116 protein-coding genes (1 of these 116 cut by a window edge) are annotated in these 114585 nt (G+C 50.5%); 74 read left to right on the forward strand and 42 right to left on the reverse strand.

Translation table 11 applies throughout. The features are described 5' to 3' along the window. The first annotated feature begins 306 nt into the window (after positions 1-306). The 4 genes from DHN43_RS16580 (at position 307) to pheT (ending at position 5083) form a co-directional block, all read left to right on the forward strand. Positions 307-573, forward strand: a complete 267-nt coding sequence (locus DHN43_RS16580) for a hypothetical protein (RefSeq protein WP_159096896.1) — start codon at positions 307-309, stop codon at positions 571-573. Positions 574-582: 9 nt separating this feature from the next. Then, the gene (locus DHN43_RS16585; protein ID WP_108819352.1) at positions 583-1044 is read left to right on the forward strand and encodes a hypothetical protein; all 462 of its coding nucleotides are present in this window, start codon (positions 583-585) and stop codon (positions 1042-1044) included. A gap of 504 nt (positions 1045-1548) precedes the next feature. Then, complete coding sequence (gene pheS / locus DHN43_RS16590; RefSeq protein WP_108819353.1) at positions 1549-2631, forward strand: phenylalanine--tRNA ligase subunit alpha; 1083 nt, start codon at positions 1549-1551, stop codon at positions 2629-2631. 28 nt (positions 2632-2659) lie between these two features. Continuing rightward, positions 2660-5083, forward strand: a complete 2424-nt coding sequence (gene pheT, locus DHN43_RS16595; protein WP_108819354.1) for a phenylalanine--tRNA ligase subunit beta — start codon at positions 2660-2662, stop codon at positions 5081-5083. Positions 5084-5280: 197 nt separating this feature from the next. Here pheT and DHN43_RS16600 read toward each other — a convergent pair whose 3' ends face one another. Both DHN43_RS16600 and bamE read right to left on the reverse strand, forming a co-directional pair. Then, a complete protein-coding gene (locus DHN43_RS16600; protein ID WP_108819355.1) occupies positions 5281-5718 on the reverse strand; it encodes a DUF134 domain-containing protein in 438 nt (145 codons plus the stop codon). Positions 5719-6015: 297 nt separating this feature from the next. Further along, on the reverse strand, positions 6016-6405 hold the full coding sequence (gene bamE / locus DHN43_RS16605) for an outer membrane protein assembly factor BamE domain-containing protein (RefSeq protein ID WP_244271719.1): 390 nt from the start codon (positions 6403-6405) through the stop codon (positions 6016-6018). 1075 nt (positions 6406-7480) lie between these two features. On the opposite strand from bamE, the gene DHN43_RS16610 reads away from it, so the two are divergent. From DHN43_RS16610 to DHN43_RS16635, 6 genes are all read left to right on the forward strand, one after another. After that, the gene (locus DHN43_RS16610) at positions 7481-8356 is read left to right on the forward strand and encodes an ATP-binding protein (protein ID WP_108819356.1); all 876 of its coding nucleotides are present in this window, start codon (positions 7481-7483) and stop codon (positions 8354-8356) included. 3 nt (positions 8357-8359) lie between these two features. Beyond that, positions 8360-8728: an STAS-like domain-containing protein gene (locus DHN43_RS16615; protein WP_108819357.1), complete on the forward strand. Its 369-nt coding sequence runs from the start codon at positions 8360-8362 to the stop codon at positions 8726-8728. Between the two features lie 37 nt (positions 8729-8765). Beyond that, complete coding sequence (locus DHN43_RS16620) at positions 8766-9269, forward strand: PIN domain-containing protein (RefSeq protein WP_159096898.1); 504 nt, start codon at positions 8766-8768, stop codon at positions 9267-9269. 356 nt (positions 9270-9625) lie between these two features. Then, positions 9626-9898 carry a hypothetical protein gene (locus DHN43_RS16625; RefSeq protein ID WP_108819359.1) on the forward strand — a complete coding sequence of 91 codons (273 nt, stop codon included), beginning with the start codon at positions 9626-9628 and terminating at the stop codon, positions 9896-9898. A 1308-nt stretch (positions 9899-11206) separates the two neighbouring features. Next, complete coding sequence (locus DHN43_RS16630; protein ID WP_063309461.1) at positions 11207-12583, forward strand: tyrosine phenol-lyase; 1377 nt, start codon at positions 11207-11209, stop codon at positions 12581-12583. A gap of 212 nt (positions 12584-12795) precedes the next feature. Next, positions 12796-14079, forward strand: coding sequence for an amino acid permease (locus DHN43_RS16635; RefSeq protein WP_057464244.1), 1284 nt, complete (start codon positions 12796-12798; stop codon positions 14077-14079). Between the two features lie 428 nt (positions 14080-14507). Here the strand turns inward: DHN43_RS16635 and DHN43_RS16640 are convergent, their stop codons facing one another. Both DHN43_RS16640 and DHN43_RS16645 read right to left on the reverse strand, forming a co-directional pair. Then, entirely contained in the window at positions 14508-15800 is a 1293-nt protein-coding gene (locus DHN43_RS16640; RefSeq protein WP_108819360.1) for a hypothetical protein, read from the reverse strand. 177 nt (positions 15801-15977) lie between these two features. Next, a complete protein-coding gene (locus tag DHN43_RS16645) occupies positions 15978-16739 on the reverse strand; it encodes a hypothetical protein (RefSeq protein WP_159096900.1) in 762 nt (253 codons plus the stop codon). Between the two features lie 928 nt (positions 16740-17667). Between DHN43_RS16645 and DHN43_RS16650 the strand changes: the two genes are divergently transcribed. The 6 genes from DHN43_RS16650 (at position 17668) to DHN43_RS16670 (ending at position 21781) form a co-directional block, all read left to right on the forward strand. Further along, positions 17668-17877, forward strand: coding sequence for a cold-shock protein (locus DHN43_RS16650; protein WP_057464243.1), 210 nt, complete (start codon positions 17668-17670; stop codon positions 17875-17877). 57 nt (positions 17878-17934) lie between these two features. Next, on the forward strand, positions 17935-18117 hold the full coding sequence (locus DHN43_RS27075) for a hypothetical protein (RefSeq protein ID WP_152986764.1): 183 nt from the start codon (positions 17935-17937) through the stop codon (positions 18115-18117). A gap of 288 nt (positions 18118-18405) precedes the next feature. Then, positions 18406-18615: a cold-shock protein gene (locus tag DHN43_RS16655; RefSeq protein WP_063291013.1), complete on the forward strand. Its 210-nt coding sequence runs from the start codon at positions 18406-18408 to the stop codon at positions 18613-18615. A 264-nt stretch (positions 18616-18879) separates the two neighbouring features. Beyond that, complete coding sequence (locus DHN43_RS16660) at positions 18880-20022, forward strand: D-alanine--D-alanine ligase (protein WP_159096902.1); 1143 nt, start codon at positions 18880-18882, stop codon at positions 20020-20022. Positions 20023-20515: 493 nt separating this feature from the next. After that, positions 20516-20887 carry a sulfatase-like hydrolase/transferase gene (locus tag DHN43_RS16665; protein WP_108819363.1) on the forward strand — a complete coding sequence of 124 codons (372 nt, stop codon included), beginning with the start codon at positions 20516-20518 and terminating at the stop codon, positions 20885-20887. 105 nt (positions 20888-20992) lie between these two features. Further along, positions 20993-21781, forward strand: a complete 789-nt coding sequence (locus DHN43_RS16670) for a hypothetical protein (RefSeq protein WP_108819364.1) — start codon at positions 20993-20995, stop codon at positions 21779-21781. Positions 21782-21805: 24 nt separating this feature from the next. Here DHN43_RS16670 and DHN43_RS16675 read toward each other — a convergent pair whose 3' ends face one another. The 4 genes from DHN43_RS16675 to DHN43_RS16690 all read right to left on the reverse strand — a co-directional run bounded on the left by DHN43_RS16675 (position 21806) and on the right by DHN43_RS16690 (position 24795). Beyond that, a complete protein-coding gene (locus DHN43_RS16675) occupies positions 21806-22240 on the reverse strand; it encodes a hypothetical protein (protein WP_208995458.1) in 435 nt (144 codons plus the stop codon). Between the two features lie 169 nt (positions 22241-22409). Then, entirely contained in the window at positions 22410-22898 is a 489-nt protein-coding gene (locus DHN43_RS16680; RefSeq protein ID WP_208995459.1) for a DUF2267 domain-containing protein, read from the reverse strand. A gap of 652 nt (positions 22899-23550) precedes the next feature. Then, positions 23551-24294 (reverse strand): VOC family protein, encoded by a 744-nt coding sequence (locus tag DHN43_RS16685; RefSeq protein WP_108819365.1) that lies wholly within the window; start codon positions 24292-24294, stop codon positions 23551-23553. 42 nt (positions 24295-24336) lie between these two features. Then, positions 24337-24795, reverse strand: a complete 459-nt coding sequence (locus DHN43_RS16690; protein WP_199914826.1) for an SgcJ/EcaC family oxidoreductase — start codon at positions 24793-24795, stop codon at positions 24337-24339. Between the two features lie 108 nt (positions 24796-24903). Here DHN43_RS16690 and DHN43_RS16695 point away from each other — a divergent pair, with 108 nt between their 5' ends. The 4 genes from DHN43_RS16695 to DHN43_RS16710 all read left to right on the forward strand — a co-directional run bounded on the left by DHN43_RS16695 (position 24904) and on the right by DHN43_RS16710 (position 28271). Further along, positions 24904-25809 (forward strand): LysR family transcriptional regulator, encoded by a 906-nt coding sequence (locus DHN43_RS16695; RefSeq protein WP_108819366.1) that lies wholly within the window; start codon positions 24904-24906, stop codon positions 25807-25809. 182 nt (positions 25810-25991) lie between these two features. Then, positions 25992-26870 (forward strand): alpha/beta hydrolase family protein, encoded by an 879-nt coding sequence (locus DHN43_RS16700; RefSeq protein ID WP_057464235.1) that lies wholly within the window; start codon positions 25992-25994, stop codon positions 26868-26870. A 110-nt stretch (positions 26871-26980) separates the two neighbouring features. Beyond that, positions 26981-27475, forward strand: coding sequence for a DUF2165 domain-containing protein (locus tag DHN43_RS16705; RefSeq protein WP_108819367.1), 495 nt, complete (start codon positions 26981-26983; stop codon positions 27473-27475). A 136-nt stretch (positions 27476-27611) separates the two neighbouring features. Next, a complete protein-coding gene (locus tag DHN43_RS16710) occupies positions 27612-28271 on the forward strand; it encodes a hypothetical protein (protein WP_108819368.1) in 660 nt (219 codons plus the stop codon). 130 nt (positions 28272-28401) lie between these two features. Here the strand turns inward: DHN43_RS16710 and DHN43_RS16715 are convergent, their stop codons facing one another. From DHN43_RS16715 to DHN43_RS16730, 4 genes are all read right to left on the reverse strand, one after another. After that, positions 28402-28980: a PhnA domain-containing protein gene (locus tag DHN43_RS16715; RefSeq protein WP_108819369.1), complete on the reverse strand. Its 579-nt coding sequence runs from the start codon at positions 28978-28980 to the stop codon at positions 28402-28404. Positions 28981-29078: 98 nt separating this feature from the next. Next, a complete protein-coding gene (gene lepA, locus DHN43_RS16720) occupies positions 29079-30884 on the reverse strand; it encodes a translation elongation factor 4 (protein ID WP_108819370.1) in 1806 nt (601 codons plus the stop codon). A 129-nt stretch (positions 30885-31013) separates the two neighbouring features. Continuing rightward, positions 31014-31757, reverse strand: a complete 744-nt coding sequence (locus tag DHN43_RS16725) for an outer membrane protein (protein ID WP_108819371.1) — start codon at positions 31755-31757, stop codon at positions 31014-31016. A gap of 240 nt (positions 31758-31997) precedes the next feature. Beyond that, positions 31998-32714 carry an outer membrane protein gene (locus DHN43_RS16730; RefSeq protein ID WP_159096904.1) on the reverse strand — a complete coding sequence of 239 codons (717 nt, stop codon included), beginning with the start codon at positions 32712-32714 and terminating at the stop codon, positions 31998-32000. Positions 32715-33148: 434 nt separating this feature from the next. Between DHN43_RS16730 and DHN43_RS16735 the strand changes: the two genes are divergently transcribed. Continuing rightward, the gene (locus tag DHN43_RS16735) at positions 33149-33676 is read left to right on the forward strand and encodes a GNAT family N-acetyltransferase (protein WP_108819373.1); all 528 of its coding nucleotides are present in this window, start codon (positions 33149-33151) and stop codon (positions 33674-33676) included. A gap of 68 nt (positions 33677-33744) precedes the next feature. Here DHN43_RS16735 and DHN43_RS16740 read toward each other — a convergent pair whose 3' ends face one another. From DHN43_RS16740 to DHN43_RS16755, 4 genes are all read right to left on the reverse strand, one after another. Next, positions 33745-34449 carry a hypothetical protein gene (locus tag DHN43_RS16740; protein ID WP_108819374.1) on the reverse strand — a complete coding sequence of 235 codons (705 nt, stop codon included), beginning with the start codon at positions 34447-34449 and terminating at the stop codon, positions 33745-33747. A gap of 572 nt (positions 34450-35021) precedes the next feature. Then, the gene (gene mepA / locus DHN43_RS16745; RefSeq protein ID WP_108819375.1) at positions 35022-36014 is read right to left on the reverse strand and encodes a penicillin-insensitive murein endopeptidase; all 993 of its coding nucleotides are present in this window, start codon (positions 36012-36014) and stop codon (positions 35022-35024) included. 88 nt (positions 36015-36102) lie between these two features. Continuing rightward, on the reverse strand, positions 36103-37146 hold the full coding sequence (locus DHN43_RS16750; RefSeq protein WP_108819376.1) for a patatin-like phospholipase family protein: 1044 nt from the start codon (positions 37144-37146) through the stop codon (positions 36103-36105). A 132-nt stretch (positions 37147-37278) separates the two neighbouring features. Further along, positions 37279-37869: a flavodoxin family protein gene (locus tag DHN43_RS16755; protein WP_108819377.1), complete on the reverse strand. Its 591-nt coding sequence runs from the start codon at positions 37867-37869 to the stop codon at positions 37279-37281. Positions 37870-37960: 91 nt separating this feature from the next. Between DHN43_RS16755 and DHN43_RS16760 the strand changes: the two genes are divergently transcribed. Continuing rightward, positions 37961-38884: a LysR family transcriptional regulator gene (locus DHN43_RS16760; RefSeq protein ID WP_108819378.1), complete on the forward strand. Its 924-nt coding sequence runs from the start codon at positions 37961-37963 to the stop codon at positions 38882-38884. A 26-nt stretch (positions 38885-38910) separates the two neighbouring features. On the opposite strand, the gene DHN43_RS16765 is transcribed toward DHN43_RS16760, so the two are convergent. From DHN43_RS16765 to DHN43_RS16785, 5 genes are all read right to left on the reverse strand, one after another. After that, on the reverse strand, positions 38911-40935 hold the full coding sequence (locus DHN43_RS16765; RefSeq protein ID WP_108819379.1) for a hypothetical protein: 2025 nt from the start codon (positions 40933-40935) through the stop codon (positions 38911-38913). A gap of 310 nt (positions 40936-41245) precedes the next feature. Further along, positions 41246-42229 carry an AraC family transcriptional regulator gene (locus DHN43_RS16770; RefSeq protein ID WP_159096907.1) on the reverse strand — a complete coding sequence of 328 codons (984 nt, stop codon included), beginning with the start codon at positions 42227-42229 and terminating at the stop codon, positions 41246-41248. Positions 42230-42451: 222 nt separating this feature from the next. After that, positions 42452-42772, reverse strand: a complete 321-nt coding sequence (locus DHN43_RS16775) for a DMT family transporter (protein ID WP_108819381.1) — start codon at positions 42770-42772, stop codon at positions 42452-42454. Positions 42773-42920: 148 nt separating this feature from the next. Continuing rightward, positions 42921-43538, reverse strand: coding sequence for a flavodoxin family protein (locus tag DHN43_RS16780; protein WP_108819382.1), 618 nt, complete (start codon positions 43536-43538; stop codon positions 42921-42923). Between the two features lie 130 nt (positions 43539-43668). Continuing rightward, positions 43669-44178, reverse strand: a complete 510-nt coding sequence (locus tag DHN43_RS16785; protein WP_108819383.1) for a lactoylglutathione lyase family protein — start codon at positions 44176-44178, stop codon at positions 43669-43671. Positions 44179-44308: 130 nt separating this feature from the next. Between DHN43_RS16785 and DHN43_RS16790 the strand changes: the two genes are divergently transcribed. Then, the gene (locus tag DHN43_RS16790; RefSeq protein ID WP_208995460.1) at positions 44309-45205 is read left to right on the forward strand and encodes a LysR family transcriptional regulator; all 897 of its coding nucleotides are present in this window, start codon (positions 44309-44311) and stop codon (positions 45203-45205) included. Between the two features lie 34 nt (positions 45206-45239). On the opposite strand, the gene DHN43_RS16795 is transcribed toward DHN43_RS16790, so the two are convergent. Beyond that, entirely contained in the window at positions 45240-46028 is a 789-nt protein-coding gene (locus DHN43_RS16795) for an alpha/beta hydrolase (protein ID WP_108819385.1), read from the reverse strand. Between the two features lie 131 nt (positions 46029-46159). Here DHN43_RS16795 and DHN43_RS16800 point away from each other — a divergent pair, with 131 nt between their 5' ends. The 7 genes from DHN43_RS16800 (at position 46160) to DHN43_RS16830 (ending at position 51149) form a co-directional block, all read left to right on the forward strand. Further along, positions 46160-47335 carry a glycosyltransferase family 4 protein gene (locus DHN43_RS16800; protein WP_057464213.1) on the forward strand — a complete coding sequence of 392 codons (1176 nt, stop codon included), beginning with the start codon at positions 46160-46162 and terminating at the stop codon, positions 47333-47335. Positions 47336-47525: 190 nt separating this feature from the next. Next, positions 47526-48068, forward strand: coding sequence for a translation initiation factor IF-3 (infC, locus tag DHN43_RS16805; RefSeq protein ID WP_082596985.1), 543 nt, complete (start codon positions 47526-47528; stop codon positions 48066-48068). A gap of 128 nt (positions 48069-48196) precedes the next feature. Beyond that, complete coding sequence (locus DHN43_RS16810; protein ID WP_063317503.1) at positions 48197-48703, forward strand: nucleoside deaminase; 507 nt, start codon at positions 48197-48199, stop codon at positions 48701-48703. A gap of 116 nt (positions 48704-48819) precedes the next feature. Next, positions 48820-49470 carry a lysoplasmalogenase gene (locus DHN43_RS16815; protein WP_159096909.1) on the forward strand — a complete coding sequence of 217 codons (651 nt, stop codon included), beginning with the start codon at positions 48820-48822 and terminating at the stop codon, positions 49468-49470. Between the two features lie 183 nt (positions 49471-49653). After that, positions 49654-49851, forward strand: coding sequence for a 50S ribosomal protein L35 (gene rpmI, locus DHN43_RS16820; RefSeq protein ID WP_057464257.1), 198 nt, complete (start codon positions 49654-49656; stop codon positions 49849-49851). Between the two features lie 29 nt (positions 49852-49880). Next, positions 49881-50237, forward strand: coding sequence for a 50S ribosomal protein L20 (gene rplT, locus DHN43_RS16825; protein WP_008553032.1), 357 nt, complete (start codon positions 49881-49883; stop codon positions 50235-50237). A 345-nt stretch (positions 50238-50582) separates the two neighbouring features. Beyond that, the gene (locus tag DHN43_RS16830) at positions 50583-51149 is read left to right on the forward strand and encodes a hypothetical protein (RefSeq protein ID WP_108819387.1); all 567 of its coding nucleotides are present in this window, start codon (positions 50583-50585) and stop codon (positions 51147-51149) included. A gap of 173 nt (positions 51150-51322) precedes the next feature. On the opposite strand, the gene DHN43_RS16835 is transcribed toward DHN43_RS16830, so the two are convergent. After that, entirely contained in the window at positions 51323-53224 is a 1902-nt protein-coding gene (locus DHN43_RS16835) for a PhoX family protein (RefSeq protein ID WP_108819388.1), read from the reverse strand. Positions 53225-53610: 386 nt separating this feature from the next. Continuing rightward, positions 53611-54027 carry a GNAT family acetyltransferase gene (locus tag DHN43_RS16840; protein WP_082831232.1) on the reverse strand — a complete coding sequence of 139 codons (417 nt, stop codon included), beginning with the start codon at positions 54025-54027 and terminating at the stop codon, positions 53611-53613. A 163-nt stretch (positions 54028-54190) separates the two neighbouring features. On the opposite strand from DHN43_RS16840, the gene DHN43_RS16845 reads away from it, so the two are divergent. Next, positions 54191-55666 carry a methyl-accepting chemotaxis protein gene (locus DHN43_RS16845; protein ID WP_108819389.1) on the forward strand — a complete coding sequence of 492 codons (1476 nt, stop codon included), beginning with the start codon at positions 54191-54193 and terminating at the stop codon, positions 55664-55666. 71 nt (positions 55667-55737) lie between these two features. Here DHN43_RS16845 and DHN43_RS16850 read toward each other — a convergent pair whose 3' ends face one another. The 4 genes from DHN43_RS16850 to DHN43_RS16865 all read right to left on the reverse strand — a co-directional run bounded on the left by DHN43_RS16850 (position 55738) and on the right by DHN43_RS16865 (position 58898). Further along, the gene (locus DHN43_RS16850; protein WP_108819390.1) at positions 55738-56505 is read right to left on the reverse strand and encodes an FkbM family methyltransferase; all 768 of its coding nucleotides are present in this window, start codon (positions 56503-56505) and stop codon (positions 55738-55740) included. 210 nt (positions 56506-56715) lie between these two features. Further along, a complete protein-coding gene (locus tag DHN43_RS16855) occupies positions 56716-57654 on the reverse strand; it encodes a glycosyltransferase family 2 protein (protein WP_208995461.1) in 939 nt (312 codons plus the stop codon). Positions 57655-57771: 117 nt separating this feature from the next. Next, a complete protein-coding gene (locus DHN43_RS16860; protein ID WP_108819391.1) occupies positions 57772-58224 on the reverse strand; it encodes a YtoQ family protein in 453 nt (150 codons plus the stop codon). Between the two features lie 41 nt (positions 58225-58265). After that, a complete protein-coding gene (locus DHN43_RS16865; protein ID WP_063306311.1) occupies positions 58266-58898 on the reverse strand; it encodes a DUF2799 domain-containing protein in 633 nt (210 codons plus the stop codon). A gap of 204 nt (positions 58899-59102) precedes the next feature. Here DHN43_RS16865 and DHN43_RS16870 point away from each other — a divergent pair, with 204 nt between their 5' ends. Continuing rightward, entirely contained in the window at positions 59103-59519 is a 417-nt protein-coding gene (locus tag DHN43_RS16870; protein ID WP_063286742.1) for a GFA family protein, read from the forward strand. A 72-nt stretch (positions 59520-59591) separates the two neighbouring features. Then, positions 59592-60005 (forward strand): GFA family protein, encoded by a 414-nt coding sequence (locus DHN43_RS16875; protein ID WP_063291330.1) that lies wholly within the window; start codon positions 59592-59594, stop codon positions 60003-60005. Between the two features lie 67 nt (positions 60006-60072). Here the strand turns inward: DHN43_RS16875 and DHN43_RS16880 are convergent, their stop codons facing one another. The 3 genes from DHN43_RS16880 to DHN43_RS16890 are packed head-to-tail and all read right to left on the reverse strand — an operon-like array spanning position 60073 to position 63004. After that, positions 60073-60936 (reverse strand): SDR family oxidoreductase, encoded by an 864-nt coding sequence (locus DHN43_RS16880; protein ID WP_063286744.1) that lies wholly within the window; start codon positions 60934-60936, stop codon positions 60073-60075. A 21-nt stretch (positions 60937-60957) separates the two neighbouring features. Then, positions 60958-61794, reverse strand: coding sequence for a TrmH family RNA methyltransferase (locus tag DHN43_RS16885; RefSeq protein ID WP_108819392.1), 837 nt, complete (start codon positions 61792-61794; stop codon positions 60958-60960). Between the two features lie 4 nt (positions 61795-61798). Then, the gene (locus DHN43_RS16890; protein WP_373456197.1) at positions 61799-63004 is read right to left on the reverse strand and encodes a class I SAM-dependent methyltransferase; all 1206 of its coding nucleotides are present in this window, start codon (positions 63002-63004) and stop codon (positions 61799-61801) included. 356 nt (positions 63005-63360) lie between these two features. On the opposite strand from DHN43_RS16890, the gene DHN43_RS16895 reads away from it, so the two are divergent. The 5 genes from DHN43_RS16895 (at position 63361) to DHN43_RS16915 (ending at position 68559) form a co-directional block, all read left to right on the forward strand. Continuing rightward, a complete protein-coding gene (locus DHN43_RS16895; protein WP_108819394.1) occupies positions 63361-64062 on the forward strand; it encodes an SRPBCC family protein in 702 nt (233 codons plus the stop codon). Between the two features lie 193 nt (positions 64063-64255). Beyond that, the gene (locus tag DHN43_RS16900; protein ID WP_057464199.1) at positions 64256-64744 is read left to right on the forward strand and encodes a (2Fe-2S)-binding protein; all 489 of its coding nucleotides are present in this window, start codon (positions 64256-64258) and stop codon (positions 64742-64744) included. 108 nt (positions 64745-64852) lie between these two features. Next, on the forward strand, positions 64853-67216 hold the full coding sequence (locus tag DHN43_RS16905; RefSeq protein ID WP_108819395.1) for a xanthine dehydrogenase family protein molybdopterin-binding subunit: 2364 nt from the start codon (positions 64853-64855) through the stop codon (positions 67214-67216). A 3-nt stretch (positions 67217-67219) separates the two neighbouring features. Beyond that, positions 67220-67717, forward strand: coding sequence for a hypothetical protein (locus tag DHN43_RS16910; RefSeq protein WP_108819396.1), 498 nt, complete (start codon positions 67220-67222; stop codon positions 67715-67717). A 41-nt stretch (positions 67718-67758) separates the two neighbouring features. Then, positions 67759-68559: an FAD binding domain-containing protein gene (locus tag DHN43_RS16915; protein ID WP_108819397.1), complete on the forward strand. Its 801-nt coding sequence runs from the start codon at positions 67759-67761 to the stop codon at positions 68557-68559. 32 nt (positions 68560-68591) lie between these two features. On the opposite strand, the gene DHN43_RS16920 is transcribed toward DHN43_RS16915, so the two are convergent. Continuing rightward, a complete protein-coding gene (locus DHN43_RS16920) occupies positions 68592-69317 on the reverse strand; it encodes a hypothetical protein (RefSeq protein WP_208995462.1) in 726 nt (241 codons plus the stop codon). 164 nt (positions 69318-69481) lie between these two features. Further along, complete coding sequence (locus DHN43_RS16925; protein ID WP_063286749.1) at positions 69482-70243, reverse strand: SDR family NAD(P)-dependent oxidoreductase; 762 nt, start codon at positions 70241-70243, stop codon at positions 69482-69484. A gap of 117 nt (positions 70244-70360) precedes the next feature. Between DHN43_RS16925 and DHN43_RS16930 the strand changes: the two genes are divergently transcribed. Both DHN43_RS16930 and bfr read left to right on the forward strand, forming a co-directional pair. Continuing rightward, the gene (locus DHN43_RS16930; protein WP_063286750.1) at positions 70361-70570 is read left to right on the forward strand and encodes a (2Fe-2S)-binding protein; all 210 of its coding nucleotides are present in this window, start codon (positions 70361-70363) and stop codon (positions 70568-70570) included. 54 nt (positions 70571-70624) lie between these two features. Beyond that, on the forward strand, positions 70625-71110 hold the full coding sequence (gene bfr, locus DHN43_RS16935) for a bacterioferritin (protein WP_054784322.1): 486 nt from the start codon (positions 70625-70627) through the stop codon (positions 71108-71110). A gap of 53 nt (positions 71111-71163) precedes the next feature. Here the strand turns inward: bfr and hrpB are convergent, their stop codons facing one another. The 4 genes from hrpB to DHN43_RS16955 all read right to left on the reverse strand — a co-directional run bounded on the left by hrpB (position 71164) and on the right by DHN43_RS16955 (position 76290). Continuing rightward, complete coding sequence (gene hrpB / locus DHN43_RS16940) at positions 71164-73617, reverse strand: ATP-dependent helicase HrpB (protein ID WP_108819398.1); 2454 nt, start codon at positions 73615-73617, stop codon at positions 71164-71166. Positions 73618-73717: 100 nt separating this feature from the next. Then, positions 73718-74761, reverse strand: coding sequence for a glucokinase (glk, locus tag DHN43_RS16945; RefSeq protein WP_063286752.1), 1044 nt, complete (start codon positions 74759-74761; stop codon positions 73718-73720). Between the two features lie 14 nt (positions 74762-74775). After that, the gene (locus DHN43_RS16950; RefSeq protein ID WP_063286753.1) at positions 74776-75204 is read right to left on the reverse strand and encodes a methylglyoxal synthase; all 429 of its coding nucleotides are present in this window, start codon (positions 75202-75204) and stop codon (positions 74776-74778) included. 261 nt (positions 75205-75465) lie between these two features. After that, a complete protein-coding gene (locus tag DHN43_RS16955; RefSeq protein ID WP_208860247.1) occupies positions 75466-76290 on the reverse strand; it encodes a DUF1194 domain-containing protein in 825 nt (274 codons plus the stop codon). Positions 76291-77018: 728 nt separating this feature from the next. Here DHN43_RS16955 and DHN43_RS16960 point away from each other — a divergent pair. The 22 genes from DHN43_RS16960 (at position 77019) to DHN43_RS17065 (ending at position 99286) form a co-directional block, all read left to right on the forward strand. Next, a complete protein-coding gene (locus DHN43_RS16960; RefSeq protein ID WP_244271720.1) occupies positions 77019-77951 on the forward strand; it encodes a sugar-binding transcriptional regulator in 933 nt (310 codons plus the stop codon). Positions 77952-78020: 69 nt separating this feature from the next. Continuing rightward, positions 78021-79019 (forward strand): BMP family lipoprotein, encoded by a 999-nt coding sequence (locus DHN43_RS16965; protein ID WP_082830530.1) that lies wholly within the window; start codon positions 78021-78023, stop codon positions 79017-79019. Between the two features lie 306 nt (positions 79020-79325). Further along, entirely contained in the window at positions 79326-80864 is a 1539-nt protein-coding gene (locus DHN43_RS16970) for an ABC transporter ATP-binding protein (protein ID WP_063300784.1), read from the forward strand. A 61-nt stretch (positions 80865-80925) separates the two neighbouring features. Continuing rightward, positions 80926-82029 carry an ABC transporter permease gene (locus tag DHN43_RS16975; protein WP_108819399.1) on the forward strand — a complete coding sequence of 368 codons (1104 nt, stop codon included), beginning with the start codon at positions 80926-80928 and terminating at the stop codon, positions 82027-82029. 10 nt (positions 82030-82039) lie between these two features. After that, positions 82040-83008, forward strand: a complete 969-nt coding sequence (locus tag DHN43_RS16980) for an ABC transporter permease (protein WP_057464188.1) — start codon at positions 82040-82042, stop codon at positions 83006-83008. Positions 83009-83019: 11 nt separating this feature from the next. Further along, on the forward strand, positions 83020-83424 hold the full coding sequence (gene cdd, locus DHN43_RS16985; RefSeq protein ID WP_063291339.1) for a cytidine deaminase: 405 nt from the start codon (positions 83020-83022) through the stop codon (positions 83422-83424). Positions 83425-83426: 2 nt separating this feature from the next. Next, positions 83427-84233 (forward strand): purine-nucleoside phosphorylase, encoded by an 807-nt coding sequence (locus DHN43_RS16990; RefSeq protein ID WP_063286755.1) that lies wholly within the window; start codon positions 83427-83429, stop codon positions 84231-84233. Positions 84234-84247: 14 nt separating this feature from the next. Continuing rightward, positions 84248-85027: a deoxyribose-phosphate aldolase gene (deoC, locus tag DHN43_RS16995; RefSeq protein ID WP_057464250.1), complete on the forward strand. Its 780-nt coding sequence runs from the start codon at positions 84248-84250 to the stop codon at positions 85025-85027. A 1-nt stretch (position 85028) separates the two neighbouring features. Further along, on the forward strand, positions 85029-86345 hold the full coding sequence (gene deoA / locus DHN43_RS17000; protein WP_063305557.1) for a thymidine phosphorylase: 1317 nt from the start codon (positions 85029-85031) through the stop codon (positions 86343-86345). A 99-nt stretch (positions 86346-86444) separates the two neighbouring features. After that, on the forward strand, positions 86445-87665 hold the full coding sequence (locus DHN43_RS17005) for a phosphopentomutase (protein ID WP_063317513.1): 1221 nt from the start codon (positions 86445-86447) through the stop codon (positions 87663-87665). Between the two features lie 250 nt (positions 87666-87915). After that, the gene (locus DHN43_RS17010; RefSeq protein ID WP_063295148.1) at positions 87916-88791 is read left to right on the forward strand and encodes a phytanoyl-CoA dioxygenase family protein; all 876 of its coding nucleotides are present in this window, start codon (positions 87916-87918) and stop codon (positions 88789-88791) included. Positions 88792-88794: 3 nt separating this feature from the next. After that, positions 88795-89796, forward strand: a complete 1002-nt coding sequence (locus DHN43_RS17015) for an adenosine deaminase (protein ID WP_063286758.1) — start codon at positions 88795-88797, stop codon at positions 89794-89796. A 243-nt stretch (positions 89797-90039) separates the two neighbouring features. After that, entirely contained in the window at positions 90040-91275 is a 1236-nt protein-coding gene (locus tag DHN43_RS17020; protein WP_108819400.1) for a DUF1688 family protein, read from the forward strand. A gap of 127 nt (positions 91276-91402) precedes the next feature. After that, positions 91403-92032, forward strand: coding sequence for a uracil phosphoribosyltransferase (gene upp / locus DHN43_RS17025; protein WP_057464180.1), 630 nt, complete (start codon positions 91403-91405; stop codon positions 92030-92032). Between the two features lie 171 nt (positions 92033-92203). Beyond that, positions 92204-92866, forward strand: a complete 663-nt coding sequence (locus tag DHN43_RS17030; protein ID WP_063286760.1) for a phosphoribosylanthranilate isomerase — start codon at positions 92204-92206, stop codon at positions 92864-92866. A gap of 164 nt (positions 92867-93030) precedes the next feature. After that, entirely contained in the window at positions 93031-93540 is a 510-nt protein-coding gene (locus DHN43_RS17035; protein ID WP_208981677.1) for a retropepsin-like aspartic protease family protein, read from the forward strand. 143 nt (positions 93541-93683) lie between these two features. Continuing rightward, complete coding sequence (locus DHN43_RS17040; protein ID WP_108819401.1) at positions 93684-94676, forward strand: aldose epimerase family protein; 993 nt, start codon at positions 93684-93686, stop codon at positions 94674-94676. Between the two features lie 47 nt (positions 94677-94723). Further along, complete coding sequence (locus DHN43_RS17045; RefSeq protein ID WP_108819402.1) at positions 94724-95773, forward strand: histone deacetylase family protein; 1050 nt, start codon at positions 94724-94726, stop codon at positions 95771-95773. A gap of 250 nt (positions 95774-96023) precedes the next feature. Further along, on the forward strand, positions 96024-96467 hold the full coding sequence (locus tag DHN43_RS17050) for a DUF805 domain-containing protein (protein WP_057464176.1): 444 nt from the start codon (positions 96024-96026) through the stop codon (positions 96465-96467). Between the two features lie 102 nt (positions 96468-96569). Then, positions 96570-97739 carry a succinyl-diaminopimelate desuccinylase gene (dapE, locus tag DHN43_RS17055; RefSeq protein ID WP_108819403.1) on the forward strand — a complete coding sequence of 390 codons (1170 nt, stop codon included), beginning with the start codon at positions 96570-96572 and terminating at the stop codon, positions 97737-97739. Positions 97740-97763: 24 nt separating this feature from the next. Further along, positions 97764-98372, forward strand: coding sequence for a hypothetical protein (locus DHN43_RS17060; RefSeq protein ID WP_063286764.1), 609 nt, complete (start codon positions 97764-97766; stop codon positions 98370-98372). A gap of 95 nt (positions 98373-98467) precedes the next feature. Further along, positions 98468-99286, forward strand: a complete 819-nt coding sequence (locus tag DHN43_RS17065; protein WP_108819404.1) for a DUF2189 domain-containing protein — start codon at positions 98468-98470, stop codon at positions 99284-99286. A gap of 65 nt (positions 99287-99351) precedes the next feature. Here the strand turns inward: DHN43_RS17065 and truA are convergent, their stop codons facing one another. The 4 genes from truA to def form a co-directional block, all read right to left on the reverse strand. Next, positions 99352-100182 carry a tRNA pseudouridine(38-40) synthase TruA gene (gene truA, locus DHN43_RS17070; protein WP_108819405.1) on the reverse strand — a complete coding sequence of 277 codons (831 nt, stop codon included), beginning with the start codon at positions 100180-100182 and terminating at the stop codon, positions 99352-99354. A 152-nt stretch (positions 100183-100334) separates the two neighbouring features. Beyond that, positions 100335-100874: a GNAT family N-acetyltransferase gene (locus tag DHN43_RS17075; RefSeq protein ID WP_057464171.1), complete on the reverse strand. Its 540-nt coding sequence runs from the start codon at positions 100872-100874 to the stop codon at positions 100335-100337. 55 nt (positions 100875-100929) lie between these two features. Continuing rightward, complete coding sequence (gene fmt / locus DHN43_RS17080; protein WP_108819406.1) at positions 100930-101874, reverse strand: methionyl-tRNA formyltransferase; 945 nt, start codon at positions 101872-101874, stop codon at positions 100930-100932. A gap of 133 nt (positions 101875-102007) precedes the next feature. Continuing rightward, the gene (gene def, locus DHN43_RS17085) at positions 102008-102535 is read right to left on the reverse strand and encodes a peptide deformylase (RefSeq protein WP_108819407.1); all 528 of its coding nucleotides are present in this window, start codon (positions 102533-102535) and stop codon (positions 102008-102010) included. A gap of 232 nt (positions 102536-102767) precedes the next feature. Here def and DHN43_RS17090 point away from each other — a divergent pair, with 232 nt between their 5' ends. Further along, positions 102768-103991 (forward strand): DNA recombination protein RmuC, encoded by a 1224-nt coding sequence (locus DHN43_RS17090; protein ID WP_208995463.1) that lies wholly within the window; start codon positions 102768-102770, stop codon positions 103989-103991. Positions 103992-103995: 4 nt separating this feature from the next. Here DHN43_RS17090 and DHN43_RS17095 read toward each other — a convergent pair whose 3' ends face one another. Continuing rightward, entirely contained in the window at positions 103996-104913 is a 918-nt protein-coding gene (locus DHN43_RS17095; protein WP_108819409.1) for a LysR substrate-binding domain-containing protein, read from the reverse strand. Between the two features lie 172 nt (positions 104914-105085). Between DHN43_RS17095 and DHN43_RS17100 the strand changes: the two genes are divergently transcribed. The 11 genes from DHN43_RS17100 to DHN43_RS17150 form a co-directional block, all read left to right on the forward strand. After that, a complete protein-coding gene (locus DHN43_RS17100) occupies positions 105086-105511 on the forward strand; it encodes a VOC family protein (RefSeq protein ID WP_057464166.1) in 426 nt (141 codons plus the stop codon). A 10-nt stretch (positions 105512-105521) separates the two neighbouring features. Beyond that, positions 105522-106520 (forward strand): carbon-nitrogen hydrolase family protein, encoded by a 999-nt coding sequence (locus tag DHN43_RS17105; RefSeq protein ID WP_108819410.1) that lies wholly within the window; start codon positions 105522-105524, stop codon positions 106518-106520. A gap of 255 nt (positions 106521-106775) precedes the next feature. Then, on the forward strand, positions 106776-107774 hold the full coding sequence (locus tag DHN43_RS17110) for a carbon-nitrogen hydrolase family protein (RefSeq protein ID WP_108819411.1): 999 nt from the start codon (positions 106776-106778) through the stop codon (positions 107772-107774). A gap of 89 nt (positions 107775-107863) precedes the next feature. Beyond that, entirely contained in the window at positions 107864-108808 is a 945-nt protein-coding gene (locus DHN43_RS17115; RefSeq protein WP_208995464.1) for a 2-hydroxyacid dehydrogenase, read from the forward strand. Positions 108809-108940: 132 nt separating this feature from the next. After that, positions 108941-109156 carry a hypothetical protein gene (locus tag DHN43_RS17120; protein WP_108819413.1) on the forward strand — a complete coding sequence of 72 codons (216 nt, stop codon included), beginning with the start codon at positions 108941-108943 and terminating at the stop codon, positions 109154-109156. 108 nt (positions 109157-109264) lie between these two features. Further along, positions 109265-109777 (forward strand): A24 family peptidase, encoded by a 513-nt coding sequence (locus tag DHN43_RS17125; protein WP_108819414.1) that lies wholly within the window; start codon positions 109265-109267, stop codon positions 109775-109777. Between the two features lie 231 nt (positions 109778-110008). Then, the gene (gene cpaB / locus DHN43_RS17130; protein WP_063305567.1) at positions 110009-110788 is read left to right on the forward strand and encodes a Flp pilus assembly protein CpaB; all 780 of its coding nucleotides are present in this window, start codon (positions 110009-110011) and stop codon (positions 110786-110788) included. Between the two features lie 79 nt (positions 110789-110867). Continuing rightward, positions 110868-112250: a type II and III secretion system protein family protein gene (locus DHN43_RS17135; RefSeq protein ID WP_108819415.1), complete on the forward strand. Its 1383-nt coding sequence runs from the start codon at positions 110868-110870 to the stop codon at positions 112248-112250. An 11-nt stretch (positions 112251-112261) separates the two neighbouring features. Further along, positions 112262-112996, forward strand: coding sequence for a CpaD family pilus assembly protein (locus DHN43_RS17140; RefSeq protein ID WP_108819416.1), 735 nt, complete (start codon positions 112262-112264; stop codon positions 112994-112996). Positions 112997-113007: 11 nt separating this feature from the next. Next, positions 113008-114288: an AAA family ATPase gene (locus DHN43_RS17145; protein WP_208995465.1), complete on the forward strand. Its 1281-nt coding sequence runs from the start codon at positions 113008-113010 to the stop codon at positions 114286-114288. A gap of 41 nt (positions 114289-114329) precedes the next feature. Further along, positions 114330-114585: the 5' portion of a CpaF family protein gene (locus DHN43_RS17150; RefSeq protein WP_108819417.1), read on the forward strand. 1226 nt of this gene lie beyond the right edge of the window; 256 of the gene's 1482 nt are visible here — the first part of the coding sequence; its start codon is at positions 114330-114332; its stop codon lies off the right edge, out of view.

The following is a 114585-nucleotide window of genomic DNA, read 5'->3' on the forward strand; positions in this document are numbered from 1 at the left end:
GGGATCCATAACCACTAACGTAGTTTCGTGTATCTAAAATAATTGGGGAGCCGTACTTATCTAGAATATTTCTTTCTGAGTTCTGCATAATATGATGCAGAAAAGTACTAAGAAACTAGGTGAGCTTGTTTGGTAATGGTAAGGCGATCGTATTTATTTAGTCTGTTTATAGTACTGCTTTCATTTTCAAGTGTTTCGAATGCTGAAACATACCGTTGCGTAACAATGTCATCTGTAGGGTTTGAAGCTGGTCAGGGCTGGAAGCCAGCTAGGTTTGCAAATCGCCCTGTTTACCTAATTAGGAGAATGGATGAAGTAGAACGTGATAATATCCTCATTTTGCCTGATCCCAAGATAAATGGCCGGTTTTCAAAGGAGGGGGAGCTCATCGAGAAAGGATTTTGTGAGATCACTGAGTTAGAGATCAGCTGTAACTCCTCTCTTGGTGAACTCTATATGGCACAAAAGAATGGCAGGTTTACTCTTTCGAGAATAAGGGGATACATTTTGAGTATAGATGAGGATGTTTTTCTAGATATTGGTACTTGCTCTTTGCTTGAGCAAAATCATTAGGAAGAACCTATGTTTATGAAGCAGTTTTTGAGAATATCAATTCTCGGGTTTATGATTTTGTGCACTTCTACGTTTGTGCTTGCTAAGGACTATGTGCGAACGGCTAGAGTTGGCTACGCATTATGGGAATGCGCTGCTCTTGGATCAATCACAAAAGAAGATAGCAAGCAAAGAGAGGTGTTCTTCGAGAAAGGGCATCAAGAATTGACAAAGCTGTTTTCCGGTCTTCTTGAAGGAAAAGTAGCTGAAGAAGATTGGAACCAGATGCCAATTGGCTTAACGCTAGGATTAAGTGGAGGGCCATCGCTTGAGTTTAGACTTGGAGTCTTGTGGGCAGGTATCATAGAAAATGTGTATGAAAGTACTCTACCAGAACAAAAAAGTTTGAGCTGGGATGATAAAAAAATGCTCCAGAAAAATGCTGCGCAAAAGAAAATTCAAATGAAGAATTGTGGGTTGTTAGTGCCCTAGAGGTACGAGCTAAAGTTGCTCATGTACTTTGGCTCCCCTTCCCATCCTCCGCCATTTCCGTTACCCTCCACACACCACCACCAATCCTCAAAGGATTCCCAATGCCGCTGCGCATGCACATCGCTGTAAAAATCACCGCCCGTGTCCATGATGGTCCGGCGTGTGGGCGATTTATGCGCTTGGCTTAAAAGCTCCTAATGCATGAGTGAGAACCGCACTGCAGAGCTAATGTGCTCGCCCGTTTGTGCGTCTTCATTCAGGCAAGAGCGTTTAGGCAGCGGGGCAGGGCGTGCCATTCCACGAGCAGCCCCAGCGGGTGTTTTTATCGTAATTCCTCAGTTTCCGCTGAAAAACGGGAGTATTGAGGAAATCTAAGAGGCTGATTATCAATCAGCCCCTTTATTGCGCTGCCAGCATTCGCTAAAAGACCTCCACGAATTTTATTTGCCCGGCTGGGACTCAGGTCCCAATCAGCTGCTGGCACATCCAAACCCTTGAGGGATTATGTCCGACCTCGAAACACTCGAAGCCGAGATTAACACCGCGATTGCCGGTGCTGACTCCGAAGCCGCACTGGAAGACGTGCGCGTTGCCGCCCTTGGCAAAAAGGGCAGCGTTTCTGAAAAATTGAAAACGCTTGGCAAAATGAGCCCGGAAGAGCGCAAGGAAATGGGTCCTGCGCTCAACGGCCTGAAAAACCGCGTTGGTGATGCTATCACCGCTCGTAAAGACGTGTTGAAGGTTGAGGCACTCAACGCGCGCCTCGCCTCTGAAACCGTTGATGTGAGCCAGCCACTGCGCACCACTCCGGCAGAAGAAGGCCGCATTCACCCGATTTCTCAGGTGACTGACGAGCTGATCGCCATCTTCGCTGACATGGGCTTCTCCGTTGCTGAAGGTCCGGACATCGAGACGGATGAGCTGAACTTCACCGCGCTCAACTTCCCGGAAGGCCACCCGGCCCGCGAAATGCACGACACCTTCTTCTTCAACGAGAAGGAAGACGGCGAGCGCATGTTGCTGCGCACGCACACATCCCCGGTGCAGATCCGCGCGATGAAATCTCAGGAGCCACCGCTGCGCCTGATCATGCCGGGCCGCACATACCGTTGTGACAGCGACCAGACCCACACACCAATGTTCCACCAGCTGGAAGGCCTCGTGATCGACAAGACCACGCATATCGGCCACCTGAAGGGCACATTGGAAGAGTTCCTCAAAGCGTTCTTCGAAGTGGATGATGTAGAGCTGCGCTTCCGCCCAAGCTTCTTCCCGTTCACCGAGCCATCCATGGAAGTGGACGTGAAGTGCGACCGCTCCGGCGCTGAAGTGAAAATCGGTACCGGCAACGACTGGATGGAAATCCTCGGCTGCGGCATGGTGCATTCCAACGTTCTGCGCAACTGTGGTCTCGACCCGGATGTGTACCAGGGTTTCGCATGGGGCATCGGCATCGACCGTCTGGCTATGCTGAAATACGGCATGAACGATCTGCGCGCCTTCTTTGATGCAGACGTCCGCTGGCTCAAGCACTACGGCTTCCGCCCGCTGGATATGCCAGCGCTGGTCTCCGGTCTTTCCAAGTAATTTGGTCCAAACGTAAAGAGCTAATAAAATGAAATTCACCCTTTCCTGGCTCAAGGACCATCTTGAGACCGATGCAAGCCTTGAAGAAATTGTAGAGCGCCTGACGCTGATCGGGCTGGAAGTGGAAGAAATCTCCAATCCAGCTGATCGCCTTGGCACGTTCAAAATTGCCCGCGTTCTGGAAGCCGAGCAGCATCCGAATGCAGATCGTCTGCGCGTGCTGAAAGTGGACACCGGCGAAGGTGAGCCCCTGCAGGTTGTCTGTGGCGCACCAAACGCCCGCAAAGGCCTGATTGGCGTCTTCGCAAAACCGGGCGATTACATCCCCGGTCTCGACGTAACATTGTCCGTTGGTAAAATCCGTGACGTGGAAAGCCACGGCATGATGGCCTCCGAGCGCGAGCTGGAGTTATCCGACGAACACGACGGCGTCATCGACCTGCCAGAAGACGCACCAGTCGGCACCCCGTTTGTTGCATATGCTGGTCTGGACGATCCGGTCATCGAAATCGGCCTGACCCCGAACCGCTCCGACTGCGCAAGTGTGTTCGGAATTGCGCGTGATTTGGCTGCTTCCGGCTTAGGAACGCTAAAAACCCCGCAAAAAACGCAAGTGAACGCACATAGCAACGCAAACGATCTAAAAATCCTTTTGGATCTAGGGGATAGCCCGGAACACTGCCCTGCATTCGGCTATCGTGTGGTCCGTGGCATCAAAAACGGCCCGTCTCCTAAATGGATGCAGAAGCGTCTGGTTGCTATCGGTCTGCGCCCGATTAATGCCCTCGTGGACATCACCAATTACATGACCTTCGATCAGGGCCGCCCGCTGCATGTCTTTGATGCAGATAAGGTTTCCGGCAACCTGACCGTCCGTCACGGTAAGGCTGGCGAAGAGCTTGTTGGCCTCGACGGAAAAACTTATGCCGTCGATGAGAACGTCGTTGTCATTGCTGACGACAACGGTCTGGAGTCCCTCGGTGGAATTATGGGCGGAGAATCAACAGGTTGCGACGAAAATACCACAAACGTGGTGATTGAAAGCGCTCTCTGGGATCCGCTCAACATCGCCCGTACAGGCCGTAAACTGGGAGTATCTACCGACGCCCGCTATCGCTTCGAGCGCGGTGTGGACCCGGCGTACATGGTGGAAGGCCTTGAAGTTGCTACGAAATTGGTCATGGACCTATGTGGCGGCGGCGAAGCTTCCGACGCGCACGTTGTAGGAGAAGTGCCACAGGAAGAGCGCATCATCGACTTCCCTCTCAGCGAAGTCAAACGCCTCTCCGGCCTGGAAGTATCCCACAGTGAGATCAAAGCTATCCTCTCCCTGCTCGGCTTCTGGGTCGCTGGCAACGGCGATGTAGTCAAGGTTTCTCCTCCTAGCTGGCGTCCGGACATCTTTGGGAAAGCTGATTTGGTAGAAGAGGTTATGCGCATTGTCGGCATCGACAAAGTGCCAACTGCTACCCTGCCGCGCATGGAGCCAATCTCCCAGAAGGTTCTGACTGTTAGCCAGATCCGCCGCTCTAATGCCCGCCGCGCACTCGCAACACGCGGCATGGACGAGGCTGTTCTGTGGTCCTTCATTCCTAAAGCCCACGCAGAGCACTTCGGTGGTGGTAACCCACTGCTATCATTGGCAAATCCGATCTCCGCAGACATGTCCGACATGCGTCCGTCCCTGCTGCCTGGCCTGCTCTCCGCAGCACAGCGCAACGCAGACCGCGGCTACGCCGACGTCGCTCTCTTCGAAGTCGGCCAAGTCTTTGAAAATGATAGCGAAAAAGGCCAGAAGATGGTCATCGCCGGCATCCGCCGCGGTACCGCCAAACCAACCGGTTCCGGTCGCCACTGGTCCGGAAACGCTGAAAACATTGATGTTTTCGACGCGAAGGCTGATGCTGGCGCGGTACTACAGTCCATTGGTGCGCAGGTAAACAACCTGATGGTCTTCACCGACGCTCCGGATTACTACCACCCAGGCCGCTCCGGCGCCCTCAAAATGGGCCCGAAAAACACCCTGGCGTACTTCGGTGAGATCCACCCTAAGACCTTGGAAGCATTGGACATTGAAGGCCCGCTCGTGGCGTTTGAAGTCTTCATCGACGCTGTTCCTCAGCCGAAGAAGAAAGCGACCAAATCCAAGGGTGCGCTGAATGCTGCGGATCTTATGCCGGTAAAACGGGACTTTGCGTTCCTGGTAGACAGCTCTATCCCGGTTGAGAAGCTCCTGAAAGCTGCCAAAGGCGCGGATAAAGCATTGATCACAAACGTGAATCTCTTCGATATCTACGAAGGGCAGGGCGTGCCGGAAGGCCAGCGCTCTCTCGCGATTGATGTAACCCTGCAGCCGACCAAGAAGACCCTCACCGATGAGGATATCGAGGCGGTCTCAAACAAAATTGTTGCGTCCGTTCAAAAGGCTACCGGCGGTACCCTGCGCGGATAACTCCCGCTGTACAGCACTGACGAAACACAAAAACGCGGATTCCGGAAAATCTCGGAATCCGCGTTTTTTAATGCAAAATCGGCAAAATTTGTCCAGACAGCAGGGGCATAACCTCACCCGCCCACGGGGATATCCAGCCCGTCCAGCACAGCTCAGCCCCAGAACCCAGCCAAAAACCACAACCACCCAGCGTCAGCCTAAACCGCTCCCTCGCGCCCCTCCGCCTCATCCAGCTGCACAGGCTCAGAGATCACACTCGCCCGCCCGCAGAACCCGCGCCGCCGACGCCGCTGCATACGCTGGCAGTCCTCGTCACTCAACTCCGCTTCGGGCAGGCAGGAGCCATCGGCTGCAACAGCACCGCCCTCAATCTTCAGCGCAAGCCCCTCCGTCAGGGCCGTCGCAACCACCGTGCGGGCGTGGGAGACAAGCCGCGAGAACGTAGGCCGCGAAATCCCCATCAGATCAGCAGCAGCCGTATGTTCCAGCCCTTCTGCATCGGCCAGACGCAACGCCTCCATCCCGTCCTGCGATAAAACCGCCGCCTGAAGCGTGCGCAGCGGCACGCCCTGCGGCTTGAAAAAGCGCACTCCTGCAGTTCCATGAATTCGGCGTGGTTTTCTTGGACGTGGCATAACAAACACTCCTTTCACAGCCTCTCCCATAAGAACCATCAATGATTTAGGCAGGGGAGACGCACAGCAACATAAATCTAGAGCAGGGGGCGTGAGGAAAAGAGAACGCGGCCAGCTCTAATGAGCATATGTTCATTATACTGCGCCTCTTATCAGTCACTGGCAAGCTAGGAAAAGAACATATGCTCATAATGTCACCTCACCACAACGGGCATAACCAACAGCATACAAGGGCATAAACAGCAAAACCGCCCGAAGCTTCCACCCCGAGCGCGCCAACCCATCTAATAATCTATGCTACATGTTCGCGGTGATAAGTCCGGTACGAACCTCGTCCTCCACCTCAATCATGGAGTAGTTCCTCAGCAAACCGTCCTGATCAAAAAACAGGGCCACTTCCTTGGTGGTCACATCCTGCCCGCTGGCAAGCAAATCAACCACCGGAATGAAGTTCTCAACCTTCGCCTGCGTCCGTACATGCCTGTATTTCCAAATCTCATTGCCGCTATCGGTAAAATCAGTGGTGTTTGGGTCACCCAACGCAACGCGCACATCTTCCTTGGTTGTCTTGCCGTTCTCCAACTGGCTTTCCAGCCCTTCACGCGTCAAATGCCGAAGGCTCTCATTGCCAACAGAAGCGCAGCCAGCCACAACCAGCCCAAGCCCCAGAGCGAGGATAACGTGCACAATTCGCAAATCTATGCCCCTTTGCGTTGGTTTGCGTTGCTCCGTAAATGCAACGCACAGCGAGTTCTTCTTAACTGGGAATAGAACTTCGTTCTCTTAGCCGAGCGTGCCGCCAGAGCGCAGCCCTGTAAACCTGAGATAAGACTCGTGTAAGAACTGTCAGGGGGCAATAGAAAGAGGGAATTACGAAATTAAATCAAAGCGCTAGAGGGCGCCTTAGTGCACACCAAACACCAAAGCCGGCAAAAAAGCCTGCACACTTCATGTGGAAGAAACCACCACACGCCCACGTGCACCAACGGGCATAACCCGGCAAACATCATTTTGCGTTGCTATGCGCAACTTTGCGTTTTTCTGCGTTCCTATGAAATTCGGGAGGTCAACGAACCAGAACGCACCGCTAAACCCGAAATCTACGGCAGAAAAGGGGAATAAGTGCAACAGCCCTTCGCCTCATACAGTGCACCAACCACACCACGCAAAATCCAACTTATCCCCGCACACCCAACCCGCTCCAAACCACCAAAACACCTCTCCCTCCACCATCATCCCACACACCTCCCTCTCGTCACCCCACACATCCCCTCTCATCATCCCGCACTTGATGCGGGACCCAGCTGGAAATCACCCCTCATTACAAACTGCATGTTTCATGATGTTGGGCCTGACGTTACGAACACTGACATAGCAGGAGTAGTATCTGGAGTTGATTTGATAGGCTCGCAGCCTCGGCCCTAGATCCCGCATCAAGTGCGGGATGACGTCAGAGGAGGCTAGCCTGTTCTCGAGAACGGACCAACACAAACGGGGAATCCGCAATATATAATGGAAACTCCACTACCAGATATGTAGGTTACATGCCGATGGTTTTAATAAATTATCCAGCTAAACTTATGATTGATAGAACTAGGGACTATAGATTATCCGAGACGATATAATCCAAATTTTCAGTTTTTATGCGTCAAAAATATTATGACAAAAGAAAAATAATATTGAATTTAGGCAATGCGCTTGGATATAGATCTAGTGTGATTTAGTAAAATTGAAATAAGATTTTATTCGCATTGGATATCAAATGGAGCGCAACATAGAAGTCAGACTTCGAGGACCAGAAATACATACTGACTATACGGGTTTGAATGCAATATCATCTCTTGGTTCTCAATTGGTTGGTGTCGAAAATACAAAAATTACGGTCAATCTTTCCTCTATTAGATGGATGGAAGCTCACTTAGCTCCTTTGTTATTGATAATTATTCGGCATTGTGAAGCGCGTGGTAACTGGTTTGAGTTTGTTGGAGTCTCAGAGAAACTTAAACTCATTCTTTCAAAGAATGGCTTTTTCGCTTCCAGCAGTCCTGACATCTATAATACGACCTTAAGGGTGACAGAATTTCATAGTGATGCTGCTATAAGTTTCTCTAATTATACGCGTGAAAACTTGGCCAGACCTGAGATGCCAAAGATGACAGCTGCGCTCAGGAGTAAGTTTTATGAGGGGATAGACGAGCTTTTTGCCAATTGCGCACTTCATTCTGAAGCGCCAATAAACATTTGTGCGGGAGGACAATTTTATCCTCGTTCTGAACGGTTGTGCTTTACTATTGTTGATGGTGGTATTGGCATGGATGAAGTCATATATAGGCGTAAGAGCATTCGGCTTAGTTCAGTAAATGCGATCGATTGGGCTATGACGCCTGGCAATACAACTCGTCAAGGTGACATTCCTGGCGGGCTTGGGCTAAAAATTATCAGAGCGTTTATTGAAAGTAATAGCGGGAAACTACTGATTGTGTCTAACTCGGGATATTGGTGCCAAAATGGAAGCGAAGTTGAATGCGGTTCTCTTGTTTCACCATTTCCGGGCACAGCAGTCATATTAGATATAGTAACTTCTGATCATAATCATTATGATTTAGCGAAGGTTCCTGATCCGAGAGATATCTGGTAAATTATGAAAACTATATCTGTTCCAATTTCGGTCATAGTGGGTGGCGGAATTTGTGTATCTGCAAGTGATGGACACAAGGTCTTTGATGTAATTCGCCAACATATAGTTAACGGCAATCGCGCCGCATTGTCCTTTTCGGGCGTTACCCGAATGACAACTGCGTTTTTAAACGCTGCTGTTGGTCAACTTTATGGTGACTTTGATGAGCAAAAAATTCGCCAGCATTTAGCTCCTCCAGAGGATGCGGAAGATTGGCACTTAGTCAGATTGAAAATTGTGGTTGATCGAGCCAAGATATATTTTAATGATAATAATAGTATAGATAGTATTTTTTCAAGTATTACTGGTCAAGTAAATGACAAGAATTCATGATGCGAAGATAAAATGTGCATTTCAGAATAGAAAGATTATGCTTGATACTAATGTCTGGATTAGTATTAATGGGTTTGATCCTAGATCAAGGACGCCAGCTTGCTATAGTGACTACTTAAAATCTGCCATTGATCAAGATAACGAGATTATCATTAATGATTACATTATGGCTGAGTTTTTTAACCGCTGTTGTCGTATTGAATACATGCTGCATGAGAATAACTACAGGCAAAAAAAGCAAAAAATCGCACATTTAAAGGAGTTTCGTAAGCAAGAAGAGTTTCGCGACTTTATGGAGACTATGCGAGACACTTGTTTACACATGATCGAAGATTATACTTATGAAGCCGTGAATGGCCAATTGAATATTGAAGCTCTTGTCCATGAGTTAAGTGAAGGGCATTTAGACTTTGGCGATTTAGTGATCAGAGAACACTGTATTGCTAATGACTATGCTGTGGTTACTCATGATTTCGATTTTTTTGGGTGTCAGTTAGATATTGTCACTGCGAATAATAAGCTGCTCCGAGCTAACAATTGAAATAGTGCGTCTTAAAAGTGTCCATCCCGCCTAATCCGTCTCCCCTTCGCCACACAACGCACGCTTGCAAACCTTGGCCATTGACACCGCATGCATCTGGTTGCATGCTCTTGGGTGAGGCCCAAAACCTCTCCAAACAGCGGTACCCGCTCCCGTTAACTAGCGGATTTTTTGTGCCTTTTTTCCAAAAGTGCGCAAACCCTTCGTTATGAGCGGGAGGGCGGTGAATACAATACCTTCTTCGGAGGGGAATAAACCCGCCTGTCTGTTTGCAGGTTTTTGGCCTCCCGCTCGCCAGCGAGTCCCAAAAGCTCTTTGTCGCGCGGCCTTCAACACCCTAAACAGAGGGATTGAATATGGTAGACTCCGCATGCGCATGCAGCGCCACAAACACTCTTCAAAATGAAATTGACGAAGTCCAGATCGTCGTCTCTGATCTTCAGAACCTCGCGTACATGCAACAGCTTGTACTCAGCGAGCGCGTGAAGAACAGCTGCGAGCGGGATGCTTTGTTCACTTTGCACCACGCTTTATGTGACCGCCTGGAGGCACTGAAAAAGTCCTGCGGATTATTGGAGCGGGTCGCCCTTCCGCAGCCGGTCAACACCAATGTTGTGTTTCTGGATTAACGCACTGTGACAGGTGCTCGGGCGGTGTCACACGCACCCCGTGTTCACTGCCACAGGGAAGCCTCCACACCAAGGCCTCCAACCTCAGGTGAAAGGCACAACCCCGCAAATGAGCACCCTGCTGGTCTGCGGCCGGGCAACAAACGCCCGCAGGCCAGCATCCCAAAGGGTAGGGGATGCACTCCAATCTGATCAAACACAGCTCGATCAGGCTCTCTGAACGTGAAAGTGATTCATGCTAATCAATCTAAAAATAATGGCAGGAGTTGCTAATATATAAGTTTATTGTGGAATAAATAGGATGTTTTGACGAATCGTGAAGTCTGCCAAACCGGGTGATATACACCCCGTAAAACCCAAAAACCCTTGGTATTTCAGGGAGCTTGTAACGGCAGTTGTGTCGCGCCGCAGCAAGGCACCCCCGTCAAGCCACTGTCTCTAAGTAGTTTTTCCTTTTGACTTTCAGGCCAATTCGCCCAAACTCCGTTGTGTGTAATCAATTAGGTCTTGAAGTTACATTGGGACTAGGAAAATGCGCTGGTATCAGCTGTATTTGAATATCTTAAAGAGAGATAAGCTGCCTTGGCACATCGAAGATGTTTCCATGGCCAATAATCTGCATCTCGTCTGACGACCTCCGCCTGCAGTGGAGTCGCTCCTGCTGCACGGCCGCATGTAAGCTAGCCTCCTGCCTCCTATAGTCCACCAAAGATGCAGAGTGTAGAGGCCAGCCAAAACATGCAGTACCCCCAAAACAAGTAATATTAGGCACTCATTCCAACACTGCATCCCCTACGCAGCAGAAGAACTGTGCTTTGATATTGGCAATACCATCGGCACCTCCGGTTTGCGCTGCAGGTGTGTCGTGATTGCTTCAGATAATGACGTTTGTCTTTGCTCCTGTCTCCCAAGTGTTGAGCGCGCTTGGGGCAGAAGAACGGCACCGCCATGCCTGAGACTTGCAGCGGGAAAATATACAGATCACAGAACAGCCAAGATCATGCAGGAAATAACTCTGCATGGTCAAGTAATGCTCATGTAAAAAGCAGCGCCTTGTGTATTGCATAAAGGTACATGTGTCTGTGATCTGTATATATAAACGATTATTTATTCACATATCCATATTGTTACTTATTGTGATGATCGAATATTTGGATAATTAATGAATACGAAGATTGGTGAAGCGAGAATGTTTTCGATTCGTAAGTAAGTAAACTTCGAAATCGATAATTTCTTCACTCCTTGAGAATTCGGAGAGACATGGTCCCTCCGCCCTATTGGTAAAGAAGCAAGTAAGAGGACGTTCTTATGACTAAGTTTATGCCAGAGCCGTTCAAGATTAAATCTGTTGAACCAATGTACTTCATTTCTGACGAGCGTCGCGAAGCGGCAATCCAGGAAGCTGGCTTCAACACATTCCTGCTGAAGTCCAAAGACTGCTACATCGATCTGCTGACTGACTCCGGTACATCCGCGATGTCCGACAAGCAGTGGGCTGGCCTGATGGTTGGTGACGAAGCTTATGCTGGCTCCGAAAACTTCTACCACCTTGAAGAAGTTGTTAAAGAGCACTTCGGCTTCAAACACCTCATCCCTACTCACCAGGGCCGCGGCGCAGAAAACATCCTGTCCACGCTCACAATCAAGCCAGGCGACTACGTTCCAGGCAACATGTACTTCACCACAACACGTTTCCACCAGGAACGTAACGGTGCAACATTTGTTGACGTAATCTGCGACGAAGCCCACAACCCTGACCTGGCTGACGTGCCATTCAAAGGCAACGTGGACCTTGCAAAACTGCAGAAGCTCATCGACGAAGTTGGTGGCGAAAAGATCCCTTACATCTGTCTTGCTGTAACTGTGAACCTGGCTGGTGGTCAGCCTGTTTCCATGGGCAACATCAAAGCAGTAAGCGAACTCTGCCACAAGCACGGCATCAAAGTGATGTACGATGCAACCCGTTGTGTAGAAAACGCATACTTCATCAAAGAACGTGAAGCTGGCTTCGAAGACAAAACAATCAAGGCAATCCTCCTTGAAATGTTCTCCTACGGTGACGGCTGCACCATGTCCGGCAAAAAAGATTGCCTGACAAACAACGGCGGTTTCCTCTGCATGAACGACGATGACCTGTTTGCTGAAGCAAAAGGTATGGTTGTTCAGTTCGAAGGTATGCCTTCCTACGGTGGTCTCGCTGGCCGCGACATGGAAGCAATGGCAATCGGCATCAAGGAATCCGTAGAGTTTGACTACATCTCACACCGCGTAAATCAGATCCGCTACCTCGGCGAACGTCTGGATGCAGCTGGCGTGCCAATGGTTAAACCTTACGGCGGTCACGCAATCTTCCTCGATGCACGCGCATTCCTGCCACACCTTGACCAACAGCAGCTCCCTGCACAGGCACTTGCCGCAGCGATCTACCGCACCTCCGGTGTACGCACCATGGAACGCGGCATCGTATCCGCAGGCCGCGACGTTAAGACCGGTGAGAACCACGTTCCTAAGCTCGAAACCGTTCGTCTGACTATCCCACGTCGCGTATACACATACGCACACATGGATTACGTCGCAGATGCGATCATCGAGCTCTACAAAAACCGCGAAAGCATCAAGGGTCTCGAATTCGTATTCGAACCTAAGGTACTTCGCTTCTTCACTGGCCGTTTCGAAGAAATCTAAGAACTAAGCCATTGAAGTGACTAGCAATAGTCAAAGACTAAACTGCATTGGAGGAGAGCCCGTGTGCTCTCCTCTGTTGTTATCAAAGCACAAATCTTACCCATCGTAAGTCTATGTGCGCTTTTCGGGAAAGCTCTGCCACGGGGCACTTACAAAATCGGCAGGCGTTTTCTCAATTGGTCACGGCAAATGCCGGAGTTGGGAGGCTCAACATGACCATTGCTTCTGAGCAGGTTCCTACTGCAGAGACAGTTGAACCAAAATCTACCAAGAAAAGCCAGGGCACAATCTTAGGCGCCAGTGTGATCGCTGCTGGCACCGCCGTCGGCGCGGGCATGTTCTCGCTCCCTGTTGCAAACAGTGGCGTATGGTTCTCTGTTTGTCTGGTTCTGATGATCGTTGTTGGTTACATCATGCACACTGCATCGTTGTACATCATGGAAATCACGCTTCATTTCCCTGAAGGGTCCAACTACGACAGCCTTGCCAAGGGCACCATTGGTAACGTGGGCCGTGTGGTCAACGGTCTGTCCGTTGCCTTCCTGTGCTACGTTCTCACCTACGCCTACATCTCAGGTGGTAGTTCGATCATCACATACTCGCTGTCGATTTTTGGTGACGTCAACATGTCATCAGGGGTGGCGAGTTTGATCTTCGCAGTCGTGCTACTATCGATTGTGATGATGGGGACCCGAGCTGTTGACCGTGTGAACACTGTTCTCATCGGCGGCATGATCATCACGTTCATGATCAGCTTGAGCTCATTGATCGGTAACTCATCTACAACGAACCTGTTCCCAGAGATCTCTCTCGGCGATCGCATGCCATATGCGTTCTACACCATCTCCTTCCTGGTGGCGAGTTTTGGTCTTCAAATTACAGTTCCAACTGTAACCAACTATCTGGGGCTGGATGCGAAGCGGACAAGCAAAGCGCTGTTGATCGCGATTTTCCTTGCAGGCTTCTTCTACTTCCTCTGGATGTTTGCAGTATTCGGAAACATCTCCCGTGATGACTTCCCTGCGATCATCGCTGAAGGTGGCAACATCGGTAACATTATCGGTGCTCTGAGTAAGTCTGGTATCAGTGAAAACATCTCTGTAATCCTGCAGATCTTTGGCAACATGGCTGTTGCAACATCCTTCCTGGGTGTCTCTCTCAGCCTGTATGATTACATTTCCGACTTGTTCAAGTTCGATACAGCTACCGTTGCTGGCAAAGCAAAGACTGTAGGCATCGCATTCGTACCAACCATTATCCTTGCTATCCTGTACCCACACGGGTTCATCGCAGCAATCGGTTATGCTGGTGTGGTTCTGGTGATCTTCTCCTTGCTGGCACCAATCGTGATGGTTCGCATCTGTCGTGAGCGGAACCCGGACATGTACCAGGTCCCAGGCGGCAACGCCCGTCAGGCAATGGTATTCGGTTTCGGTATCCTGGTGTTCATCATCACTGCATTCGAACTGACCGGTAACCTGCCAATCTTCGGCTAATCCGTTTGAAGAGAAAGCAAAAAAGACGACTATTCAGTCGGGGCAAAACCTGATTGCGAGGCAAACCACAAGCCCCCGCAATCAAACCAACTGACCCTCAAATGTCAGCAAAAGACTTGCCGCAGCCCTTCCCGCTGCGGCAAGTTTTATCCGTTTCAACACCCCGAACCCACTGGGAGGCAGGTTCGGGGTGTTGGCGTAAGATGCGGTTAAGGCTGATCTGTGCTGAGTTTAGTATGCAAAGCTATGTTCTGAGAAGGCAGTCGCTGTTCCTAGATAGTTTCTATCGAGAAGCGAAAAGCTGCGCCTAGGGTCGTACAGCTGGTTGGCAATCAGGAGTGCGATCGTTATTTTTTACAGTTATAAGATCTATTGTAAGAAGCAGAAAATTACCGACAGAGCTGTCTCTACTCAATCAATGTGACTGACTATTTGCGTGTTGTCATCGCGTTATACAACTTGATCACGTAGCTGCGATCTTGACTTGCTGCTTTCTCTGTTAAGGGCTCTGCTTTTTTACGAGGCCACCGATCATAGGTATAAACAATCGCTTGTCCATTTTTTGCAATTGCAACCTCGAAGTAACTTGTATCTGTAGAATAGTAAGGCAACTCAGTTTTATCTGAATAATTGACAGACATTACATAGTCGCACTGATAACGCCTGCTCCAAGCCCTAGAACTGCCAGCCTCGATATCAAAGTGTTGTGTGTCTTGGTTGGCGTCCCACTGATTGACTGATACTTTAAATGTATCATTAGAAGTGTTTTCTACGTAGATTGAATTTGAGTATGCCTCAATAACAGTTACAGGGTTTCCATTGCAAAAAAGATTATCATCATAAAAGTGCACCTTTGTACTAGTACATATGTAATATGATCGTTGCAATGCGCCTTTATTAGTTGATATTGTTAATATGTATCCTCTTTCATCCTTTCTCTTCCATGTTTCTTTTTCGTTATTATCAATATCAAAGAAAAGAGTGCTTACATTATTATCTTCATCCCATTTATTTATTGCCGCTGATACAGTTTTTCCTGATTGATTGAATAAAGTGATTTCTTCGTTATCAGTATTTTTGCTGGGCGCTTTTAGAGGATTGAGAGCTACCGCATTATCCGTACTGTGCAGACTGAATTCAAAAACAAATCCATTTTCATAATTAACAAAGCTATTGCTACGCACATAATAAGCATTTTGGATATTGTCTGTCAGCGCTTTCAGGAAAAGTACAAATCCAGCTCTGCCTTCGCGCTGCCAAGTGCCAAAATCGTTGGATTCTACCGGATAATAAGCACCAGATTCCTTATCGCTTTCGCCTTTGTTTACTGACGCTTTAATCAAGCTCTTACCGGTATTTACTAGTGTCAAAACACTTGTTTTTCCGTCATTGTTTCCGGTGATATTGATAAAGGGTATTCTTTGTTTTGATTTAGTATAGTATGCGCCATCGTCGTCTAGCGATATGTCGGTATTAGCTTCCAAAAAGTAAGACACCAAACAGACATTTTCATCCAATTGAGCTTTCTGATCTATTCCAGAAAAAGCTACATCAGAGCTGCCTTGCTTTACTGTTAAAATGAAGCCTCTTGTATCACTCCTGGTCCAAACTTCGGAAGCGCCTACTTTAATTGGGAAGAAATCTGTGCTGCTCTTATCCGCATACCATTCGTTTACTGCGGCAGTTAAGTCCTGACTGGAATTGTTGGTGACTTCTACCATTTGTCTCCTGCCTAAGCACTCCTGAAGTGCTTTGTTGACTTTAGTTTGCCGTGTATGGATCCGTAAGGCTACTACTCGGAGTAGGGCCCTCAGAAGGTGAGCAAAAGCTGACTTTTCGAAGAGTTGATTAATGCGCTTATTATGCTTTGTAATGTTGTAGACAGTTCGCTGATTGTCTCAGCTTCTGGTGGGCAAGGCATTTTTTATGGTTACCGGGGTACGTATCCAAGCTTCATACGTCATGTTCAGCATAGATTTTTCATCTACTATACCGATTGTACCCCAAGTGAACATTGCGTAGCACATTCCATCTGGCAACTGGCTAGGTGCATTTACGTCTACACCTTCATTCTTGAACAGCTCTTTTAGAGCGCTGAACTGGCCGTACCCGCAGAGGCTAACACAATGATCTTTTTCATTGTGATCAGTGTCACCGCATAATACCCAGCCGCTTTGAAAATTATTTTTTTTTACGACCGAGTCTAAGGTTGTTGCATCGACGCCAAGTTTTACCGGCCCAGAAGCATAAATAGCAGTTTGAATGGCATGTGGCGTCACTGATTTAATGGCGCATGGAGTGCCATTTTCATAACTAAAAGATTCACCAGTAAAGCCGATGGTTTGCATCGTAAGCAAAACTTCATGCAAGTTCGCACCATTCAGATAGCCATGATCTCTGGCCCAAGTAATGACCGCTTCTGATTCAATGAAGGTTTGTGGCCGGGCTGTGGCTTTTGCAAATGCTTCTTCTGCAGTTACACAGTCGTTGTTATGTATATTACCCCAGTTGCTTATTTTTACTGGCCACATGAGAAGTTTACTTGGTAGGAGGATCGATGGGTCAGGAATAAATGGCGTAGCTTCCGCAAGGATATGTCGGGGGGTAGGGAGAGCTCCGCGTGGCAACTTCTTTGAACGGCTCATATCTTTATCAGTCATGGACATTACCTCATGTGTATCCAATTGAATGTAATTGATATTGTCCGTATGCATGCTTCCAGAATTAAAGGTCCTTGAGATGTTTCTATAATATTCAAGCCAAGGATAAAATGGTGAGTTTATAGTTGTTAGTTATTCTAGTCAGGTGGTCTAAAAGCGGAGGCACTTCAATGGCCATTGCTGAGTTTAATCTGAGTAAGATGAATGCCCTCAATGATTACTGATTGTCATGCTGTTCAAGCCCCCGCAATCAAACCAACTGACCCTCAAATGTCAGCAAAAGACTTGCCGCAGCCCTTCCAGCTGCGGCAAGTTTTGTCTGTTCCAACAATGACTGATCAGGTGTAGTCGAAAGTAAAACCGCGCTCTAAGAGGACGACTGTTTGCCCTCAGGCAACCTCTCACCAAAAACGCAAAGCAACACCGAGTGCCAAATATCAGATCGGCAATTCAGGCGGGGTAGCTGTCCATTGTTGCATTTGCAAAGTACCGCGCCAATAACAAGGCCAGAGCTGGAGTGTCGGGCCAGAGTGGACATTCGATAGCGTCAATCAAGGCTTGAGATCGTACTACCTCAATATTATAAAATACACGCCTCCGGTATTTTCTTCGAAAATAAATATTCACGCAGTCGAAGCACTAAATGATCATGGTGTAGGGTTGTAGGAGAACGAGTTTTTCTTGCTTTCAGGACCGATCAGAGTAGCAAGAATTGTAGATTGTTTAGCATATCTTACATAGCCTCTTGAAAAGAGAGCTGAGAATAACTACATAAACAAAGCGCGTTTACAGCCATCATTGGCTATCTTTTCTTCCGGCTTGCCGGTTTGCTAGGTTCCCCCTGATTTTGAGAATGTTGCACCCCATGTACATATCGAACATGGGAAATACGCCCGCTTAGCCCGGGTAAAGTTACAAGGTATCAACCATGACACACGGCACTGTAAAATTCTTCAATTCCACAAAAGGTTTCGGCTTTATTTCTCCTGAAGATGGCGGAAAGGATGCATTTGTTCATATTTCTGCTGTTGAGCGGGCAGGACTTATGGGTCTCGAAGAAGGTCAAAAAGTTGCTTATGAACTAGAAAGCGGCCGCGATGGCAAAGCTTCAGCTGTGAATTTGCAGCTGGTTGACTAATAAAAGATCAGGGCTGCGCCTGTGCGTAGCCCTAGTCCTTATAGAAAGAACCAAAATATGCCTAATATTTCAATGTCATGTGCAAAAGATCGATTTGCTGCGATTGAAAAAAACAAAAAAAAAGAACTCACCGATGAAGAGGAACGGGCTCTGCAATTAAGTGAAAAAACGTCTCGCCTAAAAGAACTCCGTCTTGCTAAAGAAGCTACCGATAAAAAGCCTCGCCCTTTGATAAAATAGTCTACCAAGTGATTGGCAATCAGCGAGTACACAAGATATCGCTAAATATTTTGGGCCAAGATCTATTCTTTGATCTAGTAGATCTAAAGTTCAAGAAACTATCTTTCTCTAAGATTTACTTATGCTAGACAAATAAATCCGTATTAAAATTTAAATTGATTGAACCAGTGCGATAAGATGTGCAATATGTACATAATGGAATATTGCTTTTGGGGAAGTAGTATTCTCTGGTCAAGCGACTGTACATAAGTACTAAAGCGTTTTTGGTCATCACAGATTGTATCCTAAATGATCAATGGTTCCGTGAAATTCTTCAATTCTGAGCAAGGCTTTGGCTACATTCAGGAGGAAGGTACAAATTCACAGTTTCGCGTCCTTCGTGCCTCCTTAAATCGTGCTGGTATTAAGAAATTGGCTGAACGCCAAAAAGTACGTTTCGATACGCTTACAAATCCTGCAAACGGGAAAATAGAAGTCAACAATATCGAAGTTGCCTAACAAAAGACGGTCCCTAGACACGTAACTTTCTTACTCATAACAGTGGTGTTTATCAGATCTGCAGCTGGTCATATACACTACCTCACAGCTGCTCTCCCTATTCCTACAAGATCTTAGTGCCGTGAATACAGCCATCCTCACCCGGCACTGTGTGAGTTAAATCCACGTTTTACCGGTCAATTATCCTCGCCACTTCCCGTGCTCTAAACAAAGGGCCGGCAATTTGCTTGTCAACTGATGACTGAGCAACGAAAGAATGGTCCAATGACAGAACGAACTGATCTTGCTAAAATTGGCTTAACCGCAGAATTAATTGGTCCTCTCCAGTTTCCCAATCCAATTGCAAACAATAACCATCGGCAAAATTTGCAGGAACACTCCTCAAAATTGAAGAACCACATTGCAGTTGTAGCGACCAATACACATGATTTGAAAGAAACCGGATTTGGATCGATTGAGACATGTCGCTTCTTTTACGATGCTCTGAAAGAAAAATATCAAACAGTTACGTTTCACGTGATTTCTTCGATATCCAGTTTAAATGATATTGTTACGTCTAGACCAGATCTTGTTGTCCTTTGCAGTAAATACTTCCTGGATGTAAGTAATAATACAAAAACTTGGTTTTCAGATTACTTTTCTAAGCATGCAATTGCTTTTACCGGATCTGATCGCAACAGCCTGGAGTTCGATTCCAATAAAGGAAAGGCTAAGACGGCTATACAAAACCACGGTATTGCTACTGCAAAGTTTTTCCAAGCCTGCCCTGGCCAGTTCGAAACAGAAGACAAACTCCCTCTTTTTCTTCCTCTTTTCGTTAAACCGATAGATGCTGCTAATGGAAATGGAATTGATGAAAACTCGATAGTTCGCGACTTCGAAAGTTATCAAAGTAAAGTCAAAGAACTTTTCGAAAGCTATGGCGCAGATGTTCTGGTCGAGGAGGTGCTACCGGGACGAGAGTTTACAGTTGCAATCTTTGACGATCCGGAAACCGATTCAAGATCTATTATGCCTGTAGAAATCATAGTTCCCAAGAATGAAAAAGGTGATCGAATATTGGGATGTGCTGCAAAGCAGCAAAATCATGAGTTACTCAGAACTATTACCGAACCCACTTTGAGTGCTGTTTCCGAGCTTGCAGGCAGTGCTTTTACGGCATTAGGAGTTAAGAGTTTTGGTCGGATTGACATCAAGCTTGATGCAGAAGGAAATCCCAATTTTCTTGAAGCAAACCTAGTGCCGGGTATGACGCCTGATTCAAGTTACTTCCCGAGGGCTTGTTCATTACAAACTGGGTCAAAATCGAAGACGAACAGGCCGTCAGCGATGACACATTCTGAGGTTGCCTTGAAGATCGTTGAACTCGGCCTCAATCGCATCAACACATTACAGCAAGTGGGCTAATTACAATCGTTTGCTACAGCGTATCTCCGAAAAGTGGAAATCGGCCTTCGGATAAAGGTACGCAAAAACAAAGGCTAAAGCAGTTCATGTGTTTCAACTTAAATGCGAACTGATTTAGGTAGTTATTGACCTAAAGTGAAGTAGGTTATTACTCAGTAGAGCCTACTTCCTACTCTTTACGTGTTGCTGAATTAGACCCAGATAAGGTTCAATTATTACTCTCGCAGGGAGTGACTTGTTTAGAACGAAGGTTGGTTAGGCTAACTGACTATCACGCTGTTCAAACCGCTCCTCACGCAAATACCTCCCCCAATATTTCAAGATGAAAACGCGTAACAACTTTATGTTGTGATTCATGTTTCTGTCATACAACTTTCCCACCCGCTTCTCAGAGTGCTTCAGCTCTATATCTGCGTCGGTCACTCAGATTTACTTGAGTACATACATTCCAGCGAACGATGTCCAAAACGAACAAAAACGATAAGGACACAGCATGAAAATTAACGGTAAGCCGCTCAATTTTTTGATTATCACGACGGATGAAGAGCGCTTTCCGCCGGTCTATGAAAATGACAGTGCCAAGCAGTACCAGTTGCAGAACAGTGTTGCGCTTGGAAAGATGTGCCAACACGGGTTGGAGTTTCTCAACCACCATACTGCAACCACAGCCTGCGCTTCCCGCCGAACCAGTATTTACACTGGCCTGTACCCGTCATTACGCGGTGTCAGCCAGACGCCGGGTATTGGTAATGACATCCGTCACGCACTGGAACAGGTGCCGGTTGAACAGCGCCTGAAGAAACGTCTGCTTCCCCATACATTGAACAATGAAGACAGTTCCAGCCCCGCACCTTTGCGGCGCTGATGGACACTCTGACCGCGACATCGCGACACCATAAGCAAGCAGATAAGCATCCCTGACTGTTAGCCCATAAGACGGCAACCGTTCAGCGCAAAAAGGAGATAACAAATGCCGCTGAAATCAGCTTCACGATTAGCAACGCTATGGCTCGTACTCGCGTTCCCGCTGCTCAGTATAGGTGCAGCCAACGCTGAAACCGGCACAGACGCAAGCACAGACCTAAGTCTTTTCAAGGAATGCCCGGTATCTCAGGATGATCCCAACACGTTTGCCCTGTGCGCCACAGCCAAATGCTGGACCGTCGACACTGTTGCCTACTGCAAATGCGATGTGATGAACGAACAGAGCATTTCTCTCCCGTTTCACTATAAAGAGGGTGACGAGAAAAAGGATGTCTGTGATCTGTTAAAGGCCGGCATTGATAACGGTTTCACGGTAAGCACCTATGCCACACCGCGCCAGATGGAAACTGACTACGATCCCGACACAGAAAAGCTGGGGCCACCCATGGCGACGTACAGCTGCCCCAACACAGACGATGCGCCCGCTGGCTACTCTGCTCAATGTGACGGTGGTTTCTGTTTTAAGAGCACGCAGGGGAAAGACTTCCCCGGTATCGGAGCCGTCAAGGAAGACGAGATCATCTGTTCCTGCCCCTCAGTGCCCAGCCCGTCCGCAGGCTTTCAGATGGCTGGCCCCTGGTTATGTGCACCCGGCGATCGCAACACCGATGGCACGTGCTGCGATAAGTCGTTCCACGACAAGCTTTGCTCAGTCAAATCAGTCAGTTCCACTGGCACTGAGCTTATGGTAGGTGCGCCTCTGGGAGTAGCTAAATTGCTCTCGAAAAAGTTGGACGGTAAGGATCCGGCCATCAACCGCTGCGTTTTTAAATAGGCAGCAAGTGCATCAGGCTGGCGCTTAGCAGCCAGCCAGCACTACGATGATGTTGTCATGATCCTTCCACCTGAAGCCATCAATGACGTTGATTTCAGGGTCGTAGCCGTAATAAGCGCAGCCGGGCGAGAGCTCGATCGCTGTCTTTGCTAATTTCAACCTCTCGTTCACAGACAAGCTTGGCGAGGCGATGGGCGCACGGGTCTCAGGATCAAGTTCAGTAAACGTCACAGCGACCAGGCTTAGCGTGCTGCCAGTTTGCTCCTGAAATGAAGGCCTCTCTTGCCAGGAAACGCTCATATCACCGATGGCAACATGGTGCGGCTGTGTAGAGACAACCACATTCTGAGCTGAGGTGGTTGAGGCAGCGTCATAAACAGGGCTGGCGGCGTCTTCCGCATTGCTAGCAGTAGCCAACACACAAACAGCAAAACACAGTCCGAAACGCTTCATAAGCATGGCTGAAATTTCCTTCGCAACTTTCCGCCCTGCAATACTCTGAATATGAGTGGGCAATGAGAGATGAGCGTCTGGCCTCTGGAAAGTTAAAGGGGAGGAGGCAAGATCTTTCCCTCCCTGCCCGAGCCATCCCTTACAGTCAACGGATCTACTGAAAAAACTACAGGTTTTACAAAGCCTCAGTCTGTGAGGGAGTGCCTTCTGATATCTCTCTCTTCGCCTCTGCTTCAGCCGAAACTTCAAATCCCCAAAACCGTAAAGCGTCAGGGCCGATCTGGCCTAACACCTGCTCAAAGCGGGAAAGGTCAACGCGGCTGCGCAAAACCTCAACCACACGTGCAGGCGTCTTATCATCCGCAAAGTTGTGATGTGCCCTGAGAGCTTTCACCTCAGCAGCCCAATCGTGTTCAGCGCCAAAGTCCGCAGTGTAGTCGCTGCTGCTCCAGCCAGACGTGAAAATCGCCCGAAGAACCGCTGGCAGCGTATCTGCAAAGGACAGCACCTGCTCAGCGTCCAGTCTCCGGCGGAACACCAGCAAAACAGCCTGTACGCTTGTGTAGGTCTGATTGCGAGTGGTCAGGCCAAGCGCGTCCTGAGCATCAGCAAGGAAAGATTCGTACTGCTGAGAGGCCAGCTGATACTCCTGAGGCATAGGCATGAAGGTAACTCCGAAAATACGGGTGATCGCTCGATGTACGACCTTAGCTCAGGTTTTCGCGCTGCAAAAGTGACTGATTTTCAGCTGGTTCTTAAATCGATTTAACTTAGGTAATCTACGTATATGTACTATAACTGCGAGTAAAGGTGAGGTCAGTGCTAGAAAGTTTGTGGTCAAGAATAATAAAAGAAATAATTATACTAAGTTGTGCGATGCGAAATGAAATGATGAAGAAATATCGCTTCTGACCATGAGTAAATTTCACATTAGTCAAATTATAAATTCATATTGACATAGGTCAAAATGCTATCTACGCTTTAAATGTCATTGAAGTGGAGGCACTATGACTTTCGGTTTGATATTATTCATTTGCGTATTCTTGGCGATCCTTGGGATGGTTGTGATTTCAGAGTTTTCTTCACGGAATAAAACTGCAGATCGCATGATCGCGGGTTTAGACGCAGATCTCAGCAAAGAATAACTCGGACAGAGATTCAGTCGAAGTGTGAGGCGCTGACTTTAAAGGACGGTTTGAAGTCGGCATCACCTCATAACGATAAGGCGGCTAGAGCTAGGGTATAGGGGGACTCTAGCTCTGCCGCCTTCTTCGTTTTCAGCCAACCCGCAGATTCGAGCGGGAGTTGCCACAGCCTCAATCTGCCGTAATCATCAGCCGCTCAGAATGTAAAGCTGCACTGGCTGAGCCAAGTATCAGGCCGCCATATCCTGCTGCACCAACCTCCGGCAAACTCTCCGTCTCCAAAGCAGAAACATGCTGAATTTCCAGCACCGTATAAGGCCGCTGATAGGTCCAGGTCCGGTTCTCAACTCCGGTGAGATCAGGGTTTGGAGGCTGTTCAGTCGTGAAGGCGTAAAAGTAGAGCGTGAAACCAAAAGGCTCGACAGGCTGAACAGAGAGCGGCGTCATACCCCAACTGAGAATATCGGGCTCAATTGCCGTAATGTCGCCAGTGCGCAAGGTCACAAGGCTGAGATGCGGACCTCCACCTAATCGGCTTTCATCAAACTCCAGATCAGGCCGGTCGCCTTCAAACCAATGGTCAATCAGCTCAACCACAAAACCTTCCGGATCTGTGAGTTTGGCAAGGTACCCAACATCCCGAAACTGCTGCGGTCCTGTAACATAGACACCGTGCGCCTGAAGCTGGGCACAAGCCAGCTCGATATTGGGAACTGAGAGTGCGATTTTCCAATAAAGATCGGTAGCTTGCGGCGTGTAAGGCGCCTCCGCCTCAGTGAACAGAAGTGCCGTCTCTTCCGCACAATATCCGACCCGCCCGTCACCCTGATCGGACATACCCAGGACATCGCAATAAAATCGCTTTTGAGCCGCCACATCACGGACGCGCAAACGAAGAGTATCAAGCTTTGTCATAACGGGCTGTCCTTTATCAGGGCACAAGGCAAATACGCGTGTTTATTGAGCGATCTCGAAGTGGTCCTCACGCAGCAAAGCACGGCCATCCGGCTGCAAAACCCAAAGCTCATTGGTGATGACGCCATGGGCGTTGTTCATCTTCCAGTTGGCTGCAACGCGGGCAGAGGTCTGGTCCAGAACAGTGGTGACGGTACTGCTGTAAACCACATCATCAAATCCCTTGGAGATGATGTCTGTCCAAAAGCCCTCAATCGCTTTGCGTCCTTTAAAGGTGCCAAATGGCTTCACCACCATCACGGCATCATCCTCATAAAGCGCTGCCGCACCCGCTGCATCACCTGCGTTAAACGCATCACGCCAGGCACGGCTTGCAGTGGCAACAGCGGTGTTGAGCTTGTATTCACCTTCTGCCAGTTTTCCTGCTTCGTCAGCGATGGCTTGTCCGCTCAATCCAACTGCGACAGTAGCAGCGAGAGCGATAGATTTAATGAAAGTCATCACGTGATCTCCGTTCAGATGCGATGTTGATGACTGTCTTTTGCCGCACTTGCATTGTTTGAAAAACACTCTATTTCTGAAATTACTATTCATATTAGGAGAACAATAATGCTCTCAACGCTTCCGCTCTCCTTCGTCACAATTGTCGAGACCGGCTCAATCACACGCGCAGCCGATGAGCTGAACATCGCCAAATCCGCCGTTAGTCAAAATCTGAAACGGCTGGAAGAACAGCTGGATGTAAAACTCGCCATCCGCACCACGCGCCACCTCTCTCTGACCCCGGCAGGGGAGCGCTACTACCAGCGTTGTAAAGAAATCCTCGTACTCTCACGACAGGCAGAAACCGAGATGGAGAGTTTCGGGGCGGTCCCGTCTGGCCCGATCACCATCACAGCCCCTCACGCTTTCATCACGCCTGTCATCGCACCGGCCCTGGCAGTTGTGAAAGATAAGTTCCCGAACCTTCAGCCTTCAGTAATAGCGGAGGACAAGCGCCTCAATCTGATCACTGAGGGGATTGATGTTGCGATCAGTGTTGGCCAACTGCCAGACAGCACGCTTCAGGCGCGCCGTATAGGGACCCTGTGCGATATTCTGTGTGCCGCGCCCACTGTTATGGACAAGGCACCTTCCGCTGATGACCCGCTCTACTGGCAATGGGTGCAATCCCTGCCATACATCGCTCATACACGAGAGCCTGCTGTGGTGCGGCACCGCTTCCCGGTTCAGGAAAGTTCAGAGAGCATTGAGGTGAGCTTCAGATCTGCCGTCAAAGCCAACACCATTGAAGCCATCGCAGCTTTTGCTCGAAACGGCCTGGGCGTTGCGCTCCTGCCGGATATCGCGATTGCGCAGGACCTGAAGACTGGAACCCTCCAGCCTCTCCTTACTCTGTCAGAGCCAGAACCAACACCAATTTATGCCGTGCACAGCTATGATACTTTGCCACCCAAATCGGTGCAGGAGACAATCACAGCAATTCAGCAAGCCTTGGCGAAAGCACTGCAATAAGGCAGGTCTCACTTGATCCCTACCTCTAACAAATTACACAACATGCTCTGAAATCAGAGTGTTTCCGAGAATGAACTCATGAAACCTTCTCTTAAAAGCGAGCGGTATATTTTACCTTCTGACTTTACCTATACGTTAATATATGATCCTATGCGGCTATCGTAAGTTGAAAAGATACCGCTATGAAGCAACTGGAAGAAATGATGGCTGAAAGTGAACAGCGCGTGGAAACAATCACAATTCCCAGCGAGGGTGCCACACTGATTGGCAAAGCCTACTGGCCTGTGGGTGACCCAAAATCCTCAGTCATTATTCACGGCGCAACCGGTGTGCCGCAGTTGTTTTATGCCAAGTTTGCCCGCTGGGTCGCAGAGCAGGGCCATCTCTGCCTCACTTATGACTATCGCGACTTTGGCGCCTCTAAACAGATACATCCACGCAACTCTTCCGCCACGATGTCTGATTGGGGCCTGTATGATCAGCAAGCTGCCTTTGATGCGCTGCTGAAACTGGCTGATACGCCCAGCACTCACGTGATTGGTCACTCTCTTGGCGGCTTCATGTTGCCATTCCATCGAAACCTGGACATGGTCGATAAAGTCACCACAGTTGCCTGCGGTCAGGTTTATTGGCGTGACCACCATATGCCATATTTCCTGACTGTTGTTGCCTTCTGGTATTTGCTAGGGCCAGCTGTGACACGTATGAAAGGTTATTTGCCCGGTAAGGCACTTGGGATCGGCGCAGATATTCCTGCTGGTGTTTACTGGCAATGGCGTAAATGGTGCACTTCTCCAACCTTCTTCAAGGATGACATCGGTAGTGTTTTACCTTCCATGAACCCGAAGCCGTTCACTGGCCCGATCAAAATCATGTCGTTCACCGATGATGATCTTGCCCCGAATGCCTCAGTGGAACGCCTTCCACCTCTCTACAAAGATGCGCAGGTCACGCGACAAATCCTTAATCCGGCAGACTTCGAGCTCAAGGAAGTTGGGCATCTGAAGGCCTTCGCCAAGCAAAACGCGGTCTTGTGGCCTGAGATTCTGGATATTGCTTGAGGCAGGCCGCTCCATTAACAAAGAGCAAATGAAAAAGACCAGAGCTAACGAGAGCACCTAACCACGCATTAGCGCCAATCTGCTTTACTGTCGAAAAAGCGGATAGTCCCATGCTTCTTCGACTGATCAAAGTTCTGGTCTCCTTGGCGTTCGGCGGTTTTGCTGCTCTGGTCTGCTTCAACAACTATCAGGATGCACCGGCCAATCTGGCGTATATTGAAAGCGTCATTTCCATGGTGGACACGTTCCCAACCAGCCCCAAATTCCGGGCTGTGTTCCCTCTGGAAACCGCGCCCACTTTCCTCACCATTATTCTGGCCATAGAAGGTTTCATTGCTCTCTTGCTGGTTCTGGGAAGCTTGCGCATGCTGGCCAGCATTCATCGGCCAGCGGCCTCATTCAATCGCTCCAAATCCACCGTCTCCTTCGGCTTTTGCATCGCCATTCTGCTTTGGTTTGGCATCTTTGTAACAGGAGCAGGAGAGTGGTTCCTCGCATGGCAATCTCCGCTCGGGAGAGGGGCCATAGACACCTCCTACAACATCAGCATCATCGCATTTCTGGGGCTGATCTTCGTGAACCAGAAAGAGGAAGACCACGGCTGAGACGGTGGGAGACCATGAGATCCACCCCATTAGATGTGACCTGAGACTATCCATCTGAGGCATTTGAAGGACTGCTTTTGCCTAGGAATTGTTCCACGTTTGAAACATCGACCACTTGTGGTGACGGGGAACAGACATGGATACAAGCTTTGGGAGGAATGTATTTTCTGGCCAGCCAGCAGCTTCAAACAGGAAGCCACACAGGTCCATACCCGCGCGTTTTCTTGATGATGACTACTTGATTGGCCTCGGCCTCGCCCTGCAAAAAAAGAAGGGCAACGAGTACCTGACAGGAAGCGGCAACACTGTTCAACGCAAAATTGCCAACCAACCGCAACGGGTGACGCTCCAATACACCAACAAATCCTTCTATTTCTCCTCCATCTGTGATGGTGCCATCGTGGTGTTTGATTATCTGCCGCAAAATGAAAGCATGGCACATTTCAATGAATACGCCCATGTCGGCAAACGCTTCGCCACAATCAAGAAACCGCAGATCTGCGAAGTTCATCGTGTCGCTGAAGAAACCAATGCCGCCAACGCCATAGACCTGCTCCTCGCCGACTACCCCGGCAACCTCACCATGCTGCACCCACTCAAGACCAACAAATGGTTCAACAAAGACCGCATAGATTGGTACGCCCGCCAAGGCGGCCGCCACTACCGCATAGAAACCTCAAACCTCGGCTCAAGCCTCTATCAATGGAAGGACAACCAACCCCTCCTGCGCTTAACCCCCGAGCAGATCTTGTTACACACGCAGATTCGCCTGCAGCGTAATGGCGGAGAAAACTAGCCTAACGGCGCCTTATGCAAACGTGCTCTGGTGATTTTGAGCAGATCAGCCGTTTAAACGAGTAGCCTGCGTCATAAAAAAAGCGGCCAATTAGGCCGCTTTCTACGTCTCGGGTTTTTAGTGCTAATCCTCAGGACTTCTTCACGAATTCCGTCAGAATAACAATACGTTGGTCGTTGACACGGCCTTCGATGTGCTCTGCATTATCCTGCACCAGAGTAATGTTCCGCACCGCTGTGCCGCGCTTGGCAGTGAAGCCCGCGCCTTTGACTTTGAGGTCTTTGACCAGCGTCACGGTGTCCCCAGCAGAAAGCACAGCGCCGTGCGTATCCTTGTGCACGATAGCGTCTTCATCCTCTGCCGCTGGCATACCGGACTGAGCCCACTCAAGCGTTTCCTCATCCAGATACAGCGTATCCAGTAGGTCTCGTGCCCAGGCCTCACTGGAGAGGCGGCCAAGCAGACGCCATGCGCTCACCTGAACCGCTGGCTCAGTGCTCCATGCGCTCTCATTCAGGCAGCGCAAATGGTTCACATCCAGCTTAGCTTCACTTTCCAACTGTGCGGAGCAAGTACCACAAACCAAAATGGATTTCTCTACACTGCCATCGCTATCCGGACCAACTGCGACTGCAGCAAGATCCTCTGTCGCACCGCAAAGCTCGCATTTATCGTCTGCGCGGCTGCGCAGGTCATTCTCAAGGGACATATCTACGTACCTTTTCATAGTCGCATTTGCCAAAAACAAAGACCGGCCTCATAAGGGCCGGTCTTGAATCTTAGTATTACTGCAGCTCTAATCGGTGCTCAGTCATCCATCTTCAGCGCTTGAATGAATGCTTCCTGAGGGATCTCAACCTTACCGAACTGGCGCATCTTCTTCTTACCCGCCTTCTGCTTGTCCAGCAGCTTGCGTTTACGGGAAGCATCACCGCCATAACATTTCGCGGTGACATCCTTACGCAGCGCAGAAAGTGTCTCACGTGCAATCACGCGGCCACCAAGCGCTGCCTGAATAGGGATTTTGAACATGTGCCGCGGGATCAGCTCTTTCAGAACCTCACACATCGCACGACCGCGTTTATCTGCCTGTGAGCGGTGAACCAGCACGGAGAGCGCATCAACAGGCTCATCGTTCACCAGAATAGACATCTTGGCCAAGTCACCAGCACGGTATTCGCTGATTGTGTAATCAAACGAAGCGTAGCCTTTGGAGATGGACTTCAGGCGGTCATAAAAGTCAAAGACCACTTCGTTGAGCGGCAAGTCATAAGTGACCATTGCACGAGACCCAACGTAGGAAAGGTCAACCTGCACACCACGGCGATCCTGACACAGCTTCAAGATGGCACCGAGGTACTCATCCGGTGTCATGATGTTCGCGCGGATCCAGGGCTCACGGATCTCTTTGATCTTCACAACATCCGGCATATCAGCAGGGTTGTGCATCTCAAACTGAGAACCGTCTGTCATCTCCATCTCATAAACAACAGATGGCGCTGTTGCGATCAGATCAAGGTTGAACTCACGGGACAGGCGTTCCTGAATAATCTCAAGGTGCAGCAGGCCAAGGAAACCACAGCGGAAACCAAAGCCAAGCGCAGCCGATGTTTCCATCTCATAAGAGAAGGATGCATCATTGAGGCGCAGCTTGCCCATAGCAGAGCGCAGGTCTTCAAAGTCGTTGGCATCCACCGGGAAGAGACCACAGAACACAACTGGCTGAGCAGGCTTAAAGCCCGGCAGTGCTTCTGTGCAGCCCTTTTTATCCGTAGTTATGGTGTCACCCACACGAGTATCAGCAACTTCCTTGATGGAAGCTGTCAGAACACCAATTTCACCCGGTCCAAGACGGTCCGTTGCAACGAAGGCTGGGGTCATCACACCAACGCGGTCAACTGGATAAACAGCGCCCGTGCCCATCATCTTGATGGAGTCGCCTTTTTTCAGTTCACCGTCGATAATGCGAACCAGAACCATCACACCAAGATACGTATCGTACCAGCTGTCCACCAGCATGGCTTTGAGCGGGCCATCCGGATTACCTTTTGGTGCAGGAAGCTGTTTGACGATTGCTTCCAAAACATCAGGAATACCAAGCCCGGTTTTCGCTGAAATCATCACGGAGTCAGACGTATCAAGCCCGATCACATCTTCGATCTGTTCTTTGATGCGATCCGGCTCGGCGGCAGGCAGGTCAACCTTGTTGAGAACGGTCACGATATCGTGGTCGTTGTCGATCGCCTGATAGACGTTCGCAAGCGTCTGCGCTTCCACACCTTGGGAGGCATCAACCACCAGAAGGGAGCCTTCCACCGCAGCAAGGGAGCGAGAAACTTCATAGGCAAAGTCCACGTGACCTGGGGTATCAATCAGGTTCAGCGTGTACTCTTCACCGTTATCTGCCTTATAGATCAGGCGAACGGTTTGAGCCTTAATGGTAATGCCGCGCTCCTTCTCGATATCCATGGAATCGAGAACCTGCTCCGTCATCTCACGATCAGTGAGAGTGCCGGTAGACTGGATGAGGCGATCGGCCAGGGTGGACTTACCGTGGTCGATGTGCGCGACAATCGAGAAATTGCGAATATTGGACAAAGTTTTGGTCGTCATGGGCGCTCAATTACCACTGCTTTGCTCTATGGCAAAGCACATAATAAGCGCCCACGCGCTTTTTTGCCGTTTTCCAGCCAATAAAGTGAATAGCAATTGGCTTTCTCTCAGATTTTCGCTGCTATCTGGCTAAAAGTGATACTCAAAGCCAAGACCAAACAAATGAGCTGACATATCGGTCGACGCGTTGCCAGAGCCGGAGATATTGTCCGTTGTGCTCAGTGAGAAATCCGCTGTCTGGAAGAACCCATATTCAAGTGTTGCTCCAAGTTTGGGGTTAATCGCTATGGTTACCCCTCCGCGAGCCAACAGGGCCCCCACCGTCGACTGGCTGCCTTTGATTGTGAACTCATCCCCGTTAATTGTGCCATTGATAGTCCCGATGACAGGAAATGCAGCCCCAATGCTGATCCCAGCAAAGGGAATGACCTTTTTGGTGAGGGGAGATAGGGGCGCAGAAAGAATAACGCCGCCCATCACATAGGCGGCGGCTACAGTCCCACTACCACCGTCCACCCCGGAAAGGTTAGAAACGCTATTGCTGATGTAACCAGTATCCAGCTGAAGTTTGACAAAGTCCCCAGCCGTTACACCGCCAAACGCAGCGGCATTCCAGCCGATATTGTATTCGAAAAATTTTGTCCGCCCAGTCCCAGGTGTATAAAAATCACCATCAGGTGCGTAAGAAACAAAGGCCTTAGCACCTGCATAAGGTTTGAGTGGAAACATGCCCATCGCCGCCTTTTCAGCCGCTGCTGCAGCTGCTTCTTGCGCAGCCGCCGCCAAATCCGCAGCATAGGAACGGGCAGAGAGTGCTCCTGTCGCCAATAACGCAGAAACTAACATGATCACAGTAGAGGAAAACTTTCCCATTGCGCACTATCTCCTGAAGTCCTGAAAGGGAGATTCGCGCAAATAGACAAGTCTTACCAAATAATTAATGATGTAATTCACAGAACATGTAAAATATAGGTATCAATTACAATGATATAACTTGTTTGGTATCTATGAGGTCTGATGATATTACCAGTAGTCGCTACGCGCAAAACAAGGCGGCAACCTGCCGCCTCTGTCAATAGTGAAAATTAGCAAAGTTCTTACATATGTTACCCGCTAAAAATCATAGCGAAGACCAACGCCGATAAGGTGAGTTTCAATGTTTGTTTGCAAAGTGTTTTTTGAAGCTGTCGGTGGGGTCGAGTTGACGCGGGTGATGTGCTTCACATCGAAATCACTTGTTCTTAGATAGCTATAATCTGCAATCAGGTGCACATTCTCAATCATTTCATAAGCGACACCACCGGAAAGCTTGAATGCAAAGGCGTAAACATCCTCTGTTTCCATCGTGCGTGTTTGTGTGTGAGGCGAGCCTGATACATTAACTTCAGTTTTCTGCATGTTTGGTTTGGCAACACCAATACCACCACCAGCAAAAACTGCGATTTGATCATTTAGGGGCAAGTCAAAAAACACTGAGCCCATCAGGTAGGAGGTTGAGAAAGATGTGCCTCCTCCTCGTGTCAAGATAAATGCGTTACTGTCAATATCTTCAATAGTATTTCTTAGATATCCAAGCTCTGCTTCGAGGCGAATAAACTCATTAAGTCTTGTGCCAACAGCACCGCTAACCGCCCACTCGTCAGAGAAGTCTGTCGAGTATTTGTCCAAAGGATTATTGTCGACAGGGTCGTAGGAGCTCCGCATGGTGAATGCAGTTGCGCCTTTGAGGGTGATGTACATGCCACTGTCTTGAGCCTGCGCAGTGGATGCTCCGGCAATTATTAATCCAACGCCCGCAATAAGGGTGGAAATACACAGAACCTGTTTCACTTCAAATACTCCAGATATGAAAGTGTAAGCAGGGTGATATTCAAGGAGTGAGATAATTGCTGCCGAGTAACGTGTTTACTCTCTGTTAAGTAACGACTACCCAAGGGTGCAGTAATTAATTGATAACCTTAAAATCAACCATTGAAATTTGATGTAATGATCAAGAACTATGGTTAAATTTACGTAAAATAATCTGATAATTAGTAAATTTCAGCTATCTGATGTCTGCTCGGTTTTGACTCCAGGTCCCAGACTATCCTGCAATAAACTCAAGTGTTTGCGTGCGGTGTGTTCTTGAGGCCTGTCGTAAAATATGACAATTCTGCTGAAAGTTAAGGCGTATCTATCAAAACTACGCAAAAAGTAGATTTCCGGGGCAACACGCATACCTTCACTCTAGCGTTATTTGCCCAGGGTATTTTAAAGGGGTTTCCATGAAACTGCGTCATGCAACCAACTCTGATCTTCCTGTCATCCTGGAAATTCACAATGATGCAGTCAAAACTCTGGCTGCAATCTGGACGGATGCGTTGGAGACTTTGGAAGACCGTAAGACCTGGTTCGAAAACCGGATTGCTGGCGGGTTTCCGATCATCGTGGCTGAAGACGACAACGGTAATGTGCTGGGATACGGCAGTTATGGCCCGTTCCGTGAGAAGCCAGGCTATAACAAAACCATGGAGCATTCAGTTTATGTAACGCCGCAATCTCGTGGAAAAGGGGCAGGATCCGTATTGCTCGAAAAACTGATCGAACTTGCAAAACAAGATCAGAAACACGTCTTAATCGGTGCCATCGACAGCGACAATAAAGGCTCAATCCGATTGCACGAACGCTACGGCTTCAAAGTCAGCGGAGAGCTCCCCCAAGTCGGCTTCAAATTCGGCCGCTGGCTGGACCTGACCCTGATGACGCTCATCTTGAACAACGACAAAGCCCCAACTGCGTACATGCATGATTGAGGAAAAAGGGAGCGATAGCGCTCCCCGATATATATGTCCAATCATAGAAGATTGAATGGCGAATATCTTTAGGGCCACGTGAAGTAGAAGGCCAGATTTTTGGCAACTTGCACATAGTACGCGTTGTGGCCTGTTCTCTTATCAATTGAACGACCTTCGTCATTTACATAGGTGAGATCTGCGAACAGACTATCAGCACTCGCATACTCTCCAACGTGAGTAATCGAAGACATTCCTACGACATACTCTCCATCAGGATTTAGATAGACGATGTAATCAGATTTTGTCTCAAACCCATAATCCGCCATATCTTCCATCTGGAGCGTGCCGTCTTGCATCGCTTTTTTTATCTCGATTGCAATAGGATCGCCGGTCTTTGCACTGGCATTGATTGCGCTCATAACCTCTCGGAAAACAACTTCACTATTCGGATCTGTCCAATCTTTGGATATATCAAAGAATTTCTGAATAGCTTTAGCCTTACGGTCTTGTTGCGATAGATATGACTGTATGACGTTGTCCATTGCGTCAAGATTAAGCCCAACAAGAACTTCAAAGATTTTGCTTATGGCTTTCTTCGCTGGGTCGTTGCTGTTTTCAGCCTCAGTTTTTGCATTTTGACTTTTCTGACGAAGCTCGTTGTCTGGCGTAAACCGAACAATGTCTTGAAGCAGACCAATCGCAACTTCGTCCTGCGTCATAACTGGAGCAGGGTCATAATTTCCGGCAAAATTAGTAAATGAAAAGGATAAGCGAACGCCACTAACATCCATAATGAATACCTCTACAGAATATCAATAAATTGCTATTGAAATCAGCATGCGCACTGAAACAACAGACATCATATCTGTAGGTAGCAAAATCTAGCTCTTACATGAGCTGAGAAATAAGTAAACGTGTTTGTATGTGGAGTCAAATACTTGAATTTATTTGATTCTACTACAATTTTAATGTTGTAAGCGTGTTGGGTGTGTTTTAGCAGGTTGGGCGCTGTTTACGTATTTATATAGAGCTTACTATGAATGATCATAATTCATCTATGTCATGATGCGTTGATTATGAATACTCTGTCAGTTGGCTAGCTCGAAGAATACCGATTCTGCCGACACCGCTTGTCTAAAAAGTGCAAATCTGTACTGAGCAACCACTCATCTCATAAGATGGTGGAGTAAAAGAACTCAGTAGTTTGCTTGCAAACGTGCGGGGGAATTCTCTACGGCCATGAATATGGTTTTTCTACCTCAGCCTCTGCTGAAAGGCATGGATTAAACACCAGCACATGAAAGCAGTCCCCGCCAAGCACACTGGAGATTGCGAGTTCAATAGCATCAGCAGGATGCCAACCTTACTCCGTCCGTAGCACTTTTGCGCAGCTGTTAGGCAGGTCGGCAACAGCTAGCGGAGGCTTGGGCTTGCGTGGTTTTGGTTTTTCACCTGGTTTCGGCTTTTTTGGAACCCAGGGAGCATCAGAAAGCCAATAGGTCAGCTCCTTATCGCAGCCATCACCAGCAGGTGGCACGGCCTGATTTTTACACTGTGTGCTGCCGTCTGGGCAGGCCATCCGCACGTGGAAGTGATAGTGGTGCCCCCACCAGGGCCGTACTTTGCGCAACCAGTCGCGATCAGCACTCTCAAACTCACACAGTGCTTTCTTGATTGTCGGATTTACAAAGATGCGAGCCACACCAGCGTCCTGGGCAGCGCGGCGGATCAGCTTCGCATGGGCATCCGTCCAGCGCTTCGGGTTGACGCGGCGGTCCGCCCCCGGTTTGCTCAGGTTGCCATTCAGCATGGAAACTGCACTCTCTGACTCGCGTTGTTTGGCGCTGAAGCGTGTGTCTGGCATTTGTCTCAGCCAGATATCAGCATCCAATCCAATCTGATGAGAAGCATGACCCGTCAACATCGGGCCACCGCGCGGCTGCGAAAGATCGCCAACCAGCAAGCCATTCCAGCCCAGATCTGGCGCATCGGCAGCCAGACGCTTCAGGAAATCAATGAGAACAGGATGCCCCCAATTGCGATTACGAGACAGGCGCATGACCTGCCAGTTCTCACCGTCTTCAGGAATGGAGATAGCCCCTGCAACACAACCTCTTGCATAGCTGCCAAAGGAGAGAGGTTTCGTTTTGGCAGGCGTTTTCTTGTGCCCGAAGTGATACTTGGCAGCTCCCGGAAATTCGGGCTGCTTTTTCAGGGCTTCGCGATAATCCTCAGCAGAGAGCGGAGGCTTCGTGTCAGGAAGAGGCACAGCATGAGCACCAGCAGAAAACAGGCTCACAACAATTCCACCAGCCATTAAGGCAATCGTGCGCTGATGACCTCTCAACCCAAACATGATCCCTCCGATGGATCCACGGCTATAGCGTGAATCACTTTCACTATTCGTCCTAGTGGTTGTAGCAGGGGCGGAAGGATTGTGAAGCCTAAAAGCCGGGGCCATCCTGCCTTTCTTCCATGATGTCGGCCAGTTTGTCCAGCTCATCTCCATGGCCGGAAAGGAGGTCATCTGCAATGCGGTTGAGCTGAAGCACTTCGCCCGGGCGCACGCTGTAAATGTCACTGCCAAAGTGTGGAAGGTCAGCGTTGAGGCGAATGTACTCAATCCCTGGCATGTCTTTAAACAGCACATCAGCATACTGACCCGTGGAGGCTGTTTGCCCATGCATGTAGCTGGAGAGCAGGGGCGTACCTTCTTCAGGAGAAAGCCAACCGCTTGTGCCCCAGTTCACTGCCTGGTTAAAGCTATGCTTTTCTTCAACCGGATTACCTGAGCCAAGCGAGAGAATAATGATGTCTTTGGGTGCCCATCCATGACGGCGTGCCTCTGCATAGGCTGCAAGAACTGGGTCATTCAGGAAGCCGGCAGCGTCAATCATGATTTCTTCATCGCCAGTCGTCAGGTTCTCAACGCGGGCTGGTTCAAACCACGATGGGGAGGAGGTCGTGGCCCGCACAGCTTGCCAGAAATAATAATCGTCCCGCCCGCTTGTGTTGTTGCTCATGGAAACGACACGGCGGTTTTTCAGATCATACGCGGTCAGCAAAATGGCGGTCATACTGCAAGAAAGTGCACTCCAGCCAATATGCTGCTTGATGGCTTGTTCAATGGGACGCTCTTGAATGCCTTTATTGAATTGTCCGAAAGTATGGTAGAGGCGCCGAGGCAGCCAGTGCCTGCGGTTGTTCATGTAAAGCTCGCGGGCTTCGATCTCAAAAAACTCTTGCAGCTCGCTGAGCGTCATCGCTGGCTGGCCGGATTTGTCACGGTCTGGGTTCGGTGCCGTCAGCCCGGCAGCAATCAGGCCGCCACTGGATGTTCCGCAGATCAAATCAAAGTATCGGCAAAGGGGAGCGGATTTTCCGCGCTCATATAATTTGGTCTCAAGGCCGCGCAGCAGACGAATTGGAATAAGGCCGCGTGCTCCGCCACCATCAATGGAAAGGATAATGCGTTTTCTTTTTTTCATAGACAAACCCGATACAGTGATCTTGTGTTTTAATTTGCTCTTATACGTATCGAGTTTGTCCAAAAATGAGGTGAAGAGATGGCACCTGCGCCCGCACAAATCCAAGCACTTGCAATTGCAGTGAATTAAGGGTTAAGCCGCTTCACTCACAAGGGTGAGGGATGCTGCCACCTTCGCAATTCTGCCACCAAGTGCTTTGGCTGTATCTTTGTCGGCTTTCGGTGGAACAACCTCCGGTCCTTCGTCCGCATTGGCCTGTGCCATGACGCCGAGTGTGCTGCCCAAACGGTTGAGATCTTCCTCAGAACCTGTGCTGCTGTTGTTGCCGGGCATCAGATCCAACCCAACCCAGATCATGCCATGCTGAGCAGCAAACACGCTCAGCTGTGTCAGCGTGCCAAGTTTATCGCCACTGCGAGAAGCCGATACTGTAAACGCACCTGCAACTTGATCGACCCAGCCACGTTCCATCCAAACTTTAGAACTGGCATCCATAAAAGCTTTAAACGGCGCACTCGCACTGCCCATGTATGTTGGCGAACCAAAGATAAGGGCGTCAGCCGCCGCCAGCTTGTCCCAGTTCACATCATCCAATGTGCCGACTGACATCAGCTCAGCATCTGCACCAGCATCCAATGCACCTTGCAGCACGGCGTCTGCTAGGACTTGAGTGTGACCATACCCACTATGATAAACGACGATGACCTTGCTCTGCACGCTCATTGCAAATTCCTTTTTCCTGCACTGTGAGATCGACAGCACCTGTCTATTCAGCTATGTGACATTCGTCTAATGCATGTAAGGTATAGTCATTATGCGTCAGGTGAATTTACGCAATGTAGATCTGAACCTTCTCGTCGTTTTGGAGAAGCTGCTGGAAACACGCCACGTGTCTATTGCTGCCACGCAATTGCACATGAGCCAACCCGCAGCGAGCCGTGCTTTGCAACGCCTGCGTGATGCCCTGCAAGATCCATTACTGGTTCGCATTGCCGGAGAGTATGAACTGACGGAAAGAGCCATGGAGATCCAAAGGCTACTCCCCTCTGCTCTGGCAACCATAAAGGACGTCATCGCTAAACCGCAATTTGACCCGGCCACTGCGGAAGAAACCATCCGCTTTTCAGGCCCGGAGCTGGAGGTAAACCTCTACGGGCCGCCACTGCTACAGCGTATGAAGCAGGATGCTCCCGGCTTAAAGCTTGAGCTGAAAAGTGACATCCGCAACCAGTTCGAACCGTTGGAAAGTGGAGAGGCGCACTTTGTCCTGTCTGGCCAAACCCCAGCATCAGCGACAAGCCAGCTCCATCGTTTCTCGCTGGGCCGCTTCAGTTACGTCTGCCTGATGAGCAAAGACCACCCGCTTGCAGGCAAGCCTATATCGCTCGAGGACTACCTCAGTCAGGATCATATCTCGGTTATGATCACGGGTTCTGGGCACAGTATCATTGACGAGAAACTGGTAGTTATGGGCCACAAGAGAAACGTCGCGGTAAAAATCGGCAGCTTCTTCGCGGCCATGCACTTCTGCGGCCAGTCCGACATGCTCTTTCTGGTGCCTTCCATCTTCGACACCCAAATCTACACCGGCCACAAAACCATTCCCTCCCCAGTGCCGGACTTCCTCAAAGACCATCACCAGGAATTCTTCCTCTACTGGCACGAGCGCTACCACCACGACCCAATGATCAAATGGACCCGCGACCTGATGAAAGAAACTACGAAGCAATACCGGTAGCTAAAGTGACGATGTATGCCACGCACTTAAAAACTGCTTGAGAACCTGACAGCAAGATCGCCTCCAAGCTTGTCCTGATAACGGGCCGAAAAGACCTTCCCCAAGACCTCAACGCGGCTTTGCTCAGTCATATTATAGGCTGCACTTGCTTCGGCAACAAAACGAGCTCTGTTCTTTGAACGCTCTGCACCAACAGAAAAATGTGCCAGACCGGGGATATTGGTAGAAGCTGATACTTCAACATCATCTGCAAAGAAGTCCACTTCCCCTTGCAAAGCAAAACCGAGTTCCAGTTGCTCAAAAACAGAAAACCGGGACCGGAGGCCAAAAATACCAGCGGCTGCACTTGTCGAGTTACCGTGAATATGGGCGATGGTGTCCAGCTCTGTTTGCTCGTCATATCCAGCTTGATAGGTGTTCTCCCAATATGCACCGATATAGGGGGAGATCATGAAATTCTCTGAGAATTGATGATCTGCAATAAGTCGTGCGCCCACAGTCCTGCTGCTGAAATGAGTGGAGCCCCTTCCTACCTGTACATCAGTGAAATCTTGCCCACGTGTGACATCTGCATCGCTATAAAGCCATGCCCCATCAAGGCGGGCACGAACATGGGTATCCTTAGAACCGAGAGGAAACGAACCAATCAAATACTCGGCGAATGCACCGACGCCAATACCGTAATTCAAGCCCAACGTTGAACCAGTATTCCCTTCTCCATAGGTCCCAACACTTGCACCGAGTTTGAAAGCATCGCTGATGTTGACCGCACCAGTTAAACTACCACCAAAAGCATTGGTCCCCTGAAACAAACTAGTTGCGCCAGCCCGAACACCCAAACAGGCATTGCGGCCCTGCGAAATGTGGCACTCTTCCTCCCTAAGCTTCCTCGCTAAATGACTATTCAGATCCACGGCATTCGCAAATTCATTTGCGACCTCAATGGCAGAAGCTTGCACGTTAGCAAGATCTTGAATAGCTGTGCGATAAATGAAGGCGCTGTACGTGGTTCCATCATATGAGTAGCCGGTAATCGTTGAACCGTCAGCGCTAATGTCAATCGCATGAGTAGCAACAGCCCCTGTCAGTTGGCCGAGATCTTTCATTTCTCCATTTTGCCATCGAAATGCGCGTGTTCTGGCAGCTCCGATTGAGTTGCCGACAACAACACCGCTGCTATCACTTATCCCCAAAGCATAGGAGTAGGAATCTCCGCGAAGAGTCCCCAAACTTTCAACTTTGCCATTGACCCATCTCGTGGCATTGGGAGTGCTACGGTCTCCAGAATGCCCTACGATGATCCGCCCATCAGCACTTACATCTTTTGCATCAGCCTCAACATCCCCTGTGAGAGGATTGAGTTCTTCCATCAGGCCATTTTGCCATCGAAACGCTCCGGAGATCTGGTTTCCTTTATTTAAAGTGCCGACGACTACGGTTCCATCGACATTTACATTTTCTGCTGCTGCTTCACTAGCGCCCCCAGTCGTACCTAGGTCTTGCATGCTGCCATTTTGCCAAAGAAATGCGCGTGTGAGGCCGCTGGAATTATCTGCGTTGCCCACCACAATCTCTCCAGAGGCATTGGTCGCGGTTGCAAATGCCTCGTTTCCTCCAGGAAGGTGTCCAAGGTCCTGTAAGTGACCTCCCTCCCAACGGAATGCATGTACCACACTCGAATTTGAATATTTTATAGAGTTGCCAATAACAACTTGCCCATTAGCGCTGACCCCTGTCGCAAATGAGCTCGAATATCCTGGAAGATTGCCAAGAAGGACAGTGGGGGACTGAGTTGTATTCCAGACAGCTGCGCTAGAGGCCCCTGCCAGGCCCTGTACGCCAACGACTATTGTCCCATCTGCATTGATAGCGTTAGCAAGAGAGAGAGTTACAGAAGGGTCTTGTGGGTGAGGTAGAGAAGTGACCACCTCCAAAGGTGGCCATTGAAGCTGGCTTTGTGCAAGGCTCGTTGTGACGGTAAAAGGTGACCAAAGTAAAGTAAGCGCCAAACCTGCTAAACGAAATTCTGACGAGAAAGGTGAAAAGTGCATGAGCAATAAGAGTCCGAAAAAGCGAGGCTCAATCTTGGCCGCTAATCATCCAAAAGTACCGAGATAGAGAGCACTGCAAATATTTGTTTCATTCACTGATGAGCATAAATTGAAGTCCTGGCAAAAATGAAGTGTCCGACAATTACGGAAAAACTCACAGTTAAGGACTGCCATGAAACACCAGAGAAAATAGTTCGGAGGTCTTTGGGCTCATTTGACACGATGAAGCAAAAGTAAGCCTCACTCATGCGTTGTCAGTGAAGAGGTAATTTCTTTTATTTATCAACAGTTTAAATTCGTCACACAGAAATTATTGTGCTTTGGCCCAATGAATATAAGTATTGAGTGGAGTCCCCTTGCTCCGATGCAGTTCATTCAGCATTTCACTGGGGCTCATGTCAAACTCGCTTCGAAACACCTTGGAAAATGTCGATAAGTGCTTAAAGCCACACGCCTCAGCGAGCTCTCCAATTTCTTTCCGATTTTGCAGGCGTAGGAGCTGGCGGGCCCGCGCTAACCGCATGGTGCGTAGGTATTTTGCAAAGCCTCCCATCGGATCAAGCAGACGGTAAAGGGTACTTCGCGAAATACCCATCAAGTGGGCAAGATCATCACTGCTCAGGTCAGGGTTAGATAAGTTGTGTCGGAGCAGGCCTTTTACTTGAAGCCTGCGGAGATGCTGAACTGAACGGGAAAGTGTAGAGCTGGAGTTTTCATTGTCTTGATGTGACACGATCTGTCCGACCAACTCTGCGATGCAATCAACAATGCTGGTGTATTGATCATCTGTAAGTGTGTTGATCTCTGTGCTGAGACTGAGCATCAATTGCCGAATGATTGGCAAGGGAGCAGCATTACCGCGAAAGATCTGAATAGGGTGGCTACGCTGGGCTGAAATGTAACCACTCAACTTCTCGCGTGGCAGCATCAACTTGCAAAGTTGATAATCTGCGTGATGTGCAGACATGGGCTGTGTAGCATCATAAAAAATCAGATCACCGCTCTGCAGTCCAAAGCTCCCTTTGGAGCATTCAAGTTCGCTTCCTCCGGTATGGCAGTAGAACTGAATGCAATACACATCGATGTTGTCTTGTGCAGTTCGCTTCTCAGTTCGCTCGACATAATAGTGACCACCGGAAATCAGACAAAGGCTGGCATCTGGAAGAAATCGGGCGCTCACAGATGCAGAAAAGTTCTCTACAGGCGGGCAATAGGCTTTGTTCACCACATCCCCGGTAACTGCATGATAGGTTTCTACCCAGTCCCCCCACCGAACGTCTTTTTGCCGATGCAAAGAAATATGATCTGATTTTTTTCGCAAATGAAGATGATGCCAATACGTTGCAACTGATAGTGGTAGTGTTAACACTTGGAAATCGAGGGAGCAAGTGAGTAGGACGCTCTGCAGAATCGTTTCGGACCTACGCTTCAATCTCCTTTAACTGACTGCATGCTTAAATTCTGAACTTGAAGGAGTAAATTTGCAAAATTGATTTGAGATGAAGTAACTCCCCACCTACCCATTCGAAACAAACTTCAGCCCGACGATTGCTGCGATGAGCATGGCTATGAAGAAGAGGCGGAGGAAGGTGATTGGTTCTCCAAAGAGGAAGATGCCAAGGATTGCGATGCCAGAAGCACCGATCCCCGTCCACACAGCATAGGCTGTACCAAGCGGTATGGACACCATGGCTTTGGTCAGGAAGTAAAGCGACAGCAAGGCTGTGATGATAAAGGCTATTGTATAGAGCGGTCTGGTAAAGCCGTCAGACAGCTTGAGGCAGACAGCAAAGGTCATTTCAAACAGGCCAGCGATGATGAGCCAGATCCATGCCATTCAGTTGCCTCCAACGCAACGTCTAAAGCGTAACCTCTGTTCACCACCAACGGTGCGCTTAAGAGAATACGCGATGAAACAAAAGCTTGATGCCGTTTGAGCGTTCCACTCCAAATTTGATCACCTATAAGAAATGCGATTTAAGCCCTCAGTGTAAAGGGCTCTTTCCTTGAGATGGATGGTTTTCTCCACCTTCCACCCAGCGGCGTGTCGCCTTTGCAATGCGGGCGCCATAGGCAAAGGCTGTGTCTCTGTCTGATTGAGGAGGAGCCACTTCTGGCCCTTGATCCATGTTGGCCTGCGCTGCTGCGCCATAATACACGCCAAGGCGATTGAGATCTTTGTCGCTGCCAAAGCTGTAATTATTGCCCGGCGGCATGCCAAGGCTTACCCAGATCATGCCATGCTGGGCTGCAAAGGCTGCCATTTGAAGGAAGACGTTGTGCCGGTCGCCGCTCATGGAACCTGATACGCTGAAACCACCGGCGATCTTGTTGATCCAGCCTTGTTTGTACCAAACGGTTGCAGAGGCATCCATGAAGAATTTGAAGGGGGCAGCCACACCTCCCATGTAGGTCGGGCTTCCAAAAACGATGGCATCAGCGGCTTCCAGAGCGTCCCAGTCCGTGTCCTCATAATCGCTGACAGGCACATAAGTGACCGTGGCACCGTTTTCACTGGCACCACGGGCGACTGCATGTGCCAGTGCCTCGGTATGTCCGTTGGCAGAAAAAAAGGCGATTGCTACCAGAATGTCTTTTGACATGGACCGTTACTCTTCAAAGCCTGTCAGAATTCCGGTCTATTTGGGAGCAAACGCCTTTCAGCTACTCTAAGATAGCTCGGGCAGATTTAGATGTGCTCGATTAAAATTCTTCACGCACATCCCCGTTTGCCTAGGATTCCTTATAGGCTCCGCTGGAATAATGCAGCTCATAGGAGTGGCTGTAGATTTCCAGAATGTTGCCAAACGGATCTTCCATGTAGATCATGCGGTACGGCTTTTCGCCCGGATAATAGTAGCGTGGCTCCTTCATGCGGCGTTTCCCGCCAGCAGCCTCAATCTTGGAAGCCAGACCTTCCACATCCGGGTCCTGAACACAGTAATGGAAGATACCGGTCTTCCAATATTCGAAGTTATTTTCCGGGGTCTCGTTCTGCGCAAACTCAAAAAGCTCCACACCAATGCCATCACTGGTGGAAAGATGAGCGATCTTAAAGCTCTTCCAGCCTTTACCAAACACGTCAGTACACATTTCACCAATCGGACTGTCATCTTCAACAATCTCGCTTGGTTCCATGATGATGTACCAGCCCATCACATCACGATAGAACTTCACTGCAGCTTCTACATCCGGAACGGAAAGACCGATGTGAGAGAAACGTCTTGGATAAGGTGCGGACATAACAGACCTCGCTACGCTAAACTTTACAGGCGGAATGCCTTGGATACGTTGGATGTAGCAATTCTGTGAGAAAACCAAAAATTATCATTTATTAGTTTTATGATAATTTAATGTTATGTATGCTTGGGCCATGTTGAATTCTCAGTGGCTTAAGACCTTCGTTAAACTAACTGAAACTGGTCATTTCACCCAGACAGCCAATCAACTTGGTATGACACAGCCGGGTGTAAGCCAGCACCTGAAAAAGCTGGAGCAGCAAATCGGTGCGCCGCTAATCACAAAAATCGGCAAGGGCTTTGAGTTGACGCGGGAAGGGGAGCTTCTGCTGGGCTTTGCATTGAAAGCAGAGAGGCAGGAAGCAGACCTTCGCGCCGCCATTCAGCAAGATGATCCCAATATCGGTGAAGTCCGCATTGCATGTTCCGGGTCCATGGCGCTCTACCTCTATCCCAAACTTCTCAAGCAACAGAGCGTCCATCCCGGTTTACTGCTGAAAGTCGAAGTGGCTCCCAACCATCGCAGCCTCCAACTGTTGCAAAACAATGAGGTCGATCTCTGCATCGTTACTCAGCAGACTGTTCAGTCCTCACTTGTGCAACACCACATCGGTGATGAACCGCTTTGCCTTGTGGTGCCAGCCGATTTCAATGGGAACCCGTCGGTCTTCGCGGACCTGGAGTCGCTGGGCTTCATTGATCATCCGGATGGACAACACTATGCAGAGCGCCTGCTCACGCCAAATTTTCCAGAGATAAGTGCTATTTCTGCTGACCTCAGAACAACTGGTTACATCAACCAGCTCAGTCAGATCCTTGTACCTGTTGCACAAGGACTGGGATACACGGTTTTACCGGAAACCGCCGTTCGCAGTTTTGAGGCACAAGCGAACATCAGAATTGTGGAGCTGAAAGAGCCCGTCAGTGACCCGCTCTATCTGACAGCTAAAAAGCATCGCACTTTGGCAGCGCGTTATGACTGGTTCAGCAAAAAAATCGCAGAACTATGCGGTCAAATGAGCAGCAGTTAGGCTACCATCACAGAAGCCTAACCACAAAATCAGATTAGCGCTGGGCCAGTTCCGCCACAGCAGCAATCATGCGGTCCAGATCTTCCGGGCGAGACAGGCGGTGATCGCCGTCTTTCACCAGTGTCAGCACCACATCGTCATGGGCCATGCCTTCAACAATGCGCAGCGCATGCTGCCACGGAACTGCATCATCCTTCTGACCTTGCAAAATGATGGTCTTGCAATTGGTGATGATCGGCGCGCCAAGCAAAAGGTTTGTCCTGCCGTCCTCGATCAGATCACGGGTGATGATGTATGGGCTGTCTTCATACTCGGATGGGCGCTCAAAGCGGCCTTTCTCCATGATCTCCTGCTTGATTTCATCGGTAAACTCATGCTTCCACATCAGCTCCTCAGTGAAATCCGGGGCAGGGGCAATCAGCACCATGCCGGAGAGGGTGCCCTCAATGGTCTCGGAGGCTTCGTGCAGCGCCTTTGCCAGTAGCAGTGCCATCCAGCCGCCCATGGAAGAGCCAACAACAATGGTCGGTCCTTTACAGAACTGCCTGAACACAGCAACGGCTTCTTCCAACCAAAGAGAGATGGTGCCGTCAACAAACTCACCGCCGGATTCGCCATGACCGGAATAATCCATGCGCGTGCAGGTCAGGCCTTGCTTCTCAGTCCACTCACAAAGCACTTCGGCTTTGGTGCCAAGCATGTCGGATTTGAAACCGGAAAGCCACAGAACACCCGGCGCACCGCGTTCATCATGTCGCACTGCGATCTTCCGTGCACTGTCTCCTTTGCCAACGCTGATGAATTGCGGTAAGTCAGCACTCATTCATAACCTCCAAACACTTATCGGCTTATACTGGCCGGCAATTGTTCGGAAACCTGATTACAGTGCCTCCACAGTTGCCCGCCGGACATTTTGGCGAGCATAGTTGGATCACTCTCAAAAAACATAGAGAAATGTCCAAAGTGCCGACCATTTTGCAAATTGTCCCCGACCTTCAAACCGGCGGAGCCGAGCGCACCACAGTGGATGTCGCAGAGGCGATCGTCAACGAAGGCTGGAATAGCCTTGTGATTTCGCAGGGCGGACGCATGGTCCCCGAGTTGGAAGCAACAGGGGCAGTGCACTTTGAACTGCCAGTGAAGTCCAAGAACCCTTGGACCATGTGGCGTAATTCCTATTTGATTGAGCGTATCTGCCAGCAGAACAGAGTTGATCTGGTGCATGCCCGATCCCGTGCCCCCGCATGGTCGGCCTTGTGGGCGGCTCACCGTCTTAACATTCCTTATGTCACCACCTATCACGGCATCTATAAGGAAACGAACAAGTTCAAGGCGTTCTACAACTCTTCCATGACCCGTGCGGACAAGGTGATCGCGAACTCCAGATTCACAGCGGATCTGGTGGAAAAACGCGACCCGCGCACAAAAGGCAAAACCTCGGTTATCTATCGCGGCCCGGATGTGGAATCCTTCAACCCCGACAATATCAGCGATGAGCGTATCACAGACCTGCGCGCGCGCTGGGGTGTCTCTGACAACCGCCGCGTGGTGATAAACCTTGCCCGCCTGACTGAATGGAAAGGCCAGCGCGTGCTGATTGAAGCAACGCGCCAGTTGATCGAACGTGGCGGCTATGATGACGTGCTTGTGGTTTTGGCGGGCGATGATCAGGGGCGCGAATCCTATCGCCAGTCTTTGGAACTTCAGATTGCAGAATCTGATTTGACTGAACGTGTGCGCATCGTTGGGCACTGCTCAGATGTTCCGGCAGCCCTCGCAATAGCAGATGTTTCTGTTGTTGCTTCCATTGAAGCCGAGGCTTTTGGTCGTGCAGCTGTAGAAGCGCAAGCAGCGGGTGTGCCGATCATCGTCTCCAACATTGGTGCTGTACCGGAAACGGTTCTTGTACCGCCTGTTGTAAAGGCTGAAGAGCGTACTGGTTGGCATTTTGAAAATGGTGATGCTGAAGAACTCTGCGAGTTGATGGCTCAGGCCTTGGATATGAGCGCTGGAGACCGTGCCAAACTCACCAAACGGGCTCATGACCATGTAGAACGGTCATTCACCAAGCAGGCTATGTGTGATGCCACACTAAACGTTTACCGCGAGCTGTTACCAACAGGAAGCTAACTGGTTGTAAATGTCGCGTCAGAACCTACAAAACTAGTGTTGACTTACGTGGCATTTTTCCTGATTCTAGCAATGCAGCGCAATTGATGCCCTTCCCACGCGTTTCTCGACTTGACGAAACAGTCGGAACCAGTCATTGAACTGTTACCAAATATTCGCAAGTTCGGCAGTCTAAAGAGGAGATACTCACATTCGCCGTCCGTTTCGCGCACCGCCACCCACTAAGGAAGGGCCGCGCACCAATAAAGAGATTCGCGTTCGCGAAGTGCAGCTGATCAACACCGAAGGTGACAACCTCGGCCCAACTCCAACCGAAGAAGCCCTCGCAATGGCGGTGGAACAAGGTTTGGACCTGGTCGAAATTGCTCCGAACAGTCAGCCACCTGTTTGTAAGATTCTGGACTATGGTCGCTATAAGTACCAAGCTCAGAAGAAAGCTGCAGAAGCACGCAAAAAACAGAAGATCGTTGAGATCAAAGAAATCAAAATGCGTCCGAACATCGACACTCATGATTATGAAGTGAAGATGCGGAACATGAAGCGCTTCTTTGAAGATGGTGATAAAGTGAAGGTGACACTTCGCTTCCGTGGCCGTGAAATGGCTCACCAGGATCTCGGCATGAAGTTGCTCCTGAAGGTTAAAGCAGAGACTGCGGACATCGCTAAAGTCGAGTCCCATCCAAAGCTTGAAGGCCGCCAGATGATGATGGTGCTCTCACCTATCGCTCGTTAATACGGGCAGGTTGAAGCGCTCCGGCTTTGTTTCCGTGTAGCTACTCAACCGCAGCCCCAGAGAATTTTGAGATTACCCGGCACATTGTGTCGGGTATTTTCGTTTGTACCTGAGAGTGGAGGCTGATTATGAATGACGAGATGAAATTACATCACGAGCGAATGCTAGCGCTTGTTGCCTTCACTGCTTCCTCCTTTCAAACCTCGCATCCTTCTCCATTCGGTGGGGCGATTTATACCGCTGACGGAAGGTTGTTGGCTCAGGCCTACGACAGTGTGATCCGGGAGTGTGACCCGACCTGTCATGGAGAGGTCAATGCCATTCGGCAGGCCAGCAAAGTATTAGGCTCTCGCTGGCTTGACGGTTGCACCATGTACAGCACCTGTGAGCCTTGTGCCATGTGTACCGCTGCAACTATATGGGCTGGCATTGATCAAGTTGTTTTCGGCGCTTTCACCAATGAGGATGCGACCCACTTCTGGCCTCAGGAAATGGATTTGAGAACGAAGGATCTGACAGGTCATATGGTGCAACGACCCCAGATCACAGTGATTGAAGGGGTTGAGCGTGAAGCCTGTAAGCTGCTCTTCACGCAGTGTGCAAGCGCGATGCAAAGGCTTGGGATAGAAATCTAAAGCACTTCATGGTCGGCAGCATTCTTTGTAAAAAATTATTTGCCGCATAGTCTATTTCATTCGATCAAAAGGCGCCTTAGCCTGGTTTCGACATGTTTTGAAATTGGGCGATGATAATGCGACAGGTTATTTTCTTAATTAGCTTTAGTTTTGCGCTTGCCTATGGAGTGTATTTTTGCTGGCAAGACCCGTCATTACTGAAAACCATTGTGAAAACAACAACTCTCGGAGTTGTCGCTCTTTGGGCTTTTGTAACGCAAGCTCCGCTCCTGCTTGCATTGGCCCTGACGACATCATCAGTGGGAGATGCAGCGCTGGCTGTGCCGGGTGAAGTTCGGTTCCTTGTTGGGCTTTGCAGTTTTGCGATCGCACATATTTTTTATATCCTCTTATTCTCTCGAAAAATCAGGCATTTCGATTCCAGGATATTCGTATTGTCAGGAGCTGCTCTCTCAGTTCTGGTGCTGTCGACTGGCTGGTGGTTGCTTCCCTTTACCGATGATCTCATGATTCCAGTTGCGATCTATATTATTTTGATAGCAACTATGGGAGGGATGGCAGCACAGGTTGGTGGCTGGGTTTTGATAGGCGCTCTCGCCTTCATGATGTCTGACACTCTGTTAGCTATCCAGCTCTTCCGTCTAGACGACATCAGCCCTCTTCAGCTGCCAGTTTCAGTAGCACTTTGGACATTATATTATTGTGGTCAGATGTTGATATTCTTGGCTATCAGCAGAGACCGGGTTCCAGTCAGCAAGTTCTCTTGAAATCTTCTTGCATTCCCATGCTGGCAGTTTTATAAGGCCTCGTTCAAAGTCGCCCGGCTGTAGTTTGCCTCCTATGAATTTATAGGAATCAGGCAGGAATTACAGGGCATGCCGTGGCGGCTTCTGATGCATCCATTGCAAATTTTTGATCAGTTTACTGATCATCACAAGAAAGGACGCAAAATGCCCAAGTTGAAGACGAAGTCTGGAGCTAAAAAGCGCTTCAAGCTGACCGCGACTGGCAAAGTTAAGTGTGGCCAGGCTGGCAAACGCCACGGCATGATTAAACGCACGACTAAGTTCATCCGTAACGCACGTGGTACAACCACTCTGTGCGATGCAGATGCACGTATCGTGAAAAAATATCTGCCTTACGGCTAAGCCTTAAAACCTGACACTAGGAGACTACCATGTCACGTGTAAAAAGAGGCGTCACCGCCCACGCTCGTCACAAAAAAGTTATTAAGGCAGCCAAAGGTTACTATGGCCGTCGTAAGAACACCATCCGCGTTGCTAAGCAGGCAGTCGAGAAAGCGGCACAGTACGCTTACCGCGACCGTAAAGCTCGCAAGCGGAACTTCCGTGCACTCTGGATCCAGCGTATCAACGCAGCGACCCGTGAACACGGCATGACCTACGGCCGCTTCATCGATGGCTTGAACAAAGCTGGCATCGAAGTTGACCGTAAGGTTCTTTCTGACCTCGCGATCAATCAGCCAGACGCATTCAAAGCACTGGTTGAAAAGGCGCAGGCTGCTGTAGCTTAATTGCTATAGTAGAAAGCAGAAGCTTTTTTGAAAAAGGCAGGTTCCGAAAGGAGCCTGCTTTTTTTGTGTCTATCTATTGGTGTTCTGAGAGAGTTCGAAGGGAAAATATATTTCCCTCCCGAAGAGATGAGTGCTGGCTGCTGGAAGAACAAAGTATGCAGGAAGCACTTGTTGCAAAGTCTACAAAACACCAATACGGGCTGCCTCTCTCGACCGCCACGTCTTAAGTTTTGCAGATCTAGAAGCAACTATGTTTGTAATGAGAACACTGCTTTCCTTGCCAAAGCCAGCCTGCTATCGAGGCGCAAGGAATGAGATTTTGAGTATGTATTCATTGAGGAAATCATGTCGGCACAAAAGCGAAAAGCACTTTCCGATAAAATTATGGAAGAGTACCCTTATCTAGAAGGGGTCTTGCACGACTCGCACACCGACTTAACTTCTGGATCGTGGGATCTAGTCTCGTACAGCTTTCAAAGCGGGTTTGAAAAGTTGTGGGACGTCGTGAAAGCTGAGCAATCCAATTTCTTGATACTGCCATTGCTCAGCGTATGGCGGCAGAGCATTGAACTCACGGCCAAGTCTTCAATTCTCCAGATAGAAGGTAAGTTCAAAAGCAAACCCGGCCACAATCTCCTGGTTTTGTTTAAAGAGCTAAAGAAAGCGGCCACTGACAAAGGCCTATACATGGACGATGAAATCACCAAGAAGGTGTCCGTGTTGTTTGAAGATGCTCAGTCTGCTGATCCTTTGGCTGATCGATTTCGATATCCAACTGACAATAAGGGCAATAGGTATGTTGGCATCAAGCTCGATCTAGATGAGCTGTTCCAAGCCCATTGGATGATGATCACTTGGTGCGAAGGGTTGGTTGTAGAGCTACAGAAAGAATTAGGAATTGATCACCTATAGGATTACTTGTTGTAAGGTTAACAGGTCAGTTTTAGGCTAAGGTTTCTGATGCTGGAGTGACTGTTCCGGGAAGCAGTGATTTACAGGTGGCACAATAGCTTCATCATGCAGCATAGATACAAAGAAGCCCTCCGGAACTTCTCCCGAAGGGCCCAAGTCTTCACTTCAATGACTTACCCAATCACACCATTATCATCACGCTTGATGACGATGACGGAAGAGCGTGGCAGCTTGCCGCCGTCTGGCCAGTTACCGCCCGGATGCTGAATGCCCACAAACATGCTGCGGCGATCAGCAGACCAGGTCAGGCCAGTGACTTCACTGCCAGTTGGTCCGGTCATGAAACGCTGGATCTCTCCTGTTACAGGATCACCAACCAGCATCTGATTGTTGCCCATTCCGGCAAAATCGCCTTCATTGCTGTCGTTGCCATCTGTCTGGATCCAGACCATGCCCGTCTCATCAAATGCCATACCATCTGGTGAGTTGAACATATTGCCAGCATTGACGTTTGCAGACCCGGCCTTCGGACCTTCGTGAACGGCCGGATTGCCAGCCATCACATAAAGATCCCAGTCAAACGTATCAGCGGCATGATCCTCATTGTGCGGACGCCAGCGCACGATTTGGCCGTATTTGTTGGTCTCGCGTGGGTTCGGGCCGTTGATGGAAGTGTCGTCACCACCGGCGTTTGGCTTCACGCCGCGGTTCTTGTTGTTGGTCAGACAACAATAAGCTTCTACTGCATTAGGATTGGCAGAAATCCATTCCGGGCGATCCATAGTGGTCGCACCAACAGCAGAGCCGGCAATACGGCTGAAGATCAGGATGCTCGCCGCATCCATACCAGTGGTCTCTGGAGTTAGTGCCAACCACTCACCTGTCTGGTCATCGTTGAACTTGGCAACATAGAGCGTACCCTCATCGAGCAAGCCATCAGTTGGCTGCCCTGGAGCGTAAACGCCGTTGGAGACAAAGCGGTACATGAACTCGCCGCGCTCATCATCCCCCATGTAAACGACCACACGGCCATCTGGTGCCAGAACCGCTTCTGCATTCTCATGCTTGAAACGGCCCAGAGCAGTGTGTTTCACCGGTGTTGAGGTTGGGTCTGTTGGGTTGATCTCTACAATCCAGCCAGCACGATGCGGCTCGTTTGGATTCTTCGCGATGTCAAAGCGCTCATCAAACTTGTGGTAGTCATAGTTGAAACCCGTCTCGTTGATGCCATAGCGCTTATAGCCAGCATCAACACCGTCCAGACGGGCCGCAGGAGCAGCCTCAGTCGCGCCAAAGTACCCATTGAAGTTCTCTTCGCAAGTCAGATACGTGCCCCACGGTGTTTTGCCGGAACCACAGTTGTTGAAGGTACCAAGCGATTGCGTACCGGAAGGGTCAGCTGCTGTCTGCAGCAAAGGGTGACCAGCAGCAGGGCCTGCCAGCGTCATCGGGGTGTTGTGTGTGATGCGGCGGTTGAACGGGCTGTTCTTTACGATAGCCCAGCCATTGTCCCCGTCTTCCACTTCAATGACGACCACGCCTTGCAGATGTTGCAGCTTCAGAACATCCTCGGCGCTCTTAGGAGCACCATCTTCGTTCTGGGGCAGGTTTATCTTGCGGTTAGCGTATTCATGGTTGATCGCCAGCAGCTGCTTGCCCTGAAACACGAAGCTTTCCATGCCGTCGGTGTTCTCACCAAACACCTTGTCAGCACCAGCAGCAGAACCACCTGTCTCATGGTTGAAGGCTTCAGCGCCATCCACCAGTGCATCACCCCAGCGCGCCAGTATTTCCCAGTTGTAACCCTCAGGCACATGTACAGTCGCATCAGTGTAAGTTGGGATGGGCTTGAACGCGAAACGTGAAGTAGAAGCTTTGGCTTCAGACATGGAGAGGCTGAGGACACCAGTGCCCATCACAGCTGCGCCGGAACCAAATGCCAACACGCCACCCAGAAACCCGCGGCGTGAAATCGCACGCTCGACAACGCGGTCAAATTCATTTTCTTCAGCACGTGGGAAGTTCTGTTCATCCCATTCATCTGCTGTGAGTTCATTCATAAATTCATTCGTCATTGGAAAAATCCCGTAGAAGAAGGTGAGCGCACACTAGAGCGCTAGCATGACATCTTCGCGAAGCAATAGGACGATGAAAATTCTGCAGATGTAATATGAATATCGTATTCAAGTTAAAGTGCGTCGCATGTTGGAGTAAGGATCTGTGATGGATCTTAGAGTTAAGTTGTTGAAGATGATAACTATTGTTGGTTTTTATTATTTAAATTTGCTGATTACTTGAATTTATAGGAATAATTCTGTCAGGGTGCTGTAGCTGATCAGAAAACTAAGTATTGACGTCTAACGATATGGTACTGCAAGTAAAATTCAGGAATGCTTCAAACCAAGCAGGTAAGCTTTCAACTGTTTCCAAGAGCCTTGTGAAAACCGCGTAAAACTTTGCTTCACAGCGGTTCAATCACCTTTTGCAAACAGATGGCGTGGGTGTCATTGTACCCCTGTCCTTCATAGAAGCTGACAGCCTGCGCGTTATCACCACGCACGAGCAGCTGGACCTTCCAAATACCTCGAGCCCGCAACCACTCTTCTGCTGCTGCCGTGATTGCCTTGCCCAGCCCTTTTCCCTGATGGTCTGGATGTGTGCTTACATAATAAAACCAGCCACGATGCCCGTCTTCACCGCACATAATGCTGGCAACAATAGCGCCATCCAACTCACCGATTAAGATCGTAGAGTGTTCGCCTTCCAGTGCTTTTTCGATATCCCGCATCGGATCATTCCATTCACGGAAGACCCCGGCAGCTTTCCAAAGAGCAATAACTGCGTCCTGATCTGATAAGCACATTTCACGACAAATCATATGTACCGCGCATAGTAGTTCGAAAATAGAAAAATAATCACAGGATGTTTTGTAATTATCCTTTTTAATACAGTAGCTTGGAATTGAGAAGAGGAATAATAACAAGGTTAATAATCTATAAGTAAAAATATGAAAATCTTTGCGCGATTGAGAGGTTTTCGATATGGCTTTTTTTAAGCGTAATACACAAATGCTTGCTGAAGCCGCTGCAAATGACCAAGGAGAAGTAATCGGTCAATCTGCAGTGGTGGAATTTACAGAACCTAAGAATTCCATTGATAGTGCACGCTTGTTTGGCGAATTGGATGCGCTCGCGTTGGACATGGCATCAGCTGCGGGAGAGCTGGACGCCGTGAATAACACTGCAGGCGCTTTGAAAATGGCCATGGAAAGCCTCCAGGACGCGTCTGGGCGCGTTGTCGAAAGTAACCGGGAAGTGAGTGCAGCGGTTGAACAAACTGCTGAGCAGACGTCTAACGCCCGCGATACTATGTCTAAGTCTCAGGAGGTGGTGACCGACGCGCTTGCCAACATCAACAGCCTGTCGACAGCCATCAGCAGCATCAACCGGCAGCTGGAAGGTCTTCAGGCTTCATTTGCCAATGTTCGCCAGTTCTCCAGCTCCATTGATGCCATTGCCCGGCAAACCAATTTGCTGGCGCTCAACGCAACCATTGAAGCAGCCCGTGCCGGTGAAGCAGGGAAGGGGTTTGCTGTCGTAGCCAGTGAAGTAAAGGCTCTTGCAACGCAAACGACTGTTGCGACGGAGCAGATCGACCAGACCATTCTCCAACTCGGCAAAGAAGCGGACACCTTGGTCGATTTAGGCAAGGGCGCGCTTAGCACAGTCGGAACTGCTGAGAACAGTACGCAATCCATCAATGACCTCTTCCATGAACTGGAAGCGATGGTAGACAACATTTCCGCGAATACGGACTCCATACGAACGGCTTGTGCAAACAACGATGCAGATACCGAAGAGCTTCTGCGCAACCGTGATGAAGTGATAGGTGTTGTCTCAACAAATGCGGAAAGCATCGAACAGGTCTCGGGCCAGATGCTGGGAACCTCTCAGACCGCCGACGCGCTTCTCGCCGAAGTGGCTGTTGAACATGGCGATAACCTCAATCAGCAGATGATCGAGGTTGCAAAAGAGACCGCTGGCAAGACCATGGAAGCGTTTGAAGCTGAAGTGGACGCAGGCCGAATCTCAGTGAATGATCTCTTCGATTTCAACTACATGCCAATTGAAGGCTCCAATCCAGCTCAGTTCATGGCGCTTTTCACTCAAATGACCGACCGGGTGCTTCCAGCTATTCAGGAGCCAGTCAAAGATCTCGATGACCATATCGTCTTCTGCGCAGCGCTAGATAAGAACGCTTATTTGCCAACACACAGCAAAGATTATTCCAAACCGCAAGGCAATGACCCGGTTTGGAATGCAGCAAACTGCCGTAACCGCAGAATGTTCGATGATCATGCGGGCCTGAACGCAAGCAAGAACACCAAGGAATACAGCCTGCAAACGTATCGCCGAGATATGGGGGGCGGCAAAGTAATGATGATCAAACTGGTCTCAGCCCCAATCTGGGTCAAAGGCCGCCACTGGGGCAACACCCTCATCGCATTCAATACTTGATGAAAATGCAAACATACTCCATAGCCGCCTATTTTGCGGCTATGGCCCCACAGTATTTTGAGCTGCATTCGTTACTGCGACAACACTTCTTGCGTTTCAAGAACATGGCTGAGTTGCGTGCTCATCACATGATCAGGGTCAGATGTTTTTTGAAGGACGACGCATTTATTTTGACACTGGTCGACCCGCAAGGCGAACCCTTTTTCGATCATTGCCTTAATACACTCAGTGACAGCGTCAAATCCGTTAAGTTTGGGATGAAATTCAATAACTAACATGCGGATATTTGCCATATTCAAGGCTGGCAACAGACCAATCTCAGCTCCTTCAATATCCATCATCAAAAAACTGGGATTAAACTCCCTGATCAATCGATTGACATCGACTGTCTTCTGAAGAATTTCCCGACTTTCTTTTCGTTCAAGGACGGATGAACCAGTGATGCGCTCTCCAACATAAAACGCAGATTGAGCAGTATCTTCCAAGGCAGCGATCCCGCTTACAATCGAGGGGGAGATATCGTTTAAGTAATGGTTGTTCTCAATAACTGGAATGAGGTTTGGGTTGGCTTCGATGCACATCACGTTGTCGGAACCGCAAATCAACGAAGCTGTTGCTGACAGAAAACCGATACAGGCACCGAGCTCCAGCACACGATCTTCAGGTTTTAGCAGCTGTGTTAGAAGATTGTGTTCTTCACTTTCATAGGTGCCACGTACAATTTGCTCTTTAACGAACAGGTCAATTTCAGGTTGGGAAACATCCAGTTTGATGCCACGTAGCGTTTTATAGCGCCTACGCATTTTCAAGTTGTGTTCGAGGCCTTTAAGAAAATGCATTACGACACTCCATTAACGAGTAATTGGAACAAGCTAAGCAACTACGGTTTCCTGAAGAGGTGCGTCTTGCGCAAGGGAAAGTTGTTTTAGATATTTACGTAATGAAAGAGAACAGTAAGCCTGTTGAGAGGCGTACACATCACTTACGTTTGTGAACTTCATCGACCCTTCGTACATAGGTGATTGGTGAAGGATCTTCTCCATTCCTGTTTAGTAAGCTTGGTATTCTACACCGTTAGCGTAGTAGGCCTGCCGGGTTATTTCTTCTTCAACACGGAACTTAAAATCTTGAAAAAACTTAAAATGCAGCATTGCACCCCAATCTTCAGCAAGGTTGGTTCTTATATCAACCTCGTGAATGCCCCATAAATCAGAATAAGTTGGATTCCATCTGATGAGCGGGACTTTGGTGAGTTGTGGGCATTGCTTTTTCAAAAATCGCTTAAGTCGTCTTTCCAGATAATTTCGAAAAGGGAGCTTCTGGTGAATCTTTGCAGGTGCAAGATACAGATTCCGTAGTTGACCAAGTGGAGCAATCTCTCTCCTTTTGGGAGGGATCCCGAAAAGGCGGCCTCTGATACCCCCACGAATTTCAAAACTTGGGCTTTTGCCTTCCGATGAAACAGGAACGGTCCAGGTTGATGTCGTATCGAAATATGGGCATGTTTGAAGAAATGGATCGCCTTGCCTGTAATCAACATCAACTAGCGGTTTGTCAGAGTACATGTCGATGAGCGGAGCAATGACACCTTCCGCGCCAACACTATCCCAATAAACAGTCAGATCAGTCAACTTGGTCTCTGGCCAGCCAGGATAAATGAACTGCTCGTCGGTATCAGCCAGAATGGTCCACCTGTTTGCACAGTATTTATTGAGAATGCTGAGCAGCCAGTTTCGTTTGAACCGTTTATAAAGCTTACTTGTGTGAAATCTGGTCACATCTGGCTGTGCTTCCAGAAAAGCCGCTGTATCATCAGTGGATGCGTTGTCGACGACGAAAATGTGGCTTGCCCCGATGCTCCGATAATGCTCGAGAAAGAACGGTAATCTCAACATTTCATTACGCGCGCGGGTAATGATGATCCCATCTTTTGGCAAATTGATTTCTGGAAACTCGTCAAAATCAAAAATGTCACGAACGCTTGTCAACGCACAAATCCCATTCTTAGAGCCCCAAAAACAAAAAGGCCCCACACTCATCCCTCATAGTGAGGTGAGAGTGTAGGGCCGTGGTGAAACAGCGTCTTCCCTTGAATTGGGAGGGGCTTACAGCTCGCCGCGGATCACGTAACGAAGCAGATCAACCACCTGGTCAGGGTCTTCAGCAACAGCAAGGGCTGCTGCATCCACTTCCTTCAATGGGTGTGTCAGAGCAGGTTCATGCAACACGATGATGCTCTTGCCCAGTGCTGAGGCGAACCCTGCATCGAAGGCTGCATTCCATTGCCGGTACTTGTCGCCAAAGCGAACCACAACGATATCGGCCTCAGAGAGCAGCGTGCGAGTGCGTATTGCATTCACCTTTGCCCCCTTGTGATCTCGCCAGAAGTTGCTTTCTTCTGGGCCTAGAATTTCGACACCGCAATCATCACTGGCTTCGTGATCGGTCACGGCGCTGTCAAAATGAACAGGTAGGCCTGCATCAGCCGCACCATGTTCAATACGCTCTCTCCAATCGGTGTGGATCTCACCTGAAAGATAAACACGCCACGTTTTCATCGGCTCGCCTTCCCCTAAGAATCTGCATTTGCCTGCAAATTTTAAGAGGGGTTGTAGCTCGGTTCAAGGTCAAGCAGCTTATTGGTGACTTCTTTTCGGACACGATCGCGTTGGCGCTCGCGAGAGAATAGCCTGTTTTGTGCAAGGAGCAGATCCGCACGAGCCAGATACGAGTCGGTCCGAGCGGCATCAGCAGCTTTTCGGCAGGCCTTGCCTTCCTTGCCAGACTTACAATCTTCGCCGCGTGCTTCTTCTTCAAGCCGGTCTATACGGCGTTGAATTTCCCAGACTGCTTCCTGAGCTTCACTGGCAGTCTCATTGGCTGAATAAAGCTGGTTGCCCAGGGAGTAGCCAACTTTGAAGCTCTCTTCTGTGGCGATTGGGCATACACCACGATAGCTCTTACCCTCACGGCCCTGCTCAAAGCCAGAAATTGGCGTACAGTAGCTTTGCAGGCCAATGGTGCGCCCAGCCATATAGGCACTCACATCTGGTGTGACGCCGTATTTGCCGCAAGCTTTTGTATGTTCATTCAGCTTGTCAGAGGTGTAACCAGCGCGCCCATCAACAACACCAATGCCCTGCCAGTCGCCGACCTTGCAATCTTCCTCAGAAAGGGAGGCGCAACCACTCAGCGCCAGCCCAAGTCCAACAACAGTAAATAGTACCCGCATCCCCAACATGCCTTCCCTAAAGCCCAATCGCGTTTGTGGTGTCCTGCACATCTGATTGGACAAAAATTGAATCTATGAAACCCAGATACGAGACTTAACCTGAACGCTTGCTGAATACAAATGTTCGCTATATGTTCTCTTTAAGGAATCGCATAGCCCTCGATTCGAGAGGCCATCTTATTTCAGTAGGTATTGGAAAGTCAGATGACGAAGACCATTGAATTTAAAGGACGCTGCCTGTGTGGCGCGGTCACTTTTGAAGGTGAAGCGCCAAATGAACCGGTCAGCAGCTGCCATTGCAAGCAATGCCGTCAGTGGGGCAGCGGCCCGTTTGAGGCATTCAGCTTGCCGCTGGCAGATCTGAAGTTCACCTCAGGCGAAGATGCCGTCAAATACTATGAATCCTCTGAGTTTGCCCGCCGCGGCTTCTGTTCAAAATGCGGGTCAAACCTGTTTTGGCATGCAGACCGCCATCCTCAATGGAAAGACCGAATTGCGATTGCCGTGGGTACGTTGGAGCAGCCAACAGGCCTCACAGCAGGCAATCATATCTTCTGTGCCACAAAGGGTGACTACTACGAGATTGAAGATGGTCGCCCTCAATATGCCTACGAAGATTGATGAGGAAATTGATCTTATCCCAAACCGTGGCCCTCGGCTAAGGTTACCCAACAAGCCCTAAGGGAGAGAGATATGTCTGACTTGCGGATTTATAAAGCGAAATGTCTTTGTGGCGAAGTCTCATTCAAGGCTGAAGCGCCCCAAAAAGATATTGGTTTATGCCATTGCACAATGTGCCGTCGTTGGAACAGCGGGCCGTTCCATGCAATCGCGATTCCGTTTGATGCTTTGAAGGTCGAGAGCGGAGAAGAGAACATCTCATATTACCGCTCCTCTGATTACGCGAAGCGCGCATTTTGCAACAACTGCGGCAGCAGCCTGTTTTATCACGGAGACAAAATCCCCGAAATTGCTCATGAAGTTTACTTCAGCGCTGGGCTTCTGGAAGAACCGACAGGCTCAAAACTGGCAGGTCACATCTTCTGCGCCAGCAAAGGCGATTACTACGAGATAGAAGGAGACCTGCCTCAACACGAAACAGTATAAAAATCCGCTCTGCGGTCAAAACCGGTGCAAGGTGAGCGGTTGGATCAAGGCGTGTTCTTCACACGCTCTAGCTCCAGCCGTTCTCCCACATATAATCCAACGCTTCCCGATAGTTCGGGAATTTGAATTTATACCCCAAAGCGCCTTTCAGCTTGGCATTGCTCGCGCGTTTCACTTCGCCGTAAAACGAAATCGCCATAGGTGAAAGATCAGCATCTTCAAAGGCGATTGCTGGCGGTGGCTCCACACCCATCAGACGAGCAGCATATTCCACCACATCTTCTGGCGGACACGGTGCATCATCACACACGTTGAAAATACCGGAGGCGTTGTCTTCAAACGCATGCTGGACAGCACCAGCAATATCACTCACGTGAATACGGTTAAACACCTGACCTTCTTTGATAATCCGGCGAGCTTTACCCTTGTCTAGATTGCAAAGCGCATTCTGGCCACGGCCATAAATGCCGGCAAGGCGCAAAATGCTGACTGGGATGCTGGTTTCTTCTGAGAATGCGAGCCACTCGTGCTCTGCTTCCAGACGCTGCTTGGAGCGTTTGGAGGTTGGATTGCACTCCGCTGTTTCTGTCACCCAACGACCTCCGTGGTCGCCATATACCCCGATGGTCGAGAGATAGCAGATCGCCGTTGGCTTTGCTTTCGCAACTGCGTCACGCGCAGCATTCAGCAGAGGATCACCATCGTCCGTTGGCGCGGCAGAAACCAGAATATGAGTTGCAGTGGCAATAGCCTCCAACAGCTCATCGCTTGCTGTTTGTCCGTCAAAGAGGATCGGCTGAACCCCTTTGGACCGCAGTTCCTCCATTTTCTCAGGAGAGCGGGTTGTTCCGCCAATCCAGGAAAACTCGGTCCCGTACATTTTCACAAAGTGGCGAGCTGAATATCCAGCTCCCAAAATCAACAAGCGCATTCCAAGCCCCCCGGCTTACGTTTACAGCTTCAGATAGTTCCTGCGCACTTCATAAAGCATCACAGCCGTTGCAACAGCCAGGTTCATTGAATCAGCCTGCCCCGCCTGCGGAATTTTCACCAGATCAGAACAGGTATCAGCAAGTTTATCACTCAGGCCAGCCTGCTCATTGCCCATCAACAAAATGACAGGTTCTTTATAATCTACAGCACGATAGTCCTTTGTGCCCCGCAAATGAGTGCCAACCACAGGTCCGGACCAGCTCTTGCGGAATTCAACGAACTCATCAGCAGTACAGCGCACAAGTGGCATATGGAACAGAGAGCCCATTGTCGCACGTACAGTCTCAACAGCAAATGGATCAGTTGTTTCGTCAATCAGAATAACGCCATCCGCACCAACCGCATCGCCGGTGCGGATGATGGTTCCCAGATTACCGGGATCGCGGACACGATCGAGCGCGATCCATGTAGTGGCATTTTGCGGGTCAATGTCACTCAGCTTCATAGTTTGCTGTTCGTAAACACCAACCACCATCTGCGGATTGTCACGGCGGGTGATCGCACCAAGCACAGCCGTGTTCACCTCAAGAATGAGGGCGCCACGGGCTTTTGCTTTCGCAGCCGCTTCTAGTGCAATCTTGTTCTCACGAGCTTCAGGACCAAGCGCCAGATAACGCACACCCCAGCCAGCTTCCAACGCATCGGTTGCCAGCTTCAGGCCTTCAGCAACGAACAATCCGGACTGTTTACGATTCTTGCGCTGAGCAACAAGGCCTTTAATTTCCTTCACAATCGGATTGGAATGTGAGGTGATCTGCTTTACTGCACCGGCACGGTGATTATCTCTGGTTTCCATCGGGTTATGCTCCCTCAGCCTTATTGTTTTCAGGTGCGCTCCACCGGCTGAATAGGGAGGTTGAGAGCAATCGTGGTCCATCAAGTTCGCGAATAGCCAATTCGCCGGATTCAATCGTGCCCGGCAAACCATCAAGGCATTCACGCATCAACTCATGAGAAGACAGGAAGCTGGCGCGGATGGCGTAGCTGGACATCAGCAGGAACTGCGCATTGGGCGAGAGTAGCTTTCGCACGCACGCCAACATGTGCGGTACGCTCTCAAAGAAGTCCCAGACCTCTCCATTCGGCCCGCGGCCATATTTCGGCGGGTCGAGGATAATGCCGTCATAGGTGTTTCCGCGGCGCACTTCCCGCTCCACAAACTTCATGGCGTCATCACAGATCCAGCGAATTGGCTTGTCTTCAAGGCCGGATAACTCCTGGTTCTCACGTGCCCAGACAATGGCCTTTTTAGAAGCATCAACATGAGTGACTTGCGCGCCAAGAGCAGCAGGCAGCAGCGAAGCCATTCCTGTGTATCCAAACAGGTTGAGAACTTTGAGCGGACGATCTGCTTTTTTGATCTGCTCGCCAACCCAGTCCCAGTGTGCAGCCTGTTCAGGAAACACGCCCACATGGCGAAAAGACATGAACTGGCCATTGAAGGTGGCAGGGCCGTATTTCATCTGCCAGATCTCATCAACCTGATTGGCAAACTTCCAGCGACCAGGGCCTTCTTCTTCAACGTCGCCGGTAAAGATAGCGTCTGCGCTTTTCCATTCGCTTTCTGGCAGGCGAGGGGCCCCCATAGCCTGCGCTTCAGGGCGGATCAGTTTATAGCGACCATAGCGCTCAAGCTTTTGTCCGTGTCCCATATCCAGCAGGGCATAATCGTCCCAGCCGTTCATTTCCACCATCACAGGCAAAACGCTGGCAGGGGTGGTGAAGCGGGCAGATGTTGGCTTATGTTCGCGTACGATGGGCTCAACAACCGTGGTGGCTGGAGCGCTGCGCGTTTGGTCTCGCCGGTTCGGGCGCGTTGCTGCTGCGCTATCTTTCTTGCCACCACGAGTGTCGCGGGGATTGCGCGCCTCTCTCTGGTCCCGATTATCTCGGGTATCGCGTTTGGCAGAAAAACCACGCTTCGGACCGTTGTCCTTCCGTGCTCCGCCTTTTTTGGATTGCGCATTGCGGGTTCGTGGAGCGCCGCCTTTGGGTGATTTGCTCAAGGATGTTGCCTTTGATTTTCTGCGCACAAACGCGAGACAAAGCCTCACGCTGAATTCGTTTATTTAATGAAAAGGCATTAAGGCGATGCGGGCCTCGGGTCAACGCTTTAGCGCAAAACAAGCTCTTTACCGTTAAGTGAGTATCCACAGCGTGGGAACACCAGCATAATGCAGGACGTATAAAACGTCGTTGTGTTCTGAAAAGAAGTTTTGAGCATCCATGACAATTTTAACACGAGAGGTACTTGTCTTTTCCCTCGATTTAAGTCCAATCTACATGACGTGGAATGCAAAAGTGACCTTAAGGCGTGGAGCCTACCTAAAGGAAGCACTGAAAAGAACGAGGGGGCCAATCCATGGAAATGTCTGGAGAGCAGCAAATACCTGCGAGTCAGGAAAAGGTTTGGGAAGCTCTCAACGATCCTGAATTGCTGAAAAAGTGTATTCCCGGTTGCGATAGCCTGGAAAAAACCTCCGACACTGAGATGTCTGCCACGGTCACAGCGAAAGTAGGACCGGTCAAAGCCAAGTTCATAGGAGAAGTAACCCTCTCCGATCTGAACCCGCCTAACTCCTACAAAATTTCCGGCGAAGGCAAAGGTGGTGTTGCTGGTTTTGCGAAGGGCTCGGCAGATGTAACCCTGTCAGAGAGTGGGGATGGCACTCTTCTGAGTTATGAGGTTAATGCAAAGGTCGGTGGTAAACTTGCTCAATTGGGAAACCGGTTGATCGATTCAACTGCCAAGAAGATGGCTGAGGAGTTCTTCTCGAATCTGAACAGAGAGCTCGGTGGAACTCCGGTAGCAGGCAAGGACGAGCCGCTAGAAGCCGTTGAGTTGGATCAGGGTCTGATCGAGGAAGCCAAGTCTATCGCAAACGAGCACGCCATCGAAGGATCAGTCGAAGCCATGGCTGATGCTGAACATGCGTTGGAAGATGCAGTCAAAGACGTTGAGGAGAAGGTAGAAGTTGCAGCGGGCAAGGGATTCCTAGGTGGTCCGCTGGGTTGGGGCCTTATGGCTCTGGTTGTTTTGATTGCTCTTTATTGGTTACTTTGAAACTAGGAATTTGGCGGTCGGATTTTGCAAGGCGCGTAGAGGGCGCTTTGTAAGCTAACGGCCTCGCCGAATAACAAGGCCAATGGCCTAAATTACAACCAACTGCCTTGATAGGACGGGAGATCCTGACCAAGGCTGTTGGCTTCATAGTCTGCGGACGCGAAATTGCAGGCTTTTTTGAGGGAGGAAAACCATGACGACTGTCTCTATGACGGTGAATGGAAAGCAGATTTCTGGTGAGGTTGAAGACCGCACCCTTTTGTCTACATTTCTGCGCGAAAATCAGGGACTGACCGGAACGCACATCGGCTGTGACACCTCACAGTGTGGTGCATGTCTCGTGCACATGGACGGTAAGGCGGTGAAGTCCTGCAGTATGCTTGCTGTTCAGGCAACTGGGTCTGCTGTCACCACAATTGAAGGCGTTTCCCAAAATGGCCAGCTGCACATCATGCAGAAAGCCTTCAAGGAAAACCACGGTCTTCAGTGCGGTTTCTGCACCCCTGGCATGATCATGTCCGCAATCGATATGATTGATCGCCTAGGTACAGATCTCGACGAGAAAACAATTCGCCATGAGCTGGAAGGCAACATTTGTCGCTGCACCGGCTACCACAACATCGTCAAGGCAATCAAAGCCGCAGCTGACGAAATGGCCGAAGTTCTCGAAGCCGCAGAATAATTCGGAAATTCAACTGATCATTGATCCAGCTGCACCTTATTTCAGGTGCGTTGCACCGCTGGAGCCTATGAACAGTTGCTGAAGTCAACCTTCCGGGAGGGGATGGAAATGACAGCAGAAGGAATCGGCGCACGAGTGCTGCGCAAAGAAGACAAAAGATTTATTACCGGAAATGGCCGCTACACGGATGACATGACCATGCAACGCATGGGCCACGCCGCTTTCGTTCGCTCAACACACGCTCATGCACGTATCAAGTCCATCAATACAGATGACGCGATGAAGATGCCGGGTGTTGATGCAGTCTTGAACGGACATCAGTTGGTCGCGGACGGTATCGGCAACATCATTTGCGGATGGATGATCCATTCCAAAGATGGCTCTCCAATGAACATGGGCGCGTACCGTGCTTTGGAGTCGGAAACAGTCCGTTATGTCGGTCAGGCCATCGCAGTTGTTGTTGCTGACACCCAGCAGCAGGCACGTGATGCAGCCGAAGCTGTTGTGGTGGAATATGAAGACCTGCCAGCTGTCGTTGACAGTCTTGATGCTCTGAAAGACGGCGCACCACAGCTCCATCCGGAAGCCGCTGGCAACCTCATCTACGATTGGGAGATCGGCGAGGAAGCTCCAACGGACGAAGCGTTTGCAAACGCTGCGCACATCACTCGGATGGACATTGACAACAACCGTCTTGTTCCAAATCCGATGGAACCACGCTCTGCTCTGGCGCATTTTGACCCGTCAGAAGAGCACTACACGCTTTACACCACCTCTCAGAACCCGCATGTGGCACGCTTGGTACTCTCCGCGTTCTACAACGTGGCACCTGAGAATAAGCTGCGCGTAGTTGCGCCGGATGTTGGCGGTGGCTTCGGCTCCAAGATCTTCATCTATCCCGAAGAGATTGCTTGTCTTTGGGCAACAAAACGCGTTGGCCGTCCAGTCAAGTGGACCTCCGACCGTACAGAAGCCTTCCTGACAGATGCACATGGTCGTGATCACCACAGCACCGCAGAATTGGCGTTGGATGCGAACAATAAAATCACCGGGTTCCGTGTGAAGACAGTCGCCAACCTTGGCGCCTACATGTCTTTGTTCTCATCTTCTGTACCAACCTACCTGTACGCGACGCTGCTGTCGGGCCAGTACAACATTCCAAACATCTACGCGAATGTGAAAGCGGTCTACACCAACACCACTCCGGTCGATGCATATCGCGGTGCAGGGCGTCCAGAAGCAACCTATGTGGTTGAGCGCATGATGGAAACGGCTGCAAAGGAAGTTGGCATGGCGCCAGCTGAATTCCGCCGCATCAACTTTGTGCGCGAGTTCCCGCATCAAACACCAGTGATCATGGCTTATGATGCCGGTGATTACGAAGCCTCTCTTGATGCAGCCATGAAGGCCATCGATTATGATGGGTTTGCTCAGCGTCGCACTCAATCCGAAGCGGCTGGCAAGCTCCGTGGTATCGGTATGTCTTGCTACATTGAGGCATGTGGTATCGCACCATCTCAAGCTGTCGGTTCACTCGGTGCAGGTGTAGGTCTTTGGGAATCTGCTGAGGTTCGTGTGAATGCCGTTGGAACCATTGAGGTTCTGACCGGGTCGCACAGCCATGGTCAGGGTCACGAAACCACATTTGCTCAGTTGGTCTCTGACCGGCTTGGCCTGCCAACGGAGAGTATCTCCATCGTCCATGGTGACACTGACAAAGTGCAGATGGGCATGGGCACATATGGCTCCCGCTCTGGTGCCGTTGGTATGTCTGCAATTGCTAAGGCACTCGACAAAGTCGAAGCCAAGGCGAAGAAGATCGCAGCGCACCTGATGGAAGCGTCCGAAGGGGACATCGAAATCGAGAACGGTGAGTTGAAAGTCACCGGAACCGATAAGAAACTCACCTTCACCGAAGTTTCTCTGGCAGCTTACACAGCCCACAACCTGCCGGAAGGCATGGAACCGGGCCTGAAAGAAGGCGCGTTCTACGATCCAACCAACTTCACGTTCCCTGCAGGGTGTTACATCTGCGAAGTCGAAGTTGATCCGGATACGGGCGTTGTCTCCATCGAGAACTTTGTCGCAGCTGATGACTTTGGCACCATCATCAATCCGATGATTGTGGAAGGTCAGGTGCACGGTGGTTTGGTGCAGGGCATCGGGCAGGCCATGCTGGAAAACACTCAGTATGACGAAGACGGTCAGCTGCTTACAGCGTCCTACATGGATTACACCATGCCGCGTGCGGATGATGTGCCGTCCTTCACGCTGGAAACCACAGTCACTGAATGCCCGGGCAATCCGCTCGGCATGAAGGGCTGCGGTGAAGCTGGCGCGATTGGGTCACCACCTGCTGTCATCAACGCCGTGACGGACGCCCTTGGCATTCGTGACATGAATATGCCTGCCTCGCCAAACCGCGTCTGGCAGCTCATTCAGGACAACGGCATGAAGCAGGCAGCGGAGTAATCAATGGCACAGGCTGGCGCTAAATCGATATTGGATCACAAGTTCATCGCCATCGAACTCAATCAGCGCGCATGGGCTCTCTTAGAAAATGAGAGCCGCTCGCCCGAGGAAAATGACGAGATGCTCCATGTCGCCCACGCCAGCCTTTGGCACTGGCTTCAGGCCGGAACGAAAGTCCATCACCAACGTGGCTTGTGGCTCGTGGGTCGTATCCATGTTCTGCTTGGAAACCGTGAAGCAGCAATGCGTTACGCCCGGCAGACCATGGACCTGACAGAGGTTCATCAAGAGGATATGGCAGACTTTGATCACGCCTATGCCTCTGAACTTCTGGCACGCGCCACATTGCTGGCAGGGGAAGAAGGTGAAGCCTCAGTTCTGTTTGAAAGAGCTGCACGGCTTGGCCAACTGATCCACGGTGAGCAAAATCGCAAGATTTTCTTTTCCGATCTGGAAGCTATTCCGTACCCGAAAACTGAATTGTCTGAACTTAACTCATAGCAACTCTGCCAAAGACCCCTTTAGGGGATGGGAGGCTAAAAATGTACGAGACCAAATATCATCGCGCATCAACAGTGTCAGATGCAGCGGCAATGTTGAAAAATGCTGATGACGGCAAACTGCTTTCTGGTGGTCAGACCTTGATCCCAACCATGAAGCAACGCCTTGCAGCGCCAAGTGACTTGATTGACCTGCGCCACATCGGAGAAATCTCCGGTATTGTAAAGCAGGCTGATGGCTCAATCCGCATCGGTGCAGCAACTTGCCATGCAGATGTCGCGGGTAATGAAGATATCAAGGCTGTCCTTCCAGGACTGGCTGATCTGGCAGGCACAATCGGTGATCCGCATGTCCGCCACATGGGCACGATTGGTGGTTCTGTCGCCAACAATGACCCTGCAGCGGATTACCCGGCAGCCTTGCTGGCTCTTGGGGCAACCATCGAGACCAACAAGCGTGAGTTCTCTGCGCAGGACTTCTTCACTGGCATGTTCGAAACCGCGCTGGATGAAGATGAGATCGTGACCGCGGTTGTCTTCCCGGTCGCATCGAACACTGCATACGCGAAGTTCCCTAATCCTGCCTCTCGCTATGCGATGGCTGGTGTCTTTGTAGCAAAGACCGGAGCGGGTGCTCGTGTGGCTGTGACAGGTGCCGGTCAGGATGGTGTTTTCCGCATGCCTGACATGGAAAAAGCTCTGGATGGCAACTGGTCTGCCGATGCTGTTGCAGGCATGGCGCCATCTGCTGACAACATGCTTTCAGACCTTCACGGTACCGCTGCCTATCGCGCTAATCTGGTGACGGTTATGGCGAAGCGTGCTGTTGCGGCATCCAGCTAACACATTGAGGGAAGGGGCTTTGTCCCTTCTCCTCACTTCTCTGGTGTGACATAACCAGCCTGAATTGATCGCTGGAATGTAATGGCCGCGTACTGGTGAACTTCACCCAGATAGGCAAGCAGGGCAGAGAGAAAGGTCGTCAGACCGACCAGTTCAAACGTCTCTTCCAAAATGTAGAAGATCTTGTAGCCAAGCGCATCATAGCCTTCGCTGCCAGCAAACACGGCTCCCAGCATCTCAAAACCAATTGCACCGGACAGGTAGATGCTGCCTGACAGCACAAATAAAACAGCAAACCGTTTTGGTAACCGTATGAGAAAGCGAAGATAAATCAGTCCAAGCGTTCCAACCAGAACCACAGCAGGTAACACCCACGCAAAGTAAAAAGCACCACTCAGGTTAAATGCATTGCGTAGCGGATCGATCGTGACTTCATGGATTGCGATGTTCTCGTCAACGGACATGTAGAGGAAGCCAAAGGCGAGCACCAACCAGTAGGGCCAGTTTTGTGACTTCTTGGAATGTCGTTCAATGATGCCAATCAGAGCAGTCAAACCGGCAATGCAGAGCATCACCATGGAAGAGAACCATGCGCCGAGGTTGAGTTCTTCATCCAGTGAGATATGCCGCAGGTCTTTCAAAGGCGTTTCAATGCCAATGGTGTCAACGAACACCTGCTGAACAATGCCAAGCAGCACGATCAGAAACACCATGCCGTACAAAACGACGGGCACCCTCTTTAAGTTGACCGCTGGCATGTGTTTGATCCCCCAACACTTCTTGATGCAACCAGCTAATTAAATCAGAGGTTCCATAAAAAAGAGCTAAGAAATATTGCCAATGATTGGCGCTCTTCAGCACGCAAGCTTGTAACAAAAAGGGCGCCCAGAGCGCCCCTTTCACGTTTCACATAAGAACGCGTTTATACGTGCTGACCGCCGTTGATATGTATTTCAGCGCCTGTCACGTAAGAAGATGGAGCAGAGCACAGGAAGTAGATGGTGTCTGCCACTTCTGTGGTGCTGCCAAGACGGCGCATCGGAATGGTCTCAACGATTTTCTCGGTACCAGGTGAGAGAATTGAAGTGTCGATCTCGCCCGGAGCAATCGCATTCACACGAACGCCGTGCGGCCCAAAGTCGGCAGCCATCTCGCGAGTCAGGGAAGCAAGAGCCGCCTTGGAAGTCGCATAAGCTGTTCCCGCGAACGGATGCACACGGCTCCCGGCGATGGACGTGACGTTCACGACGGAACCTCTCGCAGCCTTCAGCTCATCAAACAAACCGCGAGCCAGCATAATTGGCGCGAAGAAGTTTACCTGAAACACATCTCGCCATGTTTGCATTGGGGTTGTCAGGGAATCGAGGCGTTGGCCTTCCTCGTCTTTCGGGCTGATACCCGCATTGTTGACAAGGGCATGAAGCATGGAGCCGTTGTCTTTCAGACGCTCTTTGATCTGGAGAACGGCGTTTTCCAGATTATCTGCATCACCCAAGTCCACTTCAATGTGGTCTTCCGGCCCGGATGGCCAAGGGCATTTGTCAGAAAATGGTTGTCTGGAACAGCTAATGACCCGATAACCCGCTGAAGAAAATTTCTTTACGGTTGCGTGGCCGATTCCACGGCTTGCGCCCGTTAAGACGATTGTCTTGCGGAGATCCTTCGTCGTTTGGTTGGTGTTCATAGGGGCTTTGCTCGTGATAGGACTGCAGGAAACTGGAGTATTATTCTCTAGTTTTAAAAGATCTACTGTTTATATAATGCTTTGCAAGCGAAATTGGGAGCCCGAAAGCAACCAACAATGATCATTTGTCACTGCAACGTCATTAATGACAAACAAATAAAACAAGCTGCACGTGAGCTTTGCGAGAATCCTGAGGGGGGAGTCCCCACTCCGGGCGCGGTATTTCGTCACCTTGGGTACAGGCCAAAATGTGGTGGTTGCTTTAAAAGCATCATCGAAGTTGTATACGCTGAGGCTGAACAAGTTAAAGATGACTCTGGACAGTAACTTGGAATTATTCTAAAAAAGGTCAATACCTCAATTTGTCAAGGAGAGAGTGACATGAAGGGTGAACCTAAAGTACTGGAATATCTCAACAAGGCTCTACGCCACGAGCTGACCGCAGTAAATCAATACTGGCTGCACTACCGTCTCCTTGAAGACTGGGGCTTCACAAAGCTTGCAAAAAAAGAACGTGAAGAATCCATTGAGGAAATGGAACACGCCGATAAACTGATCGAGCGTATCATTTTCCTCGAAGGTCACCCGAATCTGCAGACACTCGATCCGCTGCGCATCGGTCAGGACCTCAAGGAATGCCTTGAATGCGATCTGGCAGGTGAATACTCCGCTCGTGCTCTTTACAAAGAAGCACGCGAAGTTTGCCGTGATGAAGGTGATTACGTCACCATGAAGCTTTTTGAAGACCTGATGGCAGACGAAGAAGGTCACATCGACTTCCTCGAAACCCAGCTGGAACTTCTGGAAAAGATCGGCGTCGAGCGCTACGGCCTGCTGCAGGCAACTCCTGCAAACGAAGGCGAATAAGCTTTTCATCTACGAGTTTTAGAAGGCCGGAGAGCGTTATGCTCTTCGGCTTTTTATTTGCGTGGTTTCACCCGGCGCGTGGCTTCTGCATCCAGCGGATTATCCGGCCATGGGTGTTTTGGGTACTGCCCCTTCATATCAGCCTTCACATCCGCCCAGGACCCTTGCCAGAACCCAGGTAGGTCCTTGGTGATCTGAATAGGCCGCTGAGCAGGGGAAAGCAGTTGCAACACCAGCTGAACCTTCCCACCGCAAATGCTTGGGTGCTCCGCAAGGCCAAACAACTCCTGCACCCGAACGGAAAGCATCGGCCCTTGCTCGCCATCATAATCAACCGGAATGCGCGATCCGGTGGGCACGACAAAGTGCGATGGCGCCAGATTGTCCAGTTCCGAACTCAACTCCCAGGGAACCAGCGTTGCAAGCGCATCGCCCAATGTCCCAGCACTCACTTGAGACAGAGCCGTCTTCCCTGCCAGAAACGGACGCAGCCACTCAAAGTCTGCACTCAGAGCCTTATCGCTCAAGTCCGGCCACTCTTTCCCAGCAGTCTCGCGCAGATAAGTCACCCGTCCGCGATAGCGTAACTGATCCTTGCTCCATGGCAGACGGGCCGCACCTTTACGGGCAATCTGGTCAAGCAGTGCATCAACAATCGCTTCTGGATCGGGATCAGAGATTTTCTTCTCGTTCAGCACCAACTTGCCTAGGACCCGCTGCCGAACGGCCTTGATGGCGCCATCTGGCATCAGCTGCACCTGTTCCTTCTCGCGGATGTGAGAGGCAAAACGGGCTTCGAGTTCACTGAAGGAAAGCGGTGCAGCCAGCAAGATACGTGCGCGGGCGGCTGTACCGGTCACTTCAGCAATACTCAGGAACTTCTCGGCATAAAGCGCCTCGCTCTCTTCCAGCTGTGCACCACGCCCATTGGCAAGGCGGAAGCTGCCCCGGGCACCGCGTTGCTGTGCGATACGGTCAGGATAAGCAAGGCTCAGAATATCGCCGGCATCTTCAAAGTTGGCACGCTCAGAGGAGCGTCCGCCAACAAGCTTCACCCAACGCTTGGCCTGCGCTCGTGCCTCTTTGCCTCGTGGGCTCTGGTCTTGCATCAAGCGGCGCAAACGATCTCGCAGGTCAGTCGATCGACCGCCCAAACCATGCTCGCCAATAATCACGGCAATCAGCGATGCCAGCTCGGCTTGTCCCTCTTGCGAGGCTTGCACCAGCATGTGCCCGAGACGAGGGTGCAGCGGCAGTCCGGCAAGGTCACGACCAGCTTTGGTCAGGCCGCCATCTGCATCCAGCGCGTCGAGCTCTTCCAGCAGCTCTTTCGCCTCAGACCAGGCAGCAGCAGGCGGCGGTGTCATAAACTTCAGCTGAGCGGGATCAGAAACACCCCAATTGGCGACATCAAGCACCAGTCCGGAAAGATCACTCTCCAAAATCTCTGGCTTTTCAGCAGCAGGAAGGGCCTTCGTCTGCGCTTCTTCCCAAAGTCGATAACATATGCCCGATTCCACACGGCCCGCGCGCCCCTTGCGCTGCTCTGCAGTTGCACGAGAAACCTTCACGGTTTCAAGACGTGTCAGTCCTGTTTGCGGATCATAACGCGGCACACGGGAAAGACCTGCATCAATCACAATACGCACGCCCTCAATAGTCAGGGACGTCTGCGCAATGGCTGTGGTCAGCACCACTTTTCGCTGACCGGGCTTGGCAGGACGAACAGCCAGATCCTGCGCCTTACTATCCAAAGCGCCATAAAGAGGTGCAATGCTCACATCAGCAGCAACGCGTCCTTCCAGCAAGGATTGCGTGCGCTTGATCTCACCCTGACCCGGCAAGAACACAAGCACAGAGCCTGTCTCTTCAGCCAATGCTGAACGAACAGCCCGCGCCACCTGATCTTCCAGCCTTCCTCGTGGATCGCGGCCAATGTAGCGCGTCTCAACCGGATACTGGCGACCTTCGCTCTTCAGGATTGGTGCATCATCCAAAAGCTTGGAAACTTCAGCCGCATCCAGTGTTGCGGACATCGGCACAATGCGCAGGTCATCGCGCAACGCTTCCTGAACATCCAAAGCAAGCGCCAGCCCAAGGTCTCCGTCCATGGAGCGCTCGTGGTATTCATCAAAGAGAACGGCAGCTACGCCGGAAAGCTCAGGATCATCAAGGATCATGCGGGTGAAGACACCTTCCGTCACCACCTCAATGCGTGTTTTGCCTGAAACCTTGCTGTCCATGCGCACGCGATAACCAACTGTCTCGCCAACGCTCTCAGCTAGCGTATGTGCCATACGTCGTGCAGCAGCACGCGCTGCAAGGCGCCGAGGCTCCAGCACGAGGATCTTACCATCACCTCGCCATGGAGCATCCAGCAGGGCGAGTGGCACACGGGTCGTCTTACCCGCACCCGGCTCGGCAACAAGAACCGCATTGGTGTTTTGCTCAAGAGCAGAGAGCAAGTCCGGCAGGATCGCTTCGATTGGCAAAGAGGAAGACGTCATGGGCTCCGCAAAAAAGTAGGCGTCAAAAAAGAGGAAGCAGCTCCACAGACCTTAATCTATGCAAAGCTGCTTCCAGTCAATTTGGAATTTAAGCACAAGGCTAATCTGCTGTCTTAGCGTCCTTGCGGTGCCAGCTACGGCCCGTCAGATCTACCAGATACTCATCAGGTGCACGGGTATAAGCCGCGAGACCTTCAAGGGCAGGGCTTTTGTGCGTGATGATGTAAGTCGGAATAGACTTCATGATACCTTCATGCGGAGCTTTGGCCTCAAAAGCAGCCCGAAACTCACCACCATGCAGCCAATGCGAGATCTTTGGCGGAATGCCGCCTGCCAGATACACACCGCCGCGCGCAAGATTGGTGATTGCGAAATCCCCCGCAACACGGCCAAGTGCAGCACTGAATAATCGCAGCACTTTTTGCGCAACTTCATCACCATCATCCGCCGCCAAAGGCACATCCGACGGCTTTTCATAGGTACGATGCACCCCGTCAGCCTGCAGCACAGCCTTAGCAAGGCGCACAAGGCCGGCACCACAGACAACCTGCTCAGCACCAACGCGCCCGCCAATACGCTCGATATACGGCCAGATGCGGTATTCTTCCTCACTCAGCGGACCAAGCTCAACATGGCCGCCTTCGCCGGGAACCGGAATCCACTTTCCGCAGGAGCGGATCATCGCACCAGCACCAAGGCCAGTGCCCGGACCAACAACAAACTTGGTCGCGTTCTGCTCAGCCACGCCGCCGCCCACCTGATCCAGATCGACTGGGGAAAGGGATGGCAAGGCAAGGGCCTGTGCCTCAAAGTCGTTGAGAAGAACCACCTGTTCCAGACCAAGCTCTTTGATGAGAGCGGGAGGCTCAATCACCCAGCTTGCATTGGTCAGAGCGATCCGGTCGCTGGAAACGGGAGCAGCAACAGCCAACACCGCAGATCGTGGCGCAGCGTAGCCTTGTTCCAGAACTCCGGCACGAATGGCATCCTGAATGGTTGCATGCGCCTTCGTTCCTTCCTGACCACAAAGCTTGGTTGGCTCATTGGGGCCTTCTATCAACGCAAAGCGAGCATTCGTGCCGCCGATGTCAGCGACAAGGACCGGGTAGGGTAGGTTTCTTGTAAGCGGAGCAGAGTGCAGCATTTATAAGTGTGACTTTATTGTTGGCTGGAAATTTCTGGTGTTTGCGAGGAAGTGGAAAGTCCCGCCAAGCGTGCAGAGCGCAAAATGATGTCTGCTGTACTGCGGTTCAACGCCATTGGAATATCGTAGACCAGCGCCAGGCGCATCAATGCTTTCACATCCACATCATGCGGCATTGGGGAGAGGGGGTCGACGAAGAAGAACAGACCATCCAGAGCGCGGTCAGCAATCATTGCGCCAATCTGCTGGTCACCACCAAGCGGGCCGCTTTTCATGCGTTCTACATCCAGAGATGGGCATGCATCCTGAATACGGCCACCCGTTGTCCCCGTCGCAAAGAGCTTATAGTCAGCGAGTTTGCTTTCGTGCAATTTGGCAAACGCGACCATTTCGTCTTTTTTTGCATCGTGGGCGATAAGGGCGAGAGTTCTACGCTCGGTCATTTGGGCTCCGTCAACACGTCGCTGGAGCGCATCCCTGAAAGGTGGTTCCGTTTTTCGGAGAGGGACACGCAGAAACAAAAACTTAGAGCTTGCCTGAAACTGTGCACGGCATGCTCTAAGTCTCTTGGGATTACTTATCCTTTAGCGCGTCTTGACAGGCTTTGAAAGAGTCAACTTGCGCCGTTTGTACCTGATATCTGAGCGGCGACAAACGGCAGCAGGTCATACACAGGTTTCCGAAACATTTCGGAGCCAGCAGCATCAGTCGAACAAAGAGCACATGACCATATCTCTGCGTGACTTGGCGCGGATGAATTTAGGTTTGTCATCGACAAGACCGGCAATCTCCAGCACAAGCTTCATGCGGATGGCATCACTGAAGCCTTCCTTGGAACGGACTGGAATCGAAAATGCCCCAGGTCCACCAATGACGCAATCTTCATAGTAATGGTCCAGATGCAGCATGGATTGCCACGAAATGCTCTCTTCCTTCAGCATCAAAGGCAGACCGTTGACTGTCATGCCCTGCGCGATTGCAGCATCACGTGCTTCGGTGACAGCGCTGCCCTGATTGTTCGGACCATCGCCGGAGATGTCGATGACCTGACGCATGCCGTTGTATTCGTTCGCGATGACCAGATTGACCGCCTGTGTCAGCGCGGAGGAGATGGAAGTGCGTTGCACCCGGCGCAAGGGGGCTTCGGCAATCTTGCCTGCAAACTTACCCGCGGTTGCCTCGTCCGAAATAATGGTCCAGTCCGCAACAACAAAGTGCTCGTCTTTGCCACCCCACTCCATGTAGGCGACAGCAATGCGACCGATGGGGCCGTATTTGATCGCATCAAGCACTTCGTCAGATGTCAGTGCCGCAACATACCCTTCTCTTTGAATGCGCTGTTCCTCTGGATCCATGCTTTGAGAAATGTCCACGGCCAGAACCAGTTCAAGGTCCACCTCCTTGGACATATCGAAGTTCAAAGATGCATGAGTATTGGAAGTCGCCAGGATGGGGGTAGAAAACAAGAAACCACCAAGTGCGAATGCGCCCGCAATCGCAGTGAGGGGTTTTGTGCACATGGGCCGCATTTTCAGCCTCCTTTTTTGCAAGGTTCAGGGTGTCCCGGTCACGGACCTCCCCGCCTCAATTTTTTTGTTTTGCTGCAATCGGCACTGAGCTAACGAAAACAGGTTACATCCATAGTATTCCCACGGTCATCCATGAATGTGGAAGACCATTCACTAGCATTGATATATATAGGGTTGTATTAAGCTGGCTCTGCGGAAAATAACTGTTTGATTTGCCAGTAAACGCAATCTGAAGATTTTGCGGCGACAAATGTTGTGTCAGTTAGTGCGTTGAAAATATTTTGTTTATTTTACAAATATTGAGAGTTGATCAAATGTTACATAAAGTTGATTAATTTCTTCATGATCGCTTTGCAAATTTGACCTGAGACGTGAGTCGTAACCTAAGTAATTTCCGCAAGTACTTGAATTGAAACTATTTGATTTTATTAGTATGGCAAAAACAGTGGTTTAGTTAGCTAGCAATAAGATTCTGCAAATCGCGCAGTTTATTTCCTTGACCTTCCGTTTCACCTAATGCAAATGTGTGGTTGAAATATTTCTCACGTGGTGAAGAAATATTCTTCTCTGATTTGGGGGAGTGCTCAGAAGCTCTGAAACTGAGCATTTCGGTAGGAAAATTGGGAATGGATTCTGGAGATATTTCCAGAAAGCCATATAGGAATATAAGAGGCTAGACCATGAAGGCAGACGAATGGACCACATCTTTGGCCATTAGGGCCGCTTGGATGTCTTTCATTGGCCGAAGCACTCAGGGAGAGATTGCTGGCCGCCTTGGGGTTTCTCCTGCAAAAGTTCATCGCCTAATAGCACATGCTCAAAAAGAAGGCTTGATAAAATTTCATATCGAAGCCCGGCCTTCTGAATGCGTTGAATTAGAACAATTTCTCTGTAAGCGAATGAATCTGGAAAATTGCTTTATTGCTCCGGATCTTGGCAGCGGTGACGAAACAGACTCTTTCACTGCAGTTTCATCTTTTGCTGGCCAATACCTTCATTCACTTTTTACAACGAATCCACCTAAGCGCATTGGCGTAGGCATGGGGCGCACGCTCCAGTCCACCATCGAGGCGATGCCTCGTGTTCACCTTCCTGAGCTTGAGCTGCTGTCCGTATCCGGCTCGCTCACCCGTCGTCTTTCTGCCAACCCGTATGATGTTGTGCAGCAGCTATGTGCGAAGACAGGCGGTGAAGGTTTCTATCTTCCTGTTCCTTATATTGCTGAAACCAAAGCAGAAAGAGACACCTTTGTGTCTCAGGGCGCTGTTCAGGAGCTGCTCGCAAGAGCGAAGGCCGCAGAACTCTTCATCATCGGCATCGGGTCCGTTGAGAAGGAAGGCCACCTTGTTCAACGCAAGCTGATTACCTCTGAAGAACGTGAAGAGCTGCTGGAAAGCGGCGCTTGTTCTGACGTGATGGGCCGCTTTGTCGACATTGACGGCAACGAAGTGGCCTGTTCTCTAAACGAAAAAGCAGTTGGTTTGCACTTTGATGACGTCCGCAAGGCGCATGTTGTCGCGATCGTTGGCGGTTACCGCAAGGCGAAAGCAACACTGGCAGCATTGGCGACCGGCATCATCAAGGATCTGATCATCGATGAGGTTTTGGCCAGAGAACTCGCTGGCCTGCTGAAAGAGAACGAGCTCGAAGCAACGACATAAGTTGGGAGTCTGTTCTTCTTAAGGGAGAGTCCTTTCCGCTCTACGGGAAGATATAATAAGGAAGAAACCGTGAAAACCACAACAATCCTCGGTGCAGTTGCTTTAGCAGCAGTCATGACGACTGGAGCTATGGCAGAAACTTTCAAGCCCGCAGTCGTTTATGATTTCGGCGGTCGTAATGACCGGTCTTTCAATGAAGCAGCTTACAAAGGCGCGTTGCAGTTCGAAGAACGCACAGGCATCAAGTTCCGCGATTTTGAGATCCAGAATCCATCTCAGCGTGAACAGGCTCTGCGTAATTTCGCGCGACGTGGTCTCGATCCAATCATCACGATTGGTTTCGCTCAGGCAGCTGCACTGGAGAAAGTTGCTAAGGAATTTCCTGACACGCACTTCGCAATCGTTGATTCCGTTGTAGACCTGCCAAACGTACGTTCCATTGTCTTCAAAGAAGGTGAAGGTTCGTTCCTCGTTGGTCTTCTGGCTGCAATGTCAACTGAATCCGACACCATTGGTTTTGTTGGCGGTATGGACATTCCGCTGATCCGCAAGTTTGCATGTGGTTACAAGCAGGGCGCGAAATACGCGAAGCCTGACATTGAAATCATCGAAAACATGACCGGAACCACCGGCGCAGCATGGACTGACCCACTTAAGGGCGGTGAACTTGCTCGTTCACAGTTCGCGCGTGGCGCAGATGTTGTGTTTCATGCTGCAGGCTTGACCGGCACTGGCGTTCTTCAGGCAGCAGCAGATGAAGGCAAGCTGGGCATCGGTGTGGATTCCAACCAGAACCACCTGCATCCGGGTTCTGTTCTGACTTCCATGATCAAAGCGGTAGATGTTGCTGTCGATAAGACGCTGACAGATGCTAAAGAAGGCAAGTGGACTTCAGGTGTTGAAGTTCTCGGCCTTGCTGAGAATGGTGTTTCCTGGTCTTACGACGAGTATAACAAGCCTCTCATCACAGCAGAAATGCAGTCTGCAGTTGAACAGGCAAAGATGGATATTATTTCTGGCAAAGTAGAAGTTCACGATTACATGGTGGATTCTACCTGTCCGTTCTAATCTAATGGAAAGTGCCCGCACTATCTGGTGTGGGCATTTTCGCTTACGGTGGTTCTTCGGAACGACCACTCCTTCCAGACTTTCGGTCTTGAAGGGATTTATGAGGGACTTGCGCCCCTGTAGCCCGAGTAGAGTTTTCAGCCTTTGGGAGCGAAGGTTGAAGGGGAAACGAGGATAACTGCATTGGGATCTGTTCTCTGCTTCTCCTGGGGGTGGGGCAACGCTTTTGAAACGGTGTACTTCGAAAGCAAGAACGAGATTGATGCGCAAGTTATTGATTTGATAGACCAGAAAGGCCGGGCAACAGTGGCTGAAAGCAATGTACCTGCCATCGAGTTAATTGGCGTAAGTAAAAGTTTTGGGCCTGTTCAAGCAAACAAGGACATTGACCTTGTTGTAGGAAAAGGGTCCATTCACGGCATCATTGGGGAGAACGGAGCGGGCAAATCCACCTTGATGTCGATCCTCTACGGTTTTTACCATGCCGATAGCGGAACAATTAAGATCGATGACAAGACAACCACTATTCCTGATTCGAAGAGCGCGATTGCGCAGGGCATCGGTATGGTGCACCAGCATTTTATGCTCGTCGATCCATTCACAGTTCTAGAAAACGTTATTCTTGGCGCTGAGGGCGGCGCACTGTTGAAAGATGGTGTAGCAAACGCACGTCGCGAACTTAAGCGTTTGGCAGACGAATACGACATGACAATTGACCCGGACGCAGTCGTGGGTGAGTTGCCAGTTGGTTTGCAGCAGCGAGTAGAGATCCTGAAGGCTCTGTACCGTGGTGCAGACATTCTCATTCTTGATGAGCCGACCGGTGTTTTGACACCATCTGAGGCTGATCACCTCTTCCGCATTCTTCGCGTACTGCGCGATCAGGGTAAAACAGTTCTGCTGATCACCCACAAACTGCGTGAGATCATGGATGTAACCGATACGGTGTCCGTGATGCGTCGTGGTGAAATGGTGGCCTCTCGCAAAACTGCTCAAACCTCCATGGAAGAACTGGCTGAACTTATGGTTGGCCGCAGTGTTCTTCTGGAAGTGGACAAGCCTGAAGTCGAAGTTGGCAAGCCTCTCCTCAAAGTGGAAGGCCTCAACGTTCGGGATGATCGCGGCGTGATGCGCGTGAAGGATGTTTCCTTCGAAGTGCGTGCAGGTGAAGTTCTTGGTATCGCAGGCGTTTCCGGTAACGGTCAGTCTGAGCTCCTCGCAGCTCTTTCCGGCATCACCCGCGCCGAAAGCGGCAAGATGGAGCTGTCAGGCGAGTCGTTGGACCTCTCAGCGGCACATAATGCAGCTGAAATGCGCACCAAGGGAATGAGCCACGTACCTGAAGATCGCCACCGGATGGGGCTGGTCAACAAGTTCGCAGAATATGAGAACTCCATTCTCGGCTACCATCGCGAACCGAAATACTCAAAAGGTATGTTCCTCAATAAAGATGCGATCCGTAAGGAAGCTAAGGAACGCATTGAGAAATACGACATTCGCCCTCCAACCACCGAAATGACAGCTGCAAAGTTCTCTGGCGGTAACCAGCAGAAAATCGTTCTGGCACGTGAAATTGAGTGTAACCCGGACGTTCTTCTGATCGGTCAGCCGACACGCGGTGTTGATATCGGTGCGATTGAGTACATCCACAACCGGATCATGGACATGCGCGCGCAGGGCAAAGCTGTCCTTCTTGTATCCGTGGAGCTTGAAGAAATTCGTTCACTCTCCGACCGCATCATTGTCATGTTTGATGGCAACGTGGTTGGTGAACGCGGGCCAGAAGCAACAGAGCAGGATCTTGGTCTTCTCATGGCTGGTGTCAATCAAGAGGCAGCAGAATGATCATGAATTCCCTGTTTAACAACAAAATTTGCTTTGACCTGACATTTGGGGGAACACAGAAATGAGTAAGGGGCAACTTCCTCGTTGGGTTGACTACGGTGTTTTACCGGCCCTCAACCTGCTCGCGGCATTTATCATCTCTGGCTTGGTCGTTGTAGTAATTGGCGAAGATCCATTCGAAGCCGTTAAATGGCTCGTTTGGGGTGCTTTGGGGTACGGTGAAGGCATCGGCTATACACTGTACTACGCAACAAACTTTATCTTTACCGGTCTGGCTGTGGCTGTCGCCTTCCATGCTGGTCTGTTTAACATTGGTGGTGAAGGTCAGGCCTATGTCGGCGGTCTGGGTATCGCTCTGGTCTGCCTCGCCATGGACCGCTTTGTTCCATGGTGGGTGACGTTCCCATTCGCGATTATCGGTGGTGCTGTATTCGGTGCAGCCTGGGCATTCATTCCGGGTTACCTGCAGGCAAAACGCGGCTCTCACATCGTTATTACGACGATCATGTTCAACTTCATCGCATCCGCGTTGATGGTGTACCTGCTGTCTAACATCCTGATCCCTCAGGGCACGATGTCCCCATCCTCTCGTAACTTCGAGGCTGGCGGTCAGCTTCCACTGCTCAGAAACGTCTTCACAAGCTTCGACTTCGGTCAGTCTCCTGTGAACCTGGCGTTCTTCCTCGCTCTCGCTGTTTGCGTGGTGGTCTGGCTTCTGATCTGGCACACCAAGCTTGGCTATGAAATCCGCAGCTTCGGTGCAAACCCGGATGCAGCAGCCTACGCTGGCATCTCCCCGGTGCGCATTACTGTTGTAACCATGCTGATTTCCGGTGCTCTTGCTGGTTTGATGGGCATCAACGTTGTGATGGGTGAGCAGACACGCTTGCTTCTCGACTTCGCAGGTGGTGCAGGCTTCGTTGGTATCGCGGTAGCGCTGATGGGACGAGGGCATCCGATCGGGATTATTCTCGCCTCCATGCTCTTTGGCCTGCTCTATCAGGGCGGCGCAGAGCTGGCGTTCGAAATCCCAACAATCTCACGCGACATGATCGTGGTCATTCAGGCCCTGGTTATTCTCTTCGCTGGTGCTCTTGAGCATATGTTCCGCCCAGCAGTCGTAGCGTTCTTCGATCGCTTCTCATCAAGCACAGCAGAAGCATAGGGAGACGGACATGTTAGACACAATCATTCTCGTTCTCGACAGCACATTCCGCCTGTCAACTCCTCTTCTGTTTGCGTGCCTTGCTGGCCTGTTTTCAGAGCGTTCCGGTATCGTTGATATCGGTCTGGAAGGTAAAATCCTCGGCGCAGCTTTTGCTGCCGCTGCCGCAGCCTACGTCTTCCAAAGCCCGTGGATCGGTCTTCTGGCGGGTATCATGGTTTCCGTTATGCTGGCACTGGTGCACGGTTACGCATCTATCAGTCAGCGCGGCAACCAGGTGGTTTCCGGTGTGGCGATCAACTTCCTTGCAGCTGGTCTGACCGTATTGCTGGGTCAGGCATGGTTCTCTCAAGGTGGACGAACACCGGCTTTGTCTCCGGCAACCCGCTTTGAAAGCCTCACGCTGCCATTTGCCGACACTTTGGCAAACGTGCCTGTGCTGGGTCCGATCTATGCCAATCTGATCTCCGGTCACAACATTCTGGTTTATGCATCTTTCGCTGCCGTACCGTTGACCTGGTGGATCATTTTCCGAACCCGCTTTGGTCTGCGTCTTCGCGCAGTAGGTGAGAACCCTTCCGCAGCTGACACAGCAGGTCTATCAGTAACACTGCTACGTTACCGTGCGACAATCATTTGTGGTATTCTCTGCGGGTTCTCTGGTGCTTACCTGTCTGTTGCTCAGGGCGCCGGATTTATTAAAGATATGAGTGCGGGCAAGGGCTTTATTGCTCTGGCAGCTCTTATCTTTGCAAAGTGGAAGCCAGTGAACGCCATGTTCACATGCCTTCTCTTTGGTTTCCTAGATGCATTGGCAATCCGTCTTCAGGGCCAGGAAATTCCTGGAATTGGTGAAGTGCCTGTTCAGGTCTTCCAGGCTCTGCCTTACGTGCTGACTGTGGTTCTTCTTGCCGGCTTTATCGGTCGCGCAATCCCACCGAAAGCATCTGGTATCCCATATGTTAAAGAGCGTACATAAGGACAATAATAATGAGCGCATTTGACAAGCTTTTTGAAGAAGCAAAGGCGGCACGAGAAACCGCCTATGCGCCATACTCCAACTTCAAGGTGGGCGCTGCATTGCTCACCTCTGATGGCAAAGTCGTCTCCGGGTGTAACGTCGAAAACGGCGCCTACCCGGAAGGCACCTGTGCTGAAGGCGGAGCAATCGCGGCAATGATCCGCGGTGGCTCCACCAAGATCAATGAGGTTGTAGTGCTGGCAGACGCCGCGCTGTGCACACCATGCGGTGGGTGTCGTCAAAAACTTTCTGAATTTGCAAGCAACAAGCAGATCAAGATCCATGTAGCCAACCTCGAAGGTCTGCGTAAAACCTTCACCATGGAAGAACTGCTGCCTGCTGGCTTTGAATTGAATGAACAGATTGAGGATTGATTATGAGCGGATTTGGTAAGGAATCAGCGGAAATTGTACGCGCTGCTCGCCCAGGTGATTATAAAGTTGGGATGATCCTCGGTTCTGGTCTGGGTTCACTGGCTGACGAAGTGGAAGACGCGGTTCGTGTGTCTTACAACCGTCTCACCGGTTTCCCTGTCTCTTCTGTTACCGCGCACGCAAGTGAGCTGGTTGCAGGCACTCTGGAAGGTGTCCCGGTTGTTATTCTGTCCGGTCGTGCACACTACTATGAGAGCGGCAACCCATCCGTGATGCGCACGCCGCTTGAGACCCTCAAAGCACTTGGCTGTGACACAATCGTTGCAACCAACGCTGCAGGCTCCCTGCGTGAAAATATCAAGCCGGGTTCTCCAATGCTGATCAATGACCACATCAACTGGTCTGGTCTGAACCCGCTCATCGGCGAAGAAGACGAGAGCCGTTTCCTCGATCTTTCCGCCGCATACGACCCAGAGCTTCGTGAGCAGCTCAAAAAAGCAGCTGCTGAAACTGGTGAAGACCTCGAAGAGGGCGTCTACATGTGGTTCTCCGGCCCGTCTTTCGAGACTCCGGCAGAAATTCGCATGTCTCAGGTGCTCGGTGCTGATGCCGTTGGCATGTCCACCGTACCGGAAGTGATTATGTCTCGCTTCCTCGGCATGCGCGTCGCAGCAATCTCCACCATCACCAATATGGGAGCTGGCCTACAAGCCCACGGCCTCTCTCATGATGAAACCAAGGAAATGGCCCCGCTTGGAGCGGCCAAGATCAAAAAGATTTTGCGTGCCTTCCTCAAAAACATGGCTTGAAGGAAACTGGCAAAATGACCGAAGCATCAACAAAAGAAATAGCAAAGCGTGCTCTAGGACTTATCGATCTAACCAACCTGAATGATGACTGCACTGCAGAAGATGTAGCAGCACTTATTGAGCGCTCAACTACACCTTACGGTCACACCGCAGCCATCTGCATCTGGCCTCGCTTTGTAAAGCAGGCTGCTGAGCTTCTGAAGAACTCTCCAGTTCGCATCGCGACTGTTGTGAACTTCCCTGCTGGTGGTGAAGACACTGCAGCAGTGATTGAAGAAACCAAAAAGGCTGTTGCTGACGGCGCGGACGAAGTTGATCTCGTCATGCCATATCGCGCATTCGCAGAAGGCCGTCGTGGTTTCGCTGAAGATCAGATCAAACAGGTTCGTGGCGCAATTCCTGCTCCAGCACAGCTCAAGGTTATCCTTGAAACCGGCGAGCTGAAGGATCCTCGTTTGATCCACCTGGCTTCTGAAATTGCAATTGCACAGGGCGCAGACTTCATCAAAACCTCAACAGGTAAAGTGGAAGTCAACGCAACTCTCGAAGCTGCGGAAATCATGCTCAACGTGCTGCGTGAAACTTCCAAGGAAGATCACCGCGTTGTTGGCTTCAAGCCAGCTGGTGGTGTGCGCACTGTAGAAGAAGCAGCTGAATACCTGAAACTGGCTGACGACTTGATGGGCAGCAACTGGGTATCCTCAGCAACGTTCCGTTTCGGCGCAAGTGGCCTGCTTGATGCAGTGCTTGCTGGCATCGAAGGCCGTGATAACGACACTAAAGAGACCTACTGATATGCTTCCTCAAGAAATCGTTCGTAAGAAACGTGAAGGCGAAGTCCTGACAGCTGAAGAAATTCAGTTCTTTGTAAAGGGCATCACTGATAACAGCGTAACCGAAGGACAGGTTGCTGCTCTGGCAATGGCCGTGTTCTTCCAGGGTCTCAGTGTTGACGAGCGTGTTGCACTGACACTCGGCATGCGTGACAGCGGTGACGTTCTCGACTGGTCCGACATCGGCGCACCAATCGTTGACAAGCACTCCACGGGTGGTGTTGGCGACAACGTTTCCCTGATGCTTGCGCCTGCACTTGCTGCAAACGGTGCTGCTGTTCCAATGATCTCCGGTCGCGGTCTCGGCCACACCGGCGGTACTCTGGACAAGCTGGAAACCATTCCGGGCTATTCCGCAAAACCATCCAACGAACTGTTCCGCAAGGTTGTTCGTGAAGTTGGTTGTGCGATCATCGGCCAGACTGGTGACCTCGCACCTGCTGACAAGCGCTTCTACGGTATTCGTGACGTGACCGCGACTGTTGAGAGCATTGATCTCATCACCGCGTCCATCCTGTCCAAGAAGCTGGCGGCTGGCCTTGAAACTCTGGTTCTCGACGTTAAGTGGGGCACCGGCGCATTCATGGCGAACTACGAAGACGCGAAAGCTCTGGCTGAAAGCCTCGTTCTTGTTGCAAACGGTGCAGGTCTTAAAACCACCGCATTGCTCACAGATATGAACGAGTCTCTGGCATCTGCAGCTGGTAACGCGATCGAAGTTCAGAACGCTGTAGACTTCCTGAAAGGCACCCACGTTGACAATCGTCTGTGGGATGTGACCGTTGCAATTGGTGCAGAAGGTCTTGCCAACTCAGGTCTTGCTGATAGCGTTGATGACGGTAAGAAGAAGATGGAAGAAGCCTTCACCTCTGGTAAGGCAGCTGAACTCTTCGGCAAGATGGTCGGCGAACTCGGCGGTCCAAACGACTTCATGGAGAAGCCGGAAGCATACCTTGCAAAGGCTCCGATCCAGCGCGCAATTCATGTACCAGAAGCATCTTTGGTGACTGGTGTTGATGCACGTGCAGTTGGTCTCGCAGTTGTTGAACTTGGTGGTGGTCGTCGTGCCGCAGCGGACGAAATCGATCCTGCTGTTGGTCTCACAGACATCGCTGGTGTTGGCACGTCCGTAGACAGCGAAACTCCAATCGCCGTCATCCACGCACACACCGAAGATCAGGTAGAGCGTGCAGAGAAAGTTCTGCGTGACGCTTACACCTTTGGTTCTGCGGCGGACGTTAAAGAGTTCGACACAATCCGTGACCGTATTGCGCCTTAATCTGCGCAGCAATAATTAACTGGCAGGACAGCCTCTCACCTCTTTTGAGCAGACAATTATCTGATTGAGAGCTGTCCTCCAAAAACTAAGGAAACGCGAATGCCACGCGCAATTATGTGTGTACTCGACAGCTTCGGTATCGGCGCAGCCGACGATGCTGACAAGTTTGGCGATGTCGGCTCCGACACCCTTGGTCACATTGCCGATGCATGTGCAGAAGGTAAAGGCGATAAAGAAGGTCTGCGCAGCGGTCCTCTCTCCTTGCCAAACATGGATCGTCTTGGACTGGGTGCTGCCGCTCGTGCATCCACTGGTAAAGACATTAAAGGCCTGGATTTCTCCGGCACGCCAGAATCCCATTGGGGTTTTGCTGCTGAAGTTTCCAACGGCAAAGACACACCATCCGGTCACTGGGAAATTGCTGGCGTACCAGTCACATTCGACTGGGGCTACTTCCCGGATGAGAACCCGTCATTCCCTGCTGAGTTGATCGAAAAGATCATCGAAGTTGGTGAACTGCCGGGCGTTCTGTGTCTGACGCACGGTTCTGGCACTGTTGTCATCGAGGAATTCGGTGAAGAGCACGTCAAAACCGGCAAGCCAATCATCTACACCTCTGCTGACAGTGTTCTTCAGATCGCTGCCCACGAAGAGAGCTTTGGCCTTGAGCGCCTGCTGGATCTCTGCGTGAAATGCCGCACGCTGGTAGACGAATACAACATCGGTCGTGTGATTGCCCGCCCGTTTGAGGGTTCTGCTGAAGCTGGCTTCGAGCGGACTTCAAACCGTCGCGACTACTCTGTTCTGCCACCAGCTCCAACTGTTCTGGATCGTCTGGAAGATGCTGGCCGTCAGGTGATTGCAGTCGGTAAGATCTCTGACATCTACGCAGCACAGGGCATCACCAAACTGCTGAAGGGTGCTGGCAACGATCAGCTCTTTGACCGCACGTTGGAAGCAATGGATCTGGCGAAAGACGGAGACCTTGTGTTCTCCAACTTCGTTGACTTCGACATGCTCTACGGCCACCGCCGTGACGTGCCGGGTTATGCCGCAGCTCTGGAACACTTCGACAAGCGCCTGCCAGAGATGATCGAAAAGATGAACGACGGCGACCTGCTCATTCTGACTGCCGACCACGGTTGTGACCCAACCTGGAAAGGCACAGATCATACACGTGAGCATGTTCCTGTACTGGCTCTGGTGAAAGGCGAGAAGGGTTCCAACATCGGAAAACGCCCGACTTTCGCTGATATGGGCGAGTCCGTTGCCAAACATCTTGGAATTTCAGCTGGCGAAAACGGAAATAGTTTTCTGTAGATCCAGTAGGAAATTTTGAAAATAAGCCGGGCAAGCATTGTTTGCCCGGTTTAGTGTACCGCGATATATTTCTGAATTGCCTATGATTTGCAATTGTTAGAGTGCGTTCCGTTTGTTTGGACACAATCAAACGGCAAGAATTCACTCCAATAAAAATGTTAGAGCATGATGCGTGACTTTAAAGGAACGCGGCATGCTCTGAGGATGCTGGGAGAGGCATCCGTCGTGTTACATGAGAGGGGAATGCAGCATGCAGGCTCGCACGTTTACTGCACAGCAAGATGGAAGCTTAACGCCTGAGATGAAGCAGGCGTTTGAAGAGGACGGCTTCCTCGTTCTTGAAGGATTTGCATCGCCGGAAGAGTGCGATCAGTTGAAAGCACGCATGGCTCACCTGATTGACGAGTTTGACCCGTCAACAGTCGCGTCCGTGTTTGAAACCAATGCGCAAACGCATGCGAAGGACGCTTATTTCCGTGAAAGCGGTGATAAAATCCGTTTCTTCTTCGAGGCAGAAGCATTTGACGAAAATGGTGCTCTGACCAAAGACAAACATCAGGCACTGAACAAAGTCGGCCATGCCCTGCATGACTATGACCCTGTGTTTGAACAGTTTTCACGCTCCCCGAAAATGGAACGCGTGGCCAAAGATATCGGACTGACAGAGCCACTGCTTGCTCAGTCCATGTACATCTTCAAACCGCCTCACATCGGCGGAGAAGTAAACAACCATCAGGACTCCACATTCCTACACACAGCGCCGTTGACCTGCACAGGCTTCTGGTTCGCTTTGGAAGATGCGGATGAGACCAACGGTGGTTTGTATGGCGTTCCAGGTGGTCATCAAGGACCGCTTCGCAAACGCTTCCATTACAACGGCGAGGGCCTTGTGATGGAGACCTTAGACGAAACCCCACTCGAAAAATCTGCAGATGATGCGGCGCCACTTGTTGCCCCCAAAGGGACCCTTGTTATCCTTCACGGACTTGTGCCGCACAAATCTGCTCCGAACCGCTCTGATAAGTCCCGTCATGCCTATGCTGTACATATGGTAGACGGAACCGCAAAATGGTCGGATGACAACTGGATTACTCGGGCTAAAGACAAGCCAATGCACGGATTTTAAGAAATGAGACCAAAGCAGAACGTGGTGCCACGTGCCGAACTGCACTGCCACATTGAAGGTGCAGCACCTCCAACGCTCGTAAGAAAGCTGGCTCAACGCTATGATGTAGATCTGGGTGATCTGTTCGACACCAACGGAGCCTACAGCTGGCATGACTTTACCACCTTTATTCAGCAGTACGATGTTGCAGCATCTCTGTTCCGCCGCCCGGGCGACTACGCAGAACTGGCTGAAACCTACTACAAGATGCTGGCAGCTGAAGGTGTGATCTATGCGGAGGTGTTTATCTCTCCCGATCATGCAATCAAAGCAGGCCTGAGCTACAATTCCTATCTGGAAGGCCTTATAGCCGGTCTGGAACGCGCGAAAGCAGACACAGGCATCGAAGGCCGTCTGGTTCCACTCGGCGTGCGTCATGAAGGCGCTGAGTCCGTTGAAGGCGCAGTTAAAGCTGTCATCGACAACCCACACCCAATGGTAACAGGTTTCGGTCTGGCTGGTGACGAGCGCATTGGCCCGGCAAAGGACTTTGAAAAAGCCTTCGCTATGGCCCGTGAAGCTGGTCTCGGCCTCACAGCCCATGCTGGTGAGTTCGGCGGTGCTGAAAGCGTGCGTGATGCACTGGATTACCTGAAGATCACCCGTATTGGTCACGGTGTGCGTGCCGTAGAAGACGACGCGCTGGTCCAGCGTCTGGTGGATGAGGAAATTACCCTTGAGGTGTGCCCACATTCCAACATTGCGCTCGGTGTCTACTCAAACCTGCGCTTCCACCCGGTAAACATGCTGCGTCAGGCAGGTGTACGTATCACCCTAAATTCCGATGATCCGCCATTCTTCCACACAACGCTTGGCCACGAGTATGTTGAAACATCTCGTGTGTTTGGCTGGACGCGTGACATCCAGAAATCCATCACAAAGAATGCGCTGGAAGCGGCGTTTGTTGATGAGGAAACCCGTGCTGTTCTTCTAAAGCGTTTGGACACTTTAACTGAAGAAGCATGAGTTTTTGCTTGAGTTGAGTGTGCATAAGCAGGAAAACTGGCATAGCCGGGTTTCTTATGCTCAAAACCTCAGAGCATAGATTGCAAAAAGCCCGTACCTTCATAAAAAGGTGCGGGCTTTATAGCGTAGATCACTGGGGCATTTTAAGCTTCGGGGCAGACGTTGCATAAGGCCCACTCCGGCAAACCAGAAATACGAGTGCTTTACAGGCCTCACCAGGCAAAACGATAGGAACCGACGAAGATGGAGATGCAAGCATCGCAGGCTTTGTCCTTGCTCAACGCAAAAGCAGTTCGTGAACGCTCACATATGCTTTTGGAGCTGGGATTGCAGGGCGAACTTGAGCATTTTGCTGTTGATCTGTCTCACCTTGCAGAAGCTGCCCGCAGAACACTTGCTGCGACCGACAACACCTATCCAGACCGGCAAATTCCGTTTCATGCCCGCTGGCGCCAGTTTGAGACCGGTGGCATAGACCGTTGGGGCATGCTGGCTGGTGCGCGACGCTTTTCTGATGTGCAGGGCATGGGCCGTGCAGCCTGCGATCTGGCAATTGTTTCAGCGCTGCTTGATGCCGCCGCTGGTGAGCACTGGGCGTATCGCGAAGCAATCACCAATGAGACCTTCAAGCATTCTGAAGGATTGGCGATCGGTTCACTGGCCATGTTCTCGGCTGGCTTCTTTTCTCACGAGCCGCTGGACCCACTCAGGGCAGATGCCATCACCTTGTTCCGTCTGGACAAGGATGAACTCGCAGAAGGCTTACAAATCACAGAGAAGAACCAGCTCATCGGGCTGGATGGGCGACTGTCTTTGCTGAACCGTCTGGGAGAGGCTGTTTCTCTTCGTGACGATCTGTTTGGCAAAGAAGATGAGCCACGTCCGGGCGGTCTCTTTGATATCCTCTATGAGGAAGGGCAAACGGGCCCTCTGGATGCAGAACGGATTCTGGAGCTGGTTCTGGATGGATTAGGGCCGATCTGGCCCAATCGTGAGCAGATCGACGGTGTGATCCTCGGGGACACATGGCGTCATTCCAAGGTCACAACTCAGGACAAAACCACCAATCTTGTCCCTCTTCACAAACTTTCTCAATGGATTGCTTATTCTTTAGTTGAACCTCTGTCGTGGGCTGGTATTGAGATGACAAACATTGATGGTTTGACTGGCCTTGCTGAGCATCGCAATGGCGGATTGTTTTTGGACACGGGCGTGCTGCGCCTGAAAGATCAAAAGCAGTCCCTGAACAAACACGAAGTAAGCAGCGAGCTGGTTGTTGAATGGAGAGCACTCACGATCGCTCTTCTCGATAAGCTCGCGGATTGGATTCGGGCAGATTTGTCTGTCTCCCGGGACCAGCTTCCACTGGCATGTGTGCTGGAAGGTGGGTCTTGGGCTGCAGGACGACAAATTGCCCTTGAAAAACGAGGTGATGGATCTCCACCCCTGATGATTATCAGTGATGGAACTGTTTTTTGATCTATAACCTTTCGTCAATTGCACCCGAGAATATCAGGTGCCTAACTAAGACACGCACTGCCATGTACATGCTGACAAAAGGCAGCTGCATATAAAAGACCCGACTGGGTTGAAAAAGAGGAACACGATGTCCGGCGCAACCGTAATCGCACACCCGCTGGTCCAGCATAAGCTGACCCACATGCGGAGAAAAACAACCCCGACGCAGGACTTCCGCCGCTTGCTGCGCGAAATCTCTTTGTTGCTGTGCTACGAAGTAACACGCGACCTGAAGATGACCACCCAGTCCATCGAGACACCAGTTGCTGAAATGGATGCACCGGTTCTGGCTGGTAAAAAGCTTTGCTTCGCCTCCATCCTGCGTGCTGGTAACGGCCTGCTGGAAGGCATGCTTGAGCTGATCCCATCTGCACGCGTTGCACATATCGGTCTCTACCGCGATCCTAAGACCCTTGAAGCCGTTGAATACTACTTCAAAGCGCCTCAAGAGCTGGAAGAGCGTCTGGTGATCGTTGTTGACCCAATGCTGGCAACTGCAAACTCTGCGATTTCTGCTGTAGACCGCCTGAAGAAGCGCGGCGCAAAGAACATGGTGTTCGTTTGCTTGCTGGCTGCTCCTGAAGGTGTTGCGCGCTTCAACGAAGCACATCCTGACGTGCCAATCTACACTGCGTCCATCGATGAAAAGCTCAACGAAAAGGGCTACATCATCCCGGGTCTCGGTGATGCTGGTGACCGGATGTACGGTACAAAATAAACTTTCTTGGTTTAGAAGCGTCAGGCATCAGGTCTGGCGCTTTTTTCTTGAAGGCATCCTCAAGAAATACAGACAGAAATACCGGAGACGATACGCATCTCAAAACTGTGTATTCGTCCTTTATGAGGTGTAGACCGTGTTGTAAGGTCATGCGCGCAAGGGGATGATGGAATGCCAAATAAAGCTCGTACCCGTTTGAAGGTTTGCTGTATTTCAACTTCGGGTGAAGCAGCCACCGCTGTTGCTTGCGGCGCCGATGCTGTCGGTCTTGTTGCCCACATGCCGTCCGGTCCCGGTGTGATCGAAGATGACCTCATTCTCAATATTGCCCGGCAAGTCCCGCCAGCTGTCGCAACCTGGCTCCTCACATCACGTACCACTGCAAAAGACATCGTCGAGCATGTGCTCACCTGCGGCACCAACACGGTTCAAATTGTCAAACCAATTGATCCGGGCGAATATCAGGAACTGCGCTTGGACCTGCCTGCCTGCACACGCATCGTGCAAGTTGTTCATGTCGAAGACGAGTACTCCTTTGAAATCGCACAGGAATATAGCCGCGTTGCGGATGCGGTTCTGCTCGATTCAGGCCGTCCTTCAGAAAATGAACTTGGCGGAACAGGCCGAACGCACAACTGGGATCTAAGCCGCCATATTGTCGAGAAACTCGATATTCCGGTATTCCTTGCCGGTGGACTAACCCCTCAGAACATCATCGAGGCAGTTGAGACTGTAAAACCCTACGGCGTAGATGTTTGCAGCGGCGTGCGTGTGAATGGTCGCCTCAACCGAACTCGACTGTCAGAATTTGCTGCGGCAATTGCCTGTACCTGAGTTCTAGGTAGATCTCAGGAAATCTTAGGTTTTTAATTAGAATTCTTGCCTTTTTCTTCGGCTCGGCTGTATACCTATGAAAAGTAATGGGCAAAACACTGAGTGATCTCTGAACACGGCGAAAGACCAGGATGTTGTGGTGCCCAGAAGATGTGGGGGCGCACGTGCAACGTTATATCTGGGTCATGGTTGTCGTCATTTGTGTCGCGTTGATCGTGCCCAAGGTGCTCGAAGAGCGCTTGCTGGGCGTCGTTGAGGTGCACGAATCTCAGAGTGTAAACGAGCCTCAGAAAACCTCAAAACGCATCACCAGAATTCGCAAGTCTCCCAACGGCCACTTCATGGCGACCATCAAGATCAATGGTCACAAGACGTCAGCTCTGATTGATACGGGTGCAAGTTTGCTCGCCATACCTTACAGCATCGCACGTAAGGCTGGCATAAGGGTGCGCAACGAAGATTTCACCGTCGAAGTGCGCACCGCAAACGGCATCACGTCGGGGGCATCAGCCTCTATTTCAAATCTCTATTTGGGTTCAATTCATATACGCAACGTTAAAAGCCTAATCCTTAAAGATGAAGCGCTCTCACAGGTGCTTTTAGGGATGTCTGCGTTGAACAGGCTTGGCAAAATCACGCTCGGCAACAAAGAACTCGTGATCGCGCCAAGATAACCAAAAAAAATAAACCCTGCTTTCTGCTGCTCTTAGACTGGCGGTATCCTTTTGTCTTGCTTGTACTAATTCTCGTTTCATAGGAGGTTGGTATGTAATGAATGACCTGAGGGGAGGCAGGTCTGCAATGGAAAGGGAAAGCAGTGGCTATTCGTGATTTCGGTGAACTGGAAAACCGGGAAATTGTCAAAGAAGTGACACTGCATGGCGGCAACCTCACCGCAAGCATCCTCACCTATGGCGCCACAGTTCGCAGACTGCAACTGGGAGATCGCGACCTGACGCTCGGCTTTGACAATCTGCGCGACTATGAACTCCACTCCCCGCACATGGGCGCGACTGCAGGCCGCTGTGCCAACCGCATCGCAAGCGGTTGTTTCTCAATTGGCTCTGAAGAATTTCAGCTCTCTGTGAACGAAGGCGGACGACATCACCTGCACGGCGGGCACAAAGGCTTTGCTCATCGGATCTGGACCATTGAAGAAGCCAGCGAGGACAGCGTTTTACTCTCTTTGGAATCTCCGGATGGCGAAGAGGGATACCCAGGCACAGTCCAGATCACCTGCCGCTATACCCTGACCAAAGACAACACGCTGCGCATCGAATTCTCCGGCACCACAGACAAACCAACCCTGCTGAATCCGGCGCATCACAGCTACTTCAATCTGGGCGATCATGAGGATGTTACCAGGCATCAGATCATGATCCCGGCACGCTCTTACCTCCCTGTTTCTGATCAGCTGATCCCGACTGGTGAGATCGTTGATGTTGCAGGAACACCCTATGATTTCCGTGAGATGCGCGAGATTGCCGACGCGCAGGATTCGCGCTTCGATAGCAATTTCTGCCTCAGGCAGTTCCGTCTGAAAAAGCCTGAGCTATCCGCTGTGGTGTTTGAGCCTGAGACCGAGCTCAAGATGGAAGTCTGGTCAACAGAGCCCGGCATCCAGTTCTATGACGGCAGTTCCCTCAATACCCCGGTTCCGGGCTTTGGCGGCAAAATGTATGGCCCTAGAGCAGGCCTGTGTCTGGAACCTCAATGCTGGCCAGACAGCCCAAACCATGAAGAATTTGCGTGTTCCACGCTTCAACCCACTGAGCACTATCTACAAGTAACCGAGTACCGTTTCATCTGATGTGCAAAGGAGAGACAGCACATCAGTTGTTGTAAAGGACGATAACAGTGAAGACCATTTTCTCACCTGATCAGCTGTTGCATGCCCCGACCAAAGAAATCTCTGATGGGCAGTTGGTTCCTGCCAATGAGGTCCCGTCTCGTGCCGAAATTGTTCTTGCGCACCTCAAAAAAGCGCAGTTCGGTGAGGTGCTTACACCAAATGAGTTTTCTCTGGACCCAATCCTCAAGGTACATGATGCAGATTATGTCACCTTTCTGCAGGATTTCTGGAAGCTTTGGCTGGCAGAAGGGCGCACAGTAGAAGAGGTCTTCCCGTTCGTCTGGCCCGTACATGGTCTCAGACATGACATTGTGCCCGATCACATCGACGGAAAGCTTGGATTTTACTCGTTCGATGCTGGCTCTCCCATGGGCGAGCACACATGGGTCGCAGCGCGCAAAAGTGCGGAAACCGCTCTGACAGGGGCGGAGTTGATCCTGTCAGGTGATAACTCCGCCTTCGCACTCTGTCGTCCTCCGGGCCACCACGCACATCGTCGCCTTTATGGCGGCTATTGTTTCCTGAACAATGCAGCGATTGCCGCGCAATACCTGCGAGATCAAGGCGTTGCCAAGGTCACGGTCTTCGACGTGGATTACCACCATGGCAACGGTACTCAGGCAATCTTCTATGACCGCGCTGACGTGCAATTTCTGTCCATCCATGCAGACCCAAAGGTTGAGTTTCCATATTACCTCGGCCACGCAAATGAACGCGGCTTGAAAGAGGGCGCAGGATACAATCACAATTATCCTCTGCCACACGGTACTGCGTGGGCTCAGTGGGAGGAGGCAATGGAAGACGCCTGCCACTCCATCGAGAAGTTCGCGCCGGATGTCATCATAGTCTCTCTGGGCATGGATCCATACGAGAATGATCCGATCTCTCAGTTCAAGCTGAAGACGGATGATTTCACAAAAATCGGTGCCCGCATTGCCAAACTAGGTAAGCCAACATTGTTTGTGATGGAGGGCGGATACGCTGTTGGGGATCTGGGCATCAATTGCACCAAAGCGTTAAGCGGATATCTCGATACTGTGAAGGTTGGCTCCTGATCAGCTAACACGCTCAGAAACCTATGTTTTATGTGGTGACGGGGGAAGATCTTTCCCGCCACTTGTGTCTTGCCGCAATGCCCCTCTTGAAAGCGGCCCACAATATGCGTACATCCTTGCGAACTGAAATTTCTTAAAGCGTATTCCCGTAAGGTGGGGAACGGTTTACGGATAACAACACGCGAGACCACGAGGGATTAGAGCAGCACAGCCAGTCTGACGAAAGGCGGCTGCTTTAAGTGATCAAAGAATGCCAGAGCAAAATCTAAGAAAAACAAGCCTTCTGTGGTTATTTTGCAATCCGTTTGGACGCATCTCCAAAGGCGTCTACTGGCTGGCAACGGCACTGATCTTCTGTGTTTTATCCATCGCAGTGAATGTCGCCACAAGTTCGCTTGCCGACACCTATATCGAAAACGGAACATCAGATCTCACATTGGCACAAGCCTACAGTGATCTGCTGACTACAAATCCGTTGCTGTACCCCTTGCTGCTTATCGCAAACTTTATGGTGTTCATGCTGGTGATCAAACGGTTACAGGACCGCGGTGTCACTGGTTTCGTTGCGCTGACACTCTTCTTGCCATTCCTGAACCTTCTGGTGCCAATCATTGTTGGTTTCCTCAAGAGCCAGGAAGGCCCGAACAAATACGGTCCGGCATCCAACACCCGCCCATTACAACGCAAAAAATAAGCGTTTATGTTGAGATTTTGCGTTGCTATGTGCCAGTGAAAATCACGAAGTGCTGGCAACTCGTGATTGACCATCAGGCACAGCACAGCTAAATCTCGAGGCATGACTGATACGCTTTCTCCTGCGGTACAGATCTGCCGCGACCTAATCCGCTGTCCAAGTGTCACCCCAGCTGAAGGTGGTGCTCTCACCACGCTTGAAAAGCTGCTCGCTGACGCCGGTTTCAACGTCTCCCGTGTGATGTTCTCCGACGAGAACACGCCCGACATCGAGAACCTGTTTGCAACCATTGGCTCAGGCAAACCACACTTTGTGTTTGCAGGCCACACTGATGTTGTGCCAGTTGGAGATGAAGCAGCCTGGACCCACGGTCCGTTCGACGGCACCATCGCAGATGGCATGCTTCATGGCCGCGGAACCGCAGATATGAAAGGCGGCGTAGCAGCGTTTGCCGCTGCAGCAATCGACTACGTTAGAGCGCATCCAGATGGAATTCCCGGCCAAATCTCCTTCCTGATCACAGGCGATGAAGAAGGTCCGGCAATCAATGGCACCGTTAAACTGCTGGAATGGGCTAAAGAGCAGGGACATGTGTTCGATGCCTGCATTGTTGGTGAACCAACCAATCCGGATGCTCTGGGAGATGCGATCAAAGTTGGCCGCCGCGGGTCACTGACGGGCACTGTAAAAACCAACGGAACTCAAGGCCACGTTGCCTATCAGCACCTTGCGGACAATCCGGTCCCGGGCATGCTCAAGCTACTGAGTGCCGTTGCTGAGGTTAAGCTCGACAAAGGCAACGAGCGATTCCAGCCATCTAATCTGGAAATCACAACTGTAGATGTCGGCAACACCGCAACCAACGTCATTCCGGCCCACGTCATGGCGAAATTCAACATTCGCTTTAATGATCAATGGTCTGTCAGCTCACTGAGCCAGCACATCGAGAAGCTTTTAAATGATGCGGCTCCAGACGGCCTCGACTGGAGCATAGAGTTTGCCAGAGAAGCCACCGACAGCTTCCTGACACATGACGAAGCGTTGATCCAGACCCTATCCAATTCCATCAAGACGGTCACTGGTCGCACACCAGAGCTGTCCACTGGCGGCGGAACCTCAGATGCACGCTTCATCAAGAATTACTGTGCTGTAGTCGAGTTCGGCCTCGTCGGTCAGACCATGCACAAAGTTGACGAGCACGTTGCTGTGGCTGACATCGAGCAGCTCGCAGACATTTACCTCCGCTTCCTGCAAGATTACTTTCAGGCATAAGCTAATAAGGAACAGGGTGTTGTGATGGTTCTCGGCACACAGGAAATTCGCCAGTCCTGCATTGCATCCTGGAGGATCATGAAGGGCGAGACGGAAGCGTTGCAGCAGTTTGATCTGTCTGCAGATGGCTTCTGGCGCTCCTTTCTGGTCATCTTCCTTCTGCTTCCGTTTTATCTGCTGAGCCTGATCGCAGAGCATGCGTTGATGGTTGAGCATTTCACCACGCAGGGACAAGAGAGCACTGAGATGGTTGCTGGGGGCTTCCAGCTGTATTTCGGTAAGTTCCTCTCCCTGTTTGTCGACTGGATCACATTCCCGATCGTTGTTGGGCTTCTCGCTGGATCGTTGGGGCTGAAACGCAACTACGGCCCATACATCATCGTCCGCAACTGGAGCACGCTCATCATCCTGCTCCCGCAGACGCTGCTGTATCTGCTTTATATGGCGGGGCTCATTCCCTCAGAACTGCTGATCATGTTGACCTTCCCGATCATCGGGTGGGTGCTGTGGTACAGATTCCAGATTGCCCGTGTTGCAGGGGATTGCAGCTTCTCAATCTCGATTGGTCTGGTGGTTCTGGATCTGGTGCTTTCCATCCTGATCAGTGCGTCGCTTGACCGACTATTCGCGTAATAATACCTATTTTTCACGCACCCCTTTAAATTTTCAGTAGCGCTCGTCCCAGTTTCCGCGCACACTTAACGTGGAGGAAAATTGGGAGGGACGGAATGTCAGACAATCATCTGACTGTGCCTGCGGGTGCGCAAAACTCACAGCACAAACTGGCGAAACCGATCGTGCGTCAGGTTACTCTGGAGGATATAACAAGCTCCCTGAAGCTTGGAATTCTGGACTTTGTGAAGACGCCGGTTATTGGCCTGACCTTTGGCGCCTTCTTTGTCGTCGGAGGGGTACTGGTCACGCTGCTCTCGTTTTGGGTGGACATGAGCTACATCAGCTACCCATTGGCCTGTGGCTTCCTGCTTCTGGGACCATTTGCAGCTTTGGGGCTCTATGAGGTTTCCAGACGACTGCAGGCAGGCGAGACACCGCGCATGAGCGGCCTGTTTACGCTGATGTGGGAGCAACGCCGCGGCGAAATTGCCTGGATGGCCTTTGTCGTCATCTTCATCCAGTTCCTATGGATGTTTAAGGTCCACCTGTTGCTGGCCCTCTTTTTGGGAATGCAGGGCTACGGCACATTTCTGCAGTTCGCGCAGACGATCTTTGAGACCTCTGATGGTCTCCTGTTTCTGTTGGCTGGTCATCTTGTCGGAGCGTTTTTCGCCATGCTGCTGTTCGCAGTCAGTGTGGTGTCATTCCCGATGCTGCTGGACACGGAACTGGATTTCGTGACTGCAATGATCACAAGCTTCAAGGTGGTGACGGGAAGCCCGGTGATCATGGTAGGCTGGGGATTGCTCATCACAGCGATATTGATGGCTTCAATGATCCCTATGTTTGTTGGCTTGCTGGTTACATTGCCAGTGCTCGGCCACACAACATGGCATCTTTACAAACGGGTCGTGTCATTCGAAGAAAAGTAAGACCTTGTGTAACCGGAGGTGGACGGCCTCCGGTTTCCTAACGACTTAACGGAATGAAGAGAGACTTAGTCTTCTTCATCCGCTGGGGCTTCATCAGCACCAACGTTTTTCAAGCTGTCCTGATAGGCAAGGAACGAAGCTTCATCCTCTTCTGGACTGCGATAATCGACCTGCGTGAGATACAGCCCCTCAGGCACAGCAACAGGCCCGCAGGCTTGTCTGTCACAGGCTTCCAGTGCCGCTCTCAGATCGTCCTTAGTCCAGCGGCCTTCACCCACAAGACGAAGGCTACCCACCATGGAACGAACCTGATTGTGTAGGAAAGAGCGAGAGCTGCATTCAAGGAAGACATGATAGCCTTGACGATAAACGCAGACGCGCTCCATCGTCTTCCACGGGCTCTTCGCCTGACAACGCGTATGGCGGAAGGTCGTGAAATCATGATGACCCAGCAGCACTTGCGCAGCGTCGTTCATGGCCTCCGCATCCAGCTCTGGCTTCACATGCCATGCCAGCCCAAGGTCATGGGTCAGCGGTTCAAGGCGGTTTGCGATCTTAAAGCGATAATGGCGGCGGATTGCTGAAAACCGGGCATCAAAGCCCAGACCTGCCTTCTCACAAGCCAGAATGGCAACAGGGTCCGGTTGCGCATGAAAGTTCAGCGCATTCTTCACGGTTTCCGCAGGCCAATCCTTAGCAAGATCCAGATGCGCCACCTGTCCGGTCGCATGCACACCAGAGTCCGTGCGTCCGGCACCACCAATGGTCACTGTCTCCCCCGTGAAAGACTTGATTGCGCGCTCAATAACACCCTGGGCCGTCGGCCCGTTGTCCTGACGCTGCCAGCCAACAAAAGGGCGTCCGTCATAATCAATGGTAATTTTGTAACGCGGCATTCTTGTTCTTTGCAAAGGTTAGGCAAGCAGACTGTAAGCCAGTTTGCAGGGCGTGAGACAGGCATGAACCTGCAGGATATTTCTGAAATTTTGCGCTGTACTATCAGATTTGAATGGGCAAGGCCAGACCTGACGGTAAGCCTAAAAGGAACCTATTCGAACTCTCGAAAAGGTGTGGCATAGGTAACTTCAACCGGCAGGTCTTCTCGTCCTGCTTGCGTAAAAGGCAATGCCATGAAGATTGGCCCAGCATAGGGTCCTTGCACCTTCTTGGCCAGTTCGCTGTCAAAACCAAAGCGGGAGTAGTAATCAGGAGCCCCCAACACCAGAACCAGGTCTTCCCCCAGTCCCTGCAAGTCATCCAATGCTTCCTGAATGAGCTTTGTGCCAACGCCTTTGTTTTGAGAGGATGGATCAACGCAAACCGGTGCAAGACAGCTGATTTTCAGGCGGTGTCCTTCTCCCGTTCCCGTCACACGGGAAAATGCAAGGTGGCCGAGCAGCTTGCCGTCATCGTCTGTCGCAATCCGTTCAAGAACCAGCGCACCACAAGCACGCAGTCGCTCAACCAGACGACCTTCGTTGCTCTGCCCAAAGGCTTTGACGAGCAAAGACAAAATCGCAGGCTCGTCATTCTTTTCAGGCGTACGGAGACCAACTTGATCCTCTCCAATCTGGTGGAACTCAACCATGATGCCTCCGTGCTTCCTGATGTTTCTTAAGAAAAGCCTATCTGATTAAACAGGGTCAGGAAACCGTGTCTCCGGCACTAAGCTTAGAGCCACGTAAAAATTCATCAGCAGACATCGCCTTTTTGCCCGCCCGTTGAACCTGAACCAGCTTGATCGCACCAGAACCGCACGCAATCGTCAGCGTGGTCTCATCAACAACCAGGACCTCTCCAGCAGCGCCTGCACCTTCAGCGACACTGCTGCGCAGGATTTTCACGCGCTCAGGGTTCTTGCCACCCAAATCCATCTCACACCATGCGCCGGGGAATGGAGAAAGGCCGCGAATGTGGTTGTGCACCTGCTCAGCTGGCAAAGACCAGTCAATGCGTGTTTCGCTCTTCTGGATCTTCTTGGCGTAGGTCACGCCCTCTTCAGGTTGAGGTGTAGACCCAAGGCCGCCACGAGACAGAGCAGACAGCGCGCGCATCATCAAATCGCCGCCCAAAGCAGACAGACGGTCATGCAGCTCGCCTGCTGTCATGTCTTCAGTAATCGCAACGGTTTCAGACATGCACACAGGGCCAGTATCTAGCCCTTCTTCCATCTGCATCACCTGAATGCCAGATGCCTTGTCGCCAGCCATGATTGCCCGGTTAATCGGCGCAGCACCGCGCCAGCGTGGAAGCAAAGAGGCATGGCCATTCAGACAGCCGTGCTCAGTGCCTTCTAAAATGGCTTTTGGCAGTAACAGGCCATAAGCCACAACAACAGCCACATCAGCTTCAAACGAGCGGAACCGTTCCTGTTCCTCTTCGCTTTTCAGGGAGGTTGGCGTGAAGACTGGAATGCCAAGGCTTTCAGCAGCTTCATGCACCGGCGTCTTCTTCAGCTCCATACCGCGTCCGGCTTTGCGTGGGGGCTGCGAGTAACAGGCGACCACATCCCAACCTTGCCCGACGATCTCAAAGAGAGTTGGAACGGAGAAATCAGGAGTACCCATAAAGATGACGCGCAATGACATAGCTGACCTGCCTGGCTTTAATTCTTGTGTTCCAGACTTAATGCGTCAGCTGGTAGGGAAGGACAAGGAAAAAACAACAAAAAAAGCGGCTCTCCAAAGAAGGCCGCTTATTCCGCTTGCAGTACTGAGTTGATCAGGCTTGTTTTGCCTGCTTGATCATCTTCTTCACGATCCGGTCACGCTTCAGCCGGGACAGGTAATCGATGAACAGCACACCGTTCAGATGGTCCAGCTCATGCTGAATGCAGGTGGCAAGCAAACCGCCAGCTTCAATTTCCTGCTCCTCGCCTTCAATGTTGAGGAAGGAAACGCACACTTCGCTTGGGCGCTCAACATCCTCATAAACACCAGGGATGGACAGACAACCTTCCTGATAAGTGCTCTTCTCCTCAGATGACCACGTGATCTCTGGGTTGATGAACACCATTGGCTCTTTCTCGACGGAATCGTCTTCTTCGCTCTCGCGCTCTGCAACATCAAGAACGAACATACGCTTTAAAACACCAATCTGACTCGCTGCAAGGCCAATGCCCGGCGCGTCATACATGGTCGCCAGCATATCGTCGGCAAGTTTTCTGATTTCGTCGTTGATGTCTTCAATCGGAGCGCACTTCTCGCGAAGGCAGTTTTCCGGGACAAATTTTATCTCGCGAATCGTCATAATTACTTTTGAAGTTGTTCTCGTTGCAAAGCTGTCTGCTCAACGTGAGGCCAGCTGATAGTGTTGTTTAGGCTTCATATCCTCTTATGAGAACTTTGCCAAGTCGTTGACTATAGGCTTTTGGCTAGCAGCATTTAATGGATACTCCCCATCAATTGAAGGATGTGGGTTGCAGTGCATCCAAGAAAGCTGAGAGGTATCGCGGTCTTGCAAAGTGTTCTATGTTTGTTTCATGGAACAGACAGTCTTCACATACGGTGCATTCACCCTCTCATATATTCAGGCAACCATAGTTACTGGAGGCCTTTTTTTCCTTTTGCTGCTCATCTGGATCATGAGCCTGCGCGCAAAACTGAACAGAGTGCGTGGTACATCGGTGCTGGAGCAAAAGCGGGCAGAGGATACCGAAGCTGCCTTGGCAAATCTGGTGCGCTCTCAGGGTGAAATGACAGGCCGCATGCAAACCATGGCAGAAGTGTTTGGCTCCCGTCAGTCAGATCTCATGCGTGTGGTGAATGATCGTCTGGATGGTCTTGGAAAAACGCTGGGCGCGTCTGTTCTGGAAACTCATCGTCAAACCCACGCTAGCCTCACGGGCCTGCAAGAACGTATGGCACTGCTCGACAAAGCGAATAAAACCATGGGTGAGCTGGCAGGGCAGGTGACTGACCTACAGATGGTTTTGAACGACAAACAAACCCGCGGCGCATTCGGCCAAGGGCGTATGGAGGCAATCATTGATGACGCATTGCCACCAACAAGCTTCTCGTTTCAAAGCACGCTCTCCAATCGCTCCCGGCCTGACTGCCTGATCCATATGCCCACAGGCGCTCCACCGCTGGTGGTGGATGCCAAGTTCCCGTTGGAAGCCTTCGCCGCGATCAAGGATGCCGAAACCAAGCAAGACCTGAAAGAAGCTGCTGCTCGCTTCCGAAAGGACATCTCCAAGCATCTGGAAGACATCGCAGGCAAGTATTTGCTTCCGGGTGAGACGCAGGACACAGCGCTGATGTTCGTCCCCTCCGAAAGCCTTTTTGCGGAGATCCACGAAGGTTTCCCGGACCTGACGCAGAAAGCCCACCGCCTGCGTGTGGTCATCGTATCGCCGTCTCTGCTTGTCCTTGCTGTGCAGGTGATCCAGTCTGTGCTGCGCGATGCCCGCATGCGTGAACAGGCTCACTTCATTCAGGCTGAAGTTGGTAAGCTCCTGCTGGATGTTGGCCGTCTGACGGAGCGTGTCTCCAAACTGCAAAACCACTTTGCACAGACCAACAAGGATCTGGATCAGATCATGATCTCAGGCGACAAAATCGGCAATCGGGCTCGTAAGATCGATGAGATGCAACTGGGCGGCAAAGCAACAGACCACGTCTCATCATCCGCCTCTCAAGCCCCACAAACAACACACCTTGCAGATGATGAGTTGCCATCCCCCTTTCAGTTTGATCGGCGATAAGCAGCTACTCGATCTGTAGAAGATGATCACGCAAGGCCGCCACTGCCGGACGCCTCCAGGCAGCTGAACTCCCAACGATGTAATAGGTGTTCCCCGTCATATGCCGTGCAGGGACTGGCTCGATCAGCGTTCCATCTGCCAGATCTTTCTCAATCAGCAATGAAGGAAGCAAGGCAAGGCCAAGCCCCTGACGTGCCGCCTCCAGAACCATGAAAAAGTGCTCAAAGGAGAGGGAAGTATCTCCAGGCAGGTAGCTTGAAAGCTTGTGTGCCTCCGCCCAGTATTCCCAACTACCAAGCCGCGTGGAATGAATGAGGCGGGGCAGACCCAGAAGGTCTTTTATACTCTCCGGTTTTGCTTCACCCAAAAGGCTTGGATGACAAACCAAAACCATCTCTTCATCACAAATCCGGTGGCTTTCCAGAGCAGGCCAACTGCCACGCCCAACAGTAAGCGCCACATCCACACTGGATGGATCCCAGTTGACCGGATCCTTATGACCAGCTGAAAAGTCGGCTGGAATGGTAACAAGATCAACGCTGATAGCAGGATAGGCCCGCTTAAAGCCTTTGATCCGTTCCATGAACCAGAGATTGGCAAGTGAGGGCAGCGTGCCGATACGCAGCTGACCAGAGACTGAGCCCTTCAGCTCATGCTCAAGATCCTCCACCAGCTTCAACGCGTTCTTTGCCTTCTGGCTCAGCAGCAACCCATCTTGAGTAAGGGCCAGCGTTTTTCCCTGACGGGAAAACAGCACCAACCCCAGCTGCTCTTCCAAATTCTGAATACGGCGGGATACAGCCCCTTGCGTGATGCCAAGCTCCCGTGCAGCGCGGGTAAAGCTCCCATGGCGTGCTGCTGCATCAAAAACAGGAAGAACGGCAAGGATCTGCGAAGTGATCGAAAGACTATGTCGGCTCATACTATGAGTTTAACTCATGTCTATGTGACTGTCATTGACCTATCTATGAGATTTTACGTAGTTTAAAACAACTCCAACATGAGTTTTGGGTATAGAGCCTATTCTAGGTAAGTGGCCCTCAGTGCCCCTATCAGAATACGGATTCTCGTTTGAAAGTAAGGTGAGGCTGAACATGGCGCGTCCATTCCATCTGGCATTTCCGATTGATGATCTGGAACAAACCAAAGCGTTCTACATGGGCGTGCTTGGATGTAAACAGGGCCGTGAACTTGAAGGTAAATGGGTCGATTTTGACCTGTTTGGACACCAGATGTCCGCCCACCTTCGTGAAAAATCACAATTTCCCCTTGGAGTCACTGGTGTTGTTGATGGAGATGCAGTTCCCATTCCTCATTTTGGCGTTGTTTTGCCAATGGATGAATGGAAGACGCTTGCTGATCGACTGAAAACACATGAAACTATAGAATGGTTACTGGAACCGAAAATCAGGTTCGAAGGGCAACCGGGAGAGCAGGGAACTTTTTTCATCAAAGATCCCTCGGGCAATGCTCTCGAATTCAAGGCATTCGCCAGTGACTCTGACATTTTCGCAACCTGAGTAGATCCCCATGGAAATTTTAGAAGCAACACATACAACACAAAATCCTGCCGAATCTGACCGGATCAAAGTAGCGCTCGCACAGATCGCTCCGGTCTGGTTGAAGCGAGAAGAAACACTGAAAAAAGTGGCTGATGCAGTAGAGCTCGCAGGCAAACAGGGCTGTCAGCTTGTCACCTTCGGCGAAGCACTGGTCCCGGGCTATCCGTTCTGGATTGAACGCACCGACGGGGCACGTTTCAACGATCCAAAGCAAAAAGCGATTTACGCGGAATACCTTGAGCAAGGCGTAGTGATTGAAGACGGCCATCTCGATGGCATCTGTGCGATTGCCAAGAAATACAACATCGCTGTGTATCTCGGTGTCATGGAGCGTGCTGCAAACAGAAGTGGTCATAGTCTCTATTGTTCGCTGGTCTACATCGATCAGAACGGTGAGATCGGCTCCTCGCACCGCAAGCTACAACCAACCTTTGAGGAGCGCCTTGCCTGGGCACCGGGCGATGGCAACGGCTTGCGTGTACACCCGCTGGGCCGCTTCACCGTGGGTGGCCTCAACTGCTTCGAAAACTGGATGCCTCTGTCCCGTGCTGCTCTATACGCGCAAGGAGAAGACCTCCATGTCGCAGTGTGGCCGGGCGGGCGACACAACACCGAAGACACAACCCGCTTTGTTGCGAAGGAAAGCAGAAGCTATGTGATCTCAGTCTCTGGCCTCATGCGACCAACGGACTTCCCGGAAGACACGTTGGAACTCGCAAAGATCCTTGAGAACAGCGATGACTTTCTCGCAAACGGTGGTTCCTGCATCTCTGCGCCAGATGGGTCTTGGGTTGTTGAGCCGCAAGTCGGTAGGGAAGTTCTGATTACAGCAGAATTGGACCATGCCGTGGTACGTGGTGAACGCCAGAACTTTGACCCAACGGGTCATTACAGCCGACCAGATGTGACACGCTTGATCGTTGATCGGAAACGTCAACAACTCGCGGATTTCATCGACGCTGAATAAAATTAAGTACTCAGGCAGATTTATTGGGGCAGGGTTTTGATTAGCTTAGGTTTTGTCTCTCAAAAAATTCAGTAAAGTTGAGGGATACGACCAGCTACAGGCACCCCTGCCTCATAGTAAGATCAAGATCTGAAATAACAGAATCTCAAAGCAGGTGGTGCTGACGTGCTTCATTGCCTGAATGATGGACTCTGTTGTTTGCAGCCCCGCCAAACCCGAGTGTGATCTTCGCATCTGCAAGCTGAGTATTGAATTATGGAAATTTTGGAAGCAACGCATTTATCTCACGACCCGTCCGCATCTGACAAAATCAAAGTCGCCCTCGCGCAGATCGCTCCAGTCTGGCTGAAGCGTGAAGCGACCTTGGACAAAGTGATTGATGCGGTAGAGCTTGCTGGCAAGCAGGGCTGCCAGCTTGTTGCATTTGGAGAGACACTGGTGCCGGGCTATCCGTTTTGGATTGAACGCACAGACGGTGCACGCTTCAATGATCCAAAGCAAAAAGCCATGTACGCCAAATGCCTTGATCAAGCCGTGGTGATTGAGGACGGTCATCTGAATGCTGTCTGTGCAGCAGCAAAGAAACACAGCATTTCCGTGTATCTCGGCGTTATGGAGAGGGCAGCAAACAGAAGCGGGCATAGTCTGTACTGCACACTGGTCTACATTGATCAAAACGGAGAGATCGGCTCTGCCCATCGCAAACTGCAGCCAAGCTATGCTGAACGTCTTGCATGGGCACCGGGAGATGGCAACGGCTTGCGTGTCCATCCGCTGGGCCGCTTTACAGTTGGTGGCCTGAACTGCGCTGAAAACTGGATGCCCTTGTCACGCGTCGCCCTCTATGCGCAAGGAGAAGACCTGCACGTGGCCGTCTGGCCGGGTGGCCTGCGGAACACAGAGGATCCAACACGCTTTGTTGCCAAAGAAAGCAGAAGCTACGTGCTGTCAGTCTCAGGGCTGATGCGTGCTACAGACTTTCCAAAGGATACGCCAGAGCTAGCAGAAATACTCCAAAACAGTGGTGAGTTTCTCGCTGATGGTGGGTCCTGTATCGCTGCGCCTGATGGATCATGGGTGGTCGCACCACAGGTTGGCAAAGAACTCCTGATCACAGCAGAACTGGATCACGCCTTGGTGCGGGCAGATCGCCAACTCTTTGACCCGACCGGTCATTACAGCCGACCGGATGTCACACGTCTCGTCGTCGATCGTAAGCGCCAACAGCTTGCTGAATTCGTCGACTCTGAATAAAACAAAACGCAGATTGATATATTACAACGTATTTGTGAGATGAGCCTGCTGGTTCTCAAACAAAAATACGCTCAACAATGGAGTGCCTCATGAACCTGGTCTTATCTCTCAAAAGCTTCAACGAACCTGAGTGGATCGACCGTTTGCAGGCACTTCTTCCCAATCGAAAGATTGAGGGCTGGAACGGCGGCGTCGCTGAGCCCGAAAAAGCAGAATATCTCCTTGCCTGGAAACCAGACCCTGCCGTCTTTTCTGCCCTGCCCAACCTTAAAGTGATCTTCTCATTGGGCGCAGGTGTCGATCATCTGACCTCATTGCCGGAACTCCCCAACCTCCCGTTGGTCCGGATTGTTGACCCAGACCTCACCAGCCGCATGACAGAGTGGGTGGTCTTCCAAACGCTTCTCCACCATCGCCAACATTTAACTTATGCCGCTCAGCAGGAGGCAGGTGTTTGGCATGGACACAGGCAATGGGCAGCAAAGGACGTACGCGTTGGTATTCTGGGGCTTGGTGAGCTGGGGTTGGACTCTGCAAAAGCCCTCAAAGCGCTGGGCTTTAACGTTGCCGGGTGGTCTCGCTCGCCAAAAGATGTAGACGGCATTGAAAGCTTTGCCGGTGAAGACCAGCTTGAGGCGTTCCTTAATCGTACTGACATCCTGATCAATCTGTTGCCCTCAACACCTGCCACGCACAAGCTGGTCAATGCAGAGCGATTGGCCATGTTGTCTCAATCTGGCGCATTAGGAGGGCCTGTCTACATCAACGCCGGACGTGGTGCGACTCAGGATGAAGCTGCGATCAACACAGCTTTGACATCCAGCCAGCTCAAAGGTGCCAGCCTTGACGTGTTCGCGATTGAGCCTCTGGCTGACACAAGTCCTCTCTGGCAGCAGAAAAACTGCATCATCACACCGCATGTCGCAGCTGAAAGCGACCCGCAAGCTCTCTCCGAATATGTTGCTCAGCAAATCAAGGGATTTGAGCGAGGTGAAGCGCTCGAGAACCTAGTTGATTTGGAGGTCGGGTATTAAGTTCACCTGATTCTTGATGAAACCTTAGTTTAGAGTGCCAAATACCGGAAGAAGTTGAGTGCGGAGATCAATCTAAGGTTCAGCTGCGAGGAGTAGCATCAAACACAACTATAACAATTAAGTTGTGACCTGATGCTCTCCATAATCCGAGGTTTGTTCCAGCGAGATCTGGGCAGCGCGACTATTGAATTTAGCCTCATCTCTGGCCTCATCGCTCTGGCGATTCTTGCCATGGTGTCCGCACCAACGCTCAGCAGTGCCTCTTTTATTGCTAAGAATGCTGTATCACAGCCAAACGCAGCCGAGCGTGATCTTCAATTGTGGGAACTGGTGAGGCCAAACAATTAAATTTGTAAATAAATGAATTTTAGCGAGACAAAAATACCAAGTGTTAAGGCCTTCTTTGGAATTACCCTTGCAAAACCATAGCATGGTATTTGTGGGGGAGATCACGACATGATTGCAAATGGACTATTGATCATTTTTCCATTGCTGCTTGCAATCGCTGCATTCTTTGATCTCTTCACAATGACGATCCCGAACAAGCTTAACCTGATTATAGTCGTTGCCTTTGTCAGTTTGGCCTTCTTATTGCAATTGCCCCTAGAACAGGTTGGCATGAGCTTCGCACTCGGCTTCGGTGTGATGGTTGTCGGCTTCGGCCTGTTCGCGCTCGGTGTTATGGGCGGCGGTGATGTGAAGTTCCTCGCTACAATCTCTCTTTGGCTCGGTCTCTCGATGAACATGCTGGACTTTATTTTGCTGACCAGCATTTATGGCGGAGCATTAACGCTGGTTATCCTGGCCTTGCGTAGGGTTCCGTACTTTCCGCAGTTCATGCAGGGGCAGGAATGGCTCTTAAGATTGCATGACAGAAAAGCAGGCGTTCCATACGGGATTGCAATCGCAATTGCGGGGATTCAGGTGTACCCGAAGACCTTCTGGTTTGCTCAAATTCCAACTTTCTGAGCATTTCGCGAGCAAATCATCTTAGTAAAGTATTAATGTTTTGAACTAGTGTGCTTTCACTGGCGCTAACCTATTGCTGTTCATGCATGTTCCTAATTTTGACTCTATGCACATAAGTAAACAATACAAATGTAGTGATGTTACGGAATATTAACTATGTCTTGACAATTTTTGCTCAAATTAGGGTTAACGAATGCTGCTTAGCTAAATCTCTTAGAGGGTGGGTGCCACATGAAGGCCTCCAGATTACTAGTTTTAATTATCGCTTTAAGCGCCGGTGGGTTGGCCGCCTGGCTGAACCTGTCTTCCGGTTCCCGGGAGCAGTCGCCAACCATTGTTGCTCCAGTACAAGAAATTCCATCACTGGATATTCTTGTTGCAGCGCAGGATCTCAAAGTCGGCACATCTCTTACCCAAGGCGATTTAGCTTGGGCTAAATGGCCAGAAGAATCTGTAACTGATGGCGTAATCTTGCGCGGCTCAAGCCCAAATGCAGATGAAGAATTTCTGGGGCAGATTATCAAAGCAGCGATGTTCAGCGGGGAACCAATCCGTGCAGAGCGTCTCATTGATACGGACAAAGGCTTCCTGGCAGCGATCCTCCCAAAAGGAAAACGCGCCGTTGCTGTTCCGGTTGATGCAGTCTCTACCGCAGGTGGTTTCATCCTTCCAGGAGACAAGGTTGACGTGCTGATCAGCATGCAAGCCAAAAAACGCGAAGACGGCTTCATCAGTGAAACGCTCCTCGAGAATATCAAGGTGCTCGCTATCGATACCACGACGGCCTCTGAAAACAGTGAGAAGGCGATGTCTCCAGACCAAACAGCTACACTGGAACTCTTGCCCCACGAAGCTGAGGCTATCGCTCGCGCAACCCAGATGGGAACTCTCTCGCTCTCATTGCGCAGCGCTGCAGATTCCAGAGACGGTTTGAAGCAACCGCCGCGCGTCAAAGGTGGTGTGAAGTTCGTAAAGTACGGGATTGCCTCCCAGTCTGTTAACGGAAATTAGTAGGTAAACTATGGTTTTTCATCGACAAATTAGTCTGGCGAGAAGTTTACCGCAAAAATGCCGCCTCAGCGGAACTCTCATGCAGTTCCTTCTGATCTTTGCTCTAGCGCTTGTCGGACCGCAGATCGCATTCGCTCAGAACAATTATGAAGCCACGGTGGAAGTCACTTCCCAGCATCGCGACCATGTCCGCCAACTGAATGTTGGTAAAGGAAGATCTATCGTCCTCAACACAAACGAGGAAGTTCGCGACGTCCTTGTCTCAAATCCAGATATTGCAGATGCTGTTGTCCGCACCAGAACCCGCGTTTTCGTCTTTGGTAATACAATCGGTCAAGCCTCGCTGGTTTTGTTTGGCAATGGTGGCCGCCAACTGGCATCGTTTAACCTAAATGTACAGCCTGATCCATCCGGATTGGTCGACCTCATCCAACGACTGCTGCCGAACTCCGCGATCAATGCTGACGTCGTCAATCAGAGTGTCGTCCTTTCAGGAACAGCAATCTCCGCCCTTGAAGCACAACAAGCCTACGATATCGCGCTGCAGTTTGTGGGCAACGATAGTAAAAAAATTGTCAATACAATTGCGGTTGCCGAGAAAGATCAGGTCCAGCTTAAAGTAACAGTCGCTGAAGTTGACCGGACGACGATTAAGCAGCTTGGCGTTAACCTCCAAGGCTCACTCAAAATTGGTGCTCTTGATGTCAATTTCAATACGTCGCCTGCTTATAACATCAACCCTTCTGTCGTAAATGCAGGATCCCTGGCAGGTAAGTTAGGGTTCGATGGCGGTACGCTTAATCCCACGATCAAAGCGCTCGAGCGTGAAGGGGTAATGAGAACACTGGCGGAGCCAACACTTGTAGCGGTCTCTGGCGAAAACGCTAGCTTCCTCGCCGGTGGTGAGTTCCCGATCCCGGTTGCTTACGAAGACAATAAAGTAAGTCTTGAATTTAAACCTTTTGGTGTTGGGTTGGATTTCACTCCTGTCGTTCTTTCAGAAGGACGCATCAAGCTGCGTGTAAAAACCGAAGTCAGTGAGTTAAGTTCTGAGGGCGCTGTAAGTATCGCAGGTGCTATTGCCGTTTCTGCACTTAAAGTTCGCCGAGCGGAGTCTACACTCGAGCTCCCTTCTGGAGGAACCTTGGTTATGGCAGGTCTCCTGAAGCAGAATTATGGGCAGGAGATTGACGGGATACCTGGCTTAAAGAATATCCCAATTCTCGGTACCATGTTTAAGAGCCGCGATTATATCAATCGCCAAACTGAACTTGTAATTTTTGTGACGCCTTATGTTGTGAGACCAATCGCGCGATCTCAAGTTGCGCGACCTGATGATAATTTTGCAGCACCAAGTGATCAATCTACAATCTTTCTAAACCAATTAAGCCGGATTTACAGGGGAACAGACGCTCCTGTGAAAGGGAATTATCACGGCAAAATTGGCTACATTTACGAGTGAGGACAAGTGAAATGAATACCCTACTGTCACCCACTTTGAAATGTGTACGCAAATTGAGAGAAGCTTCAGTAGTGCTCGGTGCTGTTGCTATGCTTGGAGCATGTCAGTCACAACCATCATATGTTGAACATCAGTCGATTGCAGACTTTGACTATCGGAAAAGACATCCGATTGTCATTACAGAGGCGCCTGAAAATTTTGATATTCCCGTAGCTGGGGAGATGCGCAATTTGAACGGGTCCATGAAAACGGCAGTTGCTGCTTTTGGTAAACAAGCAGACATCGATGGGAATGGATTTGTTGAGGTTTTAGTTCCGTCAGGTTCTGGGAATGAAGCAGCAGCAAAAGCTATTTCTCCTCAGATTCGCACCGCATTGAAAAAAGGCGGAGTAGCCGCAGATCATATTGTTATGAGGAGCTACGCTGTGTCTGACATGGGTGCATCAGCACCAGTCCGTCTTTCATTTATGCGTGTGAAAGGGATTGTGCGTGATTGCGGTAATTGGCCTGATGCGATGATAAGCAATCATCAAAACACAGACTATCACAACTTCGGGTGTGCTACTCAGGCAAACCTCGCTGCGATGGTCGATAATCCGACAGATCTGTTGCGACCACGCCCCTTGGGACCGAATGATCCCTCGAGAACCAATGAGATTTTGGCAAACAACCGATCTGGAGACCTGACTGCAGGTCAGTATGGAGCTGGTGTTGGCACAAACGTATCATCCGTGGCGCAGAACTAGTGGGATAAACTATGAGCGATTTAGCGCAGTTCGATTCAGATGCCTCATCACGGCAAGAAACGACGAGTCAGCTTTCAACTTCTGACTTTCAGTTTGTAAATATTCCGCGAATTTCTGTTCAGGCATTTTGCGTGGATTCGAGAACATCAGAGACGATCCAGAATGCGAGCTTAGATCGCCGGATGTCGAAGACGCATACGATGGTGCGACAAGGTGGTATTCCCGCAGCTGTAGAAACATTTGAAAGTGCCGCTACACCTAACTTCTTGATCGTCGAATCGTTGTCTAATCCAAAAGAGATGATCGCTGAGTTAGATCGACTGGCTGAGTACTGCGATGCTGGGACTAATGTTCTTGTGATTGGGCGCATAAATGATGTCAACTTGTACAGAACGCTCATTAGCAGGGGAGTCGGTGAGTACATTGTCGGACCAGTTGATATCCCTCAATTGATAAATACCATTGGTCAATTTTATGCAAATACTGACGCGGAACCCTTCGGTCGAACTGTGGCTGTGATCGGTGCTAAAGGTGGATGTGGTGCATCGTCAGTTGCTCATAACCTGTCTTGGTCAATTGCGAAAACACTCGATAACGATGTTGCTATTGCTGATTTGGATTTGCCATTTGGAACAGCAGGTTTAGATTTTAATCAAGACCCATTACAAGGTATATTAGAAGCAATTGCATCTCCTGAGCGGCTTGATGACACGCTACTGGATCGCCTTCTTGCAAAGTGTAATGACCGTCTCAGATTGTTAGCAGCACCAGCTACGCTTGATCAAACCTACGATTTTGATACTGAGAAGTTTGATCAAGTTATTGAGGTCATGCAGAAAGGAACGCCGACTGTCGTTCTTGACTTGCCGCACACGTGGAACAGCTGGGTACGGCATATCCTTGCACATGTAGACGAAGTCTTGATTGTAGCTGAGCCTGATTTAGCAAATCTTCGAAATGCAAAGAATCTAGTAGATAGCATTGGTCAACTCCGACCAAATGACACAAAACCATACTTGGTTTTGAACAAGGTTGGCATTCCGAAACGACCTGAAATTAAGCCTGATGAGTTTAGTAGCGCTTTAGATGTGGTTTCTTTAGCGGTAATGCCGTTTGAGCCTGCATTGTTTGGGACTGCATCTAACAACGGTCAGATGATTGCAGAGTTTGATAGCAAACACGCTGTTGCGGGTTTGTTTGAAGAGATTGCGGCCAAGGTCACAGGCAAGGCTGAGACGTATACAAAAAGCAAGTCACTCATCGCATCTCTTATTAAAAAAGTCCGCAAATAGTCCTCTGGTTGATTTTGTGCTGATTTCAAAGGCGGAAGAATATGTTTGGTAGACGTGGCAACGGTGAATTTGGAAACAAAAATCCAAAGTCTGCTCCAGTAAATCCTGCGATACAGAAACAGGCAACAAAGCCTGCTGTCCAGGACACACCAAGCACTGCAAAACCTAAGTCGTCTGGCGCCGAAGTTCAGCAGGAAAAGCCCAAAGAAACTGCTCCTGAAACACAACGAACTCAGGAGTACTACGCAACCAAGGCATCGATTTTCAATGCATTGGTGGAGGCAATCGATCTTTCGC

It is taken from the genome of Pseudovibrio sp. Alg231-02 (assembly GCF_900143565.1).
Classification (GTDB): domain Bacteria; phylum Pseudomonadota; class Alphaproteobacteria; order Rhizobiales; family Stappiaceae; genus Pseudovibrio.

Excerpts from the sequence above, each read along its gene's own strand:
- DHN43_RS16580 (WP_159096896.1), top strand. The coding sequence starts at position 307 with ATGGATGAAGTAGAACGTGATAATATCCTCATTTTGCCTGATCCCAAG.
- DHN43_RS16930 (WP_063286750.1), top strand. The coding sequence starts at position 70,361 with ATGATCATTTGTCACTGCAACGTCATTAATGACAAACAAATAAAACAA.
- DHN43_RS17090 (WP_208995463.1), top strand. The coding sequence starts at position 102,768 with ATGGAACAGACAGTCTTCACATACGGTGCATTCACCCTCTCATATATT.
- rpmI (WP_057464257.1), top strand. The coding sequence starts at position 49,654 with ATGCCCAAGTTGAAGACGAAGTCTGGAGCTAAAAAGCGCTTCAAGCTG.
- DHN43_RS17135 (WP_108819415.1), top strand. The coding sequence starts at position 110,868 with ATGCAGTTCCTTCTGATCTTTGCTCTAGCGCTTGTCGGACCGCAGATC.
- DHN43_RS17100 (WP_057464166.1), top strand. The coding sequence starts at position 105,086 with ATGGCGCGTCCATTCCATCTGGCATTTCCGATTGATGATCTGGAACAA.
- DHN43_RS16655 (WP_063291013.1), top strand. The coding sequence starts at position 18,406 with ATGATCAATGGTTCCGTGAAATTCTTCAATTCTGAGCAAGGCTTTGGC.
- DHN43_RS17115 (WP_208995464.1), top strand. The coding sequence starts at position 107,864 with ATGAACCTGGTCTTATCTCTCAAAAGCTTCAACGAACCTGAGTGGATC.
- DHN43_RS16755 (WP_108819377.1), bottom strand. The coding sequence starts at position 37,869 with ATGAGCGTGCAGAGCAAGGTCATCGTCGTTTATCATAGTGGGTATGGT.
- pheS (WP_108819353.1), top strand. The coding sequence starts at position 1,549 with ATGTCCGACCTCGAAACACTCGAAGCCGAGATTAACACCGCGATTGCC.
- DHN43_RS17105 (WP_108819410.1), top strand. The coding sequence starts at position 105,522 with ATGGAAATTTTAGAAGCAACACATACAACACAAAATCCTGCCGAATCT.
- deoC (WP_057464250.1), top strand. The coding sequence starts at position 84,248 with ATGACCGAAGCATCAACAAAAGAAATAGCAAAGCGTGCTCTAGGACTT.
- DHN43_RS16860 (WP_108819391.1), bottom strand. The coding sequence starts at position 58,224 with ATGAAAACGTGGCGTGTTTATCTTTCAGGTGAGATCCACACCGATTGG.
- DHN43_RS16955 (WP_208860247.1), bottom strand. The coding sequence starts at position 76,290 with ATGCGGCCCATGTGCACAAAACCCCTCACTGCGATTGCGGGCGCATTC.
- DHN43_RS16780 (WP_108819382.1), bottom strand. The coding sequence starts at position 43,538 with ATGTCAAAAGACATTCTGGTAGCAATCGCCTTTTTTTCTGCCAACGGA.
- DHN43_RS16815 (WP_159096909.1), top strand. The coding sequence starts at position 48,820 with ATGCGACAGGTTATTTTCTTAATTAGCTTTAGTTTTGCGCTTGCCTAT.
- DHN43_RS16840 (WP_082831232.1), bottom strand. The coding sequence starts at position 54,027 with ATGATTTGTCGTGAAATGTGCTTATCAGATCAGGACGCAGTTATTGCT.
- DHN43_RS16740 (WP_108819374.1), bottom strand. The coding sequence starts at position 34,449 with ATGGATGTTAGTGGCGTTCGCTTATCCTTTTCATTTACTAATTTTGCC.
- DHN43_RS16845 (WP_108819389.1), top strand. The coding sequence starts at position 54,191 with ATGGCTTTTTTTAAGCGTAATACACAAATGCTTGCTGAAGCCGCTGCA.
- cdd (WP_063291339.1), top strand. The coding sequence starts at position 83,020 with ATGAGCGCATTTGACAAGCTTTTTGAAGAAGCAAAGGCGGCACGAGAA.
- DHN43_RS16810 (WP_063317503.1), top strand. The coding sequence starts at position 48,197 with ATGAATGACGAGATGAAATTACATCACGAGCGAATGCTAGCGCTTGTT.
- DHN43_RS16625 (WP_108819359.1), top strand. The coding sequence starts at position 9,626 with ATGGTAGACTCCGCATGCGCATGCAGCGCCACAAACACTCTTCAAAAT.
- DHN43_RS17110 (WP_108819411.1), top strand. The coding sequence starts at position 106,776 with ATGGAAATTTTGGAAGCAACGCATTTATCTCACGACCCGTCCGCATCT.
- DHN43_RS16615 (WP_108819357.1), top strand. The coding sequence starts at position 8,360 with ATGAAAACTATATCTGTTCCAATTTCGGTCATAGTGGGTGGCGGAATT.
- DHN43_RS16680 (WP_208995459.1), bottom strand. The coding sequence starts at position 22,898 with ATGCCTATGCCTCAGGAGTATCAGCTGGCCTCTCAGCAGTACGAATCT.
- DHN43_RS16920 (WP_208995462.1), bottom strand. The coding sequence starts at position 69,317 with ATGCCAGCGGTCAACTTAAAGAGGGTGCCCGTCGTTTTGTACGGCATG.
- pheT (WP_108819354.1), top strand. The coding sequence starts at position 2,660 with ATGAAATTCACCCTTTCCTGGCTCAAGGACCATCTTGAGACCGATGCA.
- DHN43_RS16800 (WP_057464213.1), top strand. The coding sequence starts at position 46,160 with ATGTCCAAAGTGCCGACCATTTTGCAAATTGTCCCCGACCTTCAAACC.
- DHN43_RS16670 (WP_108819364.1), top strand. The coding sequence starts at position 20,993 with ATGCCGCTGAAATCAGCTTCACGATTAGCAACGCTATGGCTCGTACTC.
- DHN43_RS16925 (WP_063286749.1), bottom strand. The coding sequence starts at position 70,243 with ATGAACACCAACCAAACGACGAAGGATCTCCGCAAGACAATCGTCTTA.
- DHN43_RS16950 (WP_063286753.1), bottom strand. The coding sequence starts at position 75,204 with ATGACCGAGCGTAGAACTCTCGCCCTTATCGCCCACGATGCAAAAAAA.
- DHN43_RS16635 (WP_057464244.1), top strand. The coding sequence starts at position 12,796 with ATGACCATTGCTTCTGAGCAGGTTCCTACTGCAGAGACAGTTGAACCA.
- fmt (WP_108819406.1), bottom strand. The coding sequence starts at position 101,874 with ATGTCATTGCGCGTCATCTTTATGGGTACTCCTGATTTCTCCGTTCCA.
- DHN43_RS16900 (WP_057464199.1), top strand. The coding sequence starts at position 64,256 with ATGACGACTGTCTCTATGACGGTGAATGGAAAGCAGATTTCTGGTGAG.
- DHN43_RS16880 (WP_063286744.1), bottom strand. The coding sequence starts at position 60,936 with ATGCGCTTGTTGATTTTGGGAGCTGGATATTCAGCTCGCCACTTTGTG.
- DHN43_RS17015 (WP_063286758.1), top strand. The coding sequence starts at position 88,795 with ATGAGACCAAAGCAGAACGTGGTGCCACGTGCCGAACTGCACTGCCAC.
- DHN43_RS17120 (WP_108819413.1), top strand. The coding sequence starts at position 108,941 with ATGCTCTCCATAATCCGAGGTTTGTTCCAGCGAGATCTGGGCAGCGCG.
- DHN43_RS16600 (WP_108819355.1), bottom strand. The coding sequence starts at position 5,718 with ATGCCACGTCCAAGAAAACCACGCCGAATTCATGGAACTGCAGGAGTG.
- DHN43_RS16790 (WP_208995460.1), top strand. The coding sequence starts at position 44,309 with ATGTTGAATTCTCAGTGGCTTAAGACCTTCGTTAAACTAACTGAAACT.
- glk (WP_063286752.1), bottom strand. The coding sequence starts at position 74,761 with ATGCTGCACTCTGCTCCGCTTACAAGAAACCTACCCTACCCGGTCCTT.
- bfr (WP_054784322.1), top strand. The coding sequence starts at position 70,625 with ATGAAGGGTGAACCTAAAGTACTGGAATATCTCAACAAGGCTCTACGC.
- DHN43_RS16685 (WP_108819365.1), bottom strand. The coding sequence starts at position 24,294 with ATGACAAAGCTTGATACTCTTCGTTTGCGCGTCCGTGATGTGGCGGCT.
- DHN43_RS16775 (WP_108819381.1), bottom strand. The coding sequence starts at position 42,772 with ATGGCATGGATCTGGCTCATCATCGCTGGCCTGTTTGAAATGACCTTT.
- DHN43_RS16695 (WP_108819366.1), top strand. The coding sequence starts at position 24,904 with ATGCTCTCAACGCTTCCGCTCTCCTTCGTCACAATTGTCGAGACCGGC.
- DHN43_RS16910 (WP_108819396.1), top strand. The coding sequence starts at position 67,220 with ATGGCACAGGCTGGCGCTAAATCGATATTGGATCACAAGTTCATCGCC.
- rplT (WP_008553032.1), top strand. The coding sequence starts at position 49,881 with ATGTCACGTGTAAAAAGAGGCGTCACCGCCCACGCTCGTCACAAAAAA.
- DHN43_RS16690 (WP_199914826.1), bottom strand. The coding sequence starts at position 24,795 with ATGACTTTCATTAAATCTATCGCTCTCGCTGCTACTGTCGCAGTTGGA.
- DHN43_RS16980 (WP_057464188.1), top strand. The coding sequence starts at position 82,040 with ATGTTAGACACAATCATTCTCGTTCTCGACAGCACATTCCGCCTGTCA.
- DHN43_RS16715 (WP_108819369.1), bottom strand. The coding sequence starts at position 28,980 with ATGTCCCTTGAGAATGACCTGCGCAGCCGCGCAGACGATAAATGCGAG.
- DHN43_RS17050 (WP_057464176.1), top strand. The coding sequence starts at position 96,024 with ATGCCAGAGCAAAATCTAAGAAAAACAAGCCTTCTGTGGTTATTTTGC.
- DHN43_RS16760 (WP_108819378.1), top strand. The coding sequence starts at position 37,961 with ATGCGTCAGGTGAATTTACGCAATGTAGATCTGAACCTTCTCGTCGTT.
- DHN43_RS16865 (WP_063306311.1), bottom strand. The coding sequence starts at position 58,898 with ATGCGGGTACTATTTACTGTTGTTGGACTTGGGCTGGCGCTGAGTGGT.
- hrpB (WP_108819398.1), bottom strand. The coding sequence starts at position 73,617 with ATGACGTCTTCCTCTTTGCCAATCGAAGCGATCCTGCCGGACTTGCTC.
- DHN43_RS16705 (WP_108819367.1), top strand. The coding sequence starts at position 26,981 with ATGCTTCTTCGACTGATCAAAGTTCTGGTCTCCTTGGCGTTCGGCGGT.
- DHN43_RS17140 (WP_108819416.1), top strand. The coding sequence starts at position 112,262 with ATGAATACCCTACTGTCACCCACTTTGAAATGTGTACGCAAATTGAGA.
- DHN43_RS16905 (WP_108819395.1), top strand. The coding sequence starts at position 64,853 with ATGACAGCAGAAGGAATCGGCGCACGAGTGCTGCGCAAAGAAGACAAA.
- DHN43_RS16765 (WP_108819379.1), bottom strand. The coding sequence starts at position 40,935 with ATGCACTTTTCACCTTTCTCGTCAGAATTTCGTTTAGCAGGTTTGGCG.
- DHN43_RS16750 (WP_108819376.1), bottom strand. The coding sequence starts at position 37,146 with ATGAAAAAAAGAAAACGCATTATCCTTTCCATTGATGGTGGCGGAGCA.
- DHN43_RS16975 (WP_108819399.1), top strand. The coding sequence starts at position 80,926 with ATGAGTAAGGGGCAACTTCCTCGTTGGGTTGACTACGGTGTTTTACCG.
- lepA (WP_108819370.1), bottom strand. The coding sequence starts at position 30,884 with ATGACGACCAAAACTTTGTCCAATATTCGCAATTTCTCGATTGTCGCG.
- DHN43_RS16665 (WP_108819363.1), top strand. The coding sequence starts at position 20,516 with ATGAAAATTAACGGTAAGCCGCTCAATTTTTTGATTATCACGACGGAT.
- DHN43_RS17020 (WP_108819400.1), top strand. The coding sequence starts at position 90,040 with ATGGAGATGCAAGCATCGCAGGCTTTGTCCTTGCTCAACGCAAAAGCA.
- DHN43_RS16850 (WP_108819390.1), bottom strand. The coding sequence starts at position 56,505 with ATGCATTTTCTTAAAGGCCTCGAACACAACTTGAAAATGCGTAGGCGC.
- DHN43_RS16675 (WP_208995458.1), bottom strand. The coding sequence starts at position 22,240 with ATGCTTATGAAGCGTTTCGGACTGTGTTTTGCTGTTTGTGTGTTGGCT.
- DHN43_RS16795 (WP_108819385.1), bottom strand. The coding sequence starts at position 46,028 with ATGAGTGCTGACTTACCGCAATTCATCAGCGTTGGCAAAGGAGACAGT.
- DHN43_RS16630 (WP_063309461.1), top strand. The coding sequence starts at position 11,207 with ATGACTAAGTTTATGCCAGAGCCGTTCAAGATTAAATCTGTTGAACCA.
- DHN43_RS16885 (WP_108819392.1), bottom strand. The coding sequence starts at position 61,794 with ATGGAAACCAGAGATAATCACCGTGCCGGTGCAGTAAAGCAGATCACC.
- DHN43_RS17060 (WP_063286764.1), top strand. The coding sequence starts at position 97,764 with ATGGTTCTCGGCACACAGGAAATTCGCCAGTCCTGCATTGCATCCTGG.
- DHN43_RS17125 (WP_108819414.1), top strand. The coding sequence starts at position 109,265 with ATGATTGCAAATGGACTATTGATCATTTTTCCATTGCTGCTTGCAATC.
- DHN43_RS16660 (WP_159096902.1), top strand. The coding sequence starts at position 18,880 with ATGACAGAACGAACTGATCTTGCTAAAATTGGCTTAACCGCAGAATTA.
- DHN43_RS16650 (WP_057464243.1), top strand. The coding sequence starts at position 17,668 with ATGACACACGGCACTGTAAAATTCTTCAATTCCACAAAAGGTTTCGGC.
- DHN43_RS16960 (WP_244271720.1), top strand. The coding sequence starts at position 77,019 with ATGTCTTTCATTGGCCGAAGCACTCAGGGAGAGATTGCTGGCCGCCTT.
- DHN43_RS17005 (WP_063317513.1), top strand. The coding sequence starts at position 86,445 with ATGCCACGCGCAATTATGTGTGTACTCGACAGCTTCGGTATCGGCGCA.
- DHN43_RS16725 (WP_108819371.1), bottom strand. The coding sequence starts at position 31,757 with ATGGGAAAGTTTTCCTCTACTGTGATCATGTTAGTTTCTGCGTTATTG.
- cpaB (WP_063305567.1), top strand. The coding sequence starts at position 110,009 with ATGAAGGCCTCCAGATTACTAGTTTTAATTATCGCTTTAAGCGCCGGT.
- DHN43_RS17065 (WP_108819404.1), top strand. The coding sequence starts at position 98,468 with ATGTCAGACAATCATCTGACTGTGCCTGCGGGTGCGCAAAACTCACAG.
- truA (WP_108819405.1), bottom strand. The coding sequence starts at position 100,182 with ATGCCGCGTTACAAAATTACCATTGATTATGACGGACGCCCTTTTGTT.
- DHN43_RS17075 (WP_057464171.1), bottom strand. The coding sequence starts at position 100,874 with ATGGTTGAGTTCCACCAGATTGGAGAGGATCAAGTTGGTCTCCGTACG.
- DHN43_RS16870 (WP_063286742.1), top strand. The coding sequence starts at position 59,103 with ATGACGAAGACCATTGAATTTAAAGGACGCTGCCTGTGTGGCGCGGTC.
- DHN43_RS17030 (WP_063286760.1), top strand. The coding sequence starts at position 92,204 with ATGCCAAATAAAGCTCGTACCCGTTTGAAGGTTTGCTGTATTTCAACT.
- DHN43_RS16610 (WP_108819356.1), top strand. The coding sequence starts at position 7,481 with ATGGAGCGCAACATAGAAGTCAGACTTCGAGGACCAGAAATACATACT.
- DHN43_RS17010 (WP_063295148.1), top strand. The coding sequence starts at position 87,916 with ATGCAGGCTCGCACGTTTACTGCACAGCAAGATGGAAGCTTAACGCCT.
- dapE (WP_108819403.1), top strand. The coding sequence starts at position 96,570 with ATGACTGATACGCTTTCTCCTGCGGTACAGATCTGCCGCGACCTAATC.
- DHN43_RS16785 (WP_108819383.1), bottom strand. The coding sequence starts at position 44,178 with ATGTCCGCACCTTATCCAAGACGTTTCTCTCACATCGGTCTTTCCGTT.
- DHN43_RS17095 (WP_108819409.1), bottom strand. The coding sequence starts at position 104,913 with ATGAGCCGACATAGTCTTTCGATCACTTCGCAGATCCTTGCCGTTCTT.
- DHN43_RS16915 (WP_108819397.1), top strand. The coding sequence starts at position 67,759 with ATGTACGAGACCAAATATCATCGCGCATCAACAGTGTCAGATGCAGCG.
- def (WP_108819407.1), bottom strand. The coding sequence starts at position 102,535 with ATGACGATTCGCGAGATAAAATTTGTCCCGGAAAACTGCCTTCGCGAG.
- DHN43_RS16710 (WP_108819368.1), top strand. The coding sequence starts at position 27,612 with ATGGATACAAGCTTTGGGAGGAATGTATTTTCTGGCCAGCCAGCAGCT.
- DHN43_RS16735 (WP_108819373.1), top strand. The coding sequence starts at position 33,149 with ATGAAACTGCGTCATGCAACCAACTCTGATCTTCCTGTCATCCTGGAA.
- DHN43_RS16640 (WP_108819360.1), bottom strand. The coding sequence starts at position 15,800 with ATGGTAGAAGTCACCAACAATTCCAGTCAGGACTTAACTGCCGCAGTA.
- DHN43_RS16830 (WP_108819387.1), top strand. The coding sequence starts at position 50,583 with ATGTCGGCACAAAAGCGAAAAGCACTTTCCGATAAAATTATGGAAGAG.
- DHN43_RS16895 (WP_108819394.1), top strand. The coding sequence starts at position 63,361 with ATGGAAATGTCTGGAGAGCAGCAAATACCTGCGAGTCAGGAAAAGGTT.
- DHN43_RS16585 (WP_108819352.1), top strand. The coding sequence starts at position 583 with ATGTTTATGAAGCAGTTTTTGAGAATATCAATTCTCGGGTTTATGATT.
- mepA (WP_108819375.1), bottom strand. The coding sequence starts at position 36,014 with ATGTTTGGGTTGAGAGGTCATCAGCGCACGATTGCCTTAATGGCTGGT.
- DHN43_RS16700 (WP_057464235.1), top strand. The coding sequence starts at position 25,992 with ATGAAGCAACTGGAAGAAATGATGGCTGAAAGTGAACAGCGCGTGGAA.
- DHN43_RS16620 (WP_159096898.1), top strand. The coding sequence starts at position 8,766 with ATGCTTGATACTAATGTCTGGATTAGTATTAATGGGTTTGATCCTAGA.
- DHN43_RS16645 (WP_159096900.1), bottom strand. The coding sequence starts at position 16,739 with ATGACTGATAAAGATATGAGCCGTTCAAAGAAGTTGCCACGCGGAGCT.
- DHN43_RS17145 (WP_208995465.1), top strand. The coding sequence starts at position 113,008 with ATGAGCGATTTAGCGCAGTTCGATTCAGATGCCTCATCACGGCAAGAA.
- upp (WP_057464180.1), top strand. The coding sequence starts at position 91,403 with ATGTCCGGCGCAACCGTAATCGCACACCCGCTGGTCCAGCATAAGCTG.
- DHN43_RS16990 (WP_063286755.1), top strand. The coding sequence starts at position 83,427 with ATGAGCGGATTTGGTAAGGAATCAGCGGAAATTGTACGCGCTGCTCGC.
- DHN43_RS27075 (WP_152986764.1), top strand. The coding sequence starts at position 17,935 with ATGCCTAATATTTCAATGTCATGTGCAAAAGATCGATTTGCTGCGATT.
- deoA (WP_063305557.1), top strand. The coding sequence starts at position 85,029 with ATGCTTCCTCAAGAAATCGTTCGTAAGAAACGTGAAGGCGAAGTCCTG.
- DHN43_RS16835 (WP_108819388.1), bottom strand. The coding sequence starts at position 53,224 with ATGACGAATGAATTTATGAATGAACTCACAGCAGATGAATGGGATGAA.
- DHN43_RS16875 (WP_063291330.1), top strand. The coding sequence starts at position 59,592 with ATGTCTGACTTGCGGATTTATAAAGCGAAATGTCTTTGTGGCGAAGTC.